Origin of the sequence: Sporolactobacillus sp. THM19-2, from assembly GCF_004153195.1 — a bacterium.
In the GTDB taxonomy this organism is placed as follows: Bacteria; Bacillota; Bacilli; order Bacillales; family Sporolactobacillaceae; genus Sporolactobacillus.
In genome coordinates this window covers 57,672-173,014 of sequence record NZ_SEMC01000005.1, presented here as the reverse complement: position 1 = coordinate 173,014, position 115,343 = coordinate 57,672, and the positions used below count along the sequence as shown (strand labels likewise).

113 protein-coding genes and 1 other annotated feature (2 of these 114 cut by a window edge) are annotated in these 115,343 nt (G+C 47.0%); of the genes, 2 read left to right on the top strand and 111 right to left on the bottom strand.

Going from position 1 to position 115,343, the window contains the following annotated elements; genetic code table 11:
• The 57 genes from EWH91_RS06660 to EWH91_RS06380 all read right to left on the bottom strand — a co-directional run.
• On the bottom strand, positions 1–398 hold the start of the coding sequence (locus tag EWH91_RS06660; protein ID WP_129929251.1) for a chemotaxis protein CheA. It extends 1,675 nt beyond the left edge of the window; 398 of the gene's 2,073 nt are visible here — the first part of the coding sequence; its start codon is at positions 396–398; the stop codon falls past the left edge of the window.
• A gap of 5 nt (positions 399–403) precedes the next feature.
• Positions 404–1,471 carry a protein-glutamate methylesterase/protein-glutamine glutaminase gene (locus tag EWH91_RS06655; protein WP_129929250.1) on the bottom strand — a complete coding sequence of 356 codons (1,068 nt, stop codon included), beginning with the start codon at positions 1,469–1,471 and terminating at the stop codon, positions 404–406.
• On the bottom strand, positions 1,468–2,358 hold the full coding sequence (locus EWH91_RS06650) for a MinD/ParA family protein (protein ID WP_129929249.1): 891 nt from the start codon (positions 2,356–2,358) through the stop codon (positions 1,468–1,470). Before EWH91_RS06650 ends, EWH91_RS06655 begins: the two co-directional genes overlap by 4 nt.
• Complete coding sequence (locus EWH91_RS06645; RefSeq protein WP_129929248.1) at positions 2,358–3,428, bottom strand: flagellar biosynthesis protein FlhF; 1,071 nt, start codon at positions 3,426–3,428, stop codon at positions 2,358–2,360. Before EWH91_RS06645 ends, EWH91_RS06650 begins: the two co-directional genes overlap by 1 nt.
• The gene (gene flhA / locus EWH91_RS06640) at positions 3,425–5,461 is read right to left on the bottom strand and encodes a flagellar biosynthesis protein FlhA (protein WP_129929247.1); all 2,037 of its coding nucleotides are present in this window, start codon (positions 5,459–5,461) and stop codon (positions 3,425–3,427) included. Before flhA ends, EWH91_RS06645 begins: the two co-directional genes overlap by 4 nt.
• Before the next feature lie 22 nt (positions 5,462–5,483).
• A complete protein-coding gene (gene flhB, locus EWH91_RS06635) occupies positions 5,484–6,572 on the bottom strand; it encodes a flagellar biosynthesis protein FlhB (RefSeq protein ID WP_129929246.1) in 1,089 nt (362 codons plus the stop codon).
• A 1-nt stretch (position 6,573) separates the two neighbouring features.
• Positions 6,574–7,350 (bottom strand): flagellar biosynthetic protein FliR, encoded by a 777-nt coding sequence (fliR, locus tag EWH91_RS06630; protein ID WP_129929245.1) that lies wholly within the window; start codon positions 7,348–7,350, stop codon positions 6,574–6,576.
• 20 nt (positions 7,351–7,370) lie between these two features.
• Entirely contained in the window at positions 7,371–7,640 is a 270-nt protein-coding gene (gene fliQ, locus EWH91_RS06625) for a flagellar biosynthesis protein FliQ (protein WP_129929244.1), read from the bottom strand.
• 45 nt (positions 7,641–7,685) lie between these two features.
• A complete protein-coding gene (fliP, locus tag EWH91_RS06620; protein ID WP_129929243.1) occupies positions 7,686–8,360 on the bottom strand; it encodes a flagellar type III secretion system pore protein FliP in 675 nt (224 codons plus the stop codon).
• Positions 8,357–9,034, bottom strand: coding sequence for a flagellar biosynthetic protein FliO (fliO, locus tag EWH91_RS06615; protein WP_129929242.1), 678 nt, complete (start codon positions 9,032–9,034; stop codon positions 8,357–8,359). The genes fliP and fliO overlap by 4 nt, the downstream gene beginning before the upstream one ends.
• Before the next feature lie 21 nt (positions 9,035–9,055).
• Positions 9,056–9,418, bottom strand: coding sequence for a response regulator (locus EWH91_RS06610; RefSeq protein ID WP_129929241.1), 363 nt, complete (start codon positions 9,416–9,418; stop codon positions 9,056–9,058).
• 67 nt (positions 9,419–9,485) lie between these two features.
• Positions 9,486–10,688: a flagellar motor switch phosphatase FliY gene (gene fliY, locus EWH91_RS06605; protein WP_129929240.1), complete on the bottom strand. Its 1,203-nt coding sequence runs from the start codon at positions 10,686–10,688 to the stop codon at positions 9,486–9,488.
• Positions 10,681–11,685, bottom strand: coding sequence for a flagellar motor switch protein FliM (gene fliM / locus EWH91_RS06600; RefSeq protein ID WP_206184297.1), 1,005 nt, complete (start codon positions 11,683–11,685; stop codon positions 10,681–10,683). Before fliM ends, fliY begins: the two co-directional genes overlap by 8 nt.
• Positions 11,686–11,712: 27 nt before the next feature.
• Positions 11,713–12,147 (bottom strand): flagellar basal body-associated FliL family protein, encoded by a 435-nt coding sequence (locus EWH91_RS06595; RefSeq protein ID WP_129929238.1) that lies wholly within the window; start codon positions 12,145–12,147, stop codon positions 11,713–11,715.
• Positions 12,126–12,374: a flagellar FlbD family protein gene (locus EWH91_RS06590; protein WP_483315822.1), complete on the bottom strand. Its 249-nt coding sequence runs from the start codon at positions 12,372–12,374 to the stop codon at positions 12,126–12,128. The genes EWH91_RS06595 and EWH91_RS06590 overlap by 22 nt, the downstream gene beginning before the upstream one ends.
• A 50-nt stretch (positions 12,375–12,424) precedes the next feature.
• Positions 12,425–13,246, bottom strand: coding sequence for a flagellar hook-basal body complex protein (locus tag EWH91_RS06585; RefSeq protein ID WP_129929237.1), 822 nt, complete (start codon positions 13,244–13,246; stop codon positions 12,425–12,427).
• A 75-nt stretch (positions 13,247–13,321) separates the two neighbouring features.
• Positions 13,322–13,714 (bottom strand): TIGR02530 family flagellar biosynthesis protein, encoded by a 393-nt coding sequence (locus tag EWH91_RS06580; RefSeq protein WP_129929236.1) that lies wholly within the window; start codon positions 13,712–13,714, stop codon positions 13,322–13,324.
• The gene (locus EWH91_RS06575; RefSeq protein WP_240697279.1) at positions 13,711–14,166 is read right to left on the bottom strand and encodes a flagellar hook capping FlgD N-terminal domain-containing protein; all 456 of its coding nucleotides are present in this window, start codon (positions 14,164–14,166) and stop codon (positions 13,711–13,713) included. The genes EWH91_RS06580 and EWH91_RS06575 overlap by 4 nt, the downstream gene beginning before the upstream one ends.
• Positions 14,167–16,080, bottom strand: coding sequence for a flagellar hook-length control protein FliK (locus EWH91_RS06570; protein ID WP_129929235.1), 1,914 nt, complete (start codon positions 16,078–16,080; stop codon positions 14,167–14,169).
• A gap of 33 nt (positions 16,081–16,113) precedes the next feature.
• The gene (locus tag EWH91_RS06565; RefSeq protein ID WP_129929234.1) at positions 16,114–16,701 is read right to left on the bottom strand and encodes a MotE family protein; all 588 of its coding nucleotides are present in this window, start codon (positions 16,699–16,701) and stop codon (positions 16,114–16,116) included.
• 12 nt (positions 16,702–16,713) lie between these two features.
• Positions 16,714–17,172: a flagellar export protein FliJ gene (gene fliJ, locus EWH91_RS06560; RefSeq protein WP_129929233.1), complete on the bottom strand. Its 459-nt coding sequence runs from the start codon at positions 17,170–17,172 to the stop codon at positions 16,714–16,716.
• A 2-nt stretch (positions 17,173–17,174) separates the two neighbouring features.
• Positions 17,175–18,488, bottom strand: a complete 1,314-nt coding sequence (gene fliI, locus EWH91_RS06555; RefSeq protein WP_129929232.1) for a flagellar protein export ATPase FliI — start codon at positions 18,486–18,488, stop codon at positions 17,175–17,177.
• Entirely contained in the window at positions 18,485–19,237 is a 753-nt protein-coding gene (gene fliH / locus EWH91_RS06550; RefSeq protein WP_240697289.1) for a flagellar assembly protein FliH, read from the bottom strand. The genes fliI and fliH overlap by 4 nt, the downstream gene beginning before the upstream one ends.
• A gap of 1 nt (position 19,238) precedes the next feature.
• Positions 19,239–20,255: a flagellar motor switch protein FliG gene (gene fliG / locus EWH91_RS06545; protein ID WP_129929230.1), complete on the bottom strand. Its 1,017-nt coding sequence runs from the start codon at positions 20,253–20,255 to the stop codon at positions 19,239–19,241.
• A gap of 15 nt (positions 20,256–20,270) precedes the next feature.
• On the bottom strand, positions 20,271–21,872 hold the full coding sequence (gene fliF / locus EWH91_RS06540) for a flagellar basal-body MS-ring/collar protein FliF (protein WP_129929229.1): 1,602 nt from the start codon (positions 21,870–21,872) through the stop codon (positions 20,271–20,273).
• A gap of 36 nt (positions 21,873–21,908) precedes the next feature.
• Entirely contained in the window at positions 21,909–22,211 is a 303-nt protein-coding gene (fliE, locus tag EWH91_RS06535; RefSeq protein WP_240697278.1) for a flagellar hook-basal body complex protein FliE, read from the bottom strand.
• Positions 22,212–22,213: 2 nt separating this feature from the next.
• Entirely contained in the window at positions 22,214–22,663 is a 450-nt protein-coding gene (flgC, locus tag EWH91_RS06530; protein WP_129929227.1) for a flagellar basal body rod protein FlgC, read from the bottom strand.
• Entirely contained in the window at positions 22,663–23,046 is a 384-nt protein-coding gene (gene flgB / locus EWH91_RS06525; RefSeq protein WP_240697277.1) for a flagellar basal body rod protein FlgB, read from the bottom strand. The genes flgC and flgB overlap by 1 nt, the downstream gene beginning before the upstream one ends.
• Positions 23,047–23,394: 348 nt before the next feature.
• Complete coding sequence (codY, locus tag EWH91_RS06520; protein ID WP_129929226.1) at positions 23,395–24,171, bottom strand: GTP-sensing pleiotropic transcriptional regulator CodY; 777 nt, start codon at positions 24,169–24,171, stop codon at positions 23,395–23,397.
• Between the two features lie 34 nt (positions 24,172–24,205).
• Positions 24,206–25,612, bottom strand: coding sequence for an ATP-dependent protease ATPase subunit HslU (hslU, locus tag EWH91_RS06515; RefSeq protein WP_129929225.1), 1,407 nt, complete (start codon positions 25,610–25,612; stop codon positions 24,206–24,208).
• Positions 25,613–25,645: 33 nt separating this feature from the next.
• Positions 25,646–26,188, bottom strand: a complete 543-nt coding sequence (hslV, locus tag EWH91_RS06510; protein ID WP_129929224.1) for an ATP-dependent protease subunit HslV — start codon at positions 26,186–26,188, stop codon at positions 25,646–25,648.
• 218 nt (positions 26,189–26,406) lie between these two features.
• Entirely contained in the window at positions 26,407–27,714 is a 1,308-nt protein-coding gene (trmFO, locus tag EWH91_RS06505) for an FADH(2)-oxidizing methylenetetrahydrofolate--tRNA-(uracil(54)-C(5))-methyltransferase TrmFO (RefSeq protein WP_129929223.1), read from the bottom strand.
• Between the two features lie 56 nt (positions 27,715–27,770).
• Complete coding sequence (gene topA, locus EWH91_RS06500; RefSeq protein ID WP_129929222.1) at positions 27,771–29,858, bottom strand: type I DNA topoisomerase; 2,088 nt, start codon at positions 29,856–29,858, stop codon at positions 27,771–27,773.
• Positions 29,859–30,006: 148 nt separating this feature from the next.
• Complete coding sequence (gene dprA, locus EWH91_RS06495; RefSeq protein ID WP_129929221.1) at positions 30,007–30,903, bottom strand: DNA-processing protein DprA; 897 nt, start codon at positions 30,901–30,903, stop codon at positions 30,007–30,009.
• Positions 30,904–31,061: 158 nt separating this feature from the next.
• On the bottom strand, positions 31,062–31,970 hold the full coding sequence (sucD, locus tag EWH91_RS06490; RefSeq protein ID WP_129929220.1) for a succinate--CoA ligase subunit alpha: 909 nt from the start codon (positions 31,968–31,970) through the stop codon (positions 31,062–31,064).
• Entirely contained in the window at positions 31,967–33,151 is a 1,185-nt protein-coding gene (gene sucC, locus EWH91_RS06485) for an ADP-forming succinate--CoA ligase subunit beta (RefSeq protein WP_129929219.1), read from the bottom strand. Before sucC ends, sucD begins: the two co-directional genes overlap by 4 nt.
• A gap of 322 nt (positions 33,152–33,473) precedes the next feature.
• Positions 33,474–33,764 (bottom strand): EscU/YscU/HrcU family type III secretion system export apparatus switch protein, encoded by a 291-nt coding sequence (locus tag EWH91_RS06480; RefSeq protein WP_129929218.1) that lies wholly within the window; start codon positions 33,762–33,764, stop codon positions 33,474–33,476.
• Positions 33,761–35,275, bottom strand: coding sequence for a flagellar hook-length control protein FliK (locus tag EWH91_RS06475; protein WP_129929217.1), 1,515 nt, complete (start codon positions 35,273–35,275; stop codon positions 33,761–33,763). Before EWH91_RS06475 ends, EWH91_RS06480 begins: the two co-directional genes overlap by 4 nt.
• Before the next feature lie 21 nt (positions 35,276–35,296).
• Positions 35,297–36,058, bottom strand: a complete 762-nt coding sequence (locus EWH91_RS06470) for a ribonuclease HII (protein ID WP_129929216.1) — start codon at positions 36,056–36,058, stop codon at positions 35,297–35,299.
• A gap of 101 nt (positions 36,059–36,159) precedes the next feature.
• On the bottom strand, positions 36,160–37,035 hold the full coding sequence (gene ylqF, locus EWH91_RS06465) for a ribosome biogenesis GTPase YlqF (RefSeq protein ID WP_129929215.1): 876 nt from the start codon (positions 37,033–37,035) through the stop codon (positions 36,160–36,162).
• A gap of 184 nt (positions 37,036–37,219) precedes the next feature.
• Positions 37,220–37,561 carry a 50S ribosomal protein L19 gene (gene rplS, locus EWH91_RS06460; protein WP_129929214.1) on the bottom strand — a complete coding sequence of 114 codons (342 nt, stop codon included), beginning with the start codon at positions 37,559–37,561 and terminating at the stop codon, positions 37,220–37,222.
• 136 nt (positions 37,562–37,697) lie between these two features.
• Positions 37,698–38,429, bottom strand: coding sequence for a tRNA (guanosine(37)-N1)-methyltransferase TrmD (gene trmD, locus EWH91_RS06455; RefSeq protein WP_129929213.1), 732 nt, complete (start codon positions 38,427–38,429; stop codon positions 37,698–37,700).
• A complete protein-coding gene (gene rimM, locus EWH91_RS06450; protein WP_129929212.1) occupies positions 38,419–38,943 on the bottom strand; it encodes a ribosome maturation factor RimM in 525 nt (174 codons plus the stop codon). Before rimM ends, trmD begins: the two co-directional genes overlap by 11 nt.
• Before the next feature lie 101 nt (positions 38,944–39,044).
• On the bottom strand, positions 39,045–39,317 hold the full coding sequence (rpsP, locus tag EWH91_RS06445) for a 30S ribosomal protein S16 (RefSeq protein WP_129929211.1): 273 nt from the start codon (positions 39,315–39,317) through the stop codon (positions 39,045–39,047).
• A gap of 54 nt (positions 39,318–39,371) precedes the next feature.
• Positions 39,372–40,721: a signal recognition particle protein gene (gene ffh / locus EWH91_RS06440; RefSeq protein ID WP_129929210.1), complete on the bottom strand. Its 1,350-nt coding sequence runs from the start codon at positions 40,719–40,721 to the stop codon at positions 39,372–39,374.
• A gap of 12 nt (positions 40,722–40,733) precedes the next feature.
• Positions 40,734–41,069: a putative DNA-binding protein gene (locus tag EWH91_RS06435; protein WP_129929209.1), complete on the bottom strand. Its 336-nt coding sequence runs from the start codon at positions 41,067–41,069 to the stop codon at positions 40,734–40,736.
• Between the two features lie 89 nt (positions 41,070–41,158).
• Positions 41,159–42,154 (bottom strand): signal recognition particle-docking protein FtsY, encoded by a 996-nt coding sequence (gene ftsY, locus EWH91_RS06430; protein WP_129929208.1) that lies wholly within the window; start codon positions 42,152–42,154, stop codon positions 41,159–41,161.
• Between the two features lie 40 nt (positions 42,155–42,194).
• The gene (smc, locus tag EWH91_RS06425; protein WP_129929207.1) at positions 42,195–45,764 is read right to left on the bottom strand and encodes a chromosome segregation protein SMC; all 3,570 of its coding nucleotides are present in this window, start codon (positions 45,762–45,764) and stop codon (positions 42,195–42,197) included.
• A 66-nt stretch (positions 45,765–45,830) separates the two neighbouring features.
• Positions 45,831–46,559, bottom strand: coding sequence for a ribonuclease III (gene rnc / locus EWH91_RS06420; protein ID WP_129929206.1), 729 nt, complete (start codon positions 46,557–46,559; stop codon positions 45,831–45,833).
• 101 nt (positions 46,560–46,660) lie between these two features.
• On the bottom strand, positions 46,661–46,903 hold the full coding sequence (acpP, locus tag EWH91_RS06415) for an acyl carrier protein (protein WP_129929205.1): 243 nt from the start codon (positions 46,901–46,903) through the stop codon (positions 46,661–46,663).
• A gap of 114 nt (positions 46,904–47,017) precedes the next feature.
• Positions 47,018–47,764 (bottom strand): 3-oxoacyl-[acyl-carrier-protein] reductase, encoded by a 747-nt coding sequence (fabG, locus tag EWH91_RS06410; protein ID WP_129929204.1) that lies wholly within the window; start codon positions 47,762–47,764, stop codon positions 47,018–47,020.
• A gap of 2 nt (positions 47,765–47,766) precedes the next feature.
• A complete protein-coding gene (fabD, locus tag EWH91_RS06405) occupies positions 47,767–48,711 on the bottom strand; it encodes an ACP S-malonyltransferase (protein ID WP_129929203.1) in 945 nt (314 codons plus the stop codon).
• A gap of 50 nt (positions 48,712–48,761) precedes the next feature.
• Positions 48,762–49,337, bottom strand: a complete 576-nt coding sequence (gene fapR, locus EWH91_RS06400) for a transcription factor FapR (RefSeq protein WP_129929202.1) — start codon at positions 49,335–49,337, stop codon at positions 48,762–48,764.
• A 169-nt stretch (positions 49,338–49,506) separates the two neighbouring features.
• On the bottom strand, positions 49,507–51,558 hold the full coding sequence (recG, locus tag EWH91_RS06395; RefSeq protein ID WP_129929201.1) for an ATP-dependent DNA helicase RecG: 2,052 nt from the start codon (positions 51,556–51,558) through the stop codon (positions 49,507–49,509).
• Complete coding sequence (gene sdaAA / locus EWH91_RS06390) at positions 51,555–52,457, bottom strand: L-serine ammonia-lyase, iron-sulfur-dependent, subunit alpha (protein WP_129929200.1); 903 nt, start codon at positions 52,455–52,457, stop codon at positions 51,555–51,557. Before sdaAA ends, recG begins: the two co-directional genes overlap by 4 nt.
• Before the next feature lie 28 nt (positions 52,458–52,485).
• Positions 52,486–53,148 carry an L-serine ammonia-lyase, iron-sulfur-dependent subunit beta gene (gene sdaAB, locus EWH91_RS06385; protein WP_129929199.1) on the bottom strand — a complete coding sequence of 221 codons (663 nt, stop codon included), beginning with the start codon at positions 53,146–53,148 and terminating at the stop codon, positions 52,486–52,488.
• A 23-nt stretch (positions 53,149–53,171) separates the two neighbouring features.
• Positions 53,172–53,561 carry an Asp23/Gls24 family envelope stress response protein gene (locus tag EWH91_RS06380; RefSeq protein ID WP_129929198.1) on the bottom strand — a complete coding sequence of 130 codons (390 nt, stop codon included), beginning with the start codon at positions 53,559–53,561 and terminating at the stop codon, positions 53,172–53,174.
• Positions 53,562–53,760: 199 nt separating this feature from the next.
• Between EWH91_RS06380 and rpmB the strand changes: the two genes are divergently transcribed.
• The gene (gene rpmB, locus EWH91_RS06375; protein ID WP_129929197.1) at positions 53,761–53,949 is read left to right on the top strand and encodes a 50S ribosomal protein L28; all 189 of its coding nucleotides are present in this window, start codon (positions 53,761–53,763) and stop codon (positions 53,947–53,949) included.
• 144 nt (positions 53,950–54,093) lie between these two features.
• Here the strand turns inward: rpmB and spoVM are convergent, their stop codons facing one another.
• From spoVM to EWH91_RS06295, 16 genes are all read right to left on the bottom strand, one after another.
• Positions 54,094–54,174, bottom strand: coding sequence for a stage V sporulation protein SpoVM (gene spoVM / locus EWH91_RS06370; protein WP_129929282.1), 81 nt, complete (start codon positions 54,172–54,174; stop codon positions 54,094–54,096).
• 94 nt (positions 54,175–54,268) lie between these two features.
• Positions 54,269–54,910: a thiamine diphosphokinase gene (locus EWH91_RS06365; protein WP_129929196.1), complete on the bottom strand. Its 642-nt coding sequence runs from the start codon at positions 54,908–54,910 to the stop codon at positions 54,269–54,271.
• Between the two features lie 26 nt (positions 54,911–54,936).
• Entirely contained in the window at positions 54,937–55,821 is an 885-nt protein-coding gene (gene rsgA, locus EWH91_RS06360; RefSeq protein WP_129929195.1) for a ribosome small subunit-dependent GTPase A, read from the bottom strand.
• Positions 55,822–55,881: 60 nt separating this feature from the next.
• Entirely contained in the window at positions 55,882–57,873 is a 1,992-nt protein-coding gene (pknB, locus tag EWH91_RS06355; RefSeq protein WP_129929194.1) for a Stk1 family PASTA domain-containing Ser/Thr kinase, read from the bottom strand.
• Complete coding sequence (locus EWH91_RS06350) at positions 57,870–58,622, bottom strand: Stp1/IreP family PP2C-type Ser/Thr phosphatase (protein ID WP_129929193.1); 753 nt, start codon at positions 58,620–58,622, stop codon at positions 57,870–57,872. The genes pknB and EWH91_RS06350 overlap by 4 nt, the downstream gene beginning before the upstream one ends.
• Before the next feature lie 34 nt (positions 58,623–58,656).
• On the bottom strand, positions 58,657–60,003 hold the full coding sequence (gene rsmB, locus EWH91_RS06345; RefSeq protein WP_129929192.1) for a 16S rRNA (cytosine(967)-C(5))-methyltransferase RsmB: 1,347 nt from the start codon (positions 60,001–60,003) through the stop codon (positions 58,657–58,659).
• Entirely contained in the window at positions 59,981–60,946 is a 966-nt protein-coding gene (gene fmt, locus EWH91_RS06340; protein WP_129929191.1) for a methionyl-tRNA formyltransferase, read from the bottom strand. Before fmt ends, rsmB begins: the two co-directional genes overlap by 23 nt.
• Positions 60,947–60,980: 34 nt before the next feature.
• Complete coding sequence (gene priA, locus EWH91_RS06335) at positions 60,981–63,398, bottom strand: primosomal protein N' (RefSeq protein WP_129929281.1); 2,418 nt, start codon at positions 63,396–63,398, stop codon at positions 60,981–60,983.
• A complete protein-coding gene (coaBC, locus tag EWH91_RS06330) occupies positions 63,388–64,602 on the bottom strand; it encodes a bifunctional phosphopantothenoylcysteine decarboxylase/phosphopantothenate--cysteine ligase CoaBC (protein WP_129929190.1) in 1,215 nt (404 codons plus the stop codon). The genes priA and coaBC overlap by 11 nt, the downstream gene beginning before the upstream one ends.
• Positions 64,603–64,925: 323 nt before the next feature.
• On the bottom strand, positions 64,926–65,120 hold the full coding sequence (rpoZ, locus tag EWH91_RS06325; RefSeq protein WP_129929280.1) for a DNA-directed RNA polymerase subunit omega: 195 nt from the start codon (positions 65,118–65,120) through the stop codon (positions 64,926–64,928).
• On the bottom strand, positions 65,120–65,743 hold the full coding sequence (gene gmk, locus EWH91_RS06320) for a guanylate kinase (protein WP_129929189.1): 624 nt from the start codon (positions 65,741–65,743) through the stop codon (positions 65,120–65,122). Before gmk ends, rpoZ begins: the two co-directional genes overlap by 1 nt.
• Before the next feature lie 92 nt (positions 65,744–65,835).
• Positions 65,836–66,723 carry a YicC/YloC family endoribonuclease gene (locus EWH91_RS06315; RefSeq protein ID WP_129929188.1) on the bottom strand — a complete coding sequence of 296 codons (888 nt, stop codon included), beginning with the start codon at positions 66,721–66,723 and terminating at the stop codon, positions 65,836–65,838.
• 102 nt (positions 66,724–66,825) lie between these two features.
• Positions 66,826–68,577: an Rqc2 family fibronectin-binding protein gene (locus tag EWH91_RS06310; protein ID WP_129929187.1), complete on the bottom strand. Its 1,752-nt coding sequence runs from the start codon at positions 68,575–68,577 to the stop codon at positions 66,826–66,828.
• Between the two features lie 117 nt (positions 68,578–68,694).
• Complete coding sequence (locus tag EWH91_RS06305) at positions 68,695–69,693, bottom strand: LLM class flavin-dependent oxidoreductase (RefSeq protein ID WP_129929186.1); 999 nt, start codon at positions 69,691–69,693, stop codon at positions 68,695–68,697.
• A 52-nt stretch (positions 69,694–69,745) separates the two neighbouring features.
• A complete protein-coding gene (locus EWH91_RS06300) occupies positions 69,746–70,306 on the bottom strand; it encodes a putative ABC transporter permease (protein ID WP_129929185.1) in 561 nt (186 codons plus the stop codon).
• Between the two features lie 801 nt (positions 70,307–71,107).
• Positions 71,108–71,305: a C4-dicarboxylate ABC transporter gene (locus EWH91_RS06295; RefSeq protein ID WP_129929184.1), complete on the bottom strand. Its 198-nt coding sequence runs from the start codon at positions 71,303–71,305 to the stop codon at positions 71,108–71,110.
• Positions 71,306–71,467: 162 nt separating this feature from the next.
• On the opposite strand from EWH91_RS06295, the gene EWH91_RS06290 reads away from it, so the two are divergent.
• Positions 71,468–72,079: a TetR/AcrR family transcriptional regulator gene (locus tag EWH91_RS06290; protein WP_165364257.1), complete on the top strand. Its 612-nt coding sequence runs from the start codon at positions 71,468–71,470 to the stop codon at positions 72,077–72,079.
• Between the two features lie 423 nt (positions 72,080–72,502).
• Here the strand turns inward: EWH91_RS06290 and EWH91_RS06285 are convergent, their stop codons facing one another.
• The 38 genes from EWH91_RS06285 to mraZ all read right to left on the bottom strand — a co-directional run.
• On the bottom strand, positions 72,503–73,984 hold the full coding sequence (locus EWH91_RS06285; RefSeq protein WP_240697276.1) for a sensor histidine kinase: 1,482 nt from the start codon (positions 73,982–73,984) through the stop codon (positions 72,503–72,505).
• Positions 73,962–74,657 (bottom strand): response regulator transcription factor, encoded by a 696-nt coding sequence (locus EWH91_RS06280; protein ID WP_129929182.1) that lies wholly within the window; start codon positions 74,655–74,657, stop codon positions 73,962–73,964. Before EWH91_RS06280 ends, EWH91_RS06285 begins: the two co-directional genes overlap by 23 nt.
• Before the next feature lie 101 nt (positions 74,658–74,758).
• Complete coding sequence (locus EWH91_RS06275; protein WP_129929181.1) at positions 74,759–76,951, bottom strand: glycosyltransferase family 39 protein; 2,193 nt, start codon at positions 76,949–76,951, stop codon at positions 74,759–74,761.
• A 425-nt stretch (positions 76,952–77,376) separates the two neighbouring features.
• A complete protein-coding gene (gene pyrE, locus EWH91_RS06270; RefSeq protein WP_129929180.1) occupies positions 77,377–78,021 on the bottom strand; it encodes an orotate phosphoribosyltransferase in 645 nt (214 codons plus the stop codon).
• Positions 78,003–78,731, bottom strand: coding sequence for an orotidine-5'-phosphate decarboxylase (gene pyrF, locus EWH91_RS06265; protein WP_129929179.1), 729 nt, complete (start codon positions 78,729–78,731; stop codon positions 78,003–78,005). The genes pyrE and pyrF overlap by 19 nt, the downstream gene beginning before the upstream one ends.
• On the bottom strand, positions 78,728–79,636 hold the full coding sequence (locus EWH91_RS06260) for a dihydroorotate dehydrogenase (protein ID WP_129929178.1): 909 nt from the start codon (positions 79,634–79,636) through the stop codon (positions 78,728–78,730). The genes pyrF and EWH91_RS06260 overlap by 4 nt, the downstream gene beginning before the upstream one ends.
• Positions 79,630–80,406 carry a dihydroorotate dehydrogenase electron transfer subunit gene (locus tag EWH91_RS06255; protein ID WP_129929177.1) on the bottom strand — a complete coding sequence of 259 codons (777 nt, stop codon included), beginning with the start codon at positions 80,404–80,406 and terminating at the stop codon, positions 79,630–79,632. The genes EWH91_RS06260 and EWH91_RS06255 overlap by 7 nt, the downstream gene beginning before the upstream one ends.
• Positions 80,403–83,645: a carbamoyl-phosphate synthase large subunit gene (carB, locus tag EWH91_RS06250; RefSeq protein ID WP_129929176.1), complete on the bottom strand. Its 3,243-nt coding sequence runs from the start codon at positions 83,643–83,645 to the stop codon at positions 80,403–80,405. Before carB ends, EWH91_RS06255 begins: the two co-directional genes overlap by 4 nt.
• On the bottom strand, positions 83,638–84,729 hold the full coding sequence (carA, locus tag EWH91_RS06245) for a glutamine-hydrolyzing carbamoyl-phosphate synthase small subunit (RefSeq protein WP_129929175.1): 1,092 nt from the start codon (positions 84,727–84,729) through the stop codon (positions 83,638–83,640). The genes carB and carA overlap by 8 nt, the downstream gene beginning before the upstream one ends.
• A gap of 34 nt (positions 84,730–84,763) precedes the next feature.
• Positions 84,764–85,687 carry an aspartate carbamoyltransferase catalytic subunit gene (locus EWH91_RS06240; RefSeq protein ID WP_129929174.1) on the bottom strand — a complete coding sequence of 308 codons (924 nt, stop codon included), beginning with the start codon at positions 85,685–85,687 and terminating at the stop codon, positions 84,764–84,766.
• Between the two features lie 204 nt (positions 85,688–85,891).
• The gene (gene pyrR / locus EWH91_RS06235; RefSeq protein ID WP_129929173.1) at positions 85,892–86,434 is read right to left on the bottom strand and encodes a bifunctional pyr operon transcriptional regulator/uracil phosphoribosyltransferase PyrR; all 543 of its coding nucleotides are present in this window, start codon (positions 86,432–86,434) and stop codon (positions 85,892–85,894) included.
• 212 nt (positions 86,435–86,646) lie between these two features.
• The gene (locus EWH91_RS06230) at positions 86,647–87,567 is read right to left on the bottom strand and encodes an RluA family pseudouridine synthase (RefSeq protein WP_129929172.1); all 921 of its coding nucleotides are present in this window, start codon (positions 87,565–87,567) and stop codon (positions 86,647–86,649) included.
• A 7-nt stretch (positions 87,568–87,574) separates the two neighbouring features.
• The gene (lspA, locus tag EWH91_RS06225; RefSeq protein ID WP_129929171.1) at positions 87,575–88,027 is read right to left on the bottom strand and encodes a signal peptidase II; all 453 of its coding nucleotides are present in this window, start codon (positions 88,025–88,027) and stop codon (positions 87,575–87,577) included.
• 112 nt (positions 88,028–88,139) lie between these two features.
• Positions 88,140–88,823 carry a TraR/DksA C4-type zinc finger protein gene (locus EWH91_RS06220; protein WP_129929170.1) on the bottom strand — a complete coding sequence of 228 codons (684 nt, stop codon included), beginning with the start codon at positions 88,821–88,823 and terminating at the stop codon, positions 88,140–88,142.
• Between the two features lie 88 nt (positions 88,824–88,911).
• Positions 88,912–91,683 (bottom strand): isoleucine--tRNA ligase, encoded by a 2,772-nt coding sequence (gene ileS / locus EWH91_RS06215; protein WP_129929169.1) that lies wholly within the window; start codon positions 91,681–91,683, stop codon positions 88,912–88,914.
• A gap of 56 nt (positions 91,684–91,739) precedes the next feature.
• Positions 91,740–91,970: a binding site (T-box leader), on the bottom strand.
• Positions 91,971–92,020: 50 nt separating this feature from the next.
• On the bottom strand, positions 92,021–92,548 hold the full coding sequence (locus EWH91_RS06210; protein WP_129929168.1) for a DivIVA domain-containing protein: 528 nt from the start codon (positions 92,546–92,548) through the stop codon (positions 92,021–92,023).
• Positions 92,549–92,589: 41 nt separating this feature from the next.
• On the bottom strand, positions 92,590–93,363 hold the full coding sequence (locus tag EWH91_RS06205) for a YlmH family RNA-binding protein (RefSeq protein WP_129929167.1): 774 nt from the start codon (positions 93,361–93,363) through the stop codon (positions 92,590–92,592).
• 8 nt (positions 93,364–93,371) lie between these two features.
• Positions 93,372–93,641 carry a YggT family protein gene (locus EWH91_RS06200; RefSeq protein WP_165364256.1) on the bottom strand — a complete coding sequence of 90 codons (270 nt, stop codon included), beginning with the start codon at positions 93,639–93,641 and terminating at the stop codon, positions 93,372–93,374.
• A 5-nt stretch (positions 93,642–93,646) separates the two neighbouring features.
• Complete coding sequence (locus EWH91_RS06195; protein WP_129929166.1) at positions 93,647–94,090, bottom strand: cell division protein SepF; 444 nt, start codon at positions 94,088–94,090, stop codon at positions 93,647–93,649.
• A gap of 5 nt (positions 94,091–94,095) precedes the next feature.
• A complete protein-coding gene (locus EWH91_RS06190) occupies positions 94,096–94,788 on the bottom strand; it encodes a YggS family pyridoxal phosphate-dependent enzyme (RefSeq protein ID WP_129929165.1) in 693 nt (230 codons plus the stop codon).
• A gap of 7 nt (positions 94,789–94,795) precedes the next feature.
• On the bottom strand, positions 94,796–95,617 hold the full coding sequence (gene pgeF / locus EWH91_RS06185) for a peptidoglycan editing factor PgeF (RefSeq protein ID WP_129929164.1): 822 nt from the start codon (positions 95,615–95,617) through the stop codon (positions 94,796–94,798).
• Between the two features lie 85 nt (positions 95,618–95,702).
• Entirely contained in the window at positions 95,703–95,969 is a 267-nt protein-coding gene (locus EWH91_RS06180; protein ID WP_129929163.1) for a YlmC/YmxH family sporulation protein, read from the bottom strand.
• A 284-nt stretch (positions 95,970–96,253) separates the two neighbouring features.
• Positions 96,254–97,033 carry an RNA polymerase sporulation sigma factor SigG gene (sigG, locus tag EWH91_RS06175; RefSeq protein ID WP_129929162.1) on the bottom strand — a complete coding sequence of 260 codons (780 nt, stop codon included), beginning with the start codon at positions 97,031–97,033 and terminating at the stop codon, positions 96,254–96,256.
• A 168-nt stretch (positions 97,034–97,201) separates the two neighbouring features.
• Positions 97,202–97,912 (bottom strand): RNA polymerase sporulation sigma factor SigE, encoded by a 711-nt coding sequence (sigE, locus tag EWH91_RS06170; RefSeq protein WP_129929161.1) that lies wholly within the window; start codon positions 97,910–97,912, stop codon positions 97,202–97,204.
• 24 nt (positions 97,913–97,936) lie between these two features.
• A complete protein-coding gene (spoIIGA, locus tag EWH91_RS06165) occupies positions 97,937–98,860 on the bottom strand; it encodes a sigma-E processing peptidase SpoIIGA (protein WP_129929160.1) in 924 nt (307 codons plus the stop codon).
• 315 nt (positions 98,861–99,175) lie between these two features.
• A complete protein-coding gene (gene ftsZ / locus EWH91_RS06160) occupies positions 99,176–100,354 on the bottom strand; it encodes a cell division protein FtsZ (protein ID WP_129929159.1) in 1,179 nt (392 codons plus the stop codon).
• A 75-nt stretch (positions 100,355–100,429) separates the two neighbouring features.
• Positions 100,430–101,710, bottom strand: a complete 1,281-nt coding sequence (ftsA, locus tag EWH91_RS06155; protein WP_129929158.1) for a cell division protein FtsA — start codon at positions 101,708–101,710, stop codon at positions 100,430–100,432.
• A 400-nt stretch (positions 101,711–102,110) separates the two neighbouring features.
• Complete coding sequence (locus EWH91_RS06150; protein ID WP_129929157.1) at positions 102,111–102,899, bottom strand: cell division protein FtsQ/DivIB; 789 nt, start codon at positions 102,897–102,899, stop codon at positions 102,111–102,113.
• Positions 102,900–103,017: 118 nt separating this feature from the next.
• Positions 103,018–104,118: a stage V sporulation protein E gene (gene spoVE / locus EWH91_RS06145; RefSeq protein WP_129929156.1), complete on the bottom strand. Its 1,101-nt coding sequence runs from the start codon at positions 104,116–104,118 to the stop codon at positions 103,018–103,020.
• Between the two features lie 58 nt (positions 104,119–104,176).
• Entirely contained in the window at positions 104,177–105,541 is a 1,365-nt protein-coding gene (gene murD, locus EWH91_RS06140; RefSeq protein ID WP_129929155.1) for a UDP-N-acetylmuramoyl-L-alanine--D-glutamate ligase, read from the bottom strand.
• Positions 105,538–106,515, bottom strand: a complete 978-nt coding sequence (mraY, locus tag EWH91_RS06135) for a phospho-N-acetylmuramoyl-pentapeptide-transferase (protein WP_129929154.1) — start codon at positions 106,513–106,515, stop codon at positions 105,538–105,540. Before mraY ends, murD begins: the two co-directional genes overlap by 4 nt.
• A gap of 102 nt (positions 106,516–106,617) precedes the next feature.
• Positions 106,618–107,991, bottom strand: coding sequence for a UDP-N-acetylmuramoyl-tripeptide--D-alanyl-D-alanine ligase (locus EWH91_RS06130; RefSeq protein ID WP_129929153.1), 1,374 nt, complete (start codon positions 107,989–107,991; stop codon positions 106,618–106,620).
• Between the two features lie 35 nt (positions 107,992–108,026).
• Positions 108,027–109,499: a UDP-N-acetylmuramoyl-L-alanyl-D-glutamate--2,6-diaminopimelate ligase gene (locus tag EWH91_RS06125; protein ID WP_129929152.1), complete on the bottom strand. Its 1,473-nt coding sequence runs from the start codon at positions 109,497–109,499 to the stop codon at positions 108,027–108,029.
• A 129-nt stretch (positions 109,500–109,628) separates the two neighbouring features.
• Positions 109,629–111,575, bottom strand: a complete 1,947-nt coding sequence (locus EWH91_RS06120; protein ID WP_129929151.1) for a stage V sporulation protein D — start codon at positions 111,573–111,575, stop codon at positions 109,629–109,631.
• 71 nt (positions 111,576–111,646) lie between these two features.
• Positions 111,647–113,875 (bottom strand): peptidoglycan D,D-transpeptidase FtsI family protein, encoded by a 2,229-nt coding sequence (locus tag EWH91_RS06115; protein ID WP_129929150.1) that lies wholly within the window; start codon positions 113,873–113,875, stop codon positions 111,647–111,649.
• Between the two features lie 16 nt (positions 113,876–113,891).
• Positions 113,892–114,254, bottom strand: coding sequence for a cell division protein FtsL (gene ftsL / locus EWH91_RS06110; protein WP_129929149.1), 363 nt, complete (start codon positions 114,252–114,254; stop codon positions 113,892–113,894).
• A complete protein-coding gene (rsmH, locus tag EWH91_RS06105) occupies positions 114,251–115,210 on the bottom strand; it encodes a 16S rRNA (cytosine(1402)-N(4))-methyltransferase RsmH (RefSeq protein ID WP_129929148.1) in 960 nt (319 codons plus the stop codon). The genes ftsL and rsmH overlap by 4 nt, the downstream gene beginning before the upstream one ends.
• Before the next feature lie 63 nt (positions 115,211–115,273).
• Positions 115,274–115,343, bottom strand: partial view of a division/cell wall cluster transcriptional repressor MraZ gene (mraZ, locus tag EWH91_RS06100; protein WP_129929147.1) — the 3' portion only. 362 nt of this gene lie beyond the right edge of the window; the window shows 70 of its 432 coding nt (coding positions 363–432); its start codon lies beyond the right edge, outside the window; the stop codon is at positions 115,274–115,276.

Below are 115,343 nucleotides of genomic sequence, written 5' to 3'. Positions count from 1 at the left end.
GCTGAAACCGGAGCCGGATCTGCCTGAACCAGATCCTGCAGTTTAGCAAGAACGCCGTTTATATCCTGCTCATCGCTTTCCCCCTGCTCGACAGAATCAACCATGGATTCCAGCGTGTCCAGGGCTTCAAAGAGTCTGTCAATCATATCTGAAGAGACAGTAATTTTCTGATGACGCAATGCATCAAACACATTTTCCATTGTATGTGTCAGCTTCATCATATTTCCAAAACCCATTTGTCCCGAACTGCCCTTCAGTGTATGAGCTGACCTGAAAATACTGCTGATCAGTTCCGGATCCCGGGGCTGATCTTCCAGTTCCATCAATTTATCATTCAGGTTCTGAAGATGTTCCCTGGCTTCATCAACAAAAATGCCTAAATATTGATTCATATCCATAACCCTTAACCCTCCTTCAGTGCAAACTGGCGGCATATCGATGCCGCCACTTGATCAATTCCGCAAACTTCATCTACCAGATGGGTTCCGATTGCCGCTTTCGGCATTCCAAAAACAACAGAAGTCTCTTCAGATTCAGCGACGACGTAAACCTGTTGAACTGACTCTTTCAATTGCCTAATCCCGCTCGCGCCGTCTTTACCCATACCCGTCAGAACGGCAACCAGAACGGACAGATCCGGGATATGAGTCAGGGACTCAAGGGTTACATCAGCCGCCGGTTTGACGCCATGAACGGCCGGCGTATCCAGCAAATGAAAGCAAAGAGCATCCGGATTTTTTTTAATGATCAAATGATGACCGCCCGGAGCGATGTAAACCCGGCCATTCTGAAGGATTTCTCCGTCAGCAGCTTCGGTCACCTGCACATCAGACAGGCTGTTCAGCCGTTCGGCCAGCGTTTTTGTAAACCGGGGAGGCATATGCTGAATGATAATTATCGGAACGGAAAGTTCTTTTTTTAAAGCCGGTATGACTGTCTGAAGAGCTTTGGGCCCGCCCGTCGATGTACAGATCACAATGAGTGAAGGAGGGTTATTCCCCCCGGGCGAAGGAAAAAATAAATTTGTATCGTCTGACTTTGTGGTGTGCTGATCGGAAGAAGAAGGACTGATCCTGGATAAAGCAGCCTGGTGGATCTTCAACTGCAGCTTAGCTCCAATAGATTCCATGTCGGCCTTCCCTGAAGGCTTATTAATAAAATCAAAGGCGCCGCTGCTGATCGCTTCAATGACATAATTCACATGTTCATCCGAGGCGCCGCTTACCATAATCACAGGAGTGGGATCTTGCTTCATGATATGGTGAAGCGTCTCTAGTCCGTCCATCTCTCCATTCATGATAATATCCAGTGTGACCACATCCGGATGATACTTTTTCAGTTTGATCAAAGCATCCCGCCCGTCTCTTGCTGTTGTCACCACCTGCAAAACAGGGTCTTCTTCAATCATCATTTTCAGCGTTTGTCTCATAAATGCTGAGTCATCTACGACCATCACACGGACGAGTTTCATCCCTTTCCACCTCGCAGTCTTCTGAAGTGAATTCTGACACGTTCTCCGAAAGTGGTATCCTGCCGGACTTTCGGAAATCCCTCTTTCTGAGTGAGAAAAGCACCGGCAAGCAGTTTCATTTCAATACTGTACCGGGCGCGGGGATATTGAACAACGCATGGCACCTGTTCCTTTATCGATCTGATTACCGCCCGGTCCCGATGCAGCGAAGTCAGCCAGTGTATGGTCATGTGTAAAAAACGGTCAGCGGTTTCAGAAATTCTGTTCCATGCTTCTTTTCCCTCCGACAGATCGTCAACCATGTTGATTACGATCGACGCGTCCATTTCCGGGTAATGAAAGCCTATAATTTTTAACGTGGAGTAGGCATCCGCCAGAGCAGGAGGTTCCGGAGTCGTGATCAGGATCATCCGTTTTGCAGCAAGTAAAAAGTGAAGCATATTTTGATTTACTCCTGCTCCGAAATCAAGAATAATATAATCATAATTTTTTTTCAGATCATCAACCTGCTTCAGAAAAATGTTCAGGTTTCTCTCATCAATTTGGAACAATTCGGCAAGACTGTTGCCTCCGGGGATGAAAGAAAGGTTGCCGGGTCCGTGAAAGATGGCGTCATGCAGGGCCAGATGGTCACGGATGCAGTCGGCTACGCTGGATAAAGTGGAGTGACCAAGCAGGTGTTCAATGTTACCCATCCCGACGTCCAGGTCAATAAGCAAGACTCTTTTCCCCGTCCTGCCAAGGGCGATAGAAAAATTCGTACTGAAAACCGATTTCCCTACCCCGCCTTTCCCACTGAGGACAGCGATAACATCCGCATGATGATACTGATCTTCGCGATATTTTCTTATGAGCAGTCTCAGTTTTTCAGCCTGATCTGTTCCCATTAACAATCACCCAGCATTCGATTGATCAAAGTATGTATATCCGGGGCCTGCAGGTCCTCAGGTACTTCCTGTCCATTTGTGACATAGGTCAGATGCTTACGGGGATGATTTAACAAGGCGCTGATCATGCCGCCATAAGTCTTTGTTTCATCAATTTTTGTGATAATCATCCGGTCGGCATGTAAGGGATTAAATTTAGTCATCAGTGCATCCATATCTTCGTACTTTGCCGTTGCCGAGAGGACAAGATACGGTCTGATCCGGGAATGGGTATCGATCAGATGACCAATATCCCGGATGTATGTTTCATTTTGATAATTACGACCGGCAGTATCTATGAATACACGGTCATAATCCGAATATTTTTCAATTAATGTCTGGAAATCTTCTGCAGAGTAGGCCACTTCTACGGGTATATCAATGATTTCTCCATAGGTTCTCAACTGATTAATCGCGGCAATGCGGAACGTGTCGGCCGTGATTAAAACCATTTTCTCCACGCCTTCAAGTGCTGCCTGTCCGGCCAGTTTGGCAAGGGTTGTCGTTTTTCCGACACCGGTCGGGCCGACCAGCATCATCATCTGATCTGCCACCTGAGGTCGTTTAAAACGTTCAGGGTTCAGCAACCTGACCAATTCCAGCTGAAACAGTCGGTTAAGCTGATCCTGTCCAAGCTGTTCGTTGCTCTGATACCACTTTTTTACAAGTATTTTCAGTATCTGATCCGCATGCTCGGCAATCATTCCCTGACCGATGATCAGCCTTCTCATTTTCTTAATATAATCAGGTCCTGAAAACAGAGGATCTTCCCTGACATCCTGATGAAATGCAGGAGGTGGCGACACTTCCCTTCTTCTATTATCGGAATATTTCGGAACAGTTTTAAATGCGGATTCCGTATCAGGATCACTTGCTGCCAGCACTTCAATATTTTCTTTCTTAAACAGGTTAAAAAAATGGCCTGTTGAAACTTTTTTTGTATGAAAGATAACCGCGTCGCTGCCCAGTTCCTGTTTAACTTTTTCTATGGCCTGCTGCATGGTCGGTGCGATGATTTTTTTTATTTTCATGCCGCACTTAACACTCCAATACTCTGGACTTCCACGTTGGTCTCCAATTCATTATAGGACAGAATATGTATATTTGGAAAATAACGTTCAGTAAGCTGATGGACATACATCCTGACCATGGGAGAACAAAGGATGATCGGATCACTGTCCATATCCGACCACATATGAACAGACTCAGACAGATTTTTCAGCACCTGGGTTGTGGTAACTGAGTCCATGGCAAGAAAATTTCCATGCTCGGTCTTCTGCACGGAATCCATTATTTTTTTCTCCAGATCAGGGGAAAGAGTCAGTACTTTCAATGGCTCACCCTGATGGACGAATTGATCGGTTATCTGTCTTGATAATGCCTGGCGGACGTACTCCGTCAGAAGACCGGTGTCCTTTGTCATGGGGGCATCATCTGCAAGGGTTTCGAAAATAACCGGCAGATTTCTGATGGACAGTTTCTCATTCAGCAGATTGACCAGTACTTTCTGGACATCACCAAGACTGAGCGGATCAGGTGTGACGGCTTCTACCAGGGCTGGTGCATGTTCTTTCAAATGATCGATCAATTGTTTGGTTTCTTCACGGCCGAGCAGTTCTCCGGCATGTCTTTTGAAGACTTCCGTCAGGTGAGTGGATATGACAGATGGCGGATCGACAACGGTATAGCCGGCCATCTCGGCGTGTTCTTTCATTTTTTCATCGATCCACAGTGCTTTCAGCCCAAATGCCGGCTCAGTGGTCTCGATGCCCTTAACTGATTCATCCTCAACTCCGGGACTCATCGCCAGATAATGATCCAGCATCAGCTCCCCTTTTGCGACTACGCTTCCGTTTATTTTGATCTGATAACTGTCTGGTTTAAGCTGAATATTATCACGGACTCGGACGACAGGTAGAATAATCCCTAATTCCAGAGCCAGCTGACGCCGAATCATGACAATCCGGTCCAGCAAATCCCCGCCCTGGCTGCTGTCGGCAATGGGGACAAGAGCGTAACCAAATTCAAATTCAACCGGATCCACCTGAAGCAAATCCATTACATTTTCACGCTGCCTGAATTTTTCCTCGTTCTTTTCTTCCTTGGCCTGACCCGCATCTTTCTCCGGTCTGCTGCGGCTGCGTCGTAACAGATAGCCTCCAATAACGAGCACCAGCGCGATAGGAAGCGTCGAAATCAGGCCGATTGGCGTCATCCCCAGTGTCAAGATCACGAGACCGGCAACAATGAGCATGGCCGGGAATGCCAGCAGCTGGTCTGACACTTCTCTTCCCATATTTTTCTCTGAAGAGGACCGGGTCACAACAATGCCGGTCGCTGTAGAGATCAGAAGTGCCGGGATCTGGCTGACGATACCATCACCGACAGATAACAGACTGAATGTCTGTGCAGCATCAGGCAGGGACATGCCCTGTTGCAGAACACCAATAATCATGCCGACCAGCAGGTTGATTGCCACAATGATGATACTTGCAATGGCGTCTCCTTTTACAAATTTACTGGCGCCATCCATGGCACCATAAAAATCTGCTTCCCTGGTAATCTTCTCACGCCTTTTCTTTGCTTCTCTGTCGTCAATTAATCCGGCATTCATATCGGCATCAATGCTCATTTGTTTTCCCGGCATCGCATCCAGTGTAAATCTGGCTGCCACTTCTGCAACACGTTCAGCACCTTTTGTAATCACGATAAACTGGACAATGATCAGGATCAGAAAGACAACCAGACCCACAATCACGTTCCCTGATACGACGAACTGCCCGAATGCCTCGATCACCTGCCCGGCGTCTCCTTCAGTCAGTATGAGCCGCGTTGTCGAAACATTCAGCCCGATCCGGAACAGGGTCATGATCAGAAGCAGAGATGGGAAAACAGAAAACTCAAGAGGTTCGTTGACATTAAGCGTGATGAGTAGAATGATGAGCGCAAGCGAGATGTTTAATATAATTAAAAAACTGAGTAAGGTCGGCGGAAGGGGTATGATCAGCATCATAACAATCAGAATCACACCCAGCATAACGATGTAATCACTTCTTTTTCCCATCTCTTAACCCTCCTTTCTGTGATTATCCCTTTCTTTTAAGTCGATACACATAGGCGAGAATTTCAGCAACTGCCTTGAAAAAATCCTGAGGAATACTGTCGCCGATATCAAGCTGAAAATATAAAGCACGGGCCAGCGGTTTGCGTTCGACAATGACGATATGGTGGGCCCTGGCTACTTCTTTTATCCTGAAGGCGACTCTATCCGCCCCTTTTGCAATGACTCGGGGGGCATCCATCGTCTCAGCTTTATATTCCAGAGCAACAGCAAAATGGGTTGGATTTGTAATGACCACATCCGCCTCAGGAAGTTTCTGCATCATACGACGCGCAGCCATTTGTTTTTGCCTCTCTCTGATTCTTGATTTAATCTGCGGATCGCCTTCCATATTTTTAAATTCATCCTTGATATCCTGTTTGGACATCCGCATGTTTTTCTCATAATCGTATCTCTGGTATAAATAATCAAACAACGATAGCACAATCAGGGTTAATGATGCAGCCATGCCCATATCAAGGACAATTTTCGTCATCGTTTTCAGCCCGTCGGTCAGTGGCATTTGAGCCGACCGTATAATCCATTGAATATTAAGCCAGATAACAGTGAAGGCCGATAAACCGATCAAAATAATCTTCAGAATGGACTTCAGCAGTTCGACGACTGCCCGTAACGAATAGATACGTTTCAAACCTTTCAGGATGCTGATCCGTTCGGGTCTAAAACGAATCAGTTCAGGATGAAACAGGAAGCCCACCTGAAACAACTGTCCGCCTGTCCCGACCAGCAGTGCAACGATCAGGAGCGGCAGAAGGACTTTCAGACTTTCAAAAGTCAGTTCAGTAAACAGTTTCTGCACATTCTCCGTATTAAGCACAATACTCAGATGATGCTGATAAGTGCCGGACATCACGGCCATGAGGTGTTTACCGATCGCTCCGCCTGCTACCCGGAAATAGATAAACAGAGCCAGCAGACTGATCGCCGTACTCAGATCTGCACTCTTGAATACCTCTCCTTTTTTTCTGCCTTCCTCACGTTTATGAGGCGTTGCAGGTTCTGTCTTTTCTCCTGCAAAAAACTGCAGGTCAACGTGATAATGGATAACATTCATTTTATGAACTCCCGAGGATATTCATATATGTGCTCAGTATCTCAGTCATAGATTCAAAAATTGTGCTGAAAAGCCCGATAAAAGCAGGGAAGACAATCAGCATGATCAGAAATCCGACGATAATTTTCAAAGGCAGACCGACTACGAAAACGTTCACCTGCTGGACGGTTCTTGCTATGAGCCCAATGGCAACGTCCACAAGAAACAGACACCCGACAATCGGCATAGACAGTTGAAAAGCAAGTACAAACATCCGGGCAGTCACCCGGGTCACGAACTCTGCCGTACTTCCCTCGATCAAATGTATATTCATCTCACTGACAGGGACCAGTTTGAAGCTGTACATCAAACCATTGAGAAGCATATGGTGCGCATTGATTCCCAGAAAAAACAGGAGCTGAAAGACATAAAGCAATTGACCGGTTAATGGGGTGGCCGTACCATTTTCCGGGCTGATAATATTCGCTATGGCAAAGCCCATCTGGAGGTCGATAAATGATCCGGCCAGCTGCACGGCATACGTCAGAATACCGGCAATAAAACCCATAGATACGCCAACCAGAACCTCTTTTACAATCAGAAGGATAAATTCGCCATCCAGCGGAACACTCTGATTTTGAAAAAGGGTCATATCGACCAGTACAGACAGAACAGCTGCAAGGCCGATTTTCACTCTCGCAGGAATCGTCCGATAGGAGAAGATCGGCATGGTTACCAGAAAGCTGGAGATCCTGACAAATATTAATAAAAATAAAGGAAGCGCATTTAATAGTGACACGTTATATTGTTATCCTTTTTTTATCTGATGAAATTCGGAAGATTAGCTAATAAATTCTCCGTAAAAGTCAGCATTTTTGAAAGCATCCAGGGACCAAACAGAATTAATCCGAAAAGCATGGCTACTATTTTGGGAATAAAAGCGAGTGTCTGTTCCTGTATCTGTGTGGCAGCCTGGATGATACTAACGATCAATCCGACAACAAGTCCAATAATCATCAGTGGACCACAAACATATAATATGGTCATCACGGCCTGTTCAGCTAAAGACAAAACCATTTCAGAACTCAAATGTCCTTCCTCCTTACCAGATCAATCCCCTTGAATAGACCCTATTCAAAAACTCTTTAATAAGGACTCCACAATCAGGTACCATCCATCAACCATGATAAACAGCAGAATTTTAAAAGGAAGCGAAATCATCACCGGAGGCAGCATCATCATCCCCATGGCCATCAAAATGCTGGCCACAACCATGTCGATAACCAGAAAGGGAATAAAGATCATAAAACCCATCTGAAAAGCGGTTTTGAGTTCACTGATTGTAAATGCCGGAACCAGTGCCGTCATGGGAAGATCCTGTATCCTGTCCGGCATCTTATATTTTCCGTACTTCATAAAAAGGTCTAAATCTTTTTGCCGCGTCTCTTTTGCCATAAACGTTTTTAATGGATCCTCTGCCCTTGAAACCGCCTGATTCTGGTTAATGTCGCCTCGTATGTAGGGTTGAAGCGCCTGTGTATTGATCTGTCCATAAACAGGAGCCATGATAAAAAAGGTGAGAAAAAGGGCAAGTCCGATCAGGACCTGGTTGGGCGGCATCTGCTGCGTAGACAGAGAAGTCCGGACAAATGAAAGAACGATAATAATCCGTGTAAAAGATGTCATAAGAATTAAAATCGCCGGAGCAAGCGAAAGAATCGTCAAAATGAGCAGAAGTTGTAAAGTCATCGCAACGTCCTGCGGCTGACTTGTAAAAAAATCTGTGGGTATACCCGGTATACCGTTCATTCCTGCCGCTCCCTTCCGAAGATGCTTTTCAGTTTTTCTGTCCGTTCATGCCTGTTCCTGTCTAGCCCGCTGATCAACTCCGTCAGATGCCCTCTCCAGACTTTTCCCTGATCTCCGTCCGTTGTATCCTCAGGTTTCCGCATGGTATGATGCAATGCTTTAAGTACATGCTCCCCGAACCGATCCTGAATTGGGTCCGGTTCAGTCAATTCTGAAACGGTTTTTGGATCTGTAATTTCTTTCAGGAGTCTGACTGTGTCCCCAACACCCAGCACCATGATCTCGTTCCCGATTTTAATCAGCTGGACAGAGCGGTTTGTTCCAACCGATACACCCCCTAAATTTTTCAGCTGACCTCCATTTCTCAGACTTCCAGTTCTTTTCGCGGCAAATCGATATAAAATATAGATAAGGGCAAGAACAAGCAGTAACGCGAAAATCAGTTTCACAAAGGCCAGAAACAAGTTCGTATTTCCATAAGAGACCTGCTCTGATTGAGATGGATCCGTTTTATTTCCGGAAGGGGCTTCCTGCTTCTTTTGCTGAATTTGCTTATTTTCGAACATATCCTGAACTGTGCCTGCGCCAGAGCCTTCAGCCAGAGCAGGCGTGACTGACGAAAGTAACAGAAAAATAACAGTCAGAATGGAGATCAGCTTTTTTAATCCAAACATGGTACGGCCCTTCTCTCAAAATTATCCAAGGGTTTTTTTTATGGCCTCAATGACACGGTCCGGCTGAAAGGGCTTAACAATAAAATCTTTCGCCCCTGCCTGTATGGCATCAATCACCATAGACTGCTGGCCCATTGCCGAGCACATAATCACTTTACATCCCGGATCCTGTTCCCTGATCTTTTTCAATGCCTGAATCCCGTCCATTTCCGGCATCGTGATATCAAGTGTGACCAGATCGGGTTTCAATTCATCATATTTAACAATGGCCTCGTTCCCATTTGCTGCTTCCCCCACGACTTCGTAGCCATTCTTCACCAGAATATCCTTCAGCATCATCCTCATGAATGCCGCATCATCCACAATTAGAATTCTCCCTGCCATTTGAATCCCTCCAATTTAAACAGATTTCATGAAAAAGTTGATCTCATCCGGACCATTCTCTTTGCTGTTACATGTTCTTGATACGCTCATAATGATCCAGGATTTCAGTAATTCGAATGCCGAAGTTTTCATCCACAACGACAACCTCACCCCTGGCAATATGTTTTTGATTAACAAGAATATCAATGGCTTCACCCGCCAGTTTATCCAGCTCAATAACAGATCCTGGTCCAAGTTCGAGAACTTCCTTAACAGTTTTCTGAGTGCGCCCAAGTTCCACACTGACGTCCAGCGGAATATCCATCAATAAGTTCAAATTACGTGGTTTATTTCTTGCAGCATCTTTTGAGTTGTCGTCTAATTCACTGAACGCTGCAGGATGAACATCGGCCTGAGCGATAACATGCTTTGATTCCTTACTCTCATTTTTCATTGATGGTGCATGATTCGTTTCCTGTCGGGAAGAATCAGTCACTTTTTCTTTATCTGGTGTTTTCTGCAATTCGGCCGCCGGATGATGTGCAGATTGACTTTGTTGCTCAACCGGCTGGTCTGTCTCCGGCTTACTGTCCTCATCAATCAATACACTGACCAGATGTTTTCCAAATTGAACAGGAACCAGCTGCATGATATGTGAATCTACTAAATTGCCGATTGTCAGTTTAAAAGAAATTTCAAACATCACTTCATCTTTAGGGATAAATTCAATACCCTGTTTTGTTTTCACATCCATCAGAGTCAATTCCGGCGGAGAAATGTCAATCCTTCTGTTGAAAACAGTTGACATCGCAGTTGAAGAAGACCCCATCATTTGATTCATGGCTTCCTGAACCGCACTCATTTCCATGTCACTGATCCGGGTACCGGGATTTTTCCCATCCCCGCCCATCATCAGATTAGCAATGACACTGGCGTCACTCGTCTTAATGACAAGCAGGCAGGATCCCTGAAATCCTTTTGTATAATTGACCAGAACGGACACGTGTGGTACAGGAAACTCGTTTGCCAGGTTATTTCTGTTAACCACACGGACTTCCGGGGTCGTAATCTCAACTTTTTGATTCAGAATGGTTGATAAAGCTGTGGCTGCGCTGCCGAAAGAAATATTGCCTATTTCGCCCAGCACATCTTCTTCAAGCTCCGACATATCGTCTTTCTTTGAATAATGAAGCCTGCCGTCAGTATGCTTTTCAGATTCTGATGCAGACTGACTTTTTCCAATCAGGGCATCAATTTCTTCCTGTGAAAGCTGTCCATCACCATCACTCATCGCCTTTATCCCCCTCTTCTATTTTTTTTATAATTTGTACAGCCATTTTCTTGTTTTTCGTGCCCGGCTGAGCATAAAATTTGGGCACACCGCTGATATCAACGCGAACAGGCCGGCTGGTCGCAGCATCCAGTCTGATGACGTCACCATTTTCAAGATGCATCAGTTCATCTAATGTGATCTGTGATTTCCCAAGTAACACACTGACTTCCAGCGGAGAATGTTCCACACGGTTGCGCAGGGCTCTGACTTCCTCCTCTGATACCTCATTCTTTTTCTCATTCATCCAGTAATGCATGGATAATTTTGGAAGAACGGGTTCAAGCACGACATGTGGCAGGCAAATATTAATCATCCCGCTTGATTTTCCGATAACGGCTGAAAGTGAAATAACAATGACCGTTTCATTAGGTGAAACAAGCTGCAGAAACTGAGGATTTGTCTCGAGTTCCAGATAATTGGGCTGCATGTTCGGATCAACCGAGGACCAGGCCTCTTTAAATGACGTCAGTGCCTTTTTAAATAAATTCCTCATCAAATCCGTTTCAATTTCTGTCAGATTTTCAATTTTATTCATACTTCGTCCTGCACCGCCAAGCAACCGGTCCAGCATCGCATAAGCAATATTCGGATTGATCTCCACGATCAGATGACCTTCCAGTGGAGGTGCTTCAAGTATATTCAGTACCGTCATAGACGGTATAGAACGGATAAACTCCTCATAAGGAAGCTGATCAACCGACGCAACCGATATCTGAACATATGTCCTGAGCTGTGCAGAAAAAAAGGAAGTCAGTAATCTTGCATAATTCTCATGGATTCTGGTCAGACTGCGAATCTGGTCTTTGGAAAAACGTAAGGCCCGTTTAAAATCATATACTCTGATTTTGGGCTGACTCTCTTCCTTTTTTAATTCATCCGCACTCATTTCGCCTGTGGACAGTGCTGAAAGCAGTGCATCAATTTCAGATTGGGACAATATATCTGCCAAGTTCATCACCTTACTTCAACCAATAGAAACGGCTTACTGGACAATTTTTTCAGTCGTATAGACATGAGTCACGTGACCATTCTGTAAAAAGTCATTCACACGGGACTGAATTAACTTTTCGAGGTTCGCAATGCCCTTCTGATCCTCAAGATCATTTGGAGTCATTCCTGACAGGATATAAATCACGGCGTTCTTGACCTGAAATAGCCGCTTTGTCAGTTCATCTTTTGCCTCTTTATTCGATACCTGGATATTAAAATTTACTTTAATGAAGTGATCATCTTTTAGATTCGTTGTCACCTCACCTGTCTCCACCGTCAGATTCTTAACAATCTGATTGATATCGGGGTTGACCACATCCTGCCGGGCCCCTGCCTGATTCGACATAATGAAAAATATCGTCGCAGTAGAAACAATGACAAGCAACATAATAATAAACAGGATGTTCATTCCTTTGCTTTTGAACATTTAAGTACACCTTCTTCCGCGTGCACAGCCTGCAACCAGGACATCTGTTTCAGGAAAAGAGTGACTTTTCTGCTGACTTCTTCCGCCCCTTCCCTGACCACAAGTTTTTTCCCGGAAGTTAATGTGATTGTTGTGTCAGGCAATGATTCTATCTGTTCAATAAGAAAAGCATTTAAGATAAAAGTCTGTCCGTTAAATTTCGTTAAATGGATCATTCGATCGTTCACCCACCCGCATGCCCGTTCAGAAATGTTTCCTGACAGATCCTGTCCTTACATTATCTCTTCAGCTGAACCAGTTCCTGAAGAATCTGATCAGCCGTCGTAATCGTACGGGCATTGGCCTGATACGCCCGCTGTGCTTCAATCAGTCCGGTCATTTCGTTTGTCAGATCGACATTGGAACCTTCCAGGGCCCCTTGCTGGATGGTGCCCTGAGCTTCCGTTCCATAATTGGCAGGACCCGATGCCGTTGTCTCTCTGAATAACGAGTCACCGACTTTTTCAAGACCGGCAGGATTCGAAAAGGTACCGATTGCGATTCTCCCGATATTTTGTACTGTGTTCTGATCTCCAGTCCCGTTTGGCCCCGGGCCTACCGCACTGACCGTGCCATCGGCAGCAACCGAAAATTCAGTGTAACCAGTCAAATCGATATTTCCATTGGGGTTCTGTCCACCCTGAATAACCCTGACATGCATACCCTGAGAATTAACAAGTTCCCCATTAACATTCAGTTTAAAGTCTCCTGCCCTTGTGTAATAACTGTTCCCATCTTCATCCTGAACCAGAAAATAACCTTCACCATGAATGGCCAGATCATAAGGATTACCCGTTGGATTGACCGTACCGTCTGTCACAATATTGTCAATTGAACTGGCCTGTGAGCCGAGCCCAACCTGGACGGCGTTGACGGAAGAGGCATTGCCACCAATTGCAGAAGCACCTTTCGTTTGTTCACTGAACAGATCCTGAAAATTTACACGACCTTTTTTAAACCCGGCTGTACTGACATTTGAAATGTTGTTGCCAATCACATCAAGTGCCGTCTGAAAATTTTTCAATCCTGAAACACCTGATCCTAATGAACGTAATAACATATAGATTTCCTCCTTTTTTTATCGACTGCTTCTGTCATTCCACAGTCCTGGCTCCCTGTTCATGGTCCGGCCATTTTAATGATTAATGATGATTGTCCCATTAATATTGGTAAAAATATGAGAACCTGCTTCCTGAAGATCCATAGCTGTAATCACCGTGTGGTTTGGTGCATTGACGACAAGAGCCACATCTTTTGTCAGAATAAGTGAATCTCTTATTCCCATTCGCTCTGCTTCGTGCAGCTTTTCCCCGATTTGATTCCATTCAGATGCTGATAAATGTATATCACGCTCCGACATCCTTTGTCGTGCATGTTTGCTCATTTTTACAGGCTGATCATGTATCCGGGCATCAAGCTCGGACCTGAATGAGCTCTTCTCAGCTGAGGGTTTATACTTATGTGTCGACAGGGAATGAACGGCTGGATGGATAAAGGGCAGCTGACCGTGATCGCTTATTTTGTTCATGACTCAGAGACACCTGCATCCTCAGGTTCACTGATTTCAGTCACTGAAGAGGGATGAACAGACTCGCCTGTCTGCGTAACATAATAAACGGCCCCATCCTTTAAAGTCACCGAGGAAATGATTCCATTTTCCAGATGTGTCTGACCTGAATCATCATCTTCTTCCCAGGCCACTCTTTTCCCGATCATTACCGCCTGATCCGATAATGACTGACTCGATTGCGAATCAACAAATTTATCAATCGCCTGACCCATATTTTGCGTTTGTTCCAGTGACGTGAACTCTGCCATCTGAGAAATAAACTGACCACTGTCTAAAGGTGAAGTGGGATCCTGATGAGTTAGTTGTGCAACAAACAATTTTAAAAAATCGTCCTTACTGAGTGTGTCATTTTTTCTCCCGGCAACCTGATCTGATGCAACGGTATTCATTGAATTTATAGGTGAAACCAACTATATCCCTCCTGTCATCCAGTCTATGAAGGCTGGTTTGTCTTCTGCGTTTTCCGGTATATGGGCAGATTGCTGATTCTCTTGCCGGTGATCTTCTTCACCTGAATCATGTTCATTCCCCTGAAAGGACTGATATCCATGCTGATCCGGCCATGGTTTTGAATCATTACTGTCCGCCGTCTGCCATTGCCGTGAAACATCTATTTGACTGACGGGTATGCCCTGTCGGGATAATTGGTCGGCCAGCCGGGTCAATCCGGATTCAATCATATCCTTAGCAAATTTAGTCTGGGTTGACAATCTGGCAATGATCCCCTCCTCACTTTGAATGACTGAAATCGTCAGTTGCCCCAGCTGTTCAGGGTAAAGAGTAACCGTTAAACGGTTATTATTCCTGTCAGTCATTTGAAAGGATGACTGTTTCAGCCATTTGGCCAGCTGTTCAGAAATCTGTCGTCCAATAAAATCAGAAACCGTTACCGCCTCGGGCCGATTTTCATTGAAAGTGGCCCACAGCGTCATACGATTCACCTGTCGCAGGGCAACAGGCTGGTCAAACGCGGAAGCCTCCGGAACAGATCCCTTAGCGGCTTCCCGGGGCGGAGCGGCTTTGCTCAAGTGTACCGGTGCTGCTGCCTGGTTGCGGTGAAGCAGGAGCCGGATATCCTGCTGCGTCCCTTCACCTTTTCGGGGTGAGGCTGTGACGATTCCTGAGTTCATCAAGGTCCCATCTACTCTTTTCTGAGCGGCCGGCAGGAGCTCAGGGCTTACGGAATCCCTCTTTTTACCCTCTTGCCCCACCTGAGTGAGAGCAGATAATAAGGAAAAACGGGTATCAAAATGACCGGTGGGCTGACCCGGATCAGCAGATATCTGCCCCGGTAAATGCCTCGGAGTTTTCGTTTGCGTGCGGAGGGCAGAAGCATCATGTGAAAAATGACTTCCGGATTCTTTTTCTGATAAATTGGAAGTATTAAAAGGGTGCGCCTTGTCAGCGTGCCGGCCTGATCCCACCGGCATCTGGCTGATTTCTTTGGCTACGGTTTGAACAGGCTGCCTGTCTGAATCTGTCCTGCAGCCGCTTTTCCGATTAACCGGAAAGAACCGATCCTGAGCGTCATTTTTTATCTTTTTATCATGCAGGGATAAAACTTTTTCCGACAAGCTTTTTTCCAGAATACCCTCATTCATTAATCTGTTGACGGATGGATTGCTTTGCTCAAAGGTCTCGGAATGACCGGTGGGCTGATCCGCATCAGCGGATTCCGTCCCCAATAAATGCCCCGGAGTTTTTGCTTGCGTGCGGGGGGTAGAAGCATCATGTGAAAAATGACTTCCGGATTCTTTTTCTGATAAATTGGAAGTATTAAAAGGGTGCACCTTGTCAGCGTGCCGGCCTGATCCCACCGGCATCTGGCTGATTTCTTTGGCTACGGTTTGAACAGGCTGCCTGTCTGGATCTGCCCTGCAGCCGCTTTTCTGATTAACCGGAAAGAACTGATCCTGAGCGCCATTTTTTACCTTTTTATCAGACAGGGATGAAACTTTTTCCGGCAGGCTTTTTCCCGGAATACCTTCACTGCTGACTCTGTTGACGGATGGATTGCTCTGATCAACGACAAGCGGGCTCATCTTCTTCTTAGCAATCTGCTCAGTGTGGTCCGTATGCACGAATTTCGAGCCCGGTCTCTTTTCCTGAAAAGAGTGGATGTCCATATGAGAAAACGCTTCTGAAGTGTTTTTCCTGCCTGCATATCCTGATTTTTTCGGCCTTTCGGATGGATGACCCACCATGACCATCTGAACCACATTCATAAAATTTACAGGGTGCTGCGATACAGGTTTCGTCTTCTTTTTCTTCACCACTTTATGAAAAGAGCCTCCGTTTTCAATACGAAACTGGCTGCTGTCCATTTTCTCACCTCCTTTCAAAGGGCTGGTCAAGGATTAAGGGTTCGGCACTGTGCTGTTTGTCGTTTCTGTGCCGGAGTCGGAGGAAGGCTCCGGTTCCTGAAGCGGTTTAAGCAGCGGCGTCAGTGACGCCGCCTTGTCCGGCGCCATATTTTCCAGAATGGCTGCTTTTGTCTTATTATCAAGCATATTTAAGTATTCTGCAGCCTGATTTGTTTTCAGCTTTTCAAAAATGGCCGATGCTTTGGCCGGGTCCATATTTTTGTAGGTCTGTGCATAAACAGCCCGCCTGGCAGCTTCTCCCTGGCTGCTCCCCTCCTGATCCGCATTATGCTGAGCCTGATTCAGTTCATTATTCAGCTGAGCGATCTGATCATTTTTCTTCTGTGAATCGTTTTGCAGACGTCTGATGGTGTCATTCTGGTCTGATATTGTTTTTTTCATTTTTTCCATCTGAGAGCTGTCCGGACCCGTATTACTCTGCTCAGAGTTATGGGAACCCGTTAACAGATTTTTGGTTGCCGTAACAGGATCTACTCCCGAAAGACTGAGCAGAAAGCCGCCGATAACCACTAATAAAATGACTGGAACCAGAACAGCAAGACCGATTTTCAGGATTTTCATAATCGACGCTGCTCACCACCTTTTTACACCATTTATCCTGTCCGACGCACGTGAAGCCGCAATTTCATCCATGCTTTTCAACTGAATCTTTTTCTTTTTCTCCAGATAGTGTTGCCACTTTTTATCTCTTAGTTTTTCGTACTTTTTTACTTCAATGGATTTTTCCAGCAGGTCAGCCTGATAGGCTTCCATCTGCTGCTTCAGTCGATCATATTGACGTGTTTCTTCTGCGATCAGCTGATCCAGAATTGCCGTATCAGATAACCGGCCTTTAATCGAGTCAATAGTCGTCCCTTTTTGCATCTGGTTTTGAAAAACATGCTGCTTTTTTTCCCTTTGATTAAGCAGATCAATCAGTTTTTTTGCCATGTCTTCCAATCGCCTGAACAATGTCTGGTACTCAGCCTCAAGATTCTTTTTCTTGTTATCTGCAAGTTCCAGAACACGTGCCAGTCTGAAATCAAACGCCATGATTAACCAGACTCCTTTCCAAAAAGAGCATGCAGCTGATCTGCGGATTCTGAGAGCGTGACTCTTTCCTCCTGTTTTTGCGCCAGATACTCAATCATTCCGGGATGGTATTTAATCGCTTCATCGATTACCGTTGAGCTGCCCTGTTTATAAGCCCCTATATTGATTAAATCTTCTGATTCTATGTATTGTGAGAGCAGGGCCCTGAAATGTGAAGCTGCTTTCTGATGGTCATCAGGTATGATATCATTCATCACACGACTGACACTTTTTAACACATTAATTGCCGGATACTGCCCTTTCTGTGCCAGTTTCCTGTCCAGTACGATATGGCCGTCGAGTATTCCTCTGGCCGTATCTGATATGGGTTCATCAAGATCATCGCCATCGACCAGAACGGTATAAAAAGCGGTAATGGTTCCCTTCTCGTCGGTTCCTGTCCGCTCCAGCAGTTTAGGCAGCATGGCAAATACAGATGGCGGATAGCCTTTCGTTGTGGGCGGTTCCCCTACTGCAAGTCCGATCTCTCTCTGACTCATGGCAACACGTGTCAGTGAGTCCATCATCAGGAGGACATCTTTGCCCCTTGATCTGAAATACTCGGCAACAGATGTTGCAGTTAAGGCACCCTTTATGCGCATTAATGCCGGCTGATCACTCGTTGCAACAATCACAATCGTATGAGCCATTCCTTCTGCCCCTAAATCTTTTTCAAGAAATTCCCTGACTTCGCGCCCCCGCTCTCCGATCAGGGCGATCACGTTCAAATCCGCAGATGTATTCCGCGCGATCATACCCATCAATGTGCTTTTTCCGACACCGCTTCCTGAAAAAATGCCTACGCGCTGTCCTTTACCTACTGTAAGCAGACCGTTTATGGAACGAATACCCAGTTCAATCGGTTCTTTGATTCTTGGCCGTCTGAGCGGATCCGGTGGCGTCCGGCTGGTAGAGACCAGATCAAAAGGTTCTGTAAACTGTACAGGATCCATCGGCGTTCCCAGACTGTCGCAAACATGCCCGATCAATTGCTTACTGACTTTGATTTCAAGTGGATGCCCTGTGGCCTCAACCAGACAGCCCGGAGAGATATGGGCGACAGTGGAATAGGGCATAAGCAGGATATTTTCCTCATGAAACCCAACAACTTCGGCTGTAATACGCCGGCGGTTTTTTATATGAATCATACATACATCACCGACTGATGCTTCCGGACCCTTTGATTCAATCAGAAGCCCCACAACGCGGGTAATTTTGCCGAAGCGCCGATAACTGTCCATCGCCGAAAGTTCACGGATCAGCCTTTGCGTATTCATTGCCCGTCCTCCTCCATCAGCTCAGATAATTTTTCCCTGATCACCTGCAACTGACTGTCGACACCTGCATCAATTTTTCCGAAAGAGGTTTCAATCGCGCATCCGTTTTCCGGAAGATCGCCATCTGCATAAATGAATACTTCTGCATCCCGGACCATATCATCAAGTATTCTTCTGTGCCTGTTGATCGATTCAAAATGAGCAGGAGATACCATAATTTTTATTGTTTTCTGATCTCTGACCTCTTTCACAGCTTTAGTAACAAGGGAAAACCATTTATCTTCATCAAGGGCTACAGAAGTGCCTATTATTTTTTCAGCTATCGCCATTGAAAGTTTCAGTATCTCCGGTTCCGCTTCTTTCAGATAACGCCGGCCTGACTCATGTGCCTGGTCAATAAGTGCATTCGCCTGAGCAATTTTCTCCGCATATATTTTCTGACTTTCACGCATCCCCCGCTTTAAACCTGCATCATAGCCTTCCTTTTCCTTCTGATGATAAGCCGTCTCTCTTTCCTTTGCCGCTTTGGCACTGGCTTTCTCCTGCCAGATTTCAAACTGTTTTTTTCTGTTTTCTGCATCAGCAATCATTTGTTCAGCTCTGCGTTTCGCATCTGCTGTTTTCTCAGCGAGCTGCTTTTCCGGCGATTCAGGATCCGTCTTTTCATAGGTCATATCCCAGAGCGGGTCAATCACCTGATTCACCCGGATCACTTTCTTCTTATTGCCGGACTCAGGTGATTTAATCACATTAGACAATGACATCATCCCCTTTTCCTCTGGCGATGACGATTTCTCCTGCATCCTCCAGTCTTCTGATTGTATTCACAATTCGCGTCTGGGCTTCTTCGACATCATGCAGTCTGACCGGGCCCATATATTCCATTTCTTCTTTAAAGCTTGCAGCCATTCGATCGGACATATTGTGAAAAATCAGGTCTTTCACTTCATCGCTGGCAGTACGCATAGCGAGGATTAAATCCTCATTTTCACTCTCCCTGATGACGCGCTGGATTGCCCGATCATCAAGAATAATAATGTCTTCAAAAACAAACATCCGCTTTTTAATTTCTTCAGCAAGATCAGGATCCAGCTGTTCAAGCTGATCTAAAATATTTTTTTCTGTTGATCTGTCAACGCCGTTAAGTACATTGACGATCGAGGCCACACCGCCGGTCTGAGTGTAATCCTGATTGACTGACGTATTGGATACTTTTTTCTCAAGAATACGCTCAACCAGAGAAATGATCTCCGGTGATGTGCGATCCATCTGTGCTATTCTCATCGCAATATCAGCCTGACTGTCCTCAGGAAGTGCAGAGAGGACAGAAGCCGCCTGATCAGGTTCCAGATAAGACAGGACCAGAGCAATCGTCTGAGGGTGCTCATTCTGAATAAAATTCAAAATTTGCTGAGGATCACTTTTCCTCATAAAGTCGAACGGACGAACCTGCAGCGTTGATGTCAGTCGCTGTATCACTTTATTCGCCTGATCGGTTCCAAGCGCTTTTTCGAGGATCTGTTTGGCATAGCCAATTCCCCCCTGTGAGATGTACTCCTGGGCCCTCGCTGTCTGAAAGAACTCGTCGACGATCTGTTTTCTTTGTTCCGGAGCCACCTTATGCGCATTGGAAATTTCCAGTGTCAGATCTTCGATTTCCTGCTCCGTCAGATGCTTGAAAACATTCGCTGAAACTTCGGTCCCGAGGGCAATCATTAATATTGCTGCCTTATGTCTGCCGGAAAGCTTATTTCTTCGTTCTGCCACTCTGCTTACCCCCTTTCATCGATCATCAGACAGCCAGCTTCTTAATAATTTAACAAACTGTTCCGGGCGTTGCCTTGCCATCTGTTCTAATGCGTTATATTTCTTTTGATCAGGATTTTCCTCGTCTATGGAAGAATCAGATTCCTCAGGCTGATCAGAAGGAATGTTCCGGAGAGCAGCTTCTTCCTGTTCCACTCGCGCCGAAACGCGTTTTCTCCGCCTGATGAGCATCCATACAATCAGGCCGGCTGCGACTGCCAGCACACCGCCCAAGATATACGGCCATAATACAGGTCCGCGAGGTTCCTGAGCGGGTGCCTGTCCATTGAGCTGTCCAACCGATACGTAGGTCTTTTGATTCACAAGATTTGCCGGAATTTCCTGTCCCTGTGCATCTGAAATAGACGTTTGTACAATAGAATTCAAAATCTGTTTCACATCGTTTACGCGCTGCTGAGGTAATGAATTATCATTTTCCGGCTGAGGCGGCTCAATCATGACCTGGATACCCAGATCTATAACCTTATAGGGACTGCTGACAACATCCCGGTGAATTCGGTTGAATTCATTGTTCACCCGGTCTTCTACTCTTTGATAAGTGCCGTTCCCATTATCGCCTGCCTGATAGGTAGGGACATCATTTGTACCGGTACCGGCCTGACCGGCGGCTCCCTGACCGGTATAGGTCTCAGTAATGTGTTCCGTACTCGTCTGAAGGCCTTCCATGGTCTGCCGATCCACCGGTTCAACCAGATCCTGTTTTTCTTTTGTCTGCGTGAAATCGACATCGGCCGTGACGTTCACCAGGACCTTTCCCTGTCCCATCATCATCGTTAGCATCTGACTTACTCTGCGCTGAATATTATTTTGAATGTCCCTTGTAATCTGCTGTTGCTCTTCATATGTAGAAAGAGTCGAATGACCGGCTGAATCAGCATTTTTCTGGTCATAATAGTTATAATACTGGTCCATAATGACGATATTACTGACAGGAAGATGAGGCACACTTTTTGAAACAAGATGGTACAGCCCGTTAACCTGCTCACTGCTCAGCTGATAACCGGGATCTACATTGAGTACAATAGAAGCCGAAGACTGGTTCTCATCTTTATTGTCCGTCAGCCAGACAGAATTCTGAGGCAGTGTAATCATCACCTTCGCCGATTTAACGCCCTTCGTTCCGGAAATCAGATTACCCAGCTCGGTTTGCATGGCAGCTCTCTGAAGTACATCAAATTGTTTATCCGTCATGCCAAAGCCTGCATTCTGACCAAAAAAAGAATAATCAATCTGGCCGGATTTGGGTATGCCCTGAGCGGCAAGTTCAACTTTCAGCTGATCCACCTGATCACGCGGAACGCTGATCGTTGTCCCGCCTTCAGAAAGCTTATAGGGGATGCTCTTGCTGTCAAGCGTATCTTTTATCTGGCCGGCTTCGCTTTCAGACAAATTACTGTAGAGTGGCGTATAATGTTTTACATTTCCTATTAAAAAGGTCAGGATGACCGCTATTAGTACAGCCGACGACAGGCCAATTATCCATATCTTTCTTTTTCTGGACAAGCCGGTCCAGAATTTTTTTATGCGTCCGACTGCAGAATAAAATTTCTCCTTCATCCGTCAAGTCCCCCGTAAAGAGCTGCGTGATCGTCGTTAAATTTGCATTCTCATGATTTCCTGATAGGCGCCGATCACCCGGTCGCGGACCTGAACAGTCGTCCGTAGCAGAATATCTGCTTTCTGCATCGCAATCATTACTGTATGTAAGTCTTCCGTACCCGCACTCCTTGCCAGATCTGTCACCATATGATTTGCTGTCTGCTCGGATTCATTGACTGAATTCAGAGCATCTTTCAGAGAGGAGGCAAATGATTGTTGAAAAGAAGCGGCACTGTTCGGCTTAGAAGCTGCAGCTTTCTCAGCAGAGTTTACCAGATTTACCGGTGTGATTCCCATGATTATCCCTGCCTCCCGATATCCAAAGCTCTGGACAGCATGCTCTTACTTGCATTCATGACCGTTACACCCGCATCATAAGAACGGTTTGCCTCCATCAGATCCACCATTTCTCTCAGAGGATCAACATTGGGCTGTCTGACAAAGCCGTTTGCGTCCGCATCCGGATCAGCCGGATCATACTTCTGGGGAAAAGGTGACGGGTCTTCCGTAACATGAGAAACTTCTACTCCACCGGCAGAAGATCCCAGAGCCTGTCGGAATGCGGATTGAAAAGAAGAATCGATGGTTTTAATATGTACCATTTTACGTCTGTAAGGCTGCCATACCCCGTTAACCAACCGTTCACGTGTCGTATCCGCATTGGCAATATTTGAGGAAACAGTGTCCATACGAAATCGCTGGGCCGTTAACCCGGATGCGGCGACATCCATACTGCTGAACATACCCATTACGCATTGCCTCCCAGTACAATATTGAATTTTTTAAATTGATCAGCCGCTGACTGTGAAAGTGTCTGATAAAGCAGCTGGTTTCTGGCAAGTTCTGACATCTCATGATCGATATCTACATTATTGCCGTTATCCTGTATCGTACCATATGTATCCATTTCTGTATGATATCCCTTCGGATCTGAACCGGAAAAAGATATGTGCCCCGGACGGGTTCGATATGCCTGAAGTTGGTCGCCTAACAGCGAATCAAACGCCACTTTTTTTGCTTTGTAGCCGGGTGTATCAACATTGGCAATGTTCTGTGCAATGAGATTCTGCTGCGCAAAAGATCTGTTCATGGCCAGCTGAATCGTATTTATCGGGTAATCATTGAACATCATTTCTCACGACCTTTCCATATACCAATATCTTCATTTTATCAATTTTCGACTTAATGTCTACAAATTTCTGCTTTTCTCGACAGGATTTAACTATTTTGGTACCATGGGCGCGGGGCTTTAGTCACATATTTTGTGAATAAGTGAGAAAATCAATCCTTATGTAAACGCTCTATTGATTATTTCCAGAGTTACTCTGGCTCTGGCTGAATAGGCTAAATGAAAATTCAGGAGAAAATCCATTTAAAATGGATCATTTCATATGATCTATTTTATTTTGAATTTTTTTCAACAAAATAATAAAACTCCGGGTGAAAGAACGATCACCCGGAGCCTGAAGTATATCTGGACTTATTCGCCTTTAATACGATTGAGTTCAACCAAAAACTTGTCATTAAGCACTTTGATGTATGTCCCTTTCATTCCCAGTGATCTGGATTCAATAACACCTGCACTTTCCAGTTTCCTGAGCGCGTTAACAATCACAGAACGTGTAATACCTACGCGATCCGCTATTTTGCTTGCAACAAGCAGACCCTCTTTGCCATCGAGTTCTTCAAAAATATGTTCTATCGCTTCCAGTTCACTGTATGAAAGAGAACCGATTGCCATTTGAACGATCGCTTTCTCGCGCGCTTCTTCCTCAACCTCGTCGGTTTTCTCACGAAGAATCTCCATACCGACTACGGTCGCGCCATATTCCGCAAGAATCAGATCTTCATCTGTAAACGTTTCATTCAGTCGGGACAGGATCAGTGTACCTAACCGTTCCCCTCCTCCGACAATTGGAACAACGGTCGTTAAACCATTAACAAACAAATCTTTATTTTCATCCGGAAATATACTGAACTCACTGTTTATATCCAGATTAGGGGAAGTCTGCATCACACTGAACAGATTTCTCGTGTAGGTCTCGGGAAATTGCCTGCTTTCAAACATCTTCCTGATCCGTTCATTCTCAAATTCAAGTTTCAATGATAATCCAAGAATCTTCCCGCGCCTGCTGACAACAAATGTATTGGTCTGAATGACATCCCGCAGGGTCTTTGCCATTTCGTTGAAGTCCACCTGTGTTTTAGTCCCTTGCAACAGGTGATTAATTTTTCTTGTTTTCTCCAGTAAAGTCATCATCTATTCCTCCTGAGTGCACAGTTAAATTAATTTATAAAATAAATTGACTGAGATCTCTGTTTTTAACAATCTTTGACAGTTTTTCATCCACATACTCCGGCGTAATCATGACTTCTTTGAGTGAAATATCCGGTGCTTCAAAAGATAGATCCTCCAGAAGTTTTTCCAGTATCGTATGTAATCTTCTGGCACCAATATTATCCGTTTCCTGATTGACTGTATATGCAATCCTTGCCAATTTATGGATAGCCTCGCCAGAAAATTGAACAGATATACCTTCCGTCTGAAGCAGTGCCTGATACTGTTTAATCAGGGCATTGTTCGGCTGTACCAGAATCTTCATAAAATCCTCAATAGACAGACTCTTTAACTCAACCCGGATGGGGAACCGTCCCTGAAGTTCAGGGATCAGATCAGAAGGTCGGGACAGGTGAAAAGCTCCGGCGGCAATAAACAGCACATAATCTGTTTTTACAGGTCCATATTTTGTCATCACCGTTGACCCTTCAACGATGGACAGAATATCTCTTTGTACACCTTCTCTGGATATTTCTCCGGATTGCCCGTCTTTACCCGTGATCTTATCAATCTCATCGATGAATATGATCCCTGACTGTTCTGCCCGTACGACAGCGTCACTTATCACCTGATCCATATCGATCAGGTTTCTTGCTTCTTCACGTGTCAGCAATTTTCTTGCATCACTGACTTTCATCCTGCGCTTCTTTGTTTTTCCAGGGCTGAGATTCCCCAGAAGATTCTGCAGATTTGACCCAATTTGCCCCATACCGCTGTCCTGAAACAAATGAGTCAATTGATTTTTTGTCTGTTCTTCCACTTCGATGGTCACGACATGATCTTCCAGCTCACCAAGTTGCAGCAGTTTTTCCGTTTGCTGGCGCTTACTCCGAATGGAAGAATCCACATCGTCGTCCGTTTTCCGGTCCTGCCCCGTGTTCTGGCTGTTCTGGTTCCCGAAAAGTAATTCAAAAGGATTTTTTGCCTGATCCTCTTTTTTATCACCCGGTACAAGCAGGTTAACCAGTTTTTTCTCTGCCAAAACAGCTGCCTTTGATTCTACCTGCTGCATCTGTTCTTCTTTGACCATTCTGACAGATGTCTCAACCAGATCACGGACCATGGATTCAACATCGCGGCCCACATAACCGACTTCTGTAAATTTAGTCGCCTCAAATTTGACAAAGGGCGCATGCACAATCTTTGCCATTCTCCGGGCAATCTCGGTTTTCCCGACGCCAGTCGGCCCAATCAGCAGAATATTTTTTGGAACAATCTCTTCACGAACTTTTTTATCAAGCAGACTCCGTCGATAGCGATTACGCAGAGCAATAGCCACAGATCTTTTGGCCTCTTTCTGACCAATTATGAATCGATCCAATTGTTCAACAATTTGCCTGGGAGTAAGTGAAGCCGCCATTTTTACACCTCACACTGCTCGAATTTATAAGGATCACAGTTCCTCAACAATAATGTGATCATTGGTATAGACGCAGATTCCACTGGCGATATTCAGAGCTCTCACAGCAATGTCCCTTGCGGTCAGTTCAGGCGATCCCCAGCTTTTAAGTGCTCTGCCGGCAGCAAGTGCATAATTTCCGCCTGACCCGATGGCAAGCATCCCGTCATCCGGTTCGATCACTTCTCCTGTTCCTGAGACAAGCAAGAGATTATCCCGGTCCATCACAATCAGCATGGCTTCCAGCTGGCGAAGCATTTTATCTCCCCGCCATTCCTTTGCCAGTTCAACTGCAGAGCGCTGAAGATTGCCGTTATACTCTTCCAGGCGGCCTTCAAATTTTTCAAACAGGGTGAAAGCATCGGCAACCGAACCGGCAAAGCCGGAAATGACCCGGCCATGGAAGAGTCTGCGGACTTTTCGAGCCGATGTCTTCATAATGACCGACTGGCCCAGCGTGACCTGCCCGTCACCTGCCATCGCACTGTGGCCTTTATGTCGAATGGCAAATATCGTGGTAGCGTGGAAGACGCCCATAATCAACCTCCCTCTTCAGCGATGTATCAAGCTCGAAAGCCCTTTCCACAAATGCGTGAAAAAGCCCCGAATTAAGGCTATTTGTGAATCATTGTTTCAAATCTATATATGATAATGATTAACGAGCGTGTCGATCAATCATTTATAATAGGAAGATCTGAACACACGGCTTCCTGCCATTACATGGTAGCACATGTTATCAGAATAAGCAACACAATTTACAGTTTTATAACAAGATTCTGAATTGTATTCAGAGCCCGCGTCGCATAGCCGGCTGCCCGCTCTTTTTTATCCTTTACTCGCTCCTGTAAGGGCGGCAACAGACCAAAGTTGGCATTCATCGGCTGAAAGTGCTTTGGATCAGCCGATGTAATATAATGCGCCATACTGCCGATAATCGACTCCTCAGAAAAGACAAGACATGATTTTTCTGAAAAATAACGTGCAGCATTGATTCCGGCAATCAATCCGGAGGCAGCTGATTCAACATAGCCTTCAACTCCGGTCATCTGTCCGGCAAAGAACAGATTCTCCCTTACTTTGGTCTGATAGGTCGGTCTGAGCAGCTCAGGAGAATTGAGAAAGGTATTTCGGTGCATCACACCATAACGGACAATCTCCGCCCGTTCCAGACCGGGTATCAGACGAAAGACTTCTTTCTGTGCCCCCCATTTCAAATGGGTTTGAAAACCAACCATATTAAAGAGGGTCCCGGCTGAATTATCCTGTCTGAGCTGAACAACGGCATAGGGCCTTTCTCCCGTTTCCGGATGCTCCAGTCCAACAGGTTTCAGTGGTCCGAACAGTAACGTTTTCGCCCCCTGTCTGGCCATAATTTCAACCGGCATACAGCCGTTAAAATAGTGTTCTTTTTCAAAAGCTTTTACAGGGGCCGTCTCAGCGTGAATCAGTGCATCGTAAAAACGATAAAATTCCTCTTTTGTCATCGGACAATTTAAATACGCTGCTTCGCCCTTATCATAACGCGATTTTAAGTATACACGACTGCGATCAATACTTTCTGCCGAGATGATCGGCGCTGCGGCATCATAAAAATAAAGATAATCTTCACCGGTCATTTTTTTCAGCGACCGGGATAAACCATCAGATGTGAGCGGCCCTGTCGCGACAACAGTAATCCCATCGGGAAGGGTGGTCACATCTTCATGCACCACGCGGATTAATGGCATATTTTTAAGTGTTTCTGTGACCTTTGCTGAAAAATCATGGCGGTCAACAGCCAGTGCTCCTCCTGCAGGGACACTGGCTGTATCTGCAGCTTTGATGATCAGCGAATCCAGTCTGCGCATTTCTTCCTTTAATATACCCACTGCATTGGTCAGTGAATTGGAGCGCAGAGAATTCGTGCAGACAAGCTCTGCAAACTGATCCGTATGGTGAGCCGGTGTGAATTTCTTCGGTCTCATTTCATAAAGTGTCACCGGAATACCTCGTCTGGCGATTTGCCAGGCGGCTTCACTGCCCGCAAGACCAGCACCGATCACGGTAACCGACCTTTCCGTCATCTGTTTTCCCTCACTTTCCTTTGCTCCATCCTGTCACCCCGTAGCTCTAATACCGTTTATTGCGTTTCTTCCTGATAATCACATTTTGGACATTGCACTCTTTTACTGTTTTTTGATTTTTTTTCAATCAGGTACGATCCGCATTTCGGACAGTTTCTCTGAATCGGCTTATCCCATGATACAAAATCGCATGCCGGATAACGGTCGCACCCATAGAAAATTCTCCTTTTTTTACTTCTGCGCTCGACGACTTCACCTTTGCCGCATTTCGGGCAGGTAACCCCTGTCTTTTTTAATATCGGCTTCGTGTTCCGGCAGGCCGGGAAGTTGGAACAGGCCAGAAACTTTCCGAAACGACCCATTTTATAGACCATTTCATGTCCGCATTTTTCGCACATAATGCCGGAAGGTTCATCTTTGATTGTGACCGACTGCATTTCTTTTTCAGCGGTAGACAGTCTTTTTGAAAATTCCTGATAAAAACTGTCGACGGTTGCAATCCAGTTTTTTTTGCCTTCTTCGACCTCGTCCAGACTGGTCTCCATCTGAGCAGTAAAATCAATATTAATGACTTCAGGAAAAAATTCAACAATCAGTTTCAGAACGATCAGGCCAAGTTCTGTCGGGACAAAGCGTTTGGCCTCCATCGTCACATAGTTACGTCTCTGAATCGTGTCAATCGTTGGTGCATAGGTTGACGGTCTGCCAATCCCGATTTCTTCCATCTTGCGTACAAGTGAGGCTTCAGAATAGCGCGGAGGCGGCTGAGTAAAATGCTGTTTTGGCTCATTATTTTCTTTAACAACCGTCATCCCATCTTTGAGTTCCGGCAGAAAGCGATTGGATTTTGATTCTTTTTCATTTTTTTTCTTATCGTCACTGCTCTCAATATATACTTTCATAAACCCCTGGAACTTCACTTTTGACCCTGTGGCGCGATAGGTTACACCATTCTGCTCCAGATCGGCCCGTACCGTATCCAGGACAGCAGGTGCCATCTGACTGGCCACAAAGCGTTCCCAGATCAGCTTATATAATCTGAACTGATCACGGCTCAAAAATTGCTTCATTTCACCCGGCTGCCTGAGTACCGACGTAGGCCGGACGCCCTCGTGAGCATCCTGAACATTCTCGGACTTCTTTCTTCTGGCATGTAAATTACTGATATACTTTTCACCATAATGCTGCACTATGAATTCTTTGGCCTCTGATTTCGCGACATCAGAGATGCGGGTTGAGTCTGTTCTCATATACGTAATCAGTCCGACGTTCCCCTGTCTTCCAAGGGCAATACCTTCATAGAGCTGCTGAGCGATCATCATCGTTTTTCGGGCACGGAAGTTCAATTTCCGTGCCGCTTCCTGCTGAAGAGAGGACGTCGTGAAAGGCGCAATTGGAAATCTGAGTCGTTCCTTTTTTTGAACATTCGTGACTGAAAACTGGTCATTTTTCAGTTTTGAAAGGACTTCTTCCACGTCCTCTTTTTTCTTTAAAGCGTGTTTGTGACCATCAAGGCCAAAGAAATCAGCGGTGAACGTTTCTTCACCTGTTCGAAACCGCCCAGTGATCGACCAGTATTCTTCAGGAACAAAAGCTTTAATTTCTTTTTCACGTTCCACAATCATTCGCAGCGCAACCGACTGAACACGACCGGCACTCAGACCTTTCTTCACCTTTTTCCAGAGAAGCGGACTGATATTGTACCCCACCAGCCTGTCTAATACGCGACGTGCCTGCTGCGCGTCGACCAGATTCATATTAATTTTTCTTGGCTGCTTAAAGGCTTTTTTAATCGCCGGTTTTGTAATTTCATTAAATACGACCCTGCAGTCCGACCGATCATCAATGTCAAGACTGTGCGCAAGATGCCAGGCAATAGCTTCACCTTCTCGATCGGGGTCCGCTGCAAGATATACTTTTTTTGCTTTCCGGGCTGCACTTTTAAGATCTTTCAGCACAGGACCCTTACCGCGTATGGTAATGTATCTCGGTTTATAATGATCGGTCACGTCAATACCCATCTGGCTTTTCGGCAAATCACGGACATGCCCCATGGATGCTTTCACCTGATATTTTGATCCAAGATAGCGTTTAATGGTTTTTGCTTTAGCGGGAGATTCTACAATAACTAAGTAATCACTCATGTTGTTTCTCCCCCTTTCTGATAATATTCAAATCTTCACTTATATTAATTATTGATGTAAGCTTTGTCAAACTTGAAGCAAAAGATTCCATTCAAAAAAAATATTTTTCAATTGTAAAATACGGTTGTAAAATACGGTATTTCAGGTCTTACAATTCCTGTTTGCCGGTACCGGAAAGATTTTGCAGTTCTTCAAGAATATCTTCTGTTTCTGTCACCAGCTTTGCCCCCTGCTGAATCAATCTGTGTGTCCCCTTACTGTTATCATTTAAGATGGACCCTGGAACAGCAAAGACTTCCCGCCCCTGTTCCAGAGCCTGATCTGCCGTAATTAATGAGCCACTCTTTTCCCGGGCTTCGATAACAAGTGTACCCTGAGACATGCCGCTGATGATACGGTTTCTTTCGGGGAACCTCCATCGTGCCGGTGGTGAAAACGGGGGATATTCGCTAAGGACCAGTTGTTTGGAACAAAGGCCTGCAAACAACGGCATATGCTGTCTCGGATAGGGACAGCATATGCCGGATCCCAGTACCGCAATCGTTTTTCCGTTCATTGCCAGACGATGCGCTATCCCGTCTACACCCAGAGCCATACCACTGACGATGGTCCATCCACGATCAATGAGCGGATGAAGCAGACACTTCATGACCGGAACCACCTCATGTGAAGGATGTCGCGTCCCGACTACACTGAGCATATGCTGCTCCTGTAACAGATCCACCCTGCCTTTTGCATAGATGAGAAATGGCGGGTCATATATCTTCTTCAACAGACGCGGATACATCGGACTGTGCACTGGAATGACAGATATCCCGCGATCCAGGTAGATACGTGCCGTTTTATCAGGTTGAAACAGGTGAAAATCTTTTAGAAATAATTCGGCATACTGGCCGGTCATATGAAAAGTTTCGGTCAGATCTTTCACTGTACAGCAATCGAGAAACTGCAGGGTCGGATCTATTTTTAAAAAGGCACGAATTGTTTTTCTTCCCAGGCCCCGGCAATGGTCAATATGAAAAAGCTTTAATGTCAGTAGATCCATGTAGGTCACCTTTTTCTAATCAATTAGGGAAAGTGAAAGAATGGTACGGATGGATGGGGCTTGCTGGATATGATGGAGGAAAGACAAACAACGGGTAAATGAGATATTATTCACAAACAGATGCAGGGAAAACACGCCATAACGTGTCTTCCCGGAAATTACTGATTACTGATCAGGCATTTTTCGTACAAGCCGCGATCTTTCAGGAGCTGAACCATAGTTTCCCCGATGGTTGCCGGTGTATCAGCCACGGAAACACCATGATCGCGCATGACGCGAACCTTTTCGTCAGCTGTCCCTTTACCACCTGAGATAATGGCCCCGGCGTGACCCATTCTTTTTCCTGGAGGAGCTGTTTTACCGCCTATGAAACCGACCAATGGTTTATCCATATTCTGTTCTGCCCAGGCGGCCGCATCCTCTTCACCATGCCCGCCGATTTCTCCAATCATGACGACCGCGAAAGTTTCCGGATCCTCATTAAACAATTTAAGCACATCGATAAAACTCGTCCCATTCACCGGATCGCCGCCAATCCCTACAGCTGTAGTCTGTCCGACATTCAGCTGAGACAGCTGGTGAACGGCCTCATAAGTCAGAGTCCCTGAACGCGAAACTACGCCAACATGGCCTTTTTTATGGATATATCCAGGCATGATGCCGATCTTTGATTCATCTGCCGAGAGGACACCCGGGCAGTTTGGACCGATCAGACGTGTCTTTTTATCTTTAAGATAGCGTTTCACTTTCACCATATCCAGAATCGGAATGCCTTCGGTGATGGCAATCACCAGGGATATGCCGGCATCTGCAGCTTCAATAATGGCATCCGCTGCAAAAGCAGGGGGAACGTAAATCACGGAGCAATCAGCCTGCGTTTGATTGACAGCGTCCCGCACAGTATCAAAAACCGGCACACCTTCAACCTGGGTTCCACCTTTACCAGGTGTGACACCCCCGACAATCCGGGTTCCGTAATCAAGCATCTGCCTGGTATGGAAAAGGCCCTGGGATCCGGTAATCCCCTGGACAATCACCCGGGTATCTTTGTGAACGAGAATACTCATTTTGCGACGCCTCCTGCAGCTGATTTAACCAGTGTCACGATTTTTTCCGCAGCATCCGCCATATTATGCGCAGGTGTAATATCAAGGCCGGACTGTCTGAGGATTTCCTTACCCCGTGCCACATTTGTTCCTTCAAGTCTGACCACAAGCGGGACATTCAGGTCAACCTGTTCAGTCGCCGCAACAATACCTTCGGCTATGACGTCACACTTCATAATGCCACCGAAGATATTGACAAGAATGCCTTTAACATTGGGGTCAGAAAGGATCAGACGGAAGGCAGCCTCTACTTTCTCCTTACTCGCACCGCCGCCGACATCAAGGAAATTGGCGGGTTCACCATGAAAAGATTTAATAATGTCCATGGTCGCCATCGCAAGACCCGCTCCATTCACCATGCAACCGATATTTCCATCAAGCGCGATATAGTTCAGGCCAAATTTTGAAGCTTCAATTTCTTTCCCGTCTTCTTCATCCAGATCCCTGAACGCCTGAACATCCTTGTGACGGTAAAGACCGTTATCATCAAAATTCAATTTTGCATCAAGGGCCAGAATCTCACCCTGCTTTGTGACCACCAGTGGATTAATCTCAGCAATTGAGCAATCTTTGTCAACAAACACCTGATAAAGTCCAAGCATGAATTTAACCGCTTTATTGACAAGTTTCTTTGGAATTCCAATGTCAAAAGCGATCCTGCGTGCCTGGAAAGGGGTCAGGCCGAGAAAGGGGTCCACCGCCTCACGATAAATCTTGTCAGGTGCTACGGAAGCAACCTGTTCAATGTCCATCCCGCCTTCTGAAGAAGCGATCACTGTGACTTGTGAAGAACTTCTGTCAAGTACCAGACCAAGATAGTATTCCTTTTCAATATCGCTTCCTTCTTCGATTAAAAGGCGCTTCACTTCTTTTCCTTCAGGACCGGTCTGGTGAGTCACCAGAATCTTTCCAAGGAGTTCTTCTGCAAAATCATGCACTTCTTTTTTACTTCCTGCAATTTTTACTCCTCCGGCCTTTCCTCTTCCACCTGCATGAATTTGTGCTTTAACCACAGTGACAGCCGACTGAAGTTTTTGAGCTGCTTCAACCGCTTCGTCAGGTGTAAACGCCACAAACCCTCTGGGGACAGCAACACCATACTGTTTCAACAGTTGCTTTCCCTGATACTCATGAATGTTCATTCGTTCCCCTTCTTTCATTTCATTGAATGTTTTGAAAAATGAAAGCCCTTTCTCCACATCTAGTATAACGAAATGCTGCTCCTTTTGTCCAATGTTTCGTAACATTATAGTCACAAAATATTCATATTATCGTTTTTTAGCACGATAAAAATGGAATCACGACAATAAAGTGAAACCTCAGCGGGATAAAGAGAGCGAATGTAATAGATTGATGCCGGTCACAAGAGATGAGTTCAGGAAAATTTCAGGGGGAGGGAATACTGAAAATAAGGAAAAGAGGGTAAATCAAAATGCATGATCTGTATTGTTACTATTCGGCAACTCAGTGCGCATTTCCTCCTTTTTTTTCATCAATTTTCCGGATATAAGCGAAAATTTCAGCAACAGCTTCATAAAGTTCAACAGGTATCATTTCATTCAGATCAAGCCGGGAAAGCATAGAAACAAGATCGGGATCTTCCTGTATTGGAATATTTAAAGACTTAGCCTTTTCAATTAACTGCTCAGCCATTTTTCCATCAGCTTTTGCTGAAACATAAGGCGCCTGGTCCTGCCCTGTTTTATAATTCAGAGCCACAGCCTTTTTCTTTTTAGAAGGTTCTCTGTCGTTCATACTTTCACATCCAGACGGTAATGTGATAAAACCAGTGGCTCACTCGCCCTTCGGATCAGCCCGGGATCCAGATTTTCAACCTGAGAAACGGAAATTAACTGATAATTCATAGCAGAAAGGTGCTGACTGAGTTCAGATTGTCCGTCCTTTAACAACTGACTCAGATCGGTCCTGCTGTTTTCGACAGTAAGAGACATCGATCGATTCTGAATTCGGATACAGATTATCGTTTTTTTCAGGTGAGGCAGGTCCAGACATAGAACAATCGTACATGAATCAGGAGAAATCTGCCCTTTTCTGCCTCTCTTACTCTCAAAATAGACCGTTGCATCCTCGATATCATTGTGCCGTGGAACGGGCAGTTGAAAAGAGAACTGTGCAACATCAGGATCTGAAGAAATCATTTGAATCTGATCGCCGGTGATACGCTGTACCATCTCAGATGCCGTTTTACGGATTTGAACCGGTGCTTCCTTATCCTGAACAACAGCAAGGAGCCCGGCTTTGAGAGAATGGCCATGATCCAGTTGTTCTCCGCTTTCGGCCTGTTTCAACAATTTATGCTCATATTCAAACCCCATAAGTTTCAGTACGTGCACGAAAAGAGAATAACTCGGATTTTCTGCCGGATGGCGGGTATCTGCCGGATTTGATCCGGAGATAAAAACGGAGAGTTGCTTCAAAAAATCTGAGGGCTTCATATTGATATTCAGTGCCTTCAGTAATTCATCCGCATCTTTAACTGTCATCATGCTGTTTAAGAAACGTTGAAGGGGCTGTAAACGGACCTCAGGCTTCCCAAGCCCGGCAAAAAAGTGTTGCAGCAGAAACAGTGAAGGGGTCTCACCTTTCATCCCGGAGGCCGGCAAAAGGGCAGACTCGGGGTGCAGAAGCTCAGCTATTGTTTTTTTCAGCGCCTCGATGGATGAGGTGACCTTATCCGAATGGAGCAGCTGATCCTGAAGTGTCGACAGCTGATGCGCAGCAGATTCTGACGTCATTAAATCACGGGCCATATCAAAAAATGTCCGGCTCAAAGGAAGATCACGATTAATCAGCCAGCGGATAGACTGGATATCTGAAGGAGCAGCAGATCTTCCCCCGATTAATGCCCGGCTTGCAACGAGCATTTCACGGGTCAGGGGCTCGCCCATATCAAAGAATGACTGAACCAGCTGACGGTTTACAGCATCATCTTTTACCCTGAATGTCTCCAGAGTGCTCTGAACCATCGACTCCCCCGACGGTATCTGATTCCGATCTCCCGGACGGCGATGCAGAACCTGCGCTGTAACAGGCTGTGACAGTTGTTTAATCTGAAATAGATAGTCCTTCCCTGCTTTAAGCGGTGGATTTACTGCATCAATTTTTGCGATCACCTGATTTGCCCCTAATTGAAGGAGCACATTCCGATCCGGCAGGATTTCCATGACTCTTCCCCTGAGAATCTGTTCAGGAACGAATGTACCTGCCAGCTGACTCTGGCTGATCGCATAAGGCTGGAAATTCATGAAATCACCTTCAATATCTTTTTATGATTTCAGCGGAGCAAATGTCATGCGATGCTCCGGACAGGGACCCAGTTTCCTGATCGCCTCAACATGCTCCTTTGTCCCGTAACCTTTATTTCCTGAAAATCCATAACCGGGATATACCTGATCCAGCTCATTCATAAGCCTGTCCCGGGTGACCTTTGCGATAATTGATGCGGCGGCAATTGAGTTACTCCGTGCATCGCCCTTTATGAGCGAACTCTGATCAATTTCGAGTGGCAGGCGCATGGCATCGATCAGAAGATAATCCGGCTTGATCTTCATATTTTTTACTGCCTGCACCATGGATCGCCTTGCTGCCTGGTATATATTCACAGAGTCAATTTCACGGGCCGAAACCATCCCGACACTGACTGATAAAGCATTCTGCCGGATCTGTCTGTACAACAGGTCACGCTTCGAAGGAGTCAGTTGTTTTGAATCATTAAGTCCGGGTAAAACCGTATCCGTTCCGAGTATCACACAGGCTGCAACAACCGGGCCTGCAAGCGGGCCTCTGCCGGCTTCATCGATGCCGGCAACATGTTGGAAGCCCTGATCCCAAAGTTCCCGTTCATAACGGTTCATTTCATCGAATTTTTCGATCAGCAATTTTCTGCGCTGCTGCTTTCGCTCCCAGATCCTGATCAGGTGCCGGACACCGGCACGTGAATCATGTTCCAATGCTGAATAATCTTCAGGTGACAGAGTTTGTACAGCCTGCAGTTTTTCTTTAATCTGAGCAACGGTCATGTATTGCATGTTCTTCCCCTGTCTTTTATATCGGTAAAGAAATGGTTTTCTTTAATGCCGGCCTGCGCTTCAGACGCGCTTAACCGGAAGGTGATAAAGCTCCGCCAGGATTAAACCGGCGGGGTCTGAAGTGTCAGATGACCCAGCTTTTGATTCCTGTAATCCCTGACGATCAGCTCAGACGTCCGATCATAATCGATGCTGCCGCCTTTCATCAGGCAGCCCCTGTTTCTGCCTATCTGATCAAAAAGAGCAACAATCAGATCCTGCTCATTTTCGTCTGTTGCTGAGCGGTTGACAGGCGGCAGCTTATAACGTTCAGAAAGCTGTGACGGATACCTGCGTATTAAAATTTTCAAAATAAAAACAGCTATTTCCTGAAAATCCAGCAAATCTTCTTTAATAGCCCCTGTTGCCGCCAGATACAGGCCGACTTCGTGAGATTTAAACTTCGGCCACAGAATCCCCGGAGTATCGAGCAGTTCCATTGTATTGCCTGCCCTTATCCACTGCTGGGCTGTCGTGACGCCCGGGCGGTCACCAATCTTTGCAATTTTTCTCCCCGCGAGCCGGTTAATCAGGGTCGATTTGCCGACGTTGGGAATCCCAATAATAAGGGCACGGTCAGCATGCGGCCGGAATCCTTTTTGCTCCAGTTTTGCCCGTCGACCGGCAGTCATCCGGTGAACAACTTCCGGTATGGCTGATACACCCTTGCCTGTTCTGCTGTCTGCCTGGTGGGCGATATAGCCCTGACGTTCATAATAATTTTCCCATTTTTGTGTGATGAGCTTATCGGCCATATCCGCCTTATTCAGTATCAGCAGTCTGGATTTTCCTGAGGCCATTTCGTCAACAAGCGGATTCCGTGAAGCTTCCGGAATTCTGCTGTCGACAAGCTCGATAACAACGTCTATCTGCTTCATTCTCTCGATCATCTGTCGTCTGGCCTTAGCCATATGACCAGGATACCATTGAATCGTCATGTGAACGCCTCCTTTCTTTTTTACGTGCAATTATTGTGGATCATCCCGTGAAAAGAGAGGGAAACGCCCCCTGCTCCACATTCTTTCATGATTTGTTTCATCCATTTCATGTTTTCTTTAAGAGTATAAAAAGGAGTCTGGTTTCCCAGACCCTTTTTCGATTCTTATTGACATGATAAAAAAATTATCTGCTTTTGATTCTCGCTTTTTTACCGCGGAGTTCACGGAGATAATAAAGCTTTGCCCGGCGAACCTTGCCCAGACGAACCACATCAATTTTATCAATCTTCGGCGAATTCACCGGGAAGGTCCGTTCGACACCGACACCATAAGAAATCTTTCTTACGGTAAATGTCGCACTTATTCCGGTACCGTGACGCTTAATGACAACACCTTCGAACACCTGTATACGTTCATGTGTTCCTTCGGTGATTTTTACGTGTACCTTTAGTGTATCTCCGGGTCTGAAATCCGGGACATCGGTACGCAGCTGCTCTTTAGTAATCTCATCAATCACGTTAGACATAACAGTAATGGCCTCCTTCCGTACAAATGCTCTTACAGCCTCCTTTGACTGCAGCGGAACATCGTATTCAACTTACAAATGCCACGAATTTAATAGTACCATATTGTTTCATGAATATGCAAGCAGACCGGCGGATTTATTCCTGTTTAAATTCTCTCAGCCATTTCCTTTCCTGATCGGACAAAGGCCTGCCCTTAAGCAGATCCGGTCTGCGTGTGAAGGTTCTTCTGAGGGATTCTTTATGACGCCATTCGGCAATCCGTTCATGGTTTCCTGACAGCAGGACATCAGGTACTTTCATCCCTCTGAAATCAGCCGGACGTGTATATTGAGGATGTTCCAGCAATCCATCGGAAAAAGAATCCGTTAAGGCGGATGTGTCATTGCCGAGTACTCCCGGAAGAAGCCTGACGATGCTGTCGATCATCGACATCGCCGCCAGTTCTCCTCCTGTCATCACAAAATCACCAATGGAAAATTCATCCGTGACCAGGCAACGGGCGACCCGTTCATCAACCCCCTCATAGTGCCCACAGATAAAAACAAGGTGTTTTTCTCCGGAAAGATCGATGGCATCCTTCTGTCGAAAAGGTTTACCCTGTGCAGAGGTGAGGATGACACGCGACGCTCCGCCTCCTTCAGTGCTGACCGATTTAGCGGCGTCAAACAGAGGCTGAGGCATAAGAACCATTCCTGCCCCCCCGCCAAAGGGATAATCGTCAACTTTACGATGCTTATTTTTCGTATAATCCCTGAAATCTGTGATATGGTAAGAAACTGCTCCTCTTTCAGCGGCCCGTCCTAAAATAGACTCGGACAGTACCCCGCTGAACATATCCGGAAAAAGGGAAAGTATGTCAATCTTCATGATCGATCAGCCCCGGTATTAAATGAATGGTTACCTGTTTCTTTTCGGTATCAACGGCTTTGACAACATCTTTGATATAAGGGATCAGCAGATCTTTTCCTTCAGTTTCCACAACCCAGACGTCATTTGCGCCTGGTGATAATATTTCTTTTATCCTGCCAAGGCGCGTTCCGGTATCTGTCATCACCTGTGCACCGATGATCTGATAATAATAGTAGGATCCCTCTTCCAGCTCAGAAAGCTGCTCACGAGGCACATACAGGGAACATCCTTTATATTTTTCTACAGCATTAATTGAATCATAATCCTTAAACGTCAGACAGTCGAACGTCTTCCGTCTGGTAAAGCCGGTCACTGTCAGGGGGTGATACGTGCTATTTTTCTCATCATGCACATATAAAAGTGCACCTGTGGCAAAACGTTCATCCGGAAAATCAGTAACGCTGATCACTTTAACCTCCCCCTTTATGCCCCGTGTATTGACAATTTTACCGACATATTGCCAATGTGTCACAATCATTCCTCCTTGCCTGGTATATAGTGAAAAAGAGAAGGGAACTGTCCCCCTTCTCTTTTTCACTGGTACATATTCAGAGATAACTCCCGTCACAGTGTTTATCTCTGGAATTTAGCATGATGAAATTTCTCCATAAGTCCCTTCCTGGAGAAGAGATTACGGACCGTGTCGGATGGCTGTGCACCTTTCTTCAGCCAGTCCAGTGCTTTCTCCTCGTCCACATCAAAAGCCTTGGGTGTGGATACCGGATTATAAGTTCCAATTTCTTCGATAAAACGGCCGTCACGCGGCGCACGTGAATCGGCAACAACGACTCTGTAAAATGGACGTTTTTTTGCTCCCATACGTTTCAGACGAATTTTAACTGACATAAATAAACACCTTCCTGAAAGTTTACTGTTTTGCTGTATTCCCTGCCGTAATGCTTACGTAAACGGCAGATTAAAGGGATTCCGACGCTTCCTGCCCTTGCCGCCGCTGCCCATGAACTGCTTCATCATGCGTTTCATGTCTTTGAATTGTTTAAGCAGCCTGTTCACGTCGGCGATAGAAGTCCCGCTGCCAAGAGCGATCCGTTTCCTCCGGCTGGCATTGATCATATCAGGATCATTTTTTTCCTGAACGGTCATGGACCGGATAATAGCTTCAACCTGATCAATTTTTTTATCATCAATCTGCATATTCTTCATACCCTTGAACTTGTTTGCTCCGGGCATCATGGCAAGCAGATCCTGAATCGGTCCCATATTACGGACCTGACCGATCTGATCAAGGAAATCATCCAATGTAAAGCTGACGGACATAATTTTCTTCTCCATCTCTTTGGCCTTTTCCTGATCGACGTTGGCCTGTGCCTTCTCAATCAGGGAGAGAACATCACCCATACCAAGAATGCGGGAGGCCATTCGATCCGGGTGGAAAGGTTCAAGGGCATCCATCTTTTCACCCGTACCGACAAATTTAATCGGCGTTCCAGTCACTGAGCGGATCGATAAAGCAGCTCCGCCGCGTGTATCCCCATCCAGTTTCGTCATGATAACCCCTGTGAGATCAAGACGCTCATTGAATGCGGAGGCAACATTGACGGCATCCTGTCCGGTCATTGCATCAACGACAAGAAAAACTTCATCCGGATGACTGACAGCCTTAATCTTTTCCAGTTCATCCATCAGCGTGTCGTCAATATGAAGCCGGCCGGCAGTATCAATCAGGACAAGATCGTTGTGCTCTTTACCGGCCTCCTCAAGTCCCCTGCGGACAATATCAACAGGATTGACCTGATCGCCCAGCGAAAAGACAGGGATATTCAGCTGACTGCCTAAAGTCTGCAATTGTTTAATCGCAGCAGGGCGATAAATATCGGCAGCGATCATCAGCGGTTTCTTATTATTCGACTTGCGAAGATAATTTGCCAGCTTGGCAGCGGATGTCGTTTTACCGGCACCCTGCAGCCCGGCAAACAAGACAACCGTAGGCGGCTTCAATGCAAAATTAAATTTTGTCTGTTCACCGCCCATCAGTGCAGTTAATTCTTCTTTAACCACTTTGATGACCTGTTGACCGGGTGTCAGACTTTTCAGCACTTCCTGACCAATTGCCCGTTCCTGAACACGTTTAACAAAGGATTTAACAACCTTGAAATTAACATCGGCTTCAAGAAGAGCCAGACGGATTTCCCGTCCCATCTGCTTTACATCAGATTCGGAGACTTTACCTTTGCCACGGATTTTCTTCATCGTTGCCTGTAGTCTTTCAGACAGACCTTCAAATGCCATTCTTCTCACTTCCTAATCCAATTTCTCCATCCGGTCGAGAACCGAATCTACTATCCGGCGATCATCACTGTCCATCTTGCCTGCTTCCGTACGTAATTCCCGGATTAAAGACTGTCGTGACTGGTACTTCCGGAAAAGCCCCAATTTTTCTTCGAAGGCTTCCAGTGCGTGTTCCGCCCGTTTCAGGTTATCATATACTGCCTGTCTGGTAACCTGGCATCTCTCGGCAATTTCACCCAGCGAAAGATCATTGAGATAATAAAGGTCCAGGTATTCCTGTTGTTTAGGGGTGAGAAGCGGCTGATAAAAATCATATAGGGCATTGACTCGTAAAACCTTCTCAAGCATAGTAAAATCCCCTTAAGTGTAAAGGCTTTTCCTTTACTGACTCATCATACAGAAACCTGCCCACACTGTCAAGTTTTTATCTTAACAGTTCACTTTTCTTTTACATCCGGTGTATTAAAAAGATCTGAGAATATTCCATAGAGAAAGGCATCAGCATCAAAAACCTGCAGATCATTCATTTTCTCTCCGAGACCAACCAGTTTGACAGGGATATCAAGTTCATGGCGGATGCCGAGAACGATGCCGCCCTTTGCCGTCCCGTCAAGTTTTGTAAGTACAATACCCGTAACATTAGAAGCTTTTTTAAAAAGTTTCGCCTGATTGAGCGCATTCTGGCCGGTTGTAGCATCAAGAACGAGAAGTACTTCCTGCAGTCCGCCGGGACACTCCCTTTCGATGACACGCTTAATCTTCTCCAGCTCTTTCATCAGATTGACTTTATTTTGCAGACGACCGGCTGTATCGCAGAGAAGCACATCCGTACCACGTGACTTTGCGGCTTTTATCGCATCATAAATGACCGATGCGGGATCACTTCCCTCCTGGTGTTTGATCACATCAATCTGCGCGCGATCCCCCCAGACCTTCAGCTGATCAATGGCACCGGCACGAAAGGTATCTGCTGCAGCCAGCAGAACGGTCTTCCCCTCTTTTTTGAGCCTGTAGCCCAGTTTGCCAATTGTCGTCGTCTTACCGGCACCGTTTACGCCAACCATCAAAATCACGGTTAATCCATCCGGGTTCATCTGAAGTTTTGTCTCTTCTTTATTTTTGGTCAGAAAACCTGATAGCGTCTCAATAATAACTTCTTTCAGTTCTTCGGTTTCTTTGATATTTCTTGTTTTTGCTTCGTCTTTCAGCTGCTCGACAAGATCAAGAACCGTCGTCATGCCGACATCCGATTCAATCAGGATATCTTCCAGTTCTTCAAAAAATTCTTCATCAACCTTCCTGTATCTCTTGACCAGGTTATTCATTTTATCAGAAAACGATTTTCTGGTTTTACTTAACCCATCTCTGAATTTCTCTGTTGCCGTTTCCGTTCCGCCGCTGATCTTCTCTTTCATCCTGGTGAAAAAATTCATAGTTCTGCCCCCTTCAAAAAATGACGGTATGTATCGGCCATTACCCGCCGGTCTGGAGTAATTCATCCGTTTTTTCCAATCTTACAGACACCAGTTTCGAGATGCCCGACTCCTGCATGGTCACCCCATAAAGGACATCAGCATGCTCCATCGTACCGTGCCGGTGCGTCACCACAATAAATTGCGTTTCGGAACTAAAATTCTTAAGAAATTCGGCATATCGGTCCACATTGGCATCATCCAGTGCCGCTTCCACCTCATCCAGAACGCAGAACGGTACCGGGCGAATCTTGAGAATAGCAAAAAGAAGTGCAATCGCCGTCAGTGCCCGTTCTCCACCTGAGAGAAGGGAGAGCCGCTGGAGCTTTTTCCCCGGCGGCTCGGCAAATATTTCAATACCGCTTTCAAGTAGATCGTTCGGGTCGATCAATTTCAGATCTGCACGTCCGCCGCCAAAAAGTTCCTGAAAAACCATCTGAAACTGGCTGCGGATTTTCGTAAAGGTTTCGGAAAAGCGTCTGGCTACTTCACGATCCATCTCTGTCATCACATGTTCCAGAGTTTCACGGGCTTTAAGGAGATCATTCCGCTGGTTTGTAAGGAACTGATAACGCTCAAGTACATGATCATATTCCTCAATGGCTCCAACATTGATCGTCCCAAGTTCATCGATCGCCCGTTTGATCAGTTTAACCTTCTTTCGGGCATCCTCAGGATCGATCTTAAGCCGATAGTTTTCCCTTGCTCTGTCAATCGTCATTTCGTAATCTTCCCGGAGGGCATCGAGTAAATGGTCAAGCTGGACGTCAAGGCGCTCCAAAGCAACCTTTTCATTCTGAAAGGCCTGTGTCAGATGATCATATTTTCCCCGGTCCCTTTTCATTTCGGACTCCAGCCCGGCAATTTCAGAATGATCAGCGGTCCGCTTTGCTTTCCGCTCTTTCAATAATGCCGCAAGGTGTTCTTTTTCACGCTTTGATCGCTCTGCCTCCATCCTTAATTTCTCTTCAGACAGAACCTGATCACTCAGATCTGCATCTACCCCTTCAGCAGATGACCTGAGTGCATCAATAGAGGCAGTAAGCTCTTCGACATGTGCTTTCATCTGTTTGACTGTCTCCTGCTGATGAATCACAATTTGATTCTGCGATGCTGTCTCTACCTTCAGGGCGGTGATTTCTTTTTCCAGAGCACTTCTTGCAGACGTTCGATGATGACTGGTTTCCGTTAATTGATTGATTCTGGCCGTCAGCGCCTGCTCTTTTTCCTCGTTTTCGGCGGTTATTCGCTTGATTTCATTGAGTCTGGCGTTTATTTTATTTTCCTCAGCCGCATAATCACCGTGTTCCCGGGTCAGTAATTGATAGTTGTCCCTGCTGCTTTTTTCTTCAGCACCGGCCTCGAACAGATGGGACCTGAGGTTTTGCATTTTCTCATCATTTTTTTTCAGCGAATCAGCCAGTTTCCCTCTTTTCAGCTCGTCGGAAGAGAGTGTATTTTTTAATTCAGAAAACTGCGCTTTCAGTTCACGTACTTTTGTGCGCATTTCCCTGAGCTGGTTTTTTATTGTCTCAATCTCAGAGTTTCTGCCAATCAGCCCTGAACCATTCTTCTTCCGGCTTCCACCTGTCATGGCCCCGCCGGGAGAAACAACATCGCCGGCCAGCGTGACGATTCTGAATTTATATCCCATCACATGGGCCAGCTGATTCGCCTGTTCCAGCGTCTCGGCAATAATGACCGAACCTAAAAGATGTCTGATGACGGTAAGGTATTTCGCGTCACACGTAACGAGTTCGTCGGCCGTGCCGATAAAGCCGGATCTCTTCTCAAGCTGCCTTCGCTCATTCACCGGAAGAAAACGGGGCCGCATCACCGATAAAGGAAGAAACGTGGCACGACCCGCCTGATTCTTCCTGAGAAAATGAATGGCACGTCGTCCCGATGCTTCATCGGCGACCACCACGCTCTGGGAAGAGCCGCCAAGAGCGACTTCAATAGCTGTCTGGTACGCCTGATCCACACGAATCAGTTCGGCCACAGCCCCGGATATACCCTGCAACCTGTGTCTGTTTTTCAGAACCATCCTGACACCCTGATAGAAGCCTGCATAATCTTCCTTCAGCGCTTCGAGCATTTCCTTTTTAGATTCCGCCTGATCAATGAAACGGGTAATTTTCTCAAGAGCATGCTTTTGTTTTGTGTAACGGTTGTGCTGCTGCTCCAATGCAGAATCAGCATCATCTAACGCTTTACGCAGCAGGTCCCCTTCTGCAGTTGCCTCCTTCAGCTTCCGTTCCGCCAGCTGTCTTCCGGATTCTGCTTCTTGGACCCGTTTAGACGCTGCATGGATCTGTTCATCAGTCAGAGATCGCTTATGGCTGATGGAAGCATGCTGATCATTCAGATAGCGGGTCTCATTTCTCATAGACGCCTGCTGATTTAACACGTCAATATATTCAGCCTTCACTTTTTCAATCTGTTCGTCAAGGTTCTGGTCAAAATCAGTATATTTAGTCTGCTTTTCCTTCAGACTTTTATTGAGACGCTGCATTTTCGCACGTTCTTCAAGAAAAACAGTTTCTGCTTTCTTATACTGCTCCTGCTCTTCTTTCAGCTGACGCGTCAGCTGTTCAATCCGTTCTTTTAAGTCCTGGGAACTGCCTTCTGTATGTCGTTTCCTTTCCTTCAGGACATGCTGCCGGCCAAGAATTTTCTCGAGGTTTTCTCCTGCTTCAGCCAGTTTTGACTGGCACTCATCGATTGACTGATCGAAATGATCAAGCCGTTCTCTCATCGTCTGGAACCGCTCCTCTGTCTCATGAAGCGTTTTTTCAAGTTCTGATTTGCGGCGATTCAGATCCTGAACACGCTTTTTCTTTTCCGTCCAGGAGTGATGAATCCGGTCGATATCATACACGAGCAGTGCAACATCTACCTGCTTGAGTTCTGCTTTCTTTGCAAGGTAATCTTTGGCAACAGAAGCCTGCTTTTCCAGGGGATCCAGCCTGTTTTTCAATTCATGAAGAATATCTTCAACCCGATTCAGATTATCTTCGGAATCGACGAGCTTTTTCGCCGCCGCCTGCTTCCGCAGTTTATATTTAAGTACTCCGGCAGCTTCTTCAAATATTTTGCGCTTGTCTTCCGACTTGCTGTTTAATATTTCATCTATTTTACCCTGTCCGATGACAGAATAAGCTTCTTTCCCGAGTCCTGAATCCATAAACAGATCAACAATATCTTTCAGTCTGCAATTCTGACGATTTAACATAAATTCGCTTTCACCCGACCGGAATACGCGCCGGGTGACGACGATTTCACTGTAGTCCAGCGGGATGTACTGATCGCGATTGTCAAGGGTCAGCGTCACTTCCGCCATATTAACTGCTTTTCGCGCGTCACTTCCGGAGAAGATAATATCCTCCATCTTCGAACCGCGCAGCGACTTTGCCGACTGCTCGCCAAGTACCCAGCGTATCGCTTCAGTGATATTGCTCTTTCCGCTCCCGTTTGGCCCGACAACAGCTGTCACTCCGGGAACGAATGTCACGGATGTTTTATCGGCAAAGGACTTGAAACCTGAGATATCCAGCCTTTTCAGAAACATCCTGATTCCTCCATTCTGCTTCTCCTGCCGGTAAAGGAAACAGCCGGGATTTCCCGGCTGCTTCCTTTACCCCGAGATCTTTTTAAGTGCTTCCCGTGCCGCACTTTGTTCCGCATCTTTTTTTGACGGTCCCTTACCGTTTCCCATGACCTCACCGTTTAACTGAACTTTTGCAATAAATTCACGATGCTGAGCCGAGCCCTTTTCCAGAGTGACGTCATAATCAATCTGGCCAAGGTCTTTACTCTGAACCGTTTCCTGAAGCTGACTTTTAAAATCCATCACATGGGAAAAAGTACCATCAGCGATTTTAGGATAGACAACCCTCTCAAGAAATCTGTTGACCTCCGCCAATCCCTGATCGAGATATAATGCTCCGACAAACGCCTCAAATACGTCGGCCAATAACCCCGGCCGATTGCGTCCGCCTGTGGATTCTTCACCGCGCCCCAGAAAGATCTTATTTTCAAGAGAAAGCGTATGGGCAAACATGACCCATCCTGTTTCACAGACAATGGCCGCCCTCAGTTTTGTCATATCTCCTTCTGAAAGATTGGGGAAATGTTTAAACAAGTACTGCGACACCATTAATTCGAGAACCGCATCTCCGAGAAATTCCAGTCTTTCATAATCTTTCTGAGTACCCTGGCGATGCTCATTCACATAGGATGAATGTGTAAAAGCCTGGTAAAGCAGATCCTTGTTCTTAAAAGTAAAAGAAAACTCTTTCAGAAACTGGTCAATATGAGCCAGAGTTTCTTTGTCTCTTATATCCTGTTTATTTGAACCGGACAAACAAAATCACCTCCATCTGCCGTAACATGAGAGGCCTGTAAAAAATAAGACCCCGTATTCATAAACAGGTTTATAAAAACGGGGCTTGTGCGTTTCTCATGTCATGATACGTGGCTCTGTATGTAATTCACTACATCACCAACGGTCTGTATTTTTTCTGCATCTTCATCTGAAATCTCCAGATTGAATTCATCTTCCAGTTCCATCACAAGTTCGACGATGTCCAATGAATCCGCGTCGAGGTCTTCTTTGAATGAAGCTTCCGGTTTCACATCTGCTTCATCAACACCAAGTCTGTCGACGACGATCTTTTTTACCCGTTCCAGCACATCATTTTCTGCCATGCTTTCACCCCCCCTCAAGAATACACGAATAAAAGCGACAGGAAAGACTGTTTTAGGTCAATACCCGTTTTTCCTGTGCATCCATATCACAGCTCCGGGCATACTTCAATTATTTTATTGCATCGCCATACCACCGTCAATACTTAATATTTGACCGGTCATATAGCTGCTGTCTTTTGAGGCTAAAAAAGCGACAGCCTTTGCAACGTCTTCCGGAGTTCCCGGACGCTGAAGGGGAATCTGCTTTTTCATCTGTTCCTTGACCTCATCGGAGAGCTGCTCCGTCATTTCTGTTGTGATAAAACCAGGGGCAACAGCATTAACTGTGATCCCGCGTGCAGCGACTTCTCTTGCTGCAGATTTTGTCAGACCAATCACTCCTGATTTTGCGGCAACGTAATTCGCCTGCCCGGCATTTCCGAGTATTCCGACAACAGAGGCGATGTTGATAATCCTTCCGCTTCTCTGACGCATCATCGGGCGCAGTGCAGCTTTCGTAACCAGAAATACGCCTTTCAGATTGATGTCAAGAACAGCATCCCAATCTTTTTCTTTCATTCTCATCAACAGACCGTCCCGTGTAATGCCCGCGTTATTTACGACAATATCAAGCGTTCCAAATGTCCGGATCACGAATTTTATCATGTCCTTAACCTGATTCTCCTGTGATACATCGCAATGAACGACCGCGGCGTCCCGGCTAAGCGCTTTGATCTCCGCAACAGTTTCTTCCGCTTTTGACTGATTTCCCGCATAATTAACCGCTATCGAGGCACCTCGCCGGGCCAGCTCAAGTGCGATGGCCTTCCCGATTCCTCTGGACGCCCCCGTTACAAGTGCAACTTTTCCATTGAGCTCCACTTTTATACACACTCCTTCAGTTTTTCCGCAACCTCATCCAGACTCTTCAGATCGTTCACCTGTAGTAGGGTACAACCACGGTGTATCTTTCTGATGAGTCCGGAAAGAACACGCCCGGGGCCGATCTCTATATACGTGTCTACATTCAGGCTGCGTAGTTTTTCAATGGATTCGACCCAGCGTACGGGCGAATAAAGTTGTTTCACCAGATTGCGGATGATGTCTTCTTTTGATTCTTCGAGTTCAGCCGTACTGTTTGCAACTACGGGAATATCAGCATTCCCGGCAGTTAAACCATCAAGCACACGGCGGAATGCATCTGCCGCCGGACGCATCAGAGCAGAATGGAAAGGACCGCTGACAGCAAGGGGAACCACACGTCTTGCCCCTGCTTGTTCAGCTAAACGGGACGCCGTCTGAACTCCGGCCAATGTACCGGATATAACGATCTGACCCGGAGCATTCAGATTCGCCATCTGGACAGATGAGCCCTTCTGCGTGACCTGGATACATATCCGGTCCAGCGTTCCGGGATCAAGACCCAGTACGGCAGCCATGGTGCCCTCACCGGCCGGTACAGCCTGTTCCATCAGCAGTCCTCTCTGTCTGACAGCATATACGCCGTCTGAAAGGCTGAACACACCGGCCGCATAAAGCGCACTATACTCACCCAAACTGTGTCCGGCGACATAATCAGCTTTCACTCCTTTTTCTGAAAGCAGTCTGTATAATATGGCACTGATGGTGAACAGCGCCGGCTGCGTATTCTCAGTTCGCTTCAGCTTTTCCTCCGGACCGTTAAAAATAAGGTCGGACAGCGGGAAGCCAAGCCGGGAGTCAGCAGATCTGAACATTTTTTCAGCTTTCGGGCAGCTCTCAAACAGATCTTTCCCCATACCGACATTTTGCGAACCCTGTCCCGGAAAAACAAATGCTATCTTGCCCATGCTGTTTCCTCCTGTTTTCATATGAACTCATTCATCTATGTAGTAATCATTTACCGTTTTTCTTTACCTTTACTGCGATGTGAACGGAACATAGTAAAAATGCCTCTGAATACGTGATCCTGACCCGCATAACTGTTCACCTCAACAACCGTTCGAATTCTTTCTTTCTTGACGACTCTGGCCTTGGCAACGACACGCTCCCCGGCCTTCACGGGTCGTATGAAATGAATGGATGCTTTGGATGTCAGAGCGAGATCATTATTGATTACGGCCACCGCCAGTGAATTGGCCTGAGCAAACAAATGATGGCCTCTTGCTATCCCTGTTCTTGAAAAAACATGATTCTGATTAATATCCAATATAGAGATGGCGGATTGATCAAGCTGTAAATCGATTATTTCACCGATCACTTCTTCTCTGTGAAGGGCTTTTACTTCATCAAACTGTTTTCTTGCCACATGTTTGATTCTTTCCCTGAGTTCAGGAATGGAAAGTTCCAGGCGATCCAGCCTGATCGTCTGTACACTGACGGAAAAGTGTTGCGCCAGTTCATCATCAGTGATAAACGGATTATCCTGTATGGTTTGTTTCAGTGCAGCCTGTCTGTCCTGTTTTGATTTCCTCATTACTATGACACCGCCGGTAAATATATCGCTGATCTTTCACAGGATCACACGCATGCGTATTCATGAGTTAAGACCAGATAATAATAGTAAGTATACCATAATTCCAGGCACAGGTGAATGAGACGGTGTCCTCACGTACATACGAAATTCACATCATAAGGTGTCACATTTAATCGAGATGTACATGGTCCATGATACCGGCGTCAACTAACGGCTGACGAAGAAGGCGGAACGAATCATCCTTCCAGAAATGCGGATCACGAACCAGTCTCATCGCGTCACGCCTGGCGGTCTGAAGCGTACGGAAATCGTGGACGACATCCGCCAGTTTAAAATCAGGCACCCCACTTTGCAGTTTTCCAAAAAAATCTCCGGGCCCGCGCAGTTTCAGGTCAGACTCAGACAGTCTGAACCCGTCTGTTGTCTCTGTCATCAGCCTCAGTTTTTCTTTTGCTGTTTCAGAACCGGTATCGGCGACGAGGATACAATATGACTGCGAAGACCCGCGCCCAACCCGGCCGCGCAGCTGATGAAGCTGGGCAAGTCCAAATCGATCTGCATCATAAATGACCATCAGTGTCGCATTCGGCACGTTCACACCGACCTCAACTACGGTCGTCGAGACGAGTACCTGAATTTTATTACCGGCAAATCCGTTCATGACTTTGGCTTTCTCTTCCGCACTGAGTTTTCCATGCATCAAACCAACCTGAAATCCGCTCAATGCTGCAGACAGACGAGCATGGACGTCAAGTGCATTCTGTACATCAAGTTGTTCTGACTCTTCGATCAACGGACAAATCACGTAAGCCTGTTTCCCCTGAAGTAATTGCTTCTTAATAAAATTGATGACTCGTTGCATCATTTCATGCCTGACCCAATAGGTTCTGATTTTTTTTCTTCCTCCGGGGAGCTCATTGATGGTGGACACATCCATGTCGCCAAAAACAGACAGAGCAAGGGTCCTGGGAATCGGTGTTGCAGTCATGTACAGCACATCCGGATCCTTTCCTTTGACCCGAAGTCTTTTTCGCTGTTCTACACCAAAACGGTGCTGCTCATCCGTTATGACAAGCCCCAGTTGACGAAAATGGACATCATCCTGAATCAGAGCATGTGTTCCGATAAGAATATCAATATTGCCGTTTTTCAGATTGTCCAGTAAAATTCTTCTCTTCCTGCCCCGGACGTTACCGGTCAGTAACGCGGTACTGATATCAAAAGGGGCAAACAGTTTCTGAAGATGATCCGCATGCTGGGAAGCAAGAATTTCAGTTGGAGCCATCAGCGCCCCCTGGAATCCGGCCGACACGGCTGCGTAGAGCGCAATTGCCGCGACAACGGTTTTCCCTGATCCGACATCGCCCTGCAGCAGTCGGTTCATCGCAAATTCTGAAGCCATATCGCCGATAATTTCCTGAATCACCTGTCTTTGAGCGTGAGTCAGAGAAAAAGGCAGGCTATGGATAAATTTATCGATCTGATCCTGCTTCAGAGTCATGGCCGTTCCATGCTCAACCTTTCGTCTGCTTAGTTTATAACCTTGCATCTTTAATTCATAGTTCAGAAATTCATCATAAACGAGCCTTCTCCTGGCCTGTTTCAGTCTGGTTCTCTCTGAAGGAAAATGAATTTCGTGAACGGCTTCTTTTCGCCCGGTCAGTTTATAAGCGGAAAGCATGTCCCGGGGCAGTGACTCATGGATATAATCAGGAAACTGATGAAAGGCCTGTCTGACAATATTTCTCATTCTCCTGACCGACAGGCCTTCTCTGACTGAATACACTGGGGCGATTCTCTCTTCGTTTTGTCTGAGCCCTTTATGAAATTCTGATGCGGTGAGCACTGCACGGTATTTTTCCCATTTTCCTGTAACTGTGACCTGATCGCCAAGGTTCAGACTTCTTTTTAAATACGGTCGATTAAAGGCAATGACTGTGATCAGCTGCCGTCCGCACAAAACTCGCACAGAAATTCTGGATCTTTTTCTGGCATAAAAAGTCAGAAGCGGTGCACTTTGGACTTTCCCTGCAACGGTGACATGTTCGCCGTCTGCGGCTGTCGTTAGATCCTTGATTTCGTAGTTGTCGTAACGATAGGGATAATAACAGAAGAGGTCTTCCAGTGTCTGAATGCCCATCTGCTTTAAAGCCGATACTGCGCTCTCACCGACGCCTTTTATCTTATCTACTGTTTCCGTCTGGCTGTTTTGCTGTATCATGAATTTTTCATCACAGACGGCTGTATTTTCCGTCCAAATATCTTTTCTTTCAGTGCCTGTCCGGTTTTTGTCGCAGCAAGTCCGCCCTGAGCCGTCTCCCTGAACGCGGCCGGCATTAACCGGCCGGCCTGATACATAGCGTCAATGACTTCATCACAGGGAATACGGCTCTTAATGCCGGCAAGAGCCATATCTGCAGCAACGATGGCACTGGAAGCCCCAATCGCATTCCTTTTTACGCAGGGGACCTCAACCAGACCGGCAACAGGATCGCAGATCAGTCCAAGCATATTACCAAGCGCGATGGCCATGGCATGGGCAGACTGTGCCGGCGTGCCTCCGGCCATCTCAACCGTAGCTGCAGCTGCCATCCCCGTTGCTGATCCAACTTCAGCCTGGCATCCGCCGGCTGCGCCCGATATAGATGCGTTGTTTGCTACAATAAAACCGAAGGCACCCGCCGTAAAGAGAAAACGGATCATCTGATCTCTGTCCGGATGGACTTTCTCCTTCAGTCCAAATAATGTACCTGGGACCACTCCGGCTGATCCGGCAGTCGGAGTGGCACAGATGATTCCCATTGCCGCATTGACTTCATTCGTTGCCATGGCCTTGCTGACGGCATCCAGCAAGGTGCGGCCGGCAAGGGATTTCCCCGAATCGATATATTTCTGAAGCAAACGTGCGTCTCCGCCTGTCAGGCCGGAGTGCGAACGGATGTCTTCGTGTATTCCTCTATTTACGGCCTTCTCCATCACATCAAGATTCCGTCCCATTCTGGAGAAGACAGCTTCCCGGCTCTTTCCTGTTGTTTCTGTCTCTGACAAAATCATCATTTCAGATATCGCCAGGCCGCGATCTTCAGCCTGACTGACAAGTTCTTTAACCGTACTGAACATGACGCATCTCCCCCTATCTCATCTATGATCAGGACAGGACCGCAACATGAAGCATATTCGGAAGTGCTGAAATCTCATCAGCAAGATTTTCATTAATCTCCTCATCCGTCTGGATAACCATTAAAGCCAGTCTCCCCTTTTCCTGGCGGGAGACTTCCATGTAAGAAATATTCATTTCATATCTGGCAATAACTCTGGCTACCTCCGCTACAGCACCATATTTATCAAGATGAAGAACGAGCAGAGCCGGATTACTGCCGGACAGTGAAATGGGAAATCCATCAACCTCAATAATTTCGATTTTCCCGCCGCCGATGGAAACGCCGACCAAATCCAGCAGATCCTCACCCTTCGACAAATGCAATCTTGCTGTATTCGGATGATCCACCTGAGTTACTTTGTCAGCTTCAAAAGAGATATCGATCCCCTCTTCTTTGGCCAGGGTTCTTGCCTGAGGTAATCTCCTGTCATTCGGTTCAAAAGCCAGCAATCCTCCGGCAATGGCAACGTCTGTCCCATGACCTTTATAGGTTTCAGCAAATGAACCGTAAAGAGTTACCTGTACTTGATCCGGCTTTTCTCCAAACAGCATTCTTGCTGTACGGCCGATGCTGACGGCTCCTGCTGTATGCGAACTTGAAGGTCCGACCATGACCGGCCCGATAATATCAAATACACTGCGATATTTCATTTAAGGTCCTCTCCTTATGGGGCTCAGGAATCCTCTTCTACAGGCGCATTGTCCGGCACAAGTCTGACACCTTGAACAAATACATTAATTTCAGCGGCATCAATACCTAACGTCTCATTCAAAGTTGCCCTCACCTTATTTTGTACCTGAACGGCAACTTCAGATATCCTTGTTCCATAGCTGACGATGATATACATATCGATCAGCAGATTCTGTGCATCATTAAAGTGCACAACAATCCCTTTACTGAAATTTTCTTTCTTAAGCAGTTCAGTAAAGCCATCTTTCAGCTGATTTTTAGAAGCCATGCCGACAATCCCGGAGCAGCCAAGTGCTGCACCTCCGACAATTTTTGCGATGACATCAGTTGAAATATCAATTTGACCAAAAGGGTTGCTGATTGAAATGGACATAAACACGTACCTCCGTAAAGAAGAGTGATTTTGAGCCCTGTTACTGCAGGAAAAATGCTCTTTATTAAATCATACTTTACCGCTATTTTACACTAGCGTGTTCTATTTTGAAAGAACTGAGACATATTGCGCGAGAGGCGTCGCCGTGATATTATAGAATTATTGCTGAAAGAAAGCTAAGGGCAAGGAGGTATGCTCAATGGGACGTCATTGCTTCGTGACAGGAAAGACTACAAAATTTGGCCAGAATCGGTCCTTTGCTGAAAATAAATCGAAACGGACATTCAAAGCTAATCTGCAGAAGGTTCGTATCCTTGTGGACGGCAAACCGAAACGGGTTTACGTATCGACAAAAGCGCTCAAATCCGGAAAAGTTGAACGGGCCTGATGGATTGATCTATAAGAATATGAAATAAAAAAGCATCGTTAGCGGAACCTCCGGATCATCCTCCGGTTTTCTCTGCGATGCTTTTTTATTTATCATGAATGCTCCAGATCTGTTGGTCAAAGCAGATTCAGTCATGTTCCTGGATTATCCCTTGCGGAAAGAACCGAGGAGTGCTCTCACAATACTGCCCAGAAATTTCGGAAGTTTAATAGTATAAAATTTCATTGCCATACTCCTCCTTGTTGCATGCGCCGCCTGCCGGCCATGATCATCACTAATAGATGGTATGCAGCTTATGACGATTCTATGACCGGCGGGATCAATCCCTGCAGCGCATCATTAATAAGTAGCCCGCAGATAAAGAAACGGTAAACTGGCAACCAACCGGCTCATTACTGATACACAGACTGGATCCGACGGGCAGTTCTGTATCTGTGAGCGGGTATTTTACGCCCTTCAGAGTCAGCCCGCGGACGCTGCCTGTGAGAGAAAGAAAGGACAGGTAAGGGTAGCCCGCATTTTTCTTTATATGATATGTACCCGGAGGAAGCAGAGTGACACAGTTCTTTCGATCCACGATAGAGCCGTCTACCCCTGCCTGCGTTACGCTTAACAAAAGCTGAACAGCTGAGAGCATATGGTCAACCCGTCCGCCCGTTGCCCCGAAAACAAGCAGCTTTTCGGGATTTTGCTTTAATGCCCATTCAAGGGCAATCTCCAGATCTGTCCTGTCCTTTTCAGGAGGAAAGGTTTCAATTTTCATGCTGCTTCTCAGGACAGCCTCTTTTTCTATATCGGACAGTGAGTCAAAATCGCCAAAAGCCCGAATCGGTTTTCTGTTACTTTTCAGTATAACAAGCGTCCCATGATCGGCACCAATCCACTTAAACTCATCATATTCCTGCGAGTCAAGGTCCGGAAGCAATTCTTCAGGACCTCCGGCAACAATGGCAAGCTTCACTTTACGGTCACCTCTTTCTGCAGGGATTAATACTGTTTTTTTTGTCTCGTTATTTCATTATAAAAGAGATGATAATGATCATACCTTCTCCGATCCATCTCTCCCTCCTCAACCGCATGCTTAACGGCACAGTCCGGTTCAGCTATATGCATGCATCCTCTGAATCTGCAGAACCCACGGTATCCGGCAAATTCCGGGAAACACTGTTCAAGCTGCTGAAGGGACAGATGGGAAAAATCCAGGGAACTGAAACCAGGTGTGTCTGCAATGAACCCGTTTCCCGCTACGGGAAGAAGTTCAACATGTCTTGTCGTATGCTTCCCGCGCCCAAGTGATTGCGAGATCGCCTGTGTATCAATATGGAAATGGTGATCGATTGCATTCAGCAAGGAAGACTTGCCTACGCCAGACTGTCCGGTAATGACGCTTACTTCACCGCTCAGGGACCGGCGCAGTTCATCAATACCCTTCCCCAAAAGACTTGAGGTGAAATATAGAGGATAACCCGCCCGCTTATAGACGCCAAGTTTCGCTACCCATTGTTCTGCTTCTTCTTCATGAAGAAGATCCCATTTGGTCATACATATCGTTGAGGGAATGTGCTTTGCTTCCATATGTACCAGAAAACGATCAAGCAGCAGATCATCAAAGGCAGGTTCTGTAATGGAGAAAACAAGTATGGCCTGATCTACGTTAGCTATCGGCGGCCTGTCCAGCTCATTTTTTCGTCTGGCAATGTTCAGAATATAACCTTCCGTCTTCCTTTCCGCCTCATACTCCACGTGATCACCAACCAGCGGCGTGACTTTTCTTTTCCTGAAAACGCCTCTGGCCCGGCATTGCACGAGTGCCTCTCCATCACTGACATAGTAGAACCCGCTTAAAGCTTTCATGATCGTTCCTTCCGGCATATAATTGCTCCCTTATCTCAGTTTCAATTTTGATCCGCTAAAAAAGATATCAGTCTGATGTTATTCAGGGTAATCAACGGTTCCCGTCTTCCTTTGCACCTGATCAATCACGACACGATAAAAGCCCTGTTCATCCGGATTAATGGTAAATGGCACGGTATATGTTTTTGTTTCAGAGATTTTCTCATCGGTAAAAAGCGAATCATTGTGATTCGCATCGGTATAGTAAATCTGTACGTGGATTGGTTTTTTTCCATTTTTCACATTTGGCCGGCTGTTTCCATCAGAAGGATAAACGATTTTAATTGGCTGATCAATCGTTTTCGGCTCTTTCTGCTCAGGCTCAGCACCTTTTGACAAAGTCACAATGATCGTTGTTCCGCCTTCTACTTTGCTTCCGGGAGGCGGATCCTGTTCCAGGACATGCCCCTTGGGTATAGAATCTGAGTAGTCTCCCACTGAAAAATCAGCAACCAGGCCTTCATCTTCCAATAACTGCCGGGCCTCTGTCTGAGGTTTCCCATTAAGGTCCGGTACAGTCACTTCTGGTTTGCCTGTACTGTAAGTCAGCTCCAGAACCGTGTCTGAAGGAACCACATCACTGCCTGCTTCCGGTTTCTGACTGATAATATCCCCCTCAGGTACATCTGATGATTCCTTCTGATGCCAGATGATGTCTTTATAATCTTCATCCATTAAAACTTCCAGAACAGAATCACGGTCTTTTCCAACAAAGTCATCCAGTTTCACTGCCGCAGGTCCCTTGCTGACAGACAGACTGACTGTTGAACCAGCCTTCACAATCGAACCAGCATCCGGATTCTGGCTGATTACCCGTCCTTTTTTTACCGACTGGCTGGAGCGATCTGTTCTGACCACTTTCAGGTTATTGTTGTGCAAAGCCTGCTGTGCCTGCTGGTAGGTCTTACCGGTAACGTCAGGAATATGGACATCGTCAACATATAACAGTTTAGGGAGAACACCAAGGCCGATAGCAAGGCCGGCGGTGATAAGCAGGATAAGAATCCCGGTGATTGTCAGCCACTTTTTCGCTTTATTATTTTTCCTGCCGTTTCCCTCCGGTTTTCCGGATTTGTCTTGCGCCTTTTTTTCAGTATGATCATGAAATTTATCGTTAACCGGCGCCATTCTGATTGTATCTTCTTCATCTTCATTCTTATCTTGCCGATGTTCATTCAAATGATTCAAATGAAGCCGGGGTTCATTCAGGCGTGCCGGGCTTAATGCGGTTTGCAGATTGTCATACATCTCGGCTGCACTGTTAAAACGTTCCTCCGGATATTTAGCCAGAGCCCGGATAATAATGTTTTCAAGACTCTGGGGTATTTCTGAACGAAAGTCGCGTGGATACGGCATCGGTTCGTTCAGGTGTTTCAAAGCGACCGAGACTGGTGATGAACCCGGAAAGGGCAATTTCCCTGTTAAGAGCTCAAACATCACAATGCCAAGCGCATAGATATCAGATTTTTCTGTTGCTTTCCCGCCTTTTGCCTGCTCAGGTGAAAGATAGTGAGCCGACCCCATGATCGAGTGGGTATAGGTGATGGTTGTACCGCTTACGGCAAGTGCTATCCCAAAATCAGTCACTTTAACATGTTCAGACTCATCAACAAGAATATTGTGTGGCTTTATGTCGCGGTGTACAATACCATGGGCATGAGCATGTGCGATCGCAAGAACGATTTGTTTCATCAGATGAACAGCATCACTGATCGAAATCGGCGAATAATCCCGAATGAATTCTTTCAGACTCATCCCATGGATATATTCCATAACTATGTAATAGCAGTCTTCTTCTTCACCAATGTCATATATTGCGACAATATTAGGATGAGACAGACTGGCAACAGATTCGGCTTCACGGTGAAAGCGTTTAATAAATTGTTCGTCTCCGGATAACTCGGAACGAAGAATCTTTACAGCTACCGGCCTGTCCAGAATCAGGTCTTTTGCTTTATAAACGATCGCCATTCCACCCTCTCCAAGTTTTGAGAGGATCTGATATCTGCCTCCAATTCTTCTACCAATCATTTTCTATCACCATCACTGTCGTGAGATATAATAATCACCGAAATATTGTCTTTTCCTCCGGCATCATTGGCTTCGCGAATGAGTTGTTCCGTTTTTTCATAAAGGCTCATCTTTTCACCAAGGATTACGGTTATCTCTTCGTCGGACAGTTCGTTAGTCAGACCGTCTGAACAGATAACAAGGTAAGATGCGCCTTCCCAGTTTAACAGCTGGGTATCCAGCTGAATGGCCGGTTCTGTTCCCAGCGCACGCATCAGGACGTGTCTGTCGGGATGAACTTCGGCATCCTTCTTTGAGATCTGCCCCGACTTAACCAGTTCATGGACAAGCGTATGGTCTTCTGTACACTGCCTGATCCCTTCGCCTTCTTTCCACATATATATTCGGCTGTCGCCGACTGCTGTAATGGCAATATAATCTTCACTGCACAGCGCCGCTGCAAGGGTTGTTCCCATCCCGTGACACTCCGGATGTTTTTCTGCATAATCAAACAGATGCACATTAAGTGATCGAACCAGATGATTCAGCCATTGGATTGCCTCATCCCGGGTCAGTGAGTGATCCAATTCATGCCACTTTTTTTCAATCATCTCCAGCGCCAGCCTGCTTGCCACCTCCCCGGCGGCATGACCGCCCATACCGTCGGCCACAGCACTAAGGATCTGACCGTTCTCTCCTGTCAGGACGCCGACACTGTCCTCATTATGAGCTCTTACTTTCCCGCAATCCGTATTGCAGACAGCCTTCATATTGCCACCTCCAGAGTCATAGCAGCATCTTACTTTATTTTCTTCTCAGACAGCCAATGAAGAAACCGTCTGAATCCGTTTGAAAAGGAAGAATCTGAAGCATTGCAGATTGATCATCAAGAAGGAACGGCTTTGCCTTCCCGGGTAATCTTTGCAGGAAATCACGATCCCACTCAAATTCAGGGTGAACTCTGAGAAATCTAGTGAGCTGCCATTCATTTTCTGCCTTGTTTATGGTACACGTGCTGTAGACGAAAAGGCCACCGGGTCTGACAAGAGGAGCAGTTGCCTCCAGAAGGTCATTCTGAATGTCACACAGGTGACGGATCCCTTCTTCATTCTTTTCCCATCTGATTTCGGGCTTGCGCCTGATTACACCGAAACCGGAACAGGGGACATCCAGAAGCACTCGGTCAAATGAGGCTTTTTCAAAATGCTCCGAAGCTTTTCTGGCGTCGAGGGCGAGGGTCCGGATATTGGTCAATCCAAGGCGTTCAGCGGTACGGGCGATTAACCGCGTTTTATGGGCGTGCAGATCAAGGGCCATGATCTGACCTTCATTGTGCATTCTTTCAGCCAGATGGGTTGTCTTGCCCCCGGGTCCCGCACACGCATCAAGCACATGCATCCCTGCCTCCGGTGCCACGGCATCGGCGACAAGCATCGAACTTTCATCCTGAATGGTGCACAGTCCTTTGAGAAAAGCCGGAGCGGATGCTGCATGGCCTTCTGTCACCATCAGGCTGTCCGGGGAGAGGGTACCCTGCACCGTGTGAATTCCTGCACAGGCAAGGGTTGCGGCGAGTTCAGACCGTGAAGTGCGCAACGTGTTCACCCGAACATAAGTATGCGGCGGCTGATTATTGCTTTCCGCAATCTTCACGGTTGCAGCCCTGCCCCACTGCCTGATCCACAGGGCGAGCAGCCACTCCGGATGACTGTAGCTGACCGAAAGTCGTCTCCTCTCCGGAATGATCTTCGAAAGAGGCGGAGCGCCCTCACGGAGAAACTTTCTCAGGACAGCATTGACCAGACCTGAAATGCCGCGATGACCGCGTAGACCGGCAATTTCCACCGCCTCGTTAACAATGGCATGATCAGGGATACGATCCATATACAGTTTCTGGTAAAATGAGAGTTCAAGCAGAAGCCTGACCCAGTTATCAAGTTTTTTACCGGCAGTAAAAAAGTCAATATAATAATCCAGTGTCAATTGACGCTGGAGAACGCCATAAACAAGTGCAGTGACCAGACTCTTATCCCTTGCACTCAGGCCGGACTCCGGGAGGGTATCATTAAGCACAATCTGACTGTATGCATGCCTTTCCGACACATCAAGTAAAAGATTCAGTGCGGTCTCACGGGCGCCGGTTTTTTTCATTTTCTTCCCCCAATACCGTTCCATCCTTCAATGATCGACCGTGAAGATAATCAGCAACACGCATCCTTTTTTTGCCGGCAGGCTGACATTCAATCACTTTCAGGCAGCCGCCTGATCCGGTTGCGACTGAAAAACTGTCCTGTTCGACAGATAAAACGGTACCCGGTTTCCTATCTGCACTTGGCTGATCAGAAAGGAGCGCCTGAAATATTTTAAAGTTTTCCCCGTTTATGGTCGTATGTGCCCCCGGAAATGGATTCAGCCCGCGGATTAGATTGCGTATGTCCGAAGCGGATCTTCTCCAGTCGATGGATTCATCCGCGCGTTTTATGCTCGGAGCAAAAGTGACATGCGCCTCGTCCTGCTTCACCGGCGTCAGGATACCCTTTGCAAGGTCAGGCAGTGTTTTCATGAGCAGACGGCTTCCCGCCTCACTCAGTTTATCGTGAAGCGTCCCGAATGTCTCATCATCAGTAATTGGCACCCGAACCTGGGCGAGAATGTCTCCTGCATCCAGCTTTTTGACCATATACATAATGGTCACGCCTGTTTCCTGTTTTCCATCTATGATCGCCTTTTGAATCGGGGCTGCCCCCCTGTAAGCGGGAAGTAATGAAGCATGGACATTGATACAGCCCAGACGCGGACCGTCAAGCAGCGGCTGAGGCAATATCTGACCGTAAGCCGCTGTAATCAGCACATCCGGCCGGCAGGCGAGAATCTGCTGCACGGCTTCCGGTTTCCTTACCTTTTCCGGCTGCAGAACCGGTATCCCATATTTTTGTGCGATTTTTTTAACAGGCGGTGCGGTAAGCACCTGCTTTCTGCCTTTCGGACGGTCCGGCTGGGTCACAACACACGCCACTTCAATATTTTCATGATCTATTAATTTCTGTAAAACGGGAACGGAAAAGTCAGGCGTTCCCATGAAAACAATCTTCATCGTATTATCATCCTTCTTTTCAAACCGGTGACGGCTACATGAAAACAACCGGATTGATGTCTACAACCAGCTGCAGGCTGTTTTTCCCCGGCTCCTGGAAATGGCCGATAATTTTTCTCAGAACAGGCAGAAGTTCCGGCTCTTTCTTGTATTTTACCATGCACTGATAGCGATATCTATCTTTGATCCTGGCTATTGCGGGAACAACGGGACCAAAAATCTGTGCAGAGGAGCTCAGGTTTCTTTTTAGTATCTCAGCGATACGTCCCGCTGCCACCGATGCCTGTCCCGGATCGGTATGTGTGATACGGATCAATACCAGATAATAGAATGGCGGATAACCATGACGATAGCGAATCTGCATTTCCTGCTGATAAAAGGTTTCATAATCATGTGATGCCGCATCGACAACGGCATAATGATCCGGATCGTAGCTCTGAATAATGACTGACCCGGGCAGATCATGCCGCCCCGCCCGTCCGGATACCTGAGTCAGCAGCTGAAAGGTCCGTTCGGAAGCGCGAAAATCAGGCAGATACAGCATGGAATCGGCTGCCAGGACCCCGACAAGTGTCACTTCAGGAAAATCAAGGCCTTTCGCAATCATCTGTGTCCCAAGCAGAATGTCCGCTTTTCCTTCACCGAAGCGTCGTAAAAGCCGTTCATGCCCGCCCTTCTGACGTGTTGTATCGACATCCATGCGAATGATACGGGCTTCCGGAATCAGTCGATTCAGTTCAGCCTCAACTTTTTGCGTGCCCGTACCAAAGTAACGCATCGAATCACTGCCACATGCCGGACATGTCTGCGGAATCTGCTGCGCATACCCGCAGTAATGGCATTTTAACAGCTGCTCGGTTCGATGATAGGTCAGTGATATATCGCAGTGCGGGCAGCGCAGAACCTCACCGCAGGAACGGCACATAACAAAAGTTGAATATCCGCGCCTGTTCAGAAAAAGGACGGTCTGCTCCTTCTTCTTTATCCGGTCTTTAATCAGATTAAAAAGGGCAGTTGAGAACATGGATCGGTTCCCATCACGCATTTCTTCCCGCATATCAACGATTTTCACAGGCGGAAGCGGATGATGATTAAAGCGTTCCTTCAAAAGAAGCAATGAATACACATTTTTCTTCGCGCGGGCATAAGACTCCAGAGAAGGTGTGGCACTTCCGAGGACGACCGGACACCTGTTGTACCGGCTCCGGTATATCGCAACGTCACGGGCATGATAACGCGGGCTGTCTTCCTGCTTATAGCTTGATTCGTGTTCTTCATCAATAATGATCAGGCCCAGCCGGCTGAACGGGGCAAAGACAGCTGAACGGGCCCCGACGGCAACCTTCACACGACCTTCCCGGATCTTCCGCCATTCATCATATTTCTCGCCGCGGCTTAATCCACTGTGCATCACCGCCACCAGATCACCGAACCGTCCCTTGAAACGGTGGACCATCTGCGGGGTCAGAGAAATCTCCGGTACGAGCACGATTGCTTCTTTACCCAGATCAATCACTCTCTGGATCGCCTGCAGATAGATTTCTGTTTTTCCACTGCCGGTCACCCCATGACAGAGAAAAACCCGGTCTTCATCTGATTCAATCGCATGGAGGATCGGTTTGAGTGCAGCGTGCTGTTCCTGCGTCAGAGTCAGCGCTTGTGTTCTGACCTGGTTCAGTTCCCTGTAAGGATCCCGAAAGTACTCCTGTTTTTCCTTACGGAGAACCCCTTTTTTAATAAAATGGCTGATCGCCTCTCTTGATAAACCGTATCTGTTCACCAAATCTGCAAGTACATGTGAAGCGGCCGGATGATGGATAAAAAAGTCTAATACTTCTCTCTGCCGCTTGTAACGCCGGTTCAATGATTTGGCCGCTTCCTCCAGTGTTTCTAAAGAAACAGCGGGCGTCACGGTGATGATCTTCTTTACCCTTGCCTGATTGTGAATCTGCTGATGCAAAGATAAAGTGCCGTCAGACAGCGCCCGATTGATCTCATTTAACTTTTCCGGATGACTCCTGACGGCATCTTCCCACTTTATTGAGTCACCGGATGAATAAAAGGGGACAAGATCCGGATGAACGTCTTTCAGCTTTTCCGTATTTTCCAGCTGTATCACTTTCCCGTAGTCAGCTTTCATCACTGCGGGGAGCATCGCCTGATAGGCAGTAATCGTCATGCAGAGTGTTGTATCGGCAATCCAGCGTCCAAGATCTAGTAATTCGTCCGTCAGTACGGGTATATGGTCGATGACCTGATCAATATTTCTCAATTTTGTAAAATCTGTGTGATTCTTTAATGCCGTGACAAAGCCAAGCCGCTTCACCCTGCCGAAGGGGACCGTGACGCGCATTCCCGGACGAATGAATTGCTCAAGTGAATCAGGAACTTTGTAATCAAACGGCTTGTCCACCGCACGGGCGGGGATATCTACATAGACTTCAGCGATCAACGTCCGCACCTGAATGGAGCATTCCGGCAACCGCTTCGCATATTTTTTCAGCAACTTCGGCCTTGGGCAGGGTCCCCAGCTCTTCACGCTCCCCGGACGCAAAGAACAGGGTAACCCTGTTTGTTTCTTTTCCGAAACTGTCTGAAGCATAATTTCCGACCAGGAGATCCAGATTTTTTTTGTTCAGTTTTTCGACGGCGTGCTCTTCAAGGCCGTCTGTTTCAGCCGCAAAACCGACAAGTACCTGCTGCTTCTTCCGTCTGCCCAGTTCCATAAGGATATCCGGATTCCGCACCAGTTTCACAATAAAAGGTCCGGTTCCCTTCTTTATCTTTTCATCACTGACCTGATCCGGCCGGTAATCCGCTACTGCAGCTGCTTTAATGACGGCATCCATATGCTCATAATGGCTGATCACCGCCTGATACATGTCAGAGGCAGATAGGACAGGTATGACATGCAACCCTTTCGGCGCCGGAATGGCGGTCGGCCCGGTAACGAGAGTCACTTCAGCCCCTGCACATTTTGCCGCTTCAGCAATGGCATAGCCCATTTTCCCGCTGGACCTGTTGCTGAAAAAGCGGACAGGATCGAGATTTTCCCGGGTCGGGCCGGCTGTGACCAGAATCTGCCTCCCTTTTAGCAACTGGCCGCTTCCTGCAGAAAAGAAGGTTTCCAATTGACGAGAGATCTCTTCTGGATCGACCAGGCGTCCCTTTCCGGTCCAGCCGCAGGCAAGTTGGCCTGAATCCGGTCCGATGATCCGGTAACCAAATTCCGCAAGTGTTTTCAGGTTCTTCTGGACGGCAGGGTGCCCGTACATATTCACATTCATTGCCGGAGCAACCCAGACAGGAGCCTTTGTCGCCAGAGTGACGCAGGTCAGCATATCATCGGACAGTCCGGCGGCAAGCCGCCCGATGGTGTTCGCCGTAGCCGGTGCAATCAGGACAAGATCTGCCTGATCGGCCAGATCAATATGAGCAATCTGCCCTTCTTTTTCATCAATGATGACCGAATCATAAACCGAATGGCGTGTCAAAGCCTGAAAAGTCGCTGATCCGACAAACTTTCTGGCCGCCTGGCTCATAATCACCTGAACATCTGCACCGGATTTTACCAGTCGGCTTGCCAGTTCAGCAGACTTATAGGCGGCAATTCCTCCGGTCACGCCAAGGATGATCTTTTTCCCGGAAAGCGCCATCTATTTCACTTCCTTTTGAAAAAATATACAGAAAAGCCTGGCGACCGGCAAGTTACAGGCGCCGTCAGAGGCTTCATTTTCTGATCCTTTTTCCCGCAAAAATTTCATCATTTCACTCAGTAGAAAAAACAACAACCCGATCTGAGGTTGTTGCTTTGTACCCGTTTGCATGAACGGACAGTCAGACCCCCAGCTCAGGGTAATGAGGGTAAACGAACATGCCCAGGTGGGGGATAACCGCCCACAAAAGCCCAATGGGTTCAACTGACAATCAGTGGGGATGAAGAAACCCCCACTGATTGAAGTTTCACTTTATTCTTTTCTCATTTTTTATAAGTAAGCAGACCGGCACTGACTTCTTCAAGTGCCTGACCCACAGTCTTGACAGAACGCGGATGCTCAAGCATCAGTTTACCTGTACCGTTCTGCAGCTGACGGGCGCGCTTCGCTGATAAGCAAACAAGCGTGTATGTGGAATTCACCTTTTTCAGAAGATCGTCAATGGAAGGATAAATCATCATGATTCTTCAGCTCCTTCAATAAAATGATATTTTTCAATCAGTCGATCGACCCGGCAATGTTCGGCAGTTACAATCGCTTCTATCTTATCGCAGGCCCGATCCACATGATCATTTTCAACAACATAATGATAATTCTCCATCAGTTCCATCTCTGAGCGGGCAACGGACATCCGACTTTCGATTAAATCAGAAGACTCCGTGCCGCGCCCGATAATCCGCTTCTTCAATTCGCTTAAATTCGGCGGAGCGAGAAAAATAAACAGGGCGTCCGGAAAACGTTTTTTCACCTGAAGAGCGCCCTGAACTTCAATTTCCAGAATGACGTCCTGTCCTTCAGCTAACGTTTTCCGAACATAATCGACAGGAGTCCCGTAATAATTTCCTACATATTCCGCCCATTCCAGCAGCTGATGGTTCTCGATCATCTTCTTGAACTGTTCACGGGTCCGGAAAAAATACTGAACACCGTCCTTCTCCCCTTCGCGCGGTGCCCGGGTGGTTACCGAAATAGAGTATTGCAGACGGGACCCTCTGTTCCGGAGCGCCTTGCAGACTGTGCCCTTCCCGACCCCGGACGGACCGGAAAGAACGACCAGCAGTCCTTTTTCTTTAAAAGCCATGAGATTCCTGCCTCCAGATTTTTTGTTCAGAATGTCAGGGGGCCGGACAATGGCACCCCTCTCACGTTTCATGCTTATCTGTTATTATAACATTATTCGACATTCTGAACCTGTTCCCGCAACTTTTCTATCTCACTTTTTATCGTGACCACCTGATGGCTGATCGTTATGCTGTTTCCCTTTGAACCGATTGTATTCATCTCGCGGTTCATTTCCTGGATTAAGAAATCAAGCTGTCTGCCAACCGGTCGAGAATCAGATGATAGATCCAGAAGGGTGCGGAACTGACTCAGGTGACTGTCCATGCGGGTCAGTTCTTCGTCAATGGCCGACTTGTCCGCAAAAACCGCAACCTCATTCATAAGTCTGTTCTCATCAAGTGTATGCTTTTCCAGAAAATCAGTTACCGATGCACGCAGTCGTTCAGCATAGTGCTGACGAACATGTGGTGCTTCTTCTTTCAGTTCGGCCATATGCTCCTCGATGGCGGAAACCTTCTCCAGCAGATCTTTCCTCAATTTTCCGCCTTCGATGCGACGCATGTCAACAAGCCGCAGGCAGGCCAGTTCCACAGCCTTCAAGACAAGAGGTTCTATTTTTTTGGCAGCCTCATCGTCCGCTTCTCTGATACTGAACACTCCGGGCAGCATCATGATCCGGCTATAATCCCATGAATCCGCACCGATACGGCGACTCATTTCTCTCGCCGATTCAACATACTGGTCCACGACGTCCCAGTTCGTATGAATCGTCGGCGAAACCGAAGTACTGCCTTCAACAGATAGATAAAGGGATAAAGCGCCGCGTCTGACATGCGATCGAACACAATCCTTTATCTGGTTCTCCAGATACATAAGGGGGTGCGGCATATTCAACGTCAGATCAAGAAAACGGTGGTTAACCGATTTCAGTTCGATGCCGATACGTGTTGATCCCTCCTCTATGACTGAAGATCCAAAACCTGTCATGCTCGTTATCATCTGATCACTTCCATATCCCATTCTATACAATCAGACAGACCGGAAGCAAGTTCATTCACCGCAGTAAATGAACCGGCAGAAGAAAAAATGAAGTTGGCGGTCTCATTGTCCCTTTCCGGTCTTCGCTCCACTGTCTTCCGCACCCGGTTTGTTTTTTAATTTCAGGACCTGGGACTCATCAGGCGTGACAAACAGGGTCTTCTGGTCGGTATAAATGACGAATCCCGGTTTCGCTCCACCCGGTTTTTTTACATACCGTACTTTCGTGTAATCAACGGGAACCCGGCTCCCCATTCGTGATTTACTGAAAAAGGCTGCGAGTACAGCAGCTTCCGAGAGCGTCTTTTCATTCGGGTCGGTCGAACGGATAATCACATGAGACCCCGGAATATTTTTCGTATGGAGCCAGATCTGGTCCCTTCCGGCTATTTTGCCGGTCAGATAATCATTTTGTTTATTGTTCTTACCGACGAGAATGGTGGTTCCGTCCGATGCATAATAATGATCGATCTCCGGGCGGTGGTTCTTCTTTCTGTGATGCGGGCGCCTTTTTTTTCTGAGATAACCGCCATCTTCAAGTTCTTCACGGATTTCCGCAATATCCTTTATTGATGCAACCTGTATCTGTTGCTTCAGCGTATCAAAGTAGTCAATCTCCTGCCGGGTACGCCTGATTTGATCCGCGACGACGCGTTTCGCGGTTTTTGCTTTGTTGTAGTGTTTAAAATAATCCTGAGCATTTTCCGAGGGTGTTCGATTGGGATTCAGGGCAATCCGTATTTTCGACTGATTCTCGTCATAATAATTAATCGCCTCAACGGATTTGTCACCTCTTTTAACCAGGTGCATGTTCGCCGTCAGCAGTTCTCCAAAAAGGCGATATTCCTCAGCGTTTTCAGCGCTTTTTATGGTCTTTTCCAGTTTCTTCAGTTTTCCTTTATTCTTTTTCAGTTCGCGTGCTACAAAATGTTCCAGGTCGCCGGCTTTCTGCCTGACCGCGTCATTTTCCGCTTTGACAGCATAATAATGGTCCAGCATATCGTGCACATTGGAAAACGTTTCTTTTTTCCCATCAAGATGTGTCAGCTCCAGTACATGACATTCATCTTTTCCGTTCTTCCCGTACACAATATTCGGGTGATAATCGTTATTCCGAATCGCATCAAGAATGCCCTGAAAGGCGCGTGCAATCCCTTCCTGATTCGGGAGACCGGACCGGCGCAGAATTTCCCGACCGATCAGCGGTGAAAAACCGCTGACAGCACCGACAATTTGCCTGTCAAGCTTTCCACTGTTCCATTCAATGTGGGGGATCAGATCCTTCGCAGTCATGTCAAGCGGATTCATTTTACCCTGATCCGGAGGCGCGACATAGGTCTCTCCGGGCAGCACGGTCCGGTAGCGATTCACTGCCGGAGTCAGATGCTTCATACTGTCAATAATGCGGCCGGTTTCCTTATCAATGAGAATCACATTACTGTGCCTTCCCATCAGTTCAACGATCAGCTGTTTCTGCGTCAGATCGCCAATTTCATTCCGTGCTCTTAAATCAATATGGATGATACGCTCAAAGGCAACCTGTTCTATCGCATCGATAATGCTGCCTTCCAGATGCTTTCTGAGAAGCATGCAGAACATCGGCGGGGCCTGAGGATTGCCCTCAGCCAGATGCGTCAGATGCAGCCGGGCGAACGCCGCATTGATGGATATCAGTAATTTCCCACGCGCACGGCGGGAGCGCAGATGGAAAACCAGATCGGTTGCCGTCGGCTGATATATTTTTGTCACACGGCCGCCGACAAAGTCCTGTAACCCCTGAACGGCGGCACGTGTCACGATTCCATCGTAAGCCATAAATTACTTCCCCATTTCCAAAAGAAGCGGGCATCAACTGCTCGCTTACCTTCTCTATAACCAGAATATTATTGTCTCACTGATTCAGATCATCCGTCAAGAAATGAATGCACCGGCTCAAGTCCGAAAGGCCCTGGCGATCAGTTCAAATGACCGCAGTTTCGCCTGAAAGTCAAAAATGTTGGTAATCAGCATCACTTCATCTGTCTGATACATCGACGCCAGTTTCTCCAACTCGATTCTCACCTTCTGCGGATTTCCGACGATGATCCGTGCCTCATTTTCTTTGATCTGATCGCGTTCCCATGCTGCAGGGTGGTAATGAACTGCTTTACTGGTTTCCGGAATGGGGACAGAACACCCCTGGCTGGCTTTCACCATCCAGTAACGCAGCGTCGATGCCTGGCGATCAGCCTCCTGATCGGTCTCGGCACAGACGACGAAGATACAGACGGAGGCTTTCGGTTCAGGAAAAGCTTCGGATGGCTGATAAGCGGATCGGTAAGCCCGGACCACTTCTGCACCACCATTCGGATTGATAAAATGGGCAAACATGAACGGTGTACCTGTTTCCGCAGCCACTCTTGCGCTGCCGTCAGATGAACCCAGCAGATAAATGTCCGGCAGCCGGCGTGCAAGTGGCGTCGCATGTACGGACTGAAAGGGATGCCCGTCAGGTAAATGATCTGTCAGATACCCGATCAGATCCCGGACTTTTCGTGGATAATCCTTGAGATCCCACCGCATCCCGTCATTTAATGCACGCGTCGCACCAGGCATGCCACCGGGCGCCCTGCCAATCCCCAGATCTATCCGACCGGGATAGAGATTTTCCAGCAGATGAAAATTTTCCGCCACTTTAAACGGGCTATAGTGCGGAAGGAGGACGCCGCCTGATCCGACATGTATGCGTGACGTTTTTGCCGCGACATGAGCGACCATCACCTCAGGTGAGCTGCTGGCCAGTGCCTCAGAACCATGATGCTCGGCAAACCAGATCCGATGGTAACCCCACTTCTCCGCTTCAACAGCCAGTCGTGTCGTGTTTCTCAATGCCTCTTCCGGCGCTGATTCCTCCGAAACCGGTGCCTGTTCCAGTATACTCAGTCTTAACACGTGTCTTCACCCCGGTTTTACTTCGTTATTCTATTCTTCTTAACCATACACCTCACGAATCCTCTCTGCTAATCATTTGCGGGGACTGTCCTGTGACAGCCATGATCGATTCAAAGAAGAAATACAGGATGACGGCCGGCCAGACAGATTCCCACAAACCTGAAAGGTACGTGAATGCGAAAGAAACGGCGGGATGCATCCACTTGATACAGATAACAGAAAGAACCATCCAGCACAAAGAAAAGGGCAGACAGATATGCCCATGCAGCTGAGCGGGCAAGTGTGAATAATCCCACCATCTGAATCCCGTATATTTATGTAAAAGGACTCCGCTCACATACTCAACAGTCGTCGGAATAATGAAACTCAGGAGCAGAAGCCAGGCCCATGACCTGTCCGTCCCTGTGAGCAAGACCAGCAGAACGGGTGCAAAACCATACATCGGTTTAAAGGGTCCAATGAGCAAATTCTTCTTATAAAAGACACCTGCAGTAGCGTAACTGTAGCCGTTCTCCAGCAGCCAGCCTGAAAAAGCGTAAACAGTGAAATAGAAAGTGAATTCCGCAAAGCGATGAAGAGGAGACATACATAATAATAACCAGTGGTACGCCAAAGTGAATCGTCCTTTCGAAAAGCGTAACGTTTCACTTATTCTTCACCAAAGGGACATGTCTATACTGGAACTGGCGGAAGATTTCCGCCGCTGCCTCTCCTGGATTTTTTTGAACGATCAAAGAAAACACCCAATCAACCTGTCTCGCAAGGCTTTCATCTCACTTTCTTTTAAATAAGATATTTCGTCTTAGAGCAAAAAATAAAATAAACGGAGATTTTCCGGTTAGTGGCGGAACGGAACGCTTTTCGGGGATATGATAAGGGAAGGTTTTCCGATTATGCCAGGCAAAAAGCTCCATTTTTCTGTTTTTCCAGTCGATAGGCGGAATCTCTCCGTCTATTTTAGCTATTTATAAATTTAATGACTCAGTAAACGGAATTTCTCCGTCTATTCCCGATCTGTCATACGCTTAACCGGATCCTTCAATCGATTAGAGCGTATCCCAGGTAACTTCCCTGGTTTCGTAGTCGTCTTTGTCAATGACTCTCTTAATCCACCTGTATCCTGTATGAACGTTTCACCTGTATTTTTTCATATTGAGGTGAATCTTACTGTTTGTCCCTGATTTTTGTTCATTCAATCTCATAGTTGCCCCTATTTTGAGAGACTTGCGGCGGTGAGTCAAGATAAGTCTTCAGATGAACAGTCATATTTAGTTCCAACTGCTACGGTCTACAGCGAACTTTCACCGCCAGGTTCACCCACTTCGCTCCGGGCGCACAAAAACAAGCGCAGAAACAAAACAAGATATGTTTCTGCGCTTGCTACAGTGTACCGCTCTTCTGCAATGGTTCGCCGTCAGGCGGCAATACCGATAATGACCGCAATCACACCGGCAGCGATGGCCACCCAGTTCAGTCCCTTCTTTGGTGTAAACAGACCGATAATTCCTAAAATGATAGCCAGAATGCCGAGCCAGTAATGTATGACAAAGAAACCGACAATACCGGCAATAATCCCGAGCCATCCCAGCCAATTACCTGCTGTCTCATTCATGATATTTACCTCCATATCGTTAGTTAAATATTAGACATCATGTTGTATAAACGTCTACATGTCCATTATAATATAATAATCAGGAAAATCATCGAAAGAGATGGAACTTTTTCTAATATTTTTTTGCTCTAGCATAAATAACCACTGAGAGAGATGATTCAAATGGCTGAAAATCGGACAGACCGGCGGATCAGACGGACAATCCGCATGCTTCGCCATGCATTGGCGCAACTGATCGGAGAAAAAGGCTTCGATGCCATTACAATCAGCGACCTGACGGGTACTGCTGATATTAACCGGACAACATTCTATCTGCATTATCGCGATAAATACGATTTACTGAATAAATGTGAGGAAAAGATCCTGTCAGACATTGAATCGATCAGCCATGCTTCCCTCAAATGCACCAGTAAAAGCGATCTGGAACACGATCTGAGAGAGGGCAAACCGGTTCCTTTTTTAGTTGAACTGCTGACCTACTGTAAAGAAAATGCTGATATTATCAAAGCACTTCTGGGCCCGCGGGGGGATCTGACCTTCCATCGTCAACTGAAAAAGATCATGGAGAAAAATCTGATGCTGAGGCTGAAAGAAGAAGGCACCGGCAATAAGGTCATCCCTTATGACTACATCGCGGCTTACGTGATTTCAGCGGATCTGGGGCTGGTACAATTCTGGCTGGAAAACGGCATGCACGAAGATCCCGAGACCATTGCGCTAATGATCAGTGAGATAACCTTTCGTGGACCAGCTTTTGCAGCGGGTTATCAATAATCCTCCTTTTCGGTAATTTTCAGGTCCAAATATGTTTGAAAATTATAATTGCTGAAAATCGGGATTGGTTCAGCAAACCCTGGGTCCTTCCCTGCTTATCGGGGATTCACCCCAAGTGATAATAACCATCACAAAGTTTGTTCCCCTGCTCCTTGTGGAATTTGCTTAGAAATCATAATTCCCCCATTTTTTACAGTTATCAGGGGAATAATGAGCGAAATAGAATTTAAATTTTTTGATTTACAAATCAGGCAACCCATCTTATTTTATCTAATAACATGGTTTATGAAATTTTTTATACTGTTCATTGATCAGACTGATCAGACAAGTTTAGCAGAACCTGCAGGGTGCGTAAAAACCACCTGATGCTAAATTTTTCATTCAGTCCCAGGTGGCGTGTTCAAGTTATTGCTGCGATTTTTCTTACTGAGGCAGCTTCAGAGTCACTTTAAACAGATCTCCGTCCAGGGTAATCTCAAACAGCCCTTTGTGCAGGTCAACAATTGATTTGGCAATGGCCAGGCCAAGCCCGGAGCCTTCGGTATGTCTTGATGCGTCGCCACGTTTAAACCGCTCGAACAGTTCATCAACATTGTCGCCAAGTTCGTATTTTGTGATATTTTTAAAGACAACAACCGCCTGACCCTCTTCTTCAGTCAGCTGGATATAGACGCGGGTATGCTCCAGTGAATATTTAAGAACATTACGGATCAGATTATCGAACACGCGCCAGATTTTCTGACCATCACCTGTGACACAGACCGGCTGGTCAGAGGTTCTCACCCGGAATTCAAAGGGTGACTTTTTGATTTCTTCATCATATTCTGCCAGAGCCTGGGTCAGAAGTTCATTCAGGTTCACCCTGTCCCTATGCAGCTCAACCGCACCGCTAGCCATTTTCGATGCCTCAAATAAATCATCGATCAGTCGTTTCAACCGTTTCGCTTTTCGATCAATAATCGAAAGATAACGAGTTCGTTCATCCTCAGCCAGATCCGGTTTCTGTAAAAGTTCGTTATACGTCATGATTGAAGTCAGCGGTGTGCGCAGATCATGGCTCACATTGGTGATCAGTTCCGTTTTCAGCCGTTCACTTTTCAGTTGCTGAACCCGGGAAGAAGTGACGCCGTGCTTTAAGATGTTCAGATTTTCAGCCAGGCTGGCAAGTGTCCCTTTACCATGAACCGTAAGATCAGGTGCATCCCTTCCTTCTGCTGTCGCCTGAATATTTAGATAGATATGGTTAAATGCAGCCACATTTCTGAATATCAGATAAAGAAGCGGCAGACCGGCAGCAGGCAGCAAAATCAGTGGAAGAAGAAGGCCTTCCGCATTGGCCAGGATCGGCAGGATAAAGCCGAGTGTAAAGACCGCCGCCAGAATACCGGATATTTGAAAGGCGATCGGAGCCAGAGTAAACCCCTCTTTCAGGATATGGAAAAATCGGCAGGTGAGGCTGGACTTCCAGGTGGCAAGCAGGGACTCCCGATCATGCACCTCACTGATTATGGAGACAATCTGCAATCCAATCAAAAGATTGAAACCGCACGCCAGGATATAGATATACACAATATCAGCCGGGAGATATGGAGTCAGGTTACTGGCAAAGTATCGCAGGGAAAACAAAGCGGAAAGAATAAGCAGCAGGAGGCGAAAATCAACGGGCAGAAGCAGATAAACGCTCTCCACTGTCCCCTTTTCAGAAGGCACATGCTGGACCCTTTTATTCCAGATCACCGCTGCAGCAAGCAGGGCCAGACCGGATCCGACAAGGAAGAGAGTAAATGTCATGTGGTAAAAAAGCAGGTCACGGAATATGGAGAACGCCATAAGCAGGTTTGTCACCCCGGAAGCTGCAAGCAGGGTGATCCAGATTTTTCGACTACTTTTCAATTTTATAGCCAATGCCCCACACCACCTTCAGATATCTCGGATTTTTCGGGTTGATCTCGATTTTTTCACGAATCTTGCGAATATGCACCGCAACTGTGTTTTCAGGGCTTAAACCTGGCTCCTTCCAGACACGCTCATAGATTTCATGGATAGAGAAAACTCTCCCGGGATGTTTCATCAGAAGTTCAACTATCCGGTATTCAATAGGCGTCAGATGAACAGCCTCACCATTTACGGATACGCGTTTTTCCTGCTGTTCCAGAATCAGTCCGTTTAAATCAACTGACGCCTGACTGTTTTCATATTTTCCTAATCTGACATAGCGACGCAGCTGAGCCCTGGCACGTGCAACCAGTTCAAGCGGATTGAAAGGCTTGGTCACATAATCGTCCGCACCAATCTGCAGGCCGAGAATTTTATCCATATCCTCGCTTTTTGCACTGATCATGATAATCGGGATGTTTCTTTGTTCTCTTATTTTAATAGTAGCCTGTATGCCGTCTAGACGAGGCATCATGATGTCGAGCAGAATTAACTGTATATTTTCATGGTTTTTCAGGATGTTAAGTGCTTCAAGACCATTTTCCGCCTTCAGAACATGCATCCCTTCATTGCTCAAATAGATGCCGATGACATCGCGAATCTCGCGATCATCATCCACAACAAGGACCGTAGCGTCGTTCATCAAGTTCTCCTCCCCCGATCTTCTGACCTTCTATCGTCATTGTACCGGGATGTTCTTAAAAAAAACAATCGAAGAATATGAAGAATTTCTTAAGAAACAGATTAATCGTCCTGCCATTTGCGTTTCATTCTGTATGCAGTTGTTCTTTCTCTGTTTCTGAAAGAAGGCTCCCTCGAGACATAGCTGTAAAATAACAGAATGAATACAGGTATGAGAAAGAGCAGCCAGTAAGATACCCCACTCAGATATGGACGTTTTTGTAGCTGATATACACTGAAAGTCAGATCCTGCTGTTTTTGCGGCTTGCCATTCAGCCTGAGCTGCCCGTCCGGATAGATATCCCGCTGTTCATAGCCCCTGCCATTCATCGCCAGGCTAAGGCCGGATGCTCTGGAACCCTTGATCTGTTCGATTGTCAGGAGCCCCCGTTTCAGTGCATGCGTTCCTTTCCGGTTAAACGTCAGGACAAACGGGCGGCCGGAACGCATCTGCGAGCTGTTCACGATTTCTGAAGCGACAAGCCGGCCATCTTTCTCATTACGGACGCTCATCAGATAACGGCCTGACCCCATGACATCGCGAATACGGACCGATATGTGATCAAAAGGTGCAGGCGTTCGAAACGTCTGAGTCACTGTATGTGCAGCGTCAACCCGCACACTGCCACTCCCTGCGGAACAGGGCTGATCCACCAGATAATACGGATGAGTCGTTTTGTGCTGCGTAACCGGTCTGGCACTGAGGGAAACGCCCGCAAATACAATGACAAAGAGCAGGAAAACGGTTGTCAAATGCAAAGAATAATTTCCTGCATAAAAGCGACCAGGCACATCTTTATACTTCCGGCTCAGGACGCGCATTTCTTTCAGTCCAAATACAGCACCAAGAATCATGACCGGCGTGAACAACAGGCTGTATCTTGGTTCGGCTTCCCAGACAACAGTATAGAACAGAAGATTTCCAAACAGACAGATCTGAATGAGCAGGTTCAGGTCGGCTCTTTTTGTACGAAACAGCCGTAGAGAAGACAAAATAAGTAAAAAGAGTTGAACCAGATAAAAGATCTGGGTAATAAAGACAGTCAGCTGATTATTTTTATTAAATAAATATTGATACGTCCGGGTCGGCTGCGCTGAAAGGCGGGTATACCAGTCGTAACCATGTGTCCCCATGCTAAATGTCCGGGCCGCTTTAGTCAGCCATATTCGGGTCAGTCCGGTGATCCCGTTCTGATCTATCCTTCTTGTGATTTCCTGCCGGACGATCTGCTTTTTTGCCTGCTGGTCCGGTTGCTTTCTCGTCAGTAAATAATCTGCCTTACTGTACCTGCCGTCAGGTGAGAGCCCGAGCATAACCCAGTGCGTCATCGGCATAGTCAGCGAAGGCTCTTTTGCATACCCCATCTGATTCTCGATATGTTCAGTCAGCACGGTTGCCAGGGACAGGAGCGCAACCGTTAAGGCAAGATACAGCAGAGCTTTTTTCCACTTCAGCACAAAGAACATGTAAATGGCCAGTGCGGGCAGAAATAAAATTAAATTCATGCGAATCTGTGTCCCGACGGCGAGCACGAGCCCCAGCAGAAAAATATATCTTATCTTTTTCGACTGACTGTAGGCCTGCCACAGATACAGCAGAATCGGCGGGAACATAATGGCGACGGTATCGGTATAGAAATAAAGAATATAGAAAAACAGCGGGAAAGAGCTTGCCGTCAATAATAAAAACATACAGCCCATCCGCAGATCAAACTTATTTTTCACCAGTTTCCATGAGAAATAAATTCCGATATCCAGAACCGCCGCGCAGAACAGGCGGTCAACCATCAGAAAATCTGACACATGAAAAAAAGCGGCTGAACGATAGATCCAGTATCTGAGCAGAGTGATGGGTACATTATTGGGGTAAATACTGAAATAAGCATGCCCGGAAGCATGACCGTGTTCAAGTAAATAAAGGGCTTCAGCATAGGTGTGACCGCCATCAATGACAGGCGGCAAAATCGAGTGAAAGACAGCAATCAGGATGATTTCGATGAGCAGAAAGTATGCAAAGAAACCCGAAGCAAGTAAGCGCAGACCTGTCTGAGGCCATGTTTCGATCAGGCGATACACAGCATAAAAAAACAGTAAAGCAATGAGTGCGAATAGAAGCAATACAAATGTGTATAACGGGGCATGCGCATGATTGATTCCCTGTACAAAAAGAAGATAACTGACAGCCATCAGAAAGAGGGTGGAAAAACAGATGATACAGATGATGCTGAATAAGGATATTAATTTCTTTTGAAGCATGAAAAATATTCACTCCTGTTCCCTTTATCCGGATCACTGTACATTATCCTTTTATCCCGCATGAACGGGCAGTAAGATCCCCACCTCAAAGTCATGAGGGGAAATGAACATACCCGGGTGGGGGATAACTGCCCGCAGCAGCCCGATGGATTCAACGAATAATCAGTGGGTGATGAAGAACCCCCACTGATTGAAGTTTCACTTTATTTATTCGAAAAAATACATAAAAGCATGCACCCGGAAAAGATAAAAATCCGGAGTCAGTGACATTTTTCCATTCTAACATAAATCCACTTCTTCAGGCACCAATCCGGAGAATAAAAAGCGTTGAGGCGTTTATGCTAAGTTTCACCATGTATAGGAAATTTGAATATTGTCAATAAAAAAAGAGCCGCAGACGGCTCAGAAAATGTGTCAGTTATCCGTTATAGGACTGGATTCCTCCAGTCTTCTGATTCAGGATGGCTGTACCAGCTTTTCAGCTGCTGTAACTGCTGATTGCTGATCTTCCCTTGCCGGACAGCCAGGTGAATCAATGTATTAAAGTCGGTCAGTGTCTTTAACTTTACCCCTGCACGTTCAAAATTTTTATCAGCCTGCGGAAGCTGGTATGTAAAGATGGCTGCTACACCAAGAATTTCCGCACCGGCATCTTTCAGTGCGTCGGCAGCTTTCAGAACACTTCCTCCGGTAGATATCAGATCTTCGATAACTACTGTTTTCTGACCCGGCTTAATCGTCCCCTCAATTTGCTTCCCTTTACCATGGGATTTTGCCGATGAGCGCACGTAGACCATGGGCAGATGTAACGCTTCGGCAATCAAAGCCGCATGAGGTATCCCCGAGGTTGCCGTCCCGGCCACGACTTCAATGTCGGGATAGTCGCTGTTAATGATTGAGAGGTATCCCCTGATCACATGCTGCCAGATATCGGGGAATCCCATAATCAGCCTGTTATCACAGTATACCGGTGAGTGGATACCGGAAGCCCATGTAAACGGATCGTCCGGTCTGAGAACCACCGCATTGATTTTTAATAAATCTTCCGCAATCAATTGTTTGTTTTCCATACGCTGTTCCTCCATTCTTCCTGCACGCGCAGGCAGGCCTGATGCGGGTCGGCTGATGCCGTAATGCTTCTTCCGACGACAATATAATCACTGCCCAGCTGCGCCGCACGTGCCGGCGTAGCGACACGTTTCTGGTCACCGGCCGCATCATGTTCCAGCCGGATACCGGGCGTCACGGCGAGAAAATCAGGCGCGGTATGTAATTTAATCTGCTTCGCCTCCCATGCAGAGCAGACCACACCGTCCAGACCGGACTGGCTGGCAAGAATGCTGTAATGGGAAATAACTTCCGGCAGAGGACGGTCGATCAGCAACTCGTTTTCAAGTATCTTCTGATCCGTACTTGTCAGCTGAGTGACTGCAAGACAAATCGGGCGCTTGCCCGAACGTCCGTCTTCAAGCCCTTCAACTGCCGCGCGCATCATCTCTGTGCCACCGGCGGCATGCACATTGACCATGTCAGCACCGATGGAGGCCAGCCCGCGCATGGCCCGATAGACTGTATGAGGGATGTCGTGCAGCTTCAGATCAAGAAAAATCTTATGTCCCTGATCTTTAAGCTCACGAATCACATCAGCGCCTTCCTGATAGAACAGTTCCATGCCAACTTTGACATAACACTCCGGCTGATTAATTTTTCTCAGCAGACGAAACAGATCTTCCCATGTCGACACATCCAGGGCAACAATGACGCCATTTTCCCTGTTCATGGTTTCCAGCTCCTTCCCACCAGCTGGCCGATCTCTGATACGCCCATGATTTTCAGCTTTTCCGGAAGTTCCGCAATAATTTTCGGGCAGACGAAGGGGTCGACAAAGTTTGCCGTCCCGACAGCTACAGCGCTTGCCCCAGCCAGCATGTATTCAATGACATCATCCGCATTCTGTATGCCGCCCATCCCGATAATCGGAATCTTCACCTGCTGACTGACTTCATAAATCATCCGTACAGCAATCGGCTTGATCGCCGGACCACTCAGTCCGCCTGTTTTATTCGCCAGTATCGGGCGCCGTGTTTTTAAATCAATGCGCATGCCGAGCAGGGTGTTAATCATAGACAGGCCGTCCGCCCCCGCTGCTTCGACGGCCTTCGCCATGGAGACGATATCTGTGACATTGGGGGACAGTTTCACATAAACAGGTTTCTGCGAAACGGCCCTGACTCTGGCCGTCAGTTCAGCTGCAACCTCAGGCACCGTACCAAACTGGATGCCTCCATGCCTGACATTGGGGCAGGAGATATTCAGTTCAAGTGCTTTCACCACCGGTTGCTTTGAAATTTTCTCAGCTGTCTGTACATAGTCCGACATCTCGCTCCCGGCAATATTGGCAATAACCGGTACGTCATAAGCTGCAAGTCGCGGCAGTTCTTTACTGATAATCTGATCAACGCCCGGATTCTGCAGCCCGATCGCATTCAGCATACCGCCCGGGGTCTCTGCAACACGCGGCACCGGATTACCGAATCGCGCTTCAAGTGTCGCCGCTTTAATGATGATGGCACCCAGCTGGTTCAAGTCATAAAGCTTTCCGTATTCTGCACCAAAAGCAAAACATCCTGATGCAGGCATGACCGGATTTTTCAGGTCAAGCCCCGGCAGGTGGACAGTTAACATAGTTTCACCTCCCCGGCTTTGAACACAGGTCCGTCACAGCAGACACGACGATATCCCTTTTCATCCTGCTTATCGGCCGCAGACATCACGCAGGCCAGACAGGCACCGACACCACAACCCATCCGCTGCTCCAGGGAGAGGAAAAGCGGTTTTTCTGTGATCAGTTCCGAGACGGCTTTAAGCATAGGGAGCGGGCCGCATGCATAAGCGACATCAAAGTCCATTTGATCAAGAACGTCCGTCACGCGTCCCTTCCGGCCATTCGAACCATCTTCAGTAACAATAACCGTTTCACCCAGCGCGGCGAATTCATCCTCGTAAAATATGTCCTTTCTTGAACGGAAGCCGAGAACATGAGTCACCTGAACGCCCCGGTCGGAAAGGACCTGAGACAGGCCGTATAATGGCGGAACGCCCACACCGCCCCCAATGATTAGTGCACGCATTCCGTCATCCGCGGATTCAGGCGGAAACCCGTGTCCAAGCGGACCAAGCATATCAATCCTGTCGCCCGGCCTGCTTTTCGCCAGCCGTTCTGTGCCAACGCCCGTCCGGCGGTAAATTAAAGTCAGTCTGTTGTATTCAGGATTCACTGAGCAGATACTGATCGGTCGGCGTAAAAGGGGGAAAATCAATTGGTCACCGATCCGAACGTGAACAAACTGTCCGGGTTCAGTGATTTTACCGGCAAGTGATCCTTCGAGAATCAGTTCATAGATTCCGTCAGCAATTTCCCGCTGAGACAGAACCTTCATCCGTTCCTGAATCATGGTGTGACACCTTCTGCCTGGGCCGGTAGGGCTGCCTGATGCGAAGGAACATCCATCTGCGGCATACACTCGATCCGGAATGCCAGAGATTCCAGAACTTTAAGCAGTGCCTCTGTCGTATCCAGAGAGGTCAGACAGACAATCCCGTTCTCAACAGACTCCCGTCTGATTCTGAAACCATCCCTTGCCGGCCGCTGCCCTCTGGTCAGTGTATTGACAACGAACTGAGCCCCGCCATGCCGGATAATATCGAGCAAATTGGGATCTCTCCCCCCAATTTTGTTGACGACAGTCACCGGAATATGACGCTTTTTAATCATGTTCGCCGTCCCCTCAGTGGCCAGAATATTGTAGCCGATAGCGTGGAACCGCCTAACCAGTTCAAGCGCTTCATCCTTATCCTGATCAGCAATGGTAAACAGAACCGATCCATGAGAAGGAATGGTCATCCCGCTGGCAAGCAGCCCTTTATAAAGCGCCTTTTCCAGGGTCACATCCTGACCCATGACTTCTCCGGTTGATTTCATTTCCGGCCCCAGAGTGACATCGACACGGCGCAGTTTGGCAAAGGAGAAGACCGGGACTTTAACAAATACACTGCGCTGCGGCTCAGGATGTATTCCTGTTTTATAGCCGAGACTGTGCAGCGTTTCTCCGAGTATCAGCTGCGTTGCGGCTTTAGCCATCGGAACGCCTGTGATTTTGCTCATAAAAGGCACCGTCCGACTCGCGCGCGGATTGACCTCGATCACGTACACATGATCCTGATGTATGACAAACTGGATATTCAGCAAACCGACCACTTTCAGAGCCCGGGCAATCCGGATCGCGGTGTCCGCAACTTCTTCCTTAATCCTCCTGCTCAGCTTCTGAGCAGGATACACGGCGATAGAGTCCCCGGAATGTACGCCTGCCCGCTCAATATGTTCCATAATACCCGGTATATAAACATCTGTACCGTCTGACAAGGCATCAAGTTCAATCTCAGTGCCAACAAGATAGCGATCAATCAGAACCGGATGATCCGGGTTAATACGTACGGCATGACTCATGTAATGAACCAGATCCTGTTCATGATAGACAATTTCCATTGCCCTTCCGCCGAGAACATAGGACGGGCGAACAAGGACCGGATAACCCAGACTCCCGGCAATTTTCACCGCTTCCTCTGTTGAGAAAGCGGTCGCTCCCGCCGGACGGTCCACATTCAGTTTAAGCAGTAACTGTTCAAAACGATCCCGGTCCTCTGCCTGATCCATGGCATCCAGCGACGTTCCAAGTATCCGGACACCATGGGCCGCAAGTCCGGCAGCAAGATTAATGGCGGTCTGGCCTCCGAACTGAACAACGACACCTTCAGGCTTTTCAAGTTCAATGACATGCATGACGTCTTCCAGAGTCAGCGGCTCTACATAGAGCTTATCAGATACACTGAAATCAGTGGACACGGTCTCCGGATTATTGTTAATCATAATCGCCTCATAACCCTGTGCCTTTATTGCCCAGACAGCGTGAACCGTCGCATAGTCGAATTCAACCCCCTGTCCGATCCGGATCGGACCTGATCCGAGGACAATCACACTTTTGCGGGGCGTGACTTCCGATTCATTTTCTTCTTCGTAGGTACTGTAATAATAAGGCGTCTGAGAAGTGAACTCACCGGCGCAGGTATCCACCATTTTATAAACCGGCCGTACGTCCCGGGCTTTACGCCATTTTGTCACTTCCGAAACATCCGCGTTCCAGCAGGAAGCGATTTTTATATCAGAGAAGCCGTGCTTTTTCGCTTCCAGAAGAACCTGTTTATCCCACGGGTGGGCTTTGAGTTTCTCCTCAATCTTAATAATGTGCCTGATTTTATTCAGGAAGAATGAATTGATTTTCGTCAGATCCCGTAACTCTTTTGTCGTTGCACCGCGCCGGTAAGCTTCGGCAATAAAGTACAGGCGACGGTCATCCGCCTTCGCTATGGATGTAAAGAGTTCTTCACGTGTCATGACTGCTGCTTCTTCAAGATCAAGATGAACAGAGCCGTTTTCAAGTGATCGGACTGCTTTCAGTAAGGACTCTTCAAAATTTCGACCGAGGGCAAGAACCTCGCCGGTTGCTTTCATCTGTGTCCCGAGGGTACGTTTTGCACTGTCGAATTTATCAAACGGCCAGCGCGGGATCTTCGTTACGACATAATCCAGCGTCGGCTCGAAACTGGCATAAGTTGTGCCTGTGACGGCATTTTTAATTTCATCAAGCTGATAACCGGCAGCAATCTTTGCTGCAACTTTAGCAATCGGGTAACCTGTCGCCTTGGAAGCCAGTGCAGATGACCGGCTGACCCGCGGATTCACTTCAATCACATAATAACGGTCGCTGCAGGGATCAAGGGCAAGCTGGACATTACATCCCCCCTCAATCTTCAATGCACGGACAATGCGAAGTGACACGCTGCGCAGATGCTGCAGATCGCGATCACTCAGGGTCTGACATGGGGCTGTGACAATCGAATCCCCGGTGTGAATTCCGACCGGATCAATGTTTTCCATATGGCAGACGGAAATCGCACCGTCATTTCCATCACGCATGACTTCAAATTCAATTTCCTTAAAGCCGGCGATGCTCTTTTCAATCAGCACCTGGTGTACAGGACTCAGCTTCAGACCATTTTCGGTGATGGTCTCCAGTTCTTCGTCTGTCGATGCGATCCCTCCGCCGGTCCCTCCGAGTGTAAATGCCGGACGTATAATGACCGGAAGATGAATTTTTTTAACAAAAGCCCGGGCTTCATTCAGATCCGTTACGGTTTCACTGGGTGGAACCGGTTCGCCCAGATCAATCATTAATTCCCGGAACTTTTCCCGATCCTCAGCCTGCTCAATACTTTCCAGGCGGGTTCCAAGCAGCTGAACATGCAGTTCATCCAGGATACCTGACTGATGCAACTGTACAGCAAGGTTCAGACCTGTCTGGCCGCCGAGCGTTGCCAGAAGACCATCGGGCATTTCCTTCCTGATGATCTTACCGACAAACTCCACCGTCAGGGGTTCTATGTAGACGCGGTCGGCAACATCTGTATCCGTCATGATTGTAGCCGGATTTGAATTGACCAGGACCACTTCATAACCTTCTTCCCTGAGCGACTGACAGGCCTGGGTTCCTGAATAGTCAAATTCGGCTGCCTGCCCGATCACGATCGGACCGGACCCAATCACCATGATTTTGTGTATATCCGTACGTTTAGGCAAGTTCTGCACCTTCTTTCCTGAATTCATTCACCATCGACAGAAACTCATCGAAAAGCCCCTGGCTGTCGTCCGGTCCCGGGGAAGCCTCCGGATGATACTGCACGCTGAAAGCAGGGAAGCGCTTATGACGTAAACCTTCAATCGTCCCGTCATTGATCGCGATGTGCGTGACTTCCAGCTCAGTTCCTTCAAGAGAAGAGGGTTCCACTGTAAATCCGTGATTCTGTGAAGTAATCGCAAAACGGCCGGTTCTCAAATCCTTTACAGGATGGTTGACGCCGCGATGGCCGAAGCGCATTTTCACTGTATTCGCTCCTGATGCCAGAGCGAACAGCTGATGACCGAGACAGACACCGAACAGAGGCACTTTGCCAAGCATCTCCCTGACCATATTGATCGCTTCGGGCACATCTTTTGGATTACCCGGTCCATTGCTGAGCAAAAGACCATCGGGATGAAGTTTCATGATGTCTCCGGCACTCGTCTGATAGGGGACAACGACCACATCACAGCCGCGTTTAATGCATTCGCGCAATATACCCTGTTTTGCCCCGAAATCAACCAGAACAATTCTGGGTCCCGGGCCGGGCGTCACATAGGCTGACTTGGTGGACACTCTGCTGATCTGATCCGTCGGGAGGGTCCATCCTTTCAACGCGTCAGCAATTTCTTCAGGATTTTCTTCAGAAGAAGCAATCATGCCTTTCAATGTGCCGTATTCACGGATCATTTTCGTCAGGCGGCGGGTGTCTATCCCCTCAATGCCCGGGATATCGTATTCTTCAAGCCAGGCGCTTAACGTTTTTTCCTTCTGCCAGTGGGACGGCATTTCCGATACTTCCCTCGCGATAAGTCCGGAAATGGACGGACGTCCTGATTCATTATCTGAACGGTTGATGCCGTAATTTCCAATCAATGGATAAGTCAGGGTGACAATCTGACCGCAGTAGGATGGATCGGTAATCACTTCCTGATACCCGGTCATGCCCGTATTAAATACGACTTCTCCCCTGGATACTCTGAGACTGCCGAACGCCTCGCCTGTAAACGAGGCCCCGTTTTCTAAAACAAGCTGTCTTTTCAAAAATCCCACTCCTTTTTGCTTCCGTCATCCCGTTTTATATGCTCTCAGGCACACGTGACGAGTGAACTGCCTGACTGTCCGGATGAATGGCCCATTCGAGTGCAGCCATACGAACCAGCACCCCATTATGGATCTGTTTAAAGTATCTGGACTGCGGCGATTCAACTAGCTCGCTGTCCATTTCCACACCCCGGTTGACAGGACCCGGATGCATGATGATACTGCCCTGTTTCATTTGACCGGCACGCTTCTTCGTCAGGCCGTACCTGTTATGGTACGCTTCACGGCTCATGCGCATAGCCTGTTCATGGCGTTCATGCTGAATGCGCAGCATGATCACCACATCGGCTGCTTCCACGGCTTCATCGACCGACACATATTTTCCAGGAAGATCCGTATTTTTCCATTCCTCCGGTCCGGAAAGCAGCACCCGGCAGCCAAGCCTTGTCAGAATTTCTGAATCTGACCGGGCAACCCGGCTGTACCTCAGATCGCCGATAATGGCGACGGTCAGTCCGCGAAACATCATGAATTCCTGTCTGATTGTCAGTAAGTCCAGCAGGGCCTGCGTCGGGTGATTTCCCGCCCCGTCACCGGCATTCAGAATCTGAAGATCAAGACCTTCCAGTTGTCTGAAAAAGCCTTCCTCTTTATGCCGGATCACAACGGCTTTTGCTCCAATTGCTTCCATCGTCCGGACGGTGTCATAAAGCGACTCGCCCTTTTGTGTACTTGACGACTGACTGCTGAAATTAAGTATCTGATAGCCCAGCCTTTTTTCCGCCGTCTCAAAGCTGAAGCGCGTACGCGTACTCGGTTCAAAAAACAGATTGGCTACAAGTGTGTGATTAGACGGCATCCATCCGGACTCACCCATTTCCCGGATGTGCTCTGCGCGATCAAGAATTCCAGTGATTTCAGTTAACGTCAGGTCATTTAAACTGAACAGATTGGCCATGCCCGTTTCCTCCCCGTTTTTTAATGTGTGTTATTTCGCAGCTTTCATGTTCTCTGCCACATCATTCTGACTGATTGAAAAAACCTCTCTGCCGGAAAGCCGACAAAGAGGTTTTGTATGCAAAAAAGCTGCAATTCGTTTACCGTTCTTTGTCAGTCTCACCGGACTGCCCTTAAAAGACGTTTTACTGAATTACTTTTGTAGCTATGATTCACTTTTCGTCAGAATAACGACCCGATCAGTCTGATCAACTTCAGAAAGCTGAACGGAAATCTTCTCCTGCCGTGACGTTGGGACATTCTTCCCGATATAATCGGGACGGATCGGTAATTCACGGTGCCCCCGGTCAATCAGTACCGCAAGCTGGATCCGCTCCGGACGTCCGATGTCCATCAGGGCATCCATAGCCGCCCGAATCGTCCGACCGGTGTACAGAACGTCATCAACAAGCACAACAGTTTTGCCCTCAATGGCAACCGGAAGACTGCTGCCGATAATTTTCGGATCGCCATTCCTTTTCTTCTGATCATCGCGATAGGGGGTAATATCCAGTTCCCCGACGGAAACCTGCTGTTCTTCAATTTCATCAATCCGTGAGGCCAGCCGTTCGGCCAGGTAAATCCCCCGGGTTTTAATGCCCACAAGAACAACTGATTCGACGCCTTCATTTCGTTCGATAATTTCATGTGCCAGACGCGTCAGCGCCCGTGATACGGCCTTCTGATTCATAATTTCTTTTTCTTCCAAGAACTGATCACCTGCCACCGTATTCCGGCCAAAAAAAAAGTCTTGCCTGTCAGAGCAAGAGACCGTAGCTGTGTCGCCAAAAAACATTTAGCTTCATCACCCTTCTTAGCCTCTCTGGACTAATTTAAAAGGAACACATTCAATTGTCCGTTACCGTTAACGTTAGTATGACAAAATGACTCCCTTTTGTCAATCGTCTTTGGCAAAATGATTCAGGAAAACTGCCCTGAGCGAAGAAGACGCAGCAGTCGGGAGAAATCCTCCGGAGGTGCTGCAGTAAAGTGCATCCATTTTCCGGTTACAGGGTGTCTGAATCCAAGTTCTGCTGCATGCAGTGCCTGTCCTTTAATCGGTAATGTTTTATGAAATCCGTATTTTGGATCTCCTGCAAGCGGATACCCGATATAAGCCATATGCACTCTGATCTGATGCGTTCGTCCGGTCTCCAGTCTGCATGAGAGATACGTGTACCTGGAAAAACGTTCAAGAACCCTAAAATGGGTAACTGCAGACTTGCTGTTATGATTCGTGACCGCCATTTTCTTCCTGTCCTTATCATCCCGGCCAATCGGCGCATCCACAGTTCCGGTATCTGTTGCAACCGAGCCATGCACAATCGCCAGGTACACCCGGCTTGTTGTTTTATTTTTCAACTGTTGTGCCAGCGATCGATGAGCCCGGTCTGTTTTCGCAACCATCAGCAGTCCGGAAGTATCTTTATCAATTCTGTGAACAATCCCCGGCCTGAGCATGCCGTTGATGCCGGAAAGATCCCGGCAATGAAAGAGCAGCGCATTCACAAGGGTCCCGCTCATATGCCCGGGTGCAGGATGAACAACCATTCCTCTTGGCTTGTTCACCACAATAACCTGATCATCTTCGTAAAAAATATCCAGACTGATGTTTTCGGGCGTGACCTGAAGCGGTTCGGGATCCGGAATCCGGACCGTTATCTGATCCCCTTCCTTCATCCTGTAATTGACCTTTTCTGCCTCATCGTTAACCGTAATGTGGTGGTCTTTGATTAATTGCTGTATCCGGTTTCTTGATTCTTCAGGAAACTGTTCAGTCACCCACCGGTCCAGTCGTTTTCCCGCATCCCCGGATTCTGCTTTTAAACGCATCAAAGACATACCCGAACTACTCCTTTTTCCCGTCTTTTAAAAGATAGATGATCATAAAAAAGACACCAATCGACAGCGAAGCATCTGCGACATTGAATACAGGAAAACTGTATTGAAAAATATAAACGTGAAAAAAATCAACCACTTCACCCCTGAACAGCCGGTCCACAAAGTTGCCGAGGGCTCCCCCGATGATCAGACCAAGGGCCGTCCCCAAAAGTGGCTGTTTTCGGCCATATCTTTGCATATAATAAATAATAATCACGAGTACCACACCGGTTACCAGGAAGAAAAAAACGAACTGGCCCTCAAGAATATTCCAGGCGGCTCCTGTATTTCGCAAGGATGTCAAATAAAAAATATGGGGAATCAGCTGTATACTTTCCCCGATTGTCATGTTTTGCACGACCAGCCATTTTGACAGCTGATCCACTATTAAAACGATGAGTGCAATAAAGTAATAAACCATCATTCTCCTCCAGACTGCTCTGACTGACGTATGTACTCATTCTGCATTTTAGCATAATCTGCCGTTTCAGGCGATTGAAAAAGAGCTGCAGGTGTTGCTGCAGCCCAAATGTTCAACGTTCCATCGGATCTGTTTCATCAACGTCATAATTATTTCTCCAGCGTTCGTAATTCTGATTTCTCAGGATCTGAATATCATCATCACCATGATAGCCATCGATATCTGTCGCAGCAAAGCCTTCCAGATCATCAACGAATCCCATGCCATCTTCCTGACCACTGTAGGGAGCATTTTCAAATACCATCCTTTGGTCATTGTATAAAGAGACTAGATCAAAGGCGTTCTGTTCATCAAATCCGCCGTCCCTGAATGCCGCCAGACCCGATTGATCCAGATCGGCAATGACTGATTCTTCTGCCGGTCTGACCTTATGATTATGCTCGGGCGTGGTATGCTGAACAGCTGTTCTTGCAGCAGGATAAGCCTTTAACCGGGCCCGCGGTATTTTTTTTCCTGTTTTTTCATCAATACCGTAGGTTCCGTTCTCGATCTTATCCAGTGCATCCTGTATATTTTTGAGCTCGTTCTTATTCATTTTATTAAATGCCAGGTCCTTTTCCCTTTCATAAAGCTGCGTGGCCGATTCAGCCGGATGATTATCATATGAAGACAGCTCGCCTGAACTAATATCGGATACGCTGAATTCTTTTGACGTCTCCATATCACTTTTCATTTTGTTTTCCAGAACGGCTTTTCTTTTTAATAACTGCTTCTTTATGCCCCTGATGCCAAACAAAAAAATCCCCCCCTTTATCACCGCATGATTATTGTGCGGATAAAAGAGGGGAATTAGACTGCAAAATATTTAGCCAAAATGGAAACAATTATGATTCGAAGCTGACCCCGGCATAATCATGACGGACGGTCTCACTGCAGCCGGCACAGAGTGTCGGATGTTCATGATCTTCTCCGACTGTCGGAAGAACAGCCCAGCAGCGTTCACATTTTGTCCCTTCGGCAGGACTGACCCGAACCGCATCCTCTGTGTACTGATCTGCCTCTTCTGGAGCAGACTGATCTGTGACGTCCACGTGTGAGACGATGAAAAGTTTGTCAAGGGCCGGCTGGTCTTTCAGCCATTCCGTTGAAGGCGTTGTATAAACCGTTACCGGCGCTTCGAGTGAACTTCCAATCATTTTTGAATTGCGTGCTTTTTCCAGTGATTTAAGGACATCATCTCTGACACTGAGAAGAGCTTTCCATTTCTCATTAAGCTGGCCGGCATCAGGGACTTCGGTTTTCTCAGGCATATCTGTCAGCTGAACATATTCTGATTTTTCTGAAGCCCCGGGAATAAACTGCCAGATCTCCTCTGCAGTATGCGGGATAATCGGCGATAACAATTTTGTCAGGGCGGTCACTGTTTTGAACATAACGGTCTGTGCAGAACGGCGAACCCGGCTGTCGCGTGCCTGAACATAGAGTGCATCTTTGGCAATATCCATATAAAATGCACTCAGATCAATGGAGCAATAATTCTGCACGGCTTTATAAACATTCTGGAACTGATAGACGTTGTATTCGTTCAGACAGGTGTCAATCAGTTCATTGAGCCTGATCAGCATAAATTGCTCCAGTTCAGGCATATCCTTTACAGGGACCAGGTCCTTTTCCGTAAAATCATTCAAATTACCGAGCATAAACCGGACGGTGTTGCGAATCTTACGGTAGACTTCTGCAACCTGTGCCAGAATCTCGTTTGAAACGCGGGCATCCGCCTGATAATCCACAGAAGCAACCCACAGCCGGATGATATCGGCACCGAACTGCTTCATCACCTTCATCGGGTCGATGACATTCCCGACAGATTTGCTCATTTTCAGTCCCTTGCCATCCAGTGTAAAGCCATGACTCAGTATCTGTTTATACGGTGCATGACCGGTAACGGCAACACTTGTGGCCAGCGAAGAATTGAACCAGCCGCGGTACTGGTCGGAGCCCTCCAGATACATATCTGCCGGCCTTCTGAGTTCGGGCCGTGTGGTCAGCACACCCTGATGGGTTGAACCGGAATCAAACCAGACATCCATGATATCCGTTTCTTTTTTAAAGACGCCATGAGGACTGTGCTCAGAAGTAAATCCTTCAGGAAGCAGGTCTTTCGCCTCACGCTTGAACCAGATATTGGATCCATATTTACGGAAAAGTTCTGACACATGTTGAATGGTTTCTGTTGTGAGGATCGGTTCCCCGTCTTCACCGTAGAACACCGGAATCGGAACGCCCCATGCCCTTTGTCTGGAAATACACCAGTCTTCGCGGTCTTTGATCATATTTGTCATCCGGACATCGCCCCAGGAAGGAATCCATCTTACTTCATGAATCGCCTTCAGAATCTGTTCCCGGAACGCTTTGATCGAAGCAAACCACTGCTTGGTGGCGCGGAAGATGACCGGTTTTTTCGTCCGCCAGTCATGCGGATAAGCGTGGACGAACTTATCTTTTTTTAGCAGAGCGTGCACGTTCTCCAGTTTCTCGATAACCGGTTCATTGGCTTTTGCATAAAAGACACCTTCAAAGCCCGGTGCTTCGTCGGTCATCATGCCGCGATCATCCACATTACAGAGGATATCCAGACCGTATTTTTTCCCAACATTGAAGTCATCTTCGCCAAATCCGGGAGCTGTATGAACACAACCGGTTCCGGCATCCAGAGTGACGTGATCGCCAAGGATCATTAACGAATCCCGGTCATAAAACGGATGGCGGCAGACCACGCCTTCCAGATCTTTACCACTGAACGTACGGAGAACTTCAGGGCTTTTCCATCCCAAGGTCCCGGTCAGCGAGGCGACAAGTTCCGAGGCAACGACGTATTTCCTGCCTTCTGTCTGAACCACACTGTATTCGTATTTCGGATTTACAGCAATCGCAAGGTTCGCCGGCAGAGTCCACGGCGTCGTCGTCCAGATAACGACTTCTTCATCAGCATTCAGTACACCTTTGCCGTCTTTTACAGGGAAGGATACGTAAATTGAATAGGATTCCACATCTTTATATTCAATTTCTGCTTCCGCCAGTGCCGATTCAGAGGACGGCGACCAGTAAACAATTTTCTTGTCTTTATAAATATAGCCCTTTCTTGCCATTTCACCGAATACTTTAATTTGTTCTGCTTCGAATTCTTTTTTCAGTGTCAGGTAAGGATGATCCCAGTCTGCACGGACACCCAGGCGTTTAAACTGCTTTCTCTGGCGATCCACCTGGCCCAGCGCATACTCCTTGCATTTCTCCCGTAAATCGGCGACCGACATCTTTTTCCGGTCAATCCCCTGTTTCGCCAGCTGCTGTTCGATCGGCAATCCATGTGTATCCCACCCGGGAACATAAGGGGTCTGATAACCTGTCATCGATTTGAAGCGATTGATGAAGTCTTTCAGAACCTTATTTTCCGCATGCCCGATATGAATATTTCCATTTGCATAAGGCGGTCCGTCATGCAAAATGAATTTCGGCTTGCCTTCATTGTGTTTAAGAGACATCTGATAAATGTCGTCTTCATCCCATTTTTGCTGCATCAGCGGCTCTTTGTTCGGCAAATTGCCGCGCATTTTGAATGCCGTTTTTGGCATCAGCAATGTTTTCTTATAATCCACTGTCAAAACGCCCCCAATGTTTTGTCTGTATTGAAATAGAAAAGGTCCTTCCATCCCAAAGGGACGGAAGGACCGCGGTACCACCCTAATAACAGAATAACATGATTCTGTCACCTTAATGATTCTTAACGCGAATGACGCGTCCCGCCTTACTCGCAGGATTGATTACTGCTTTCAGGAGGAAACTCAGGGGTGATTTTCAACTTTACTGAAAACACCGGACTCTCACCGTCTTCCGGCTCGCTTGGTTCTGCTGTAAAGTTTACTGTCCCCGTCTGCGATTTGCTGAAATTTTCATATTAGTTTAAGAACAGTATATGCAAATGATGAAGGTACGTCAAGCCTGCGTCTTTAAAACACCGTCATCCTGTTTCTCATTTTCAGTTTCTTTTTCGTCTTCAGGCTGAATCGTCAGCTTTTTCCAGTCATCACTTTTCAACAATTCCAGCTGAGCTTCGATCAGCATCTGGAACCGTGTCCGGTAAACATTTGCTTCTTTCTTCAGTTCTTCGATGTTGAGTGTGACTTTCCTTGATTTTTCAAGGGCTTCATTAATAATTCTGTCGGCATTTTTCTTTGCTTCCATGACAATCAGTTTAGACTCTTTCTTTGCATTCTGCTTTACTTCTTCAGCTGTTTCCTGAGCAACAAGAATGCTTTTGTTGAGCGTCGTCTCAATATTCGAGAAATGGCTGAGTTTCTCTTCCGCATTCTTAAATTTGCCCTCAAGCTCCTTTTTCTCTCTGATCAGGGTCTCGTAGTCCTTAATAATCTGATCCAGAAAATCGTTTACCTCATCTTCATCGTAACCGCGAAACCCCCGCGAAAACTCTTTATTATGAATGTCCAATGGTGTTAAGGGCATCCTGCTTCACCTCCAAGGCAATAATCACACAATTTAGTCGTTTAACCTAGTTTACCATAACGCAGACGGATTTTGTTCTTTTTTGTCAATCCTTCAACTGCAAGAATTTTGCTTCTTCCATATCCTCTGAGGGAAATCATATCTCCCTCACGAATTTCAAAATCCTTTTTCCCGATGACCTGCCAGTTGACCTTTACCAGATCATGGCTGATAAAAGCCGCCGTTTTCGCACGTGGAAGGTGATACAGCTCAGACAGAACGGCATCCAGCCTGAGGGAGGCTACTGTTCCTTCGTTTTCAATCCAGCTTTCCGTTTTATGTATAAGTGAAGCCGGGTCAATGGTTCTGCATGTCACGGGCGTTCTGCCGGCCGCGGTCAGATTCAATAACAGCCAGGATTCGATTTCTTTTGCACAGATAAACTGTGCATGACGTTCAGACACCAGTAAATCACCAATTTTATCCCGGTCGACACCGGTTCCAAGTAAAGCGCCCAGAAGGCTTGAATGATGAAGGGATGAAAACCTGGAGGCAAACACCGCCTCAACAAATGAGAGTTTGAACTGCGTCTCATCATAAGGGACATATGCCGGCAGGATCAGCGCCCTCTTTCTTTCCGAACCCGGATAGCCGCCGGAAAAAACGACATGGACATCCCCATTATTGCCGATCACCGATTTCAGTATAAACTGTTGCCTGGGATCAAGGAAATCAGTCAGTCGTGGTTTATAGCGTCGCTCGGTCTGATTTTTCCAGTCGGTAAACCGGTCAATCAGCGGCGCTTCTTCCGGCCTGAAATGTTCATATACAGTCATTTGATGCATCACCCGGATATCATAAGGGCCAGACTCCAGATCCCTCGTGTAGCCATCTGAAGAACAAAAAAGGCAATGATCGGAGAAATATCAATCATGCCGCCAATCGGGGGAATAATCTTTCTGAAGGGCGCCAGGAAGGGTTCACAAATCCTGGCCAGAATCTGACCGATTGATGAATTTTGAACACTCGGAACCCATGACATAAAAATATAAATGATCAACAGCCATGAGTAGATATTGATTAATTTTGTCAGAATTTCCGCGAATAGCACCAAACCGGTCACCTCTTTACTTCTGAGTGGTTATTACTTTCACTCCGGCTACTGATAAAACCGGAGATATCAATATATTCGGGAGCAAACAGAAAAGTATCTTTTCCAATTTTTCTAATTTGTCCGTTAAGGGCATAGCAGGTTCCGCTCATAAAATCAAGGATTCTCTGTCCTTCGCTTTTATTGACCGTCTGAAGGCTGCAGATAACAGTTCGTCTGTTCTTGAGATGCGCCACGATATCCTGAACCTCATCAAAACTTTTGGGCTCAACGAGGACAACTTTCTCCTGACGATGCACATTCTGAAGGGTGATCAGGCGACCACCCTTCTCAAATGATCTGCGCTCATCACGGACAGGCCATTCCGCTTCTTTGTCATGAAGTTCTTCACCTGAAGGATCTTCTACATCCTCAAGATCAAAAAAACGCCGCAGTGTCGTTTTCAGTCCCATATTGACTAACTTCCCTTCAATTCATTTCCAACGAGCGAAGTGCCTATCCTGACGAAAGTTGCTCCTTCTTCAACAGCAATGGGATAATCGTGTGACATCCCCATCGACAGTTCTGTACAGGGTGCATAATCCAGGTGCTTATCTCTGATCTGATCCCGACATACTCTGAGCTTTCGGAACACATTTCTGATTAACCCGGTGTCTTCCGTATTCGGAGCCATCGTCATCAGTCCAATAACCTGTATATGCTCGTATGCCTTTAAAGCGTCAATAAATCCGTTCAGTTCTTCGACAGGGATCCCGTGTTTTGTCTTTTCACCGGAAATGTTCATTTCAATAAAGCATTTCAGCTTTCCGGAAGTCATTCTCTTATTAATTTCCCGGGCAAGTTTCAGCCGGTCCAGCGCATGAAAATAGTCTACTCTGTTGATCACATCTTTAACTTTACGCGTCTGAAGCGTCCCGATCAGATGCCAGATCAGACGGGGATCTTTCATCGCGTCCTGTTTTGCCAGCAGGCCTTCTTTTCTATTTTCAGCAATATGAAACAGTCCTGCATCCCTGGCTTCCAGAGCACGTTTCACACTGACGTATTTGGTTACAGCAACAATCGTCACTTCATCACGATTTCGTCCCGATTTTTCACAGGCTCTGCTGATTTTTTCATTAATGGTCCGAAGATTTTCCGCAACTGTCAATTTTCTTTCATACCCCTTTTTTCTTTAAACCAGTAAATCCCATCATTCGCCCTGTCTTTCCTTTATCTCTGCGAAAAGAATAAAACAAATCCGGTTCAGAGCAGGTATTGAAAGAGGAAACCTGTATATGCGCTTCAGGCAGGCCGGCATCAAGGAGTAAAGACCGGTTGATTGCCTTTAAATCAAGCAGGAAATGCCCCTTTCCATGCTCTTTTGCCGCTCCCTTCGAAAGGCAGGGCAGTTTCATCATTTCATCCATCACGGTCTGATCGACTTCATAATCGTTTTGCCCAATAGACGGTCCGATGACCGCGTAAATGGCATCTGGTCTGACGTTCAGTTCATCCGTCAGAACCCGAACCATTTTTGAAACGATACCACCCGCGGTTCCGCGCCAGCCTGCGTGGGCAATTCCGACCGCAGCCGGTTCGTTTACATAGAAATAAACGGGAACACAATCCGCGAAACAGAGTGCCAGAAGAAGGTTTTCCTCAGTCGTAAACAGTCCGTCCGTCTCGCTGATCGCCGATTGCAGTTCCAGCGCACCTGAACCTGCATGGCTCTCATTGACACGGGCAATCCGCGTGCCGTGGACCTGCTGCGCGCACACCCACCTTTCAGGCGGAAAGCCCGCTTCTTCTCCGAGAAGTCGCCGGTTCATGACCACATTTTCCGGACGATCACCCACATGCAGACCGAGGTTCAGCGAGGAAAAGTTCCCCCAGCTCATTCCGCCGCTGCGCAGAGAAAATCCTGCAATAACCCGGTTCTGTGCACCAGCAGGTTCAAAATAAAGAGCCGTACGCTCTTTCAGGGAAAATGGCTCCATAGGGTGTCCACCTTTTCTTATGATTTACAGGAAAAGTTTTTCATCATATATGATAACATATCCTTTGGCGAAACGCTTTATTTTTTCACTCATTCTCACGTCCCGGCACATCAGAATCACTATAGAATCGCACAAGAATCACATCTTTACCAATTCTGACAATATTACTCCATGGGACAACGACATCATTATCCCGTCCAAACAGCCCCATAATCTTTCCTGCGCCGGGAATAATCAGGTTTTCGATTTTTCCCGATGCAAGATTGACATCGAGATCGCCGATGTGTCCCAAACGCTTTCCGTTTTCCACATTAACAATTTCCTTTGTCTGAAAATCTGAAATTCTTGGCATGAAAAAATCCCCCTCCCATTTATATAAATATATGGGACAGGAGAGGGATTGAGACCGGATAAAGTGAAACTTCAATCCATGGGGTTTTTCGGGCGCACAGGATGTGCCAGTGCAGGCGTTACGATAGGATGCCCGCGTTTTTAGCCTGCGCGTTCCCCCGCGGATTGTCAGTTGAACCCATCGAACTGCTGCGGGCAACGATCCCGCACCCGGGCCTGTTCGTTTATCCTCATGACCCTGAGGGGAACCTGCCTGTTCATACGGGATAAATACTGACCCCGTATTCAGGGGCCGATGTCCTGATTCATTTCTTTAATCGCCATTTTTTCAAGCCTTGAGACCTGTGCCTGCGAGATACCGATTTCACGGGCAACTTCCATCTGCGTCTTGCCGTAAAAAAAGCGCATAGCCACAATTCTCTTTTCACGTTCATGTAACTTCTTCATCGCCTCACCGAGTGCAATCTTGTCCACCCAGTCACGATCTTTATGTTTTTCATCACTGATCTGATCCATGATAAAGATCGGATCTCCTCCATCGCTGTATATGGGTTCAAACAGCGACACAGGATCCTGAATCGCATCCATCGCAAAAACAATTTCCTCAACCGGAAGATCAAGAATTCTGGCAAGTTCAGCGGTTGTTGGTTCTTTAGAATGTTTGGTAATATACTTTTCTCTTGCCTGAAGTGCCTTATACGCCATATCTCTGAGTGAGCGTGACACGCGGATTGGGTTATTATCCCGAAGATAACGACGTATTTCCCCAATGATCATGGGCACCGCGTAAGTTGAAAAACGTACATTCTGACTTAAGTCGAAATTATCGATGGATTTCATTAATCCAATACAGCCGACCTGGAACAAATCATCTGCCGACTCACCACGATGATTAAAACGCTGAATGACACTGAGAACGAGACGAAGATTGCCGTTGACGAGCGTTTCTCTGGCTTCATTTTTCCCCGAGTGCATCTCGGCAAACAACCGGCGCATTTCCGTATTTTTCAAGACAGGCAGCTTTGATGTATCAACACCGCAGATTTCAACTTTGTGCCGTGCCATAAAGGATAACCTCCCACGTCCGAACTGACTTGAAACTGTGGCGGAACCAGGAAATGCCCATTTTTCTGAAAGCTTTTTACACCTGTTTTCCGCTATATCGTCAAGTATTTCCCGGGGGGACCTTTTTATGCACAGCAACAGACTGATCCTTTTGGCAAGGCGGCCGGATCAGGCCATTTTACTGAATTCCTTTTTTAAGCGTTTGATAATTCTTTTTTCCAGACGGGAGATATAGGACTGAGAAATGCCCAGCTGATCGGCAACATCTTTCTGCGTTTTTTCTCTGCCTCCTGAAAGTCCGAATCTGAGCTTCATAATTTCCTTCTCCCTGTCGCTGAGCATCAGCATCGCTTTTTTCAGTAATGTCTGATCAACTTTTTTCTCCATTCCTCTGGTTGTGACATCGTTATCCGTTCCGAGGATATCAGAGAGCAGCAATTCATTCCCGTCCCAGTCCACATTAAGCGGTTCATCCAGAGACACTTCCGAACGTCTACGGTTGTTACGACGTAAATACATCAGAATCTCATTTTCTATGCACCGGGACGCATACGTCGCGAGTTTAATCTTCTTTTCCGGATTAAATGTATTGACAGCCTTGATCAGACCGATTGTGCCAATACTGATCAGATCTTCAATATTAATTCGTGTATTGTCAAACTTCCTTGCGATATAAACAACAAGTCTCAGATTACGTTCAATCAGTGTCGACCTGACCTTTGGATCACCTGACGGCAGTTTTTTCATCAGTTCAGCTTCTTCCTCTTTGGTAAGAGGCGAGGGTAGTCCGTCATTTCCCCCGATATAATATATTTCTTCAGGCCGAAGGTGTAATTTAACCAGTAATTTATTCCATATTTTCAGAAAAAATGCTTTCATTTGCTGACTCCTCCTCTTGCCTGTTTATGAAGCTGATACAATGGTTCTTCCGTTAAGCAGCATGTCCGGATGGAGAATACAGTTGAAGTCCCCGGCAGAGCTCAGTTTCTGATTTTTGACAGCGATCAGTACCTTCCGGCATTCGATAAGTTTTCCTTCATGCTGAATCAGGACAGCATCCGGGCGTACGGTTGTCTGATAGTTGGTCACCCCGTCGACTGTGCGGTAAGGAACCCATGTCATCCGGCTTTTCCACTCATCATCTGCTTCCGGGGGGAGTTCAAAGGGGTGGTTTTCGATAAAGGCCCTCTCGATAACAGTGGGGAAGAGGCCCCGACAGGCATCCATCTGTAAGAACATGACAGGCAATCGGGTTAACGGATCACGCAGCTGATTGCCACTGTCAACAAGTCCTCTTGCACGGATCGTCTGTCCCGACAGGCTAATGGTCAGTTCCGCACCGGTTGTAGCCTGCCATTTACGATACGCTGTCTGTTCCAGCCTTTTTTTCGAAAAATACCATAAAAGTGGAAAACCTGCTGCAACAACAATCCAGCTGACCGGGTCACCGAAACTCAGCGTTGTAAGCATACTGTTCTCTGCATAAAATGAACGGAACTGAAAAATATAGTGTAAGGCAAACAGGCCACCGCCTAATGCAAACGCAGAGAAATAAAACGCCGCCAGATTCTGAAAAAACACCGAAAAGCTGCAAAATCCAAACGTGATCAGGATAATCAGAACGGAAAATAGTAATTTACCCAGCGGATGGCCAATCATCGGGGCAAGCGGCGAGAACAGAAGCAGAACGATGGCAGATGCAACAAATGCTCCCATCCACATCCGGATCCGCTTCGTTCGCCTTCTGAGCATAATCGCTGTCAGTTTGAGCAGACAGGCGTCGATCAGCAGATTCAGGAACCACACAGCATCAAGATAGAGAACCATGGCTCCCACCTTCTTAAATTTTATAAAATCAGTATAATAGGCTCATCCGTGGATGTCTGTCAATCTGTGTAAGGGTTTAATTGCTTATTTTGACTTTTTTTGTCGTAGTAAAAGAAAAGCCTGCCAGCTGGCAGGCTGGCAGGCGCGGCAGATATGAGTTGGCCAATATTCTCAGAATTTTCTTCTACTTTTTATCATTACTGAAAAAGCATGCTGGTTAAACAGATGATTGTTTAACCGGCATGCCTTCTTGTTTGTGGGCGGGGAGGAACAACCCATTCGCTTTTTAGAGAACGATGTCGTTTACAGAATCTTTTATTGATTTCTGTGCCGTCTGTTTCTCAGAAATGTCGGAATATCAAGGGTATCTTCATCGTCAACGAGACTATGGGATCTGCGTGACGGTTGCTTCCGAATCACTTCATCATCATGTCTCGATTTCACTGGAGCATTTCCCGCGGGATGTTCCTCATCAGCAGCCTGTCTGCGCGAGTTGACAGCCCCGGATGCCGTATGATTCATCTGCGGATGATCTTTCTCATCATCAACGAATCCTGTGGCAATGACAGTCACGACGATTTCATCGTCCAGCTCCTCACTGATGACTGAACCGAAAATCATGTTAACCTCTTCATCTGCAGCTGTAGCAACAATATCAGCAGCTTCATTTACCTCATACAGGCTCAGATTGCTTCCGCCTGTGATGTTCATTAGAACGCCCTTCGCACCGTCAATCGATTTCTCAAGCAGGGGACTTGAGATCGCTTTTTTCGCAGCATCTGCTGCTCTGTTCTCACCGGAAGCGATACCGATCGCCATTAAGGCAGATCCGCCCTCCGTCATAATCGTTTTCACATCAGCGAAGTCAAGATTGATCAGCCCCGGGACAGCAATCAGATCAGAGATGCCCTGAACACCTTGCCTGAGTACATTGTCCGCTTCTCTGAACGCATCAAGCATCGGGGTATTTTTATCCACGATTTCGAGAAGCCGATCATTAGGGATGACAATCAGTGTATCGACCTTTTCTTTCAGTGTGCCAATGCCTAACTGTGCCTGTTTGGCCCTCTTTCGTCCTTCAAATGTAAACGGACGGGTGACAACGCCGACCGTCAGTGCCCCTGCATCCCGTGCAATCTCGGCAATGGTAGGTGCGGCTCCAGTACCGGTTCCGCCACCCATGCCGGCCGTGACAAAAACCATATCCGAGCCCTTTAAAACTTCTTCAACCTGGTCTCTGCTTTCTTCTGCAGCTTTTTTCCCGACATCGGGATTCGCCCCTGCGCCCAGTCCTTTTGTCAGTTTTTCACCCAGTTGAAGCTTCGTTCCCGCCTTAGATAACTTCAGCGCCTGCGCATCTGTATTCGCACAGACGAATTCAACACCCTGAATGCCGCTGTCGATCATTCTGTTGACGGCGTTACTACCGCCTCCGCCTACTCCGATTACTTTGATTTTTGCGAGGTGTTCCGTCTCCGTATCGTTCTCATACATCGTTCATTTCCTCCCATTCAGAGGTTGAATCCACTCCGTTCCAACCTTTTTACTCTCGTCAATCGTTTCATTTTTTTATTCAAAGAAAACCTTAAACCAGTTTCTGACTTTTGAAGTCATACCTTCGCCCGATTTACGACTGTGCCTGGTCTGTTTCTGTCCTTCCGGCTGAGGAACGGCTTCGAAGTCTCCTGATTCTACAGCAACTGCCACTTCTTTACCCTGAATCTTCACATTGTGGCAGGCAAACTGAATCAGACCAATGCATCCGGTATATTTTGGCTCACGTACCCCTATGTAATCCGGAGCCGCTATACGGACACTTGAACTCAGTCTATGTACCGCCAGATCCAGAACACCCGGCATTGCTGCAACTCCTCCGGTCAGTACAAAGCCCCCGGGGAGCCGGTTAATCCCGATTCTCTGAAGCTCTTCCATGATTATATCAAACATTTCACCCATTCTGGCTTCTATGATTGCGGCCAGATCCCGCTGGTTCAATGTCTGTTTATTTGCACTGCCGATCTGTGACGCTGTAAATGTGTCCTCTTCAGAAGCTGTATGAACTGTGGCTGTCCCGTGATCGATTTTCAGCTGTTCTGCTTCTGCCAGTGGAATACGCTGAATAATCGAGATATCCTTTGTGATATGATTGCCTCCTACCGGCAGCTCAAATGTTGAGAGCATCATACCCTGATCAAACACACTGACGCTTGTCGCGCCTCCGCCCATATCAATCAGAGCCACACCAAGGTTCTTCTCATCTGCAGACAAAGCTACAGATCCAAGAGCCATCGGCTGCAGACAGATATCGGCGACCTGAAGACCGGATCTCTCCACACATCTGAGGAGGTTATGAAGCACGGTCTTCGAGCAAGTGATCAATGTCCCTTCCATCTCCAGCCTGACACCGATCATTCCTCGCGGATCATTAATCTCATCTACCCCGTCAACAATGAACTGTTCCGGGATGACATCAATAATTTCTCTTTCAGGTGGAATGGACATAACCTGAGCAGCAGAAATGACTCGCTCAATATCCGGACTTCCGATTTCATGATTTTCGTTCGAAACAGCAACAACACCGCGGCAGGGTCTGAGTTCAATATGGTTTCCTGATATGCCGACAATCACACTTTTTATATTCAGTCCAACCATTCTTTCTGCCTGCTGAACGGCTTGCTTAATTGATCTCACGGTCGAATCAATATCGACAATCGACCCTTTTTTAATCCCGTGGGAATCCGCCTCTCCGACACCAATCACATTAAGAGACGAACCCGTCATTTCACCGATCACAGTCTTGATACTGGACGTGCCAATGTCAAGGCTGACAAAAATATCCTCGCTATTCATTAGTGGCACCCCTTCTAATCTTTTAAGCAATAAAATACATGATCAGGGATGTATGGACTTGTGTAAATGAACAAACGGTATAAAGTTGAACGGCAAGAGTTTCAACCCGTTAATATCCTGTTCCTTATTGATAGAAACATGCCCTACTTCTCTGTATTCTACGTATCGGAACATATCCCTTTTTTCTAAATCACATTCATGTAAAAAACAGCTCTTAATCTATAAATCGGCAGAAAATGCTAAATAATGAACCCATTATTTATATTCTTCGCCAACCTTAAAGAGAAAATCAGAGTCGGGAAATGAATTCGCAACTATGTTATAGTCTACACCAAGTTGATTGACTAGAAAAGTTTTAATTATGCAAGATTACGGATTATGAAAGCGGTGAATTTGCAGATCAGGGCTCAGCCGTTTCTTGCTTCTGCTGTTTTTCAGAATTTTCATAAGGTGTAAAATAACTCCCGACACTTAAATAAATCGTGCCACGGACATTCTCCGGCAGACGTGCAGAGATTTCAGGGTACATTCTTATATTTTTTGCAAACGTTGCGGTACTGGCGACGATCCGGTTCCCGTTATTTATGTAAAGAATCAGATTATCTTCATCGCCCGGCTGTTGATTTATGTAATGAATATCAGAAATGCTGCGAATGATCTCTTCGGGTAATGCAGAAAGGCCCTGCGTCACCGCACGGATTTCCTGCTGGCTCTTAAACCCCATGAGAACCGGTGCATCGACGGGAAGATTATTCTGCGGCATTTTCCCCATAATTGTCCCGTTCTGTAAAATGGGGTAGAAATTTTCGCCCTTGCTTAAATAAGCACTGCGGGTGAATTCAACAACATGAATCTTCACTCTGTTTGGAAACGCAGAGTCAACTGTCGCTGATTTCACGGTTGACAGAGATTTAATTTTCTTCTCCACCGCATTGGAACGAATATCCCATATGTGTGTATTTTTTGTAATGCCGCTTGCTTTAACTATCTGATCAGTCGAAGTAATCCGCGCTCCTTCAACAGTAATCTGGCGGACCTTGCTGAGCGGGGACTGGAAATAAACGATAATAAGGATCAGGATAAAAAAAACAATCGCATAAAAAGCGAATCGGCGATTTGCCCTTTGTTTCCGTTCTTTTTTTAATTGGGGAAGCCTGTCTTCCAGAGGCACAACCTTTTCCTTATCCATTTTTCTCTCCTCCCTGATAAAGATCTAAAAGCCATTTCAGCCTGTCAGTAGTCTAGTATTATTCTATTGACTTTTCTGAGAAACAGCAACGGTTTGTTATCCGCCAGCATCATTTCCCTTAACTTTTACTGTAACTGCTGATATTCAGAAGGATGCCGATAGAAATCAGAATCAGGGTTAATGAGGATCCCCCATAGCTGAGGAAGGGCAGTGTAATTCCGGTTACCGGAATCAGCCCGATGACAACCGCTATGTTGATCATCACCTGAATGGCAATCATGCCGGTGATACCGGCAGCCAGCAGCGTGCCGAACAGATCAGGGGCACTCATTGCAATCCGTATGCCGCGCCAGAGCAGCAGACAGAAGAGCATCAGGACGCCGACAGAACCGATGAAACCCAGCTCCTCTGAGATAATTGAGAAGATAAAATCATTCTGCGCTTCCGGCAGATACTGAAATTTCTGCCGGCTCTCGCCGAGTCCAAACCCCATCAGTCCGCCTGGTCCGATGGCAAGTAAAGACTGGATAATCTGAAAACCGCTTTTGCCCGGATCCTGCCAGGGATCCACATACGATGTCAGTCTCTGCAACCGGTACGGAGCAGAAATAATCAGGCCGGCAATGCCCATACATCCCGCAGCGCCCATAAAAAGAAAATGTTTGATCCGTGCGCCTGCCACAAAGATCATCATGGTGCAGGTCAGGACAAGCACCATGCCCGTTCCAAGATCAGGCTGCAGCATAATCAGGCCAAAGGCAGCAAGAACCGGAAATAAAGCCGGAAGCAGCCCTTTCCTGAATGAGGGAAGATCCTGCTGACGCTCAGACAGAAACCTTGCCAGGTAAATGATCAGTGCCACTTTCATAAATTCAGATGGCTGAATCGAGAAAGCTCCGATTCCGAGCCAGCTGCTTGCTCCGCCACGCGAAAGACCGACTCCGGGAATCAGGACCAGGAGGAGCAGCCCGTAACAGAGCAGAATACCGATATGGGACCACTTCTTCCATGTCCGATAATCGATGTTCATGACGACAAAGAGACAGATAACCCCGACAGATGCAAACAGCAACTGCCTTTTCAAAAAATAAAAGGTGTCGCCAAATTTATGAGCAGCGGACACTTCGCTGGCACTGTAAACCATCACAAGTCCCGTTATGAGCAGGATAAACGTGATAAGCAGAAAAAAGCGGTCAGGAAAAACGCGGTGCCGGTTCATGAACAACACTCCGTTCAGATAAGGATGTTTCAGACGGCCGTCTCGGTCCGGCCTGTCCTTATCTAAACTTATTCACGTCATGAATAAAAATGTCCCCCCGCTGTTCAAAAGATTTGTACTGATCCCAGCTGGCACAGGCGGGCGATAATAAAATCACATCTCCAGGTTTTGAGAGTGCAAAGGCTTCCGGTACGGCTGCCTCAACATTTTCAACTGTTTTTATGATCGGGATCTTTGCTTTTTTACAGGCGTCCTGAAGTTTGGCAGCTGTCTGTCCGAAAAGCAGGACGGCTCTGATATCCGCTTTTTTCAGGAAGGGAACGAGTTCGTCAAATCCATTTCCTCTGTCCAGTCCGCCCGCCAGAAGTACAATTCCTTTTCCGGGAAATGCGTGCAGCGCTTTTGATGTAGCCAGAATATTTGTTGCCTTGGAATCATTATAAATGATCCGTCCCTGAATCGTATCCACATATTGCAGGCGATGACGTACTCCGGTAAAAGATCGGAGAACACCGGCAATAAACGGAGCCGGCACGCCGTATATCCGTGCAGCAGCCACTGCGGCAAGGGCATTTTGCAGGTTGTGCTCGCCCGGCAGCCCCATCTGTGAACATGGCATGATTTTCTCATTTCTGAAATAAATCACGTCATCCTGGATATAAGCACCTTCCGGCAGCCTCTTCGTTGTGGAAAACGGCACTTTATTTGCTTTTGATACCTCAGCTATATAATGGACACACCGCCTGCTGTCTGCATTATAAATCAGCGTATCATCCGCTGTCTGATTCAATGTAATCCTTGCCTTGGCTTTAGCATAATTTTCCACTGTTCCATGATAATCAAGATGATGTTCGAAGATATTCAGCACAACTGCCACTTCAGGATGGAACGTTTCTGTACCCAGAAGCTGAAAACTTGAGAGTTCCGATACCAGGACATTCTGAGGCGATACCTGCTGCACTACGGAGCAAAGGGCTGTCCCGATATTTCCGGCAACAACAGGCTGATGTGTTGATCCTTTCATCATTTCACCGATGAGCATCGTCGTTGTCGTTTTCCCATTCGATCCGGTCACCCCGATGAACGGGGCTTCCGATACTTCCGCCGCAATCTCCACTTCGGTAATCACCCGTACACCTGTCTTTTGGGCTTTCCGAACCATGGGATTGGAGTAGGGAATCCCCGGATTTTTAATCAGGACATCGACAGTCTCGTCGATCAGGTCCAGAGGATGCGCGCCTCCAATGACTTTTATCCCCTGCCGCTCGAGCTCCAGCGCGTGCGGATCAGCGGACAGATCATTTCTGTCGTTCACCGTAACGTTCGCGCCAAGCACTTTCATTAATTTTGCTGCGGCATAACCGCTTTTTCCCAGTCCAAGTACAACCACTTTTTTATTCATATACGACGTAATCTGTTTCAAAAGGTCATCCCCACTTCCAAGTAAACGCCGATAACGGCAAGAATTAAACCAACCAGCCAGAAAACAGTGACGACTTTCCATTCAGACCATCCGGACAGTTCAAAATGATGGTGAATGGGGCTCATTTTAAACACCCTTTTCCCAGTCGTCTTAAATGAGATCACCTGGATAATGACAGACAGTGTTTCAATAACAAAAACGCCACCGATAATCGCAAGAAGTATCTCCGTATTCGTCAGAATAGCCATACCGGCTATTGCTCCCCCGACAGCCAGTGATCCGGTATCTCCCATAAACACCCGCGCAGGATGCGCATTAAAAATTAAAAAACCAAGAAGTGCGCCAAGCATGGCTGTTGCAAAAGTGGCTACACCGAGACTCATCGAAGTCCAGGCAATCACAGTATAGGCAGCAAAGACAATGGCTGCAAGCCCCGAGAGCAGGCCGTCCATACCATCAGTCAGATTAGTTGCATTAGGTACTCCGACCAGCAGAAAAATGATAAACACAGGGTAAAACCATCCCAGATTAATCATCCAGTCGGTTCCGGGAAAATAAAGATAAGTAGAATAATCATAACGGGTCAGTATCAGCCAGAAAGCAACGGCGATGACCAGCTGACCCAGCATTTTCTGCCTGGAGGTCAGACCCATATTCCTTTTCATGACCACTTTAATAAAATCATCGAGAAGCCCGACAAGACCGAAACCCAGCGTAACAAAAAGCAGCATCCATGTTTCCGGAGTTGCCGCATGATATTTAAACGCCATGATGAGCACGCCGATGATCAGTCCGAGGAGGAATATCACACCACCCATGGTTGGCGTGCCTGCCTTCTTCTGATGGCTTTTCGGCCCTTCTCTCCTGATATACTGACCAAAGTGCAGACGGTGCAGTAATGGAATGACAATAGGGGCAAGAACTAATGTAGATAGAAACGCAATCGCAAGACCAAACAACAAAGACAATATCATGAACCCTTTCTCTCCTTCTGATCCAAATCCGATAGATCCATATGTTCTATCGTACAGATGGCAGGTCAGCCCGCATCTGCCGTTTTTTCAGCTGCCGGACATTTATATGCTCAATTCCGATACAAGTGTCTCAAGTTGCATCAATCTAGAGGCTTTAAAGAGCATCACTGTCTGATCATCAAGCAGACCCGCCAGAAATTGCCGTGCCTCGGTTTTGTCATGAAATGAATGAACCTCCGGCCGACCGGCAGCTTCTTTCTTCTCAAGTAATGGTGCAGCAATCCACGCCCCCTTATCACCAATGGTGACCACATGGGTCAGGGGCGCTGTCAGTACTCTGGCAATGCCCCTGTGAAGCTTCTCTTCATTGCTGCCGAGCTCATACATATCGCCCAGCACAGCCACTCTTCTTTTAAAGCCGGGTAACGCTTTGAGTGTTTCGAGAGAGGCTTCCATCGAGCTCGGGCTGGCGTTATAGCAGTCATTAATCAGAAGCGAACCGTTTAGGCCCCGGACTCTCTCAAATCTCATTTTTGTCAGGCTGAGATGCTCCAGCCCCTCCTTTATTGTTTCTGAGCTGACATGAAGCCGTTTGGCAACTGCCAGACTGAGCACGGCATTTTTGACATTCTGCTTCCCGAGTACCGGAATTCTGTATTCTTTTATCCCGTGGTTTAATGAAAAGCCGTAACCTTCTGTCCCTTCTTTGATCCCCGTGATCTTCCAGTCATTATGATCCTCGTATCCGCACGTAATAATCTGAAAGGCATGGGTATGGATCTGAGTCAATAGGGGTTCATCCCCGTCGATGATCAATGCTCCTCTTTTTTTCAGCCCTGCCGTAATTTCCAGTTTCGCTCTGGCGATACCTGCTCTTGAGCCAAGAAATTCGATGTGCGATTCACCGACATTTGTGATTACAGCAATATCAGGCTTGGCAAGCTGACTCAAAAAGGTCAGTTCTCCAAAATGATTCATACCCATTTCAAGAACCAGTACCTCTGTATCTTCCGGCATAGCCAGGATCGTCAGGGGCACGCCAATGTGATTATTTAAGTTTCCCTGTGTTTTATATGCTTTGAATCTGCGTGACAGAATGCTGTAAATCATGTCTTTCGTTGTCGTTTTGCCGTTTGAACCCGTTACAGCTGCCACTTTGCACCGGCAATGAATCAGCCAGGCTTTTGCCATGCTTTGTAATGCCTTAAGCGTTTCTGCAACGAGAAACAGCGGGAACCCTTCAGGAAGGCGATCCGGAAGAGGTTCTCGCTCCATCCATAACGAGGCGACAGCTCCGTTTTCAATCGCCTGCGACAGAAAACGATGACCGTTAAAGTGATGGCCGCGGAGCGGAACAAAAAGTCCATCGGCAACCGTTTTTCTGCTGTCCGTCATGATATTCAGCTTATTCAGGCGGGAGGTATCACCCAGTATTTGAATCGCCTGCCCTCTGATTATTTCAACACCAATGCTCATCTGTAGATCTCCTTTGCCGAAACTTTGCCCTTTTCTCAGTTTCCCGTTAATTCCGTAATGATTTGTTTCGCTATTTCACGATCATCAAAATGATGTTTCACCGTACCAATGATCTGATAGGTTTCATGACCTTTCCCGGCGATCAGAATAATATCACCTGTACCGGCATGACTGATTGCATATCTGATGGCCTGTTTCCGATCTGTAATCTTCTTATAAGCCATGCCCTTGACACCTGCTGCCATTTCCTGAAGAATCGCTTCAGGATCTTCGGTTCTTGGATTATCGGAAGTAAGAATAGCCAGATCACTGTGATCGACAGCTATTTTCGCCATCACCGGACGTTTACCTCTCTCTCTGTCGCCCCCGCATCCAACAACGGTAATGATCTTTTTTTTCGCAAATTCTTTAATGGTTGACAGGGCATTTTTAAGACTGTCAGGGGTATGTGAATAATCTACAATAACGGTAAAGTCCTGTCCGGCGCTGACTGTTTCAAATCTCCCGGGAACGCCCTTTACCTGTTCAATTGCCTGAATCATTCCGCTCATTTTCAGTCCTTTTACGGAGCAGGCTGCAATGGCTGCCAGAACATTGTAAACGCTGAATCGACCAATCAGTTTCATGGCCACCGGATAGGTCTCGCCTCCTGTCACCAGAGAAAATGAAGTGCCGGAAGGGGTGATCCGGATCGATGTCGCACGAAAATCAGCCTCATGATCAATACCATATGTGATGACAGGTGCTGCGGTCATCTGTTTATAGACGTTCGACACTTTGTCGTCAACATTTAATACTGCGGCTTTAATTTCTCCATCTTCACTGTAATGGTTGCCCAGCTGAGAAAAAAGCAGACTTTTCGCATACATGTAGTCTTTCATCGATCCGTGCAAATCCAGATGGTCCTCTGTCAGATTGGTAAAAATGGCAACATTAAAATCGCAGCCTCTGACCCTGCCGTCATAAAGCGCATTGGATGAGGTCTCCATCACAACGGATGCAGCCCCCTGCTTCTTCATAGCTGCCAGATTTTTCTGGATCAGATGGACTTCAGGGGTCGTATTGTCAACAGGACTGAAATGATCTTTGTAATGCATGCCCATCGTACCGATAACACCTGTACTGATTCCGGCAGCTTCCTGGATAGCCTGCACAAGATAGGTGATCGTTGTTTTTCCATTTGTTCCCGTCACGCCAATGAGATGCAGCGAGTGGCTGGGATGCGCATAGTAGTGATCAGATATCATGGCCAGTGCACGATGTGTATCATTTACATAAATGACCGGCACCGAAACAGACAGTTTATCCTGAGCAACGATGGCCACAGCACCCTTCTGTTCTGCCTGAGCAGCATATTGATGACCATCCGCATGATGCCCTTTAATGCAGAAAAAAAGTGATCCCTGGGTAACAAGCCGTGAATCAATGACCAGATCGGAAACCTCCGGATCTGCAGCCCTGTCCTTCCTGAAGTCAGGCAAAATTTCCAGACATTTGGATAACTTCATAAAAAAACACGTCCTTAGTTTTTCATTATAAAAGAGAACGGTACTGAGTGTTAACCCTTTTTTTCACCCGGCGAACCTATGTATGCCGGAAAGCGGACAGACCTGCCGCTTCCCCGTCCCTTGCTTATTTTAATCGTCCGGTTTCTTTTTGTCACCTAAGTATATCATGATTGTTGAACCTTGTTTAACCTTGATACCGGCCTCAGGCGATTGCATGGTCACCCTGTCACCACTCCCCTGTGTTTTTATTTTCAGGTCAAACAGTGCATTTTGAAGATCCTGTTTCTTCTGTCCAACAAGATCAGGTACTTTGATCATGGGCTGATCCGGCCAGCGGGTCTCTTTTTCAAGACCGCCTTTTTGTCTCTTTACGCCAAGTGCGCTCAGGCTGTCGCCGATAATCCTGCCGGCGACGGGTGCAGACACTGTGCCCCCAAACTGAACCGTATCCTTCGGGTGATCGATTGCGACATAAACGACAATTTCCGGATCATTAGCCGGAGCAAAGCCAAGGAACGAAACGATATAATTTCCCTGCATGTATCCGCCGCCCTTCGGATTCACTTTCTGTGCTGTTCCGGTTTTGCCTCCGACACGATAACCTTCAACGTAGGCATTTCTTCCTGTCCCCTGGGCAACAACACTTTCCAGCGTCTCCCTGACCTTTTTTGACGTTTCAGATGAAATAACCTGCCGTTTAATAGCGGGTTCAATCCGGTTGATGACCTTCCCTGTATCGGTATCTACCCACGCTTTGGCCAGACGGGGTTCATACAGATAACCACCGTTAATTGCCGCAGATACAGCTGTAATTTGCTGAATGGGGGTAACGGAAACCCCCTGACCAAATGCTGTTGTTGCCGTCTCAAGTGGTCCGACTCGATCTTTTTTGAACAGAATGCCCGTTGCTTCACCCTGGAGATCAATCCCTGTTTTCTTGCCAAAACCGAATTTTTCAATATATGAAAATAAACGTTCTTTACCCAGTCTTTCCCCCAGTGCGACAAAGCCTGGATTGCATGAGTTCTGAACGACCTCAAGAAAGGTCTCGGAACCGTGACCGCCTCTCTTCCAGCAATGCAGATGAGTCCCGGCAACATCAATCGATCCAGAATCATAAAAATGATCCTTTTTAAGATCTACAACGTTCTCCTGAAGCGAGGCAGCGAGCGTAATGACCTTAAAGGTCGATCCCGGCTCATACGTGCGCCAGATCGGCAGATTGTGATTATAAATTTCCGGTGGTACCTCTTTGTATCTGGCAGGGTTAAAATCCGGTTTCGAAGACATCCCGAGAATATTTCCATTCTTCGGATTCATGGCAATGGCGAGGGCGCTGTCCGGTCGATAGAGAGCAACAGCGTTATTCAGCTCTCTCTCGATAATGGACTGAACACGCGAATCAATGGTCAGCATCAGGCTTGATCCACTTTCCGGAGGTGTATACTTGTCTTTCAGATCAGACATTCGGTTGCCCCGGACATCGGAAAAATAGGTGACACTTCCATTTTTCCCTTTAAGTCCATCATTATAATACGCTTCGAGACCTGTCAGTCCCTGATTGTCAATTCCTGCGAATCCGAGGACGTGGGCGAGATAATTTCCCTTTGGATAATCCCGTTTAAAATCCTCGGCAATGAAGACACCGGGTAACGCCAGGCTCTTGATCTTTGATGCTTTTTCATTGGAAATCTTCCTTCCCTCCGGCGTCAGGCGAACGATCAGTTCATTCTGAGATATTTTTTCCAATGCACGGCGCCTGCTCATGCCCAGAATTTCGGATAAGGCATCTGCCGTCTTTTCACGCTGCCCCTTTTTTATCTGCTTTGGCACAACCAGCACAGAAGGGCTGCTTATATTGGTTGCCAGCACTTTCCCGCGTGCATCCAGAATGTCACCGCGCTCTGCTTCGTAGGGAATGTTTTTCCCCCATTCTTCAAGAGCTTTTTGAGTCAGCCAGTCATTATTAAAAATCTGAACATAAATCAGCCTCACGATAAATATGGCAAAAATACAGAGCCCGCCTGCAAGGATCAGCAGCAGCCGTTTCTTCACCAGATGTTTTGGTATACGCAAAAAAGCCCCTCCTATCTCCCCCTTGTCCTAGCCATATGACCAGATTCAGAGAAATAGAACAGGCTGCGCATTCACTCGTTCTGCCCTTCCGGCTGATTCGAGCTGCTTTTCGCATCTTCAGTTGTTTCTTTTTGTTCCGGGCCCGGCTGATGAGGAGACAGTTGAAGGGTCAAGTCGGATCCGCTCTTTACACGTGAACCAGGTTTCGGTTTCTGTCCTGTCACAAAGCCGTTCCCCTGCACTTTCAGTTTCATACCGGCTGCCTCGGCAAACTTCATACTGTCTGCCAGTGACCAGCCGGACAGATCAGGAACGGTCACTGATCCGGATCCAAGAAGAATCACTCTGCTTCCCTTTACTGCCTTGTCACCGGCAGCGGGGACCTGCTTTGAAACGGTTCCTGTACCAGCGGAAACCGGGTTCAGTCCGCTGTTTTTCAGCGCAGTTTCAGCCTCTGTTATGGGCTGACCGGTATAATTGTCCACCTTTTCCGAGGATGTCCCCATATCTCCGCTTTTCGAACTGGCTTTCCGAACCTGCATGTACTGCAGACTGCTGGCCATCACCGGTCGGACAATCTGTTCTACTGGTTCTGCCCCTAGGTCGGTCGGTTTCAGTTGAGGCTGCTTCACAGCGACGTATACGATTAATTTTGGATCCTTTTCAGGTGCCATCCCAAGAAAAGAATAGATGTAATTATTTTTTCCCGGCAGATACTGACCGTCCACGGCAACCTGAGCCGTGCCGGTCTTTCCAATCACATCATAACCTGGAAGATCATAAGCAACTCCTGTTGCATTATATCCCTTCACCACGTCTTTTGCACTGACTGCCCGGCGAAGGAGTGACCGGGTCTGTTCAGCCGCCTGAGGCGAAATAGGCTGGCCGGCAACAACCGGCTGATGATCAACCACCTTTTTTTTCGTTTCAGGATTAACCACTTTATCTACCACATACGGCCGCATCATTTTTCCATCGTTTGCTATGGCTGTGGCTGCCTGAACAATCTGTATGGCTGTAAAGGCGGACGCCTGACCAAACGAGGCTTCCAGTTTATCAATCGGCCATGTCCAGTTCACCAGACTGGACCGTTCTCCGGGGAGGTCAATCCCTGTTTTTTTCATCAGACCAAATTTTTTAAAATACGCGCCCAGCCGGTCCGGACCGATATATTTATCAGTCAGTACGGACATACCTACATTGGATGAGAGTTCAAATCCCTGATTAAATGTGATCGTTCCCCAACCGCCGCGGTGCCAGTCATGAATGGTTCCGCCTTTGGTCTTATAATCTCCAGAGGGGTAAGTCGCCTGACCATTATAGACACCGGCATCAATGGCTGAAGCGACCGTGAAGGTTTTCATCACCGAACCGGGTTCATAAGGATCAGAAATAGCGCTGTTGCTAAATTGCTTTATATCACGTTTATTCGGGTTAAAACCCGGCAAGGACGACATGGCAAGGATTTTACCGGTCTTCGGATCCGCAACGACACCTACCATGCTTTCAGGTGTATATTCTTTATTTACACGAGTCATTGCCTGTTCCAGAACCGTCTGTATGCTGGAATTAATCGTCAGATGGACGTCGTTCCCCGGCACAGACTTCGAGATCCTCTGATGTTCATCGGGTATCGGCACGCCTGATACGCTCTTGTAATAGCGAACCGTTCCATCTTTCTCTGAGAGATAACGATCAAGCGACTGTTCTATACCGAAAGCGCCCTGCCGCTTTTTTGTTTTGGAATCTGTCTGAGTAAAACCAATGGTATAGGCGGCACTTCCCTGTTCCGGATAATATCTTCTGGACTCAGTCAGATAGCCGATCCCCGGAAGCCCAAGTTTGTCAATCTGTTTTTTCTTCTCATAGCTGAGCATGCGACCCTTCGAGCCAAACTCTACCTGGTAAGCGTTCTTATTCAGGCGGTTCAGCATATCGCTTTCCTTCATTCCCAGGACAGGAGCGAGCAATCTGGCTGTTTTTTCTTTATCTTTCACGTATCTGAGATTCCCCTGCCGGTCTTTCCCGGCATTAGGGCTTGTCACCGCAAACAGTGTGTAAGCAGGAACATCCTCAGCGAGAATACGGCCGTTAGCTGAATAGATCGTTCCCCGCTTTTCGTCGATCACTTTATATTGTGACCACTGATTCTTAGCAATAGGCATCAGTTTGTGCCCTTCAATTTCTTTCCCCTGTGCAATATAAACAAAGCGACCGATGATCACAAAAAAAGCCAGCATAAAACATGCGCCGACTAAGCCTGCCCAGAAACTGAGGGATCTCCTTTTTCTTTGAAACAAGGCCGGGCCCCCTTCTTTATGGAAGAACTTTAATTTTATTGACATCCAGTTTAAGATTTAATTTTTCTTCGGCAAAACGAACAATCCTTTCTGGAGAGCTTAAACTGTCTTTTTCTGTTTTCAGCTGCTGAACGGTCTTTGCCTGAGTATCCGCATGTGACTGCAGCTTCTGCACATCCTTTGATACCAGGAATAACTTTGCCTGATTGGCAACAATGCAGGCAGCGAGGAGGAACAGGACAGCGCCTGCCATGATCCAAAGCAGCTTTTCTCCTTTGCTGATACGGCGTGTAATGACAACCGGTTTCTGAACCGGTACTTGTCTTGTTGCAGGGGCTTCCTGCCCGCGAGAATGAAATGCGCGCTGCGTTTGACTCATCTGAATGATCCTCCTTCAATACTTCTTATTTTTTCTGCGACTCTGAGTTTTGCCGACCTTGACCTGCGATTATTTTTCAATTCTTCCTCGGTCGGAGTCACCGGCTTTTTGCCAATTCTCTGCAGAGGAGGCTTTGATTCTTCCGGCAGCTGAGGAAGATCAGGCGGAAGATCATCCGGTGGTTCACTGTATTTTTTAAAAAATTGTTTACACAGCCTGTCCTCAAGAGACTGAAAAGTGATCACGGCGATCCGTCCACCTGGGCGAAGCAGTTCCAGCGATTGATTCAGTGCTTCTTCAAAACTCCCCAGTTCATCATTAACGGCGATCCTCAGTGCCTGAAAGACACGCTTCGCCGGGTGACCACCCTTTCTTCTGGCCGGTGCCGGTATCGCTTCTTTAATCAGCGTCACCAGTTCTCCGGTCGAACGGATTCGCTGAATTTTTCTGGATTTCTCAATCGCCCTCGCAATTTGTTTTGAGAAGCGTTCTTCCCCATACATATAAAAAATGTGTACGAGTCTGTCATACGGCCATTCATTAACAATAATCCCGGCATTGAGTTCCTGATCTCTGTCCATACGCATATCCAGCGGACCATCATGCTGATAACTGAATCCTCTTTCAGCATGATCGAACTGTGGTGACGAGACACCAAGATCAAAGAGAATCCCGTCCACCTGAGAAATGTCGTATCTGGCGAGCTGTTCTTTTAAATTACGGAAATTGGATTTGATAAAAGTTATTTTTTCTGAATAAACAGACAATCTATTCTCGGCAGCATCCAAAGCTTCCTGATCCTGATCAAAAGCAAACAAATGTCCGCTGTACAATTGTCTGACGATGGCTTCACTGTGGCCGCCACCTCCAAGAGTACAGTCAACATAAATTCCGGCAGGTTTCACATTCAGACTTCTAACGGCTTCTTTTTTTAATACAGTAATGTGTTCAAACATGCAACCAGACTCCTGAAGGGTGATAGTTGATCGGTATAGCGGACAATTCCTTTTGCGATTATTTTATAAATCGAGGTCCAGAAGGTTCTCCGAAATATCACTGAATGATTCCTGAGACTTTTCAAAGTAGCCC

Bases quoted from the DNA above. Each gene is read 5' to 3' on its own strand.
- rplS (WP_129929214.1), bottom strand. From the start codon at position 37,561: ATGTCTAACGTGATTGATGAGATTACTAAAGAGCAGCTGCGTACCGAT.
- rsmB (WP_129929192.1), bottom strand. From the start codon at position 60,003: ATGAAAAAAACCGGCGCCCGTGAGACCGCACTGAATCTTTTACTTGAT.
- EWH91_RS06475 (WP_129929217.1), bottom strand. From the start codon at position 35,275: ATGAATTTCCAGCCTTATGCGATCAGCCAGAGTCAGCTGGCAGGTACA.
- coaBC (WP_129929190.1), bottom strand. From the start codon at position 64,602: ATGGCGCTTTCCGGGAAAAAGATCATCCTTGGCGTGACCGGAGGAATT.
- smc (WP_129929207.1), bottom strand. From the start codon at position 45,764: ATGTTTCTGAAAAGGCTGGATATCTCAGGTTTCAAGTCCTTTGCCGAT.
- rpoZ (WP_129929280.1), bottom strand. From the start codon at position 65,120: ATGATTTATCCTTCCATTGACGATCTTCTGAAAAAGGTGAATTCCACA.
- pyrE (WP_129929180.1), bottom strand. From the start codon at position 78,021: ATGGAAAACAAACAATTGATTGCGGAAGATTTATTAAAAATCAATGCG.
- pknB (WP_129929194.1), bottom strand. From the start codon at position 57,873: ATGATTGGTAGAAGAATTGGAGGCAGATATCAGATCCTCTCAAAACTT.
- dprA (WP_129929221.1), bottom strand. From the start codon at position 30,903: ATGGATCTACTGACATTAAAGCTTTTTCATATTGACCATTGCCGGGGC.
- EWH91_RS06380 (WP_129929198.1), bottom strand. From the start codon at position 53,561: ATGTCCATTTCAATCAGCAACCCTTTTGGTCAAATTGATATTTCAACT.
- hslU (WP_129929225.1), bottom strand. From the start codon at position 25,612: ATGGCGGCTTCACTTACTCCCAGGCAAATTGTTGAACAATTGGATCGA.
- EWH91_RS06180 (WP_129929163.1), bottom strand. From the start codon at position 95,969: ATGCCAAGAATTTCAGATTTTCAGACAAAGGAAATTGTTAATGTGGAA.
- EWH91_RS06210 (WP_129929168.1), bottom strand. From the start codon at position 92,548: ATGCCCTTAACACCATTGGACATTCATAATAAAGAGTTTTCGCGGGGG.
- pgeF (WP_129929164.1), bottom strand. From the start codon at position 95,617: ATGGAGCCATTTTCCCTGAAAGAGCGTACGGCTCTTTATTTTGAACCT.
- ylqF (WP_129929215.1), bottom strand. From the start codon at position 37,035: ATGACGATTCAATGGTATCCTGGTCATATGGCTAAGGCCAGACGACAG.
- acpP (WP_129929205.1), bottom strand. From the start codon at position 46,903: ATGGCAGAAAATGATGTGCTGGAACGGGTAAAAAAGATCGTCGTCGAC.
- EWH91_RS06130 (WP_129929153.1), bottom strand. From the start codon at position 107,991: ATGAGCATTGGTGTTGAAATAATCAGAGGGCAGGCGATTCAAATACTG.
- spoIIGA (WP_129929160.1), bottom strand. From the start codon at position 98,860: ATGGTTCTCTATCTTGATGCTGTGTGGTTCCTGAATCTGCTGATCGAC.
- fliM (WP_206184297.1), bottom strand. From the start codon at position 11,685: ATGAACTTGGCAGATATATTGTCCCAATCTGAAATTGATGCACTGCTT.
- fliI (WP_129929232.1), bottom strand. From the start codon at position 18,488: ATGAATACGCAAAGGCTGATCCGTGAACTTTCGGCGATGGACAGTTAT.
- pyrF (WP_129929179.1), bottom strand. From the start codon at position 78,731: ATGAACAGGGAAAATGGCGTCATTGTTGCCCTGGATGTGTCGACATGG.
- lspA (WP_129929171.1), bottom strand. From the start codon at position 88,027: ATGGTTTATTACTTTATTGCACTCATCGTTTTAATAGTGGATCAGCTG.
- ftsZ (WP_129929159.1), bottom strand. From the start codon at position 100,354: ATGTATGAGAACGATACGGAGACGGAACACCTCGCAAAAATCAAAGTA.
- EWH91_RS06650 (WP_129929249.1), bottom strand. From the start codon at position 2,358: ATGGGAACAGATCAGGCTGAAAAACTGAGACTGCTCATAAGAAAATAT.
- sigG (WP_129929162.1), bottom strand. From the start codon at position 97,033: ATGGCACGGCACAAAGTTGAAATCTGCGGTGTTGATACATCAAAGCTG.
- flhA (WP_129929247.1), bottom strand. From the start codon at position 5,461: ATGGGAAAAAGAAGTGATTACATCGTTATGCTGGGTGTGATTCTGATT.
- sdaAB (WP_129929199.1), bottom strand. From the start codon at position 53,148: ATGAAATATCGCAGTGTATTTGATATTATCGGGCCGGTCATGGTCGGA.
- fliY (WP_129929240.1), bottom strand. From the start codon at position 10,688: ATGAGTGATGGTGATGGACAGCTTTCACAGGAAGAAATTGATGCCCTG.
- EWH91_RS06295 (WP_129929184.1), bottom strand. From the start codon at position 71,305: ATGAATGAGACAGCAGGTAATTGGCTGGGATGGCTCGGGATTATTGCC.
- EWH91_RS06310 (WP_129929187.1), bottom strand. From the start codon at position 68,577: ATGGCTTACGATGGAATCGTGACACGTGCCGCCGTTCAGGGGTTACAG.
- EWH91_RS06435 (WP_129929209.1), bottom strand. From the start codon at position 41,069: ATGCTTGAGAAGGTTTTACGAGTCAATGCCCTATATGATTTTTATCAG.
- spoVM (WP_129929282.1), bottom strand. From the start codon at position 54,174: ATGAAATTTTATACTATTAAACTTCCGAAATTTCTGGGCAGTATTGTG.
- EWH91_RS06260 (WP_129929178.1), bottom strand. From the start codon at position 79,636: ATGTTAACTGTCCACCTGCCGGGGCTTGACCTGAAAAATCCGGTCATG.
- fliJ (WP_129929233.1), bottom strand. From the start codon at position 17,172: ATGGCGTTTGATTTCAGACTGGCACGTGTTCTGGAACTTGCAGATAAC.
- flgB (WP_240697277.1), bottom strand. From the start codon at position 23,046: ATGATGTTCAATGATTACCCGATAAATACGATTCAGCTGGCCATGAAC.
- EWH91_RS06240 (WP_129929174.1), bottom strand. From the start codon at position 85,687: ATGGCCAATCTGTTCAGTTTAAATGACCTGACGTTAACTGAAATCACT.
- spoVE (WP_129929156.1), bottom strand. From the start codon at position 104,118: ATGAACCGGCACCGCGTTTTTCCTGACCGCTTTTTTCTGCTTATCACG.
- ftsL (WP_129929149.1), bottom strand. From the start codon at position 114,254: ATGAGTCAAACGCAGCGCGCATTTCATTCTCGCGGGCAGGAAGCCCCT.
- EWH91_RS06255 (WP_129929177.1), bottom strand. From the start codon at position 80,406: ATGATTCAGGAACGGATGAAGGTTCTGTCTCAGCGGGAAATTGCTGAC.
- EWH91_RS06570 (WP_129929235.1), bottom strand. From the start codon at position 16,080: ATGGACAGCAGCCAGTTTCGTATTGAAAACGGAGGCTCTTTTCATAAA.
- codY (WP_129929226.1), bottom strand. From the start codon at position 24,171: ATGACTTTACTGGAGAAAACAAGAAAAATTAATCACCTGTTGCAAGGG.
- gmk (WP_129929189.1), bottom strand. From the start codon at position 65,743: ATGGCTTTTAAAGAAAAAGGACTGCTGGTCGTTCTTTCCGGTCCGTCC.
- ffh (WP_129929210.1), bottom strand. From the start codon at position 40,721: ATGGCATTTGAAGGTCTGTCTGAAAGACTACAGGCAACGATGAAGAAA.
- rsmH (WP_129929148.1), bottom strand. From the start codon at position 115,210: ATGTTTGAACACATTACTGTATTAAAAAAAGAAGCCGTTAGAAGTCTG.
- trmFO (WP_129929223.1), bottom strand. From the start codon at position 27,714: ATGACGGAAAGGTCGGTTACCGTGATCGGTGCTGGTCTTGCGGGCAGT.
- fliF (WP_129929229.1), bottom strand. From the start codon at position 21,872: ATGAAGGAGAAATTTTATTCTGCAGTCGGACGCATAAAAAAATTCTGG.
- sucC (WP_129929219.1), bottom strand. From the start codon at position 33,151: ATGAACATTCATGAGTATCAGGGAAAGCAACTGTTGAAACAGTATGGT.
- flhB (WP_129929246.1), bottom strand. From the start codon at position 6,572: ATGAATGTTATCCATTATCACGTTGACCTGCAGTTTTTTGCAGGAGAA.
- sdaAA (WP_129929200.1), bottom strand. From the start codon at position 52,457: ATGTTCAGTACGGTTAAAGAACTTGTCAGTCAGGCTGAAGATCGCGGC.
- EWH91_RS06280 (WP_129929182.1), bottom strand. From the start codon at position 74,657: ATGAACGACGCTACGGTCCTTGTTGTGGATGATGATCGCGAGATTCGC.
- fmt (WP_129929191.1), bottom strand. From the start codon at position 60,946: ATGAAGATTGTTTTCATGGGAACGCCTGACTTTTCCGTTCCCGTTTTA.
- EWH91_RS06585 (WP_129929237.1), bottom strand. From the start codon at position 13,246: ATGTTATTACGTTCATTAGGATCAGGTGTTTCAGGATTGAAAAATTTT.
- fapR (WP_129929202.1), bottom strand. From the start codon at position 49,337: ATGAGGAAATCAAAACAGGACAGACAGGCTGCACTGAAACAAACCATA.
- fliP (WP_129929243.1), bottom strand. From the start codon at position 8,360: ATGAACGGTATACCGGGTATACCCACAGATTTTTTTACAAGTCAGCCG.
- EWH91_RS06610 (WP_129929241.1), bottom strand. From the start codon at position 9,418: ATGGCAGGGAGAATTCTAATTGTGGATGATGCGGCATTCATGAGGATG.
- trmD (WP_129929213.1), bottom strand. From the start codon at position 38,429: ATGAAGATTGACATACTTTCCCTTTTTCCGGATATGTTCAGCGGGGTA.
- EWH91_RS06655 (WP_129929250.1), bottom strand. From the start codon at position 1,471: ATGAAACTCGTCCGTGTGATGGTCGTAGATGACTCAGCATTTATGAGA.
- EWH91_RS06230 (WP_129929172.1), bottom strand. From the start codon at position 87,567: ATGTCTTTGATGCGTTTAAAAGCAGAATCCGGGGATGCGGGAAAACGA.
- EWH91_RS06290 (WP_165364257.1), top strand. From the start codon at position 71,468: ATGGCTGAAAATCGGACAGACCGGCGGATCAGACGGACAATCCGCATG.
- fliO (WP_129929242.1), bottom strand. From the start codon at position 9,034: ATGTTTGGATTAAAAAAGCTGATCTCCATTCTGACTGTTATTTTTCTG.
- rpsP (WP_129929211.1), bottom strand. From the start codon at position 39,317: ATGTCAGTTAAAATTCGTCTGAAACGTATGGGAGCAAAAAAACGTCCA.
- EWH91_RS06480 (WP_129929218.1), bottom strand. From the start codon at position 33,764: ATGAACGACAGAGAACCTTCTAAAAAGAAAAAGGCTGTGGCTCTGAAT.
- sigE (WP_129929161.1), bottom strand. From the start codon at position 97,912: ATGAAAGCATTTTTTCTGAAAATATGGAATAAATTACTGGTTAAATTA.
- fabD (WP_129929203.1), bottom strand. From the start codon at position 48,711: ATGGGCAAGATAGCATTTGTTTTTCCGGGACAGGGTTCGCAAAATGTC.
- EWH91_RS06125 (WP_129929152.1), bottom strand. From the start codon at position 109,499: ATGAAGTTATCCAAATGTCTGGAAATTTTGCCTGACTTCAGGAAGGAC.
- EWH91_RS06565 (WP_129929234.1), bottom strand. From the start codon at position 16,701: ATGAAAATCCTGAAAATCGGTCTTGCTGTTCTGGTTCCAGTCATTTTA.
- sucD (WP_129929220.1), bottom strand. From the start codon at position 31,970: ATGAGTATTCTCGTTCACAAAGATACCCGGGTGATTGTCCAGGGGATT.
- EWH91_RS06195 (WP_129929166.1), bottom strand. From the start codon at position 94,090: ATGGGACTGAAAACGACACTGCGGCGTTTTTTTGATCTTGAGGATGTA.
- EWH91_RS06275 (WP_129929181.1), bottom strand. From the start codon at position 76,951: ATGCTTCAAAAGAAATTAATATCCTTATTCAGCATCATCTGTATCATC.
- topA (WP_129929222.1), bottom strand. From the start codon at position 29,858: ATGAGTGATTACTTAGTTATTGTAGAATCTCCCGCTAAAGCAAAAACC.
- rpmB (WP_129929197.1), top strand. From the start codon at position 53,761: ATGGGACGTCATTGCTTCGTGACAGGAAAGACTACAAAATTTGGCCAG.
- EWH91_RS06645 (WP_129929248.1), bottom strand. From the start codon at position 3,428: ATGAAAATAAAAAAAATCATCGCACCGACCATGCAGCAGGCCATAGAA.
- EWH91_RS06580 (WP_129929236.1), bottom strand. From the start codon at position 13,714: ATGAACAAAATAAGCGATCACGGTCAGCTGCCCTTTATCCATCCAGCC.
- mraY (WP_129929154.1), bottom strand. From the start codon at position 106,515: ATGATATTGTCTTTGTTGTTTGGTCTTGCGATTGCGTTTCTATCTACA.
- EWH91_RS06595 (WP_129929238.1), bottom strand. From the start codon at position 12,147: ATGTTCAAAAGCAAAGGAATGAACATCCTGTTTATTATTATGTTGCTT.
- EWH91_RS06150 (WP_129929157.1), bottom strand. From the start codon at position 102,899: ATGGATAAGGAAAAGGTTGTGCCTCTGGAAGACAGGCTTCCCCAATTA.
- flgC (WP_129929227.1), bottom strand. From the start codon at position 22,663: ATGGGTATGTTCAGCAGTATGGATGTCGCCGCATCCGGGTTAACGGCC.
- ftsA (WP_129929158.1), bottom strand. From the start codon at position 101,710: ATGAATAGCGAGGATATTTTTGTCAGCCTTGACATTGGCACGTCCAGT.
- EWH91_RS06315 (WP_129929188.1), bottom strand. From the start codon at position 66,723: ATGATAACGAGCATGACAGGTTTTGGATCTTCAGTCATAGAGGAGGGA.
- ftsY (WP_129929208.1), bottom strand. From the start codon at position 42,154: ATGAATTTTTTCACCAGGATGAAAGAGAAGATCAGCGGCGGAACGGAA.
- EWH91_RS06470 (WP_129929216.1), bottom strand. From the start codon at position 36,058: ATGCAATACATGACCGTTGCTCAGATTAAAGAAAAACTGCAGGCTGTA.
- EWH91_RS06205 (WP_129929167.1), bottom strand. From the start codon at position 93,363: ATGACTGTATATGAACATTTCAGGCCGGAAGAAGCGCCGCTGATTGAC.
- EWH91_RS06350 (WP_129929193.1), bottom strand. From the start codon at position 58,622: ATGAAGGCTGTCTGCAATACGGATTGCGGGAAAGTAAGAGCTCATAAT.
- recG (WP_129929201.1), bottom strand. From the start codon at position 51,558: ATGATACAGCAAAACAGCCAGACGGAAACAGTAGATAAGATAAAAGGC.
- rsgA (WP_129929195.1), bottom strand. From the start codon at position 55,821: ATGCCGGAAGGAACGATCATGAAAGCTTTAAGCGGGTTCTACTATGTC.
- fliE (WP_240697278.1), bottom strand. From the start codon at position 22,211: ATGGGAATCACACCGGTAAATCTGGTAAACTCTGCTGAGAAAGCTGCA.
- hslV (WP_129929224.1), bottom strand. From the start codon at position 26,188: ATGGGCGTCTTCCACGCTACCACGATATTTGCCATTCGACATAAAGGC.